The following is a 108899-nucleotide window of genomic DNA, read 5'->3' as shown; positions in this document are numbered from 1 at the left end:
CCTTCTGGAAGAAGGAGCATCGCGTTGACGGTTCCGAGGGCGGCTGGGTCGAGGCCAAGGAAGCCGACGTCCAGGCGGCCGGGCGCTGGAAGTCGCCATCCGAATAATCCCTTTCGCAGCCATGCATTGACCGCAATCCTTTGGCCAATTGCACAGGGTTGATCAGCCCGGGGATAGGCAACCCGGGGCAAGGGAGGTGGTCATGCTGGACAGGCTCGCGGAGTTCTTCGTCTTCGGTTTCGTGCCTCTGGTCGTCGGCATCCTTGCGGTGCCGGAACTCTCCGTGGCCGCCGAAAAGGCGGTGAGGGGCGAGGTCATCTATCGCGAGCGCATCGCCTTGCCGCCCAGCGCCGTGCTTTCCGTTCAGCTCGCCGACGTCTCGCTGGCCGATGCGCCGGCCAAGATCATTGGCGAGCAGACTATCAAGCCGGCTGGCCAGGTACCGATCAGCTTCGAGATCAAATTCGATCCATCGGTGATCCGGTCTCAGATGACCTATGCGCTGCAGGCCCGGATCACTGTCGATGGCAGGCTGATGTTCATCTCCGACGTGCGCCACCAGGTCGATCCGCTGACCGACGCGCCGCAGACCATCATGCTGAAGATGGTCACGCCAGGCACCGAACCGACGGCTTCCGTCTTTGGTCAGCTCTGGGTGGTCGACTATGTCGACGGCATCGGCGCCATCACCGCGCCGCAGGCGACATTCAGGGTCAGCGAGGCCGGCAAGGCCGGCGGCAGTGGCCCCTGCAACACTTATTTCGCCACGGCGAAGGTCGACGGCCAGGCGATCGCGATCAGCGAGATCGGCTCGACCTACAAGGCATGCGCACCAGAGGTGATGGCCGAGGAAAAGGCCTTGTTCGACGCGTTGGCCAAGGCGGCGTCATACAAGGTCGATGCCGGCAAGCTCGCCATATCAGACAAGGACGGCCGCGAAATCCTGCGCTTCAGCGCCGCGAGCTGAAATGAAAAAGGCCGGCGAAACGCCGGCCTTTTTGCATCAGATTTGGCAGTGTCGGCTCAGCCGACGATCTCGGTGTCCGAGAACCAGTACTTGATCTCCTGCGCGGCGGTTTCCGGCGCGTCGGAGCCGTGCACCGAATTCTCGCCGATCGACAGCGCATGCACCTTGCGGATGGTGCCTTCAGCGGCGTTGGCCGGATTGGTGGCGCCCATCACTTCGCGGTTCCTGGCAATGGCATTCTCGCCTTCCAGCACCTGGACGATCGTCGGCGCCGACGACATGAATTCGACCAGCTCGCCGAAGAACGGACGATCCTTGTGGACGGCGTAGAAGCCTTCGGCCTCACGACGGCTCATCCACACGCGGCGCGAAGCGATGACGCGCAGGCCGGCGTCTTCGAGCATCTTGGTGATGGCGCCGGTGAGGTTACGCCGGGTTGCGTCCGGCTTGATCATGGAAAAGGTGCGTTCGAGCGCCATGGGTCGTCCTTGTCTGAGAATGGAATTGAGAGTGGCGGGCTCTATACAAGCCGCCCGGAGCCAGAGCAAGGGGTCGGAACGCTGCGCGCTTCTATGTCAGGCCGGCGCCGATGAGACGACATCAGATGGCTGCACAGCAACGCTTTGCTTGCTATAGTCGCGTGTCGGCGCCGCGCTGAAGTCGGCCCGAATGGAGACAACATGACCATGGCAGACGATCGTCAGGAGCGCATTCGCAACCGCGCACATCAGATCTGGCAGGAAGAAGGGCAACCGGCCGGTCACCACGAACGCCATTGGCACCAGGCGGCAGCCGACATCGATCGCCAGGACGCAGGCAAGCCGTCGGCAGCCAAGAAGGCATCTGGCGCCGGCAAGGCAAAGGCCGAGCCCAAGGAAGAAAAGGCTGCCGCGAAAGCCAGCAAACCGAAGACCAGCAAGCCAAAGAAGGCGGCCAAGTAAGGCCTGCCATCCCGCCGCTGATTTTCGCCGCGGTTGACGGTGTGTCCAAGCTGCCTTGCAGGCAGGGCAAGCTCGCGGCCGTCAGGCTGCTGCGGCAACCTTTCGTCCCAGCCCGCCATGCAGGTCGAGGCAGCGGGCGAACCATTGCGCCACGACGTCGCTGTCTTCGATCAGCCGATAGGGCGTGGCGATGCGCGCCCATTGCAGCGCGCCGAAGACGATATAGTCCGCAAACAGCGGCGAGGCGCCGCCGATGAAGGGCTGGTAGCCCAACATCGACCGCAGGGGCTCCAGCGAAGCCCGAAACGCCGCCAACCCGGCGTCGCGGGCCGCGACGACGTCTTCCAGCCGCTTGCCTAGGCGTTGCTCACGGCTCCGGCGGAAATAGGTGGCGTTCTCCTCGTCCTGCATGGTGTGGAGATCGATGATCGCAGCGGTGGTGATGTAGGGGTGGATGGTCAATTGCGACCAGCGCTCGATGAAACGCGCCATCGCCTTGCCGCCTTCGCCGCCAAACAGCGTCGGCCGATCCGGATAGGCTTCGTCGAGATAGAGCGCGATGGCGAAGGAATCGATGACAACCTTGTCGCCGTCGCGGATCACCGGAACGGTTTTCGAAGCGCCGCCCTCGATCGTGGGAACCTCGAGAAAACGCGTCGGCGCGGTCGAGATATCGAGCCCCTTATGGGCCAGCGCCATCGCTGCCTTCCAGCAATGCGGGCTGAATGGACGGCTCTCGTCGCGCCCGACGAGATCATAAAGCAGAATGGTCATTGGCGCGGGTCCCTTTGCGGTCTAGGTATCGCCCCGACACCCCGAGACAGGCGCGGCGGGAGAAAAGATGAAACAGCACTTCATGATGTTTGCGGCGTACAATCAATGGGCCAATGGCCGCATCTATGATGCCGCTGCCGATCTCGACGATGAGGAATTCAACCGCGATGTCGGCGCCTTCTTCCGCTCGCTGATGGGCACGCTCAACCACCTGCTTGCCGCCGATCGCATCTGGATGAAGCGCTTCACCGGCGAAGGCGATGCACCGACCGCGCTGGATGTCATCCTGCACCGGGCCCTGCCCAATTTGAGGATGGCGCGCGAGGCGGAAGACCGGCGGATCATCAACTGGCTTGGTGGCATGAACGACAAGGCGCTCTCCGGCCGCTTCACCTATATGACCGTATCGGACATGCGAACCGTCTCGCAGCGTCTGGCGCCGGCCCTGGCTCATGTCTTCAACCACCAGACCCATCATCGTGGCCAGGCGCATATGATCCTTACGGTTCTCGGCCGCCCCTCCGTGCCGCTCGATCTGGCGTATTTCCAGCGCACTGAAGAGGGCAGGGCCTTCGCCTGATTGAGATTGTTTCGTTCAAAATCCGAGCGCGAGTGGTCCGCGCCGACTGTCGCCGCGTCTTTTACCGCGGCATCGCTTTTACATCAGGCCACTCGGGAATTTCAGACAGCCTCGGAAGCCAGGTAGCCGATTTCGCTATCCAATTGGCGTTGCGTCAGAGCCGCTTCCGCCATCACCCATTGTTTGAACATCTGCACCTTGCGTGCGGCAAGGCTCTTATGGGGGGACACGAAATACCAACCGGCCGTGTTTGGGTAGTGGACGGCAAAGGGAGCGACCAGCCTCTCGGCGCGGATGTCGCTGGCCATATAGGCACGGTTGGCCACGGCAAAGCCCATTCCTGAATTGGCCGCCTCGTAGGACATCATGCATGAATCGAAATAGATGCTTTTGGTCTCGCTGAGCACGAAGCTGGCACCGGCGAAGCCAAGCCAGGATTGCCAGTTCTGGGTGCAGGTGTCGGAATGCAGCAGCGTGAAGTGCTGGAGATCGTCCGGTGTCACCTTTGACAGCTGCCTGTCGCCGAGAACCTCGTGGAACAATTTGCGGCTGCACACCGGCGTCAGGTCTTCCCGAAACAGCAGATCGGATAGCAGCCCGTTAAAGTGGCCGTCGCCATAGCGGATTTCGAGATCGAAATCGGAAGTCGTGAACTCATGCGTCGCGTAGGAGGTCGAAACCCGCATCACGATATCGGGATGTTGCCGCTGGAACAGCGGCAGGCGCGGAAACAGCCAGCGCGCCGCAAAGGTCGGCAGCACGGATATCTTCAGCACGTGCTCCTGCGATTGCCCGGTCGCTTCCATGCTGGCAGCAACGATCCGCTCCAGCGCCTCACGAACGCGCGAGACATAGGTCTCGCCCTCCGGCGTCAGCGATACCGCGTTGCCGCCGCGCTGGAAGATCTTGAAGCGCAGCTGGTCCTCCAGGCTTTTGACGCGCTGGCTGACCGCTGAGGCGGTGATGAACTGCTCTTCGCCGGCGCGCGTGAAATTCCCGTGGCGCGCAGCACTCTCCACGATTTTCAGCGAATTGAGGTTGACCTGACTGAGCAGACGCACTGGTTTTCGACCTTAAGCTGGGCTTACGGTAGCACTAGCATTCCTAATTTTACAGGGGGGCTAATTTAATCGACTGTTAACCAAGTGTTTGCCCCCCACTTGGAGAAGTACAATGAACGCACATACCATACCCGAACTGCGCTATGCGATGAGCCGCGAGGCCATTATCGGACACGAAACCGCCTGGAAAGTGTCGAGTTTCGGCGTTGCGCAGTTTCTGCATGGCTATGATCCGGCACTGCTTGCCGCAATCGAGGAAGCCGCCCTGAAGCTCAAGGCCAGCCATGCCGTGCACAAGCACCTCGACCTGACCTTCATCACCGGCGCCGACCGTTTCATCCCAGAAATCAAGGAGTTGCTGCACGATAAGCTGCGCCTGGAGCGCCTTTCCGACATGATGGGCACGAAGCTGGAGCCCTATCCGCTGTCGATTGTCGGCTCGACCGTTACCTTCATGAATCCCAGGGACGGCGCCGTCGAATGGCATTGCGACGGCGTTCCGGTCACCGAGCTCATTCCGCTGTCGATCAGCGATCCGCTGGTCGGCGGCCATCTCGAAATTTATTGCGACGATTCCGAGACCGGCCGCGCCATTCTCGAATCCGGACGCGAAATCCCGCGCAACCGCATCATGCGCATCGATCACAAGATGAAATACGCGACGCTCGGCCAGTTCCTCGGCGTCCTGCATCGCACGGCGCCGATCCACTATGGCGAGCGCGTCACCCTGGTGCTCAACCAGCGCTCGGTGGCCAAGCCCTATGTCGACGACAACCGCATGTTCTACCTCGCCGCCGACAATGATCACGACCGCGAATGGGTCAACGAACTGGCCGAAGACGTTTGGACCAACCAGTTGCCGGCCTATCGCCGGTTCGAGGCGGAGCATCCCACGCCGGCCGCCGTCGAAGCACCGGTTGCAGGCGGAGCGAGGGACACATGGTAGTCAGATCCGCGCTGGTCTTTGCCACCGGCGCGGTGGCTTTGTGGTCGACCAATGCGTTGGTCGGCAAATCCCTCTTGGAGAACCATCCGGTGTCGCAGGTGCAGTTCCTGCAGTTTGCAGGGGCTGCACTGGTCTTCGCTGCTATCCGTCTGATGAGCCGGGAGAAAGTCGCGCCGGTCGCGGCCAGAGCCGCGCTCGTACCGCTCGTGGTCGGCTTCATCGGTCTCGTCGGCACCATGGTGCTGCAATACATTGCCTTCGCCTCGATGCCGGTGATCGAAGCCAATCTCGTGGCTTACACTTGGCCCTTGATGGTTGCCGCGGCAGTGATCGCCTTCGAAAATCCGCGGCGTCCGGCACTGCTCGGCCTTGCCGCGGCCTTTGGGTTCGTCGGCGTCGCGCTGGTGATTTCGGGGGGGCGTGAGAGCACCTGGTTCCAGGGCGATCTTGTCGGCTATTTCGCCGCGTTCGGGTCTGCGCTGTGCATGGCTTTCTATTCGGTGATGGTGGGACGGCTCGCCACTTCGCCGGAGCGCCTGTTGCTGCCCTCGTCGCTGGTCGGCGTCGCCTTGACGTTTTTGTGGTCTGCTGGCGAAGGCGTCGCCTGGCCGGCCGGCGTGGATCTGGCGCTTGGGCTCTATCTCGGCGCCGGCCCGATGGGGCTGGGTTATTACTTCTGGTCGCGCGCCCTGAAGCTCGAAGGCAGCGGCAAGGTCGCAGTCGTCGCCTATCTCACGCCGATTGCTTCGACATTGCTGCTGACCTTGTCTGGCGAACGACTGACGGCTACCGCCATTGCCGGCGCGGTCCTCGTCATCGGCAGTTGTATCGCGGTCGGCCTGGAACGTTCGGAGGCGCAAGACTATGTTTGACGAAAATGAACGTCTCGCCAGGCGGGAAGCAGATTGGCTCATCAAGGAATTTGGCGCCGAGGCACCGCTTTACGCGGCGATGAAGGCCGAGAAGGCGATTGAACAGAAGGATTTCGGGCGGTGTGCTCGCTGGCGGCGTATTCTTGAGATATTGGCCGACGCCCGGACAACCAAGTCTGCTGTGTCCAAGTATTAGATTTTCTAATTTGCACGTCGTCGCTTTCCAATAAAAATAGTTGACGCCAAGTCTTGATTCGTTTTGGCGCTTGGCGGCCCGTTGGGGGACGCGGTTAAAGAGATACATCGACGAAAGTCTTCGCTGGGGTGGACGACTTTGTCGCAAATAGGGTGAAAGAATTGTCAAATATCGAGGATAAGACCATTATCGAGCTAACAGCCGATATTGTCTCGGCCTATGTAGGCAACAATCCGCTTCCAGCGGCCGGCCTGCCTGACTTGATTGCCAGCGTCAGCGCATCGGTTCGAAAGCTGGCTGGCGCGGCCGTTGTGGAAAGCCCGAGCCTGGTTCCGGCCGTAAATCCGAAAAAGTCGGTGTTTCCCGACTACATCGTCTGCCTGGAGGACGGAAAGAAGTTCAAGTCGCTCAAGCGACACCTCAGGACAGACTATGGTTTGAGCCCGGACGACTATCGGGCCAAATGGGGTTTGCCCCCGGACTATCCGATGGTCGCTCCGAATTACTCGGCGACCCGGTCGGCGCTGGCGAAGTCGACAGGCCTTGGCCGCAAACCGGCAGCAGTGCCGGCCGCCGTGGCCAAGCCAAAGCGCAAGGCGACTTCCTGAGCGCGGCTTGACTGGTATGGCAAGCCACTGATCGGCTGCCCTGACGGCGCGGTTGCACGCGTCGTTTTCAGGCCTTGTGCGGCCAACTGGCCCGCAAGGTCTTGCGAAGCGTTGATGTCCAGTGCAAAAGCGCGACCATGCTGATCATCAACGACCTTTCGCTCCGCATGGCCGGGCGCCTGCTTCTCGACCACGCCTCGCTGACCTTGCCCGCCGGCACCAAGGCCGGCCTTGTCGGTCGCAACGGCACCGGCAAGACGACGCTGTTCAAAGCCATCACCGGAGATTTTCCCTCCGAGACCGGTTCGATCAGCCTGCCGAAGAACACGCGCATCGGCCAGGTGGCGCAGGAAGCACCGGGAACCGAGGAGCCGCTGATCGAGATCGTGCTCAAGGCCGACCTCGAACGCACGGCGCTGCTCGAAGAGGAAAAGACGGCCACCGATCCGCACCGCATCGCCGATATCCACATGCGGCTGGCCGACATCGACGCGCATTCGGCCGAGTCTCGCGCCGCCACCATCCTGGCCGGCCTCGGTTTCGACGATGCCGCGCAACGCCGTCCCGCCTCGTCCTTCTCCGGCGGCTGGCGCATGCGCGTGGCATTGGCCGCCGTGCTGTTTTCAGAGCCTGACCTTCTGCTGCTCGACGAGCCGACCAACTATCTCGATCTCGAAGGCACGTTGTGGCTGGAAAACTATGTGTCGAAGTATCCGCACACCGTATTGCTGATTTCGCACGATCGCGACCTGCTCAACCGTGCCGTCAACTCGATCGTTCATCTCGACCAGAAGAAGCTGACCTTCTGGCGCGGCGGCTACGACCAGTTCGAGCGCCAGTATACCGAGCAGAAGGAATTGCAGGAAAAGGGCCGCGTCAAGCAGGAAGCCGCCCGCAAGCATATGGAATCCTTCGTCGAGCGTTTTCGCGCCAAGGCGTCGAAGGCCAGGCAGGCGCAGTCGCGCATCAAGGCGCTGGAGAAGATGAAGCCGATCGCGGCCATCGTGAACGATTCGGTGCGGCCGTTCTCTTTCCCCGAACCGGTGAAGACGGTTGCGTCGCCGATCGTTGCGCTGAACAACGTCAATGTCGGCTACACCGAGGGCCAGCCGATCCTGAAGAAGATGACGCTGCGCATCGACGCCGACGATCGCATCGCGCTGCTCGGCGCCAACGGCAACGGCAAGTCGACCTTCGCCAAATTACTGTCCGGCCGTCTCAAGCAGGAGAGCGGCACGATGACGGTGGCGCCCGGGCTGAAGGTGGCGATCTTCGCCCAGCACCAGCTCGATGACCTGCGGCCGGAAGAAAACGCCTATGAGCATGTCCGCCGGCTGATGCCGGAGGCGCCGGAATCCAAGGTGCGTGGCCGCGTCGCCCAGTTCGGTCTCACCACCGAGAAGATGAATACGCCCGCCAAGGACCTGTCGGGTGGCGAGAAGGCGCGCCTTCTGATGGGCCTGTCGGCCTTCGAGGGGCCGAACCTGTTCATCCTCGACGAGCCGACCAACCATCTCGACATCGACAGCCGCGAATCGCTGATCCATGCGCTCAACGAATTTCCCGGCGCCGTCATCCTGATCTCGCACGATCGCCATCTCCTGGAGGCGACGGCCGATCGGCTGTGGCTGGTCAAGGATGGCGCGGTCAACCCGTATGATGGCGACCTGGAGGACTACAAGACGCTGGTCACCGGCGTGTCCGGCGACCGCCGCGGCAAGCGCGAGGCGGACAAGGCCTCAAAAGCCGACCGCCGCCGCGACGCGGCAGCGCGCCGCGCCGCCTTCGAACCATTGGCCAAGGAAATCCGCGCCACCGAAGCGCTGATGGACCGTATCCGCAAGCGTATCGACGGCATTGAGGATGAACTGGCCAACCCTGCGATCTATGAAAAGGATCCCTCGACGGCGACACGCCTGGCCAAGGAGCGCTCGCAACTCGCTCAGACGCTCGCCGGCCACGAAGAAAAATGGCTGACCATGTCGGCTGAGTATGAGGAAGGCACGGCGGAGTGATTTACTCTCCCCTTCGAGGGGAGGATGAACCGCCGCCTCGCCATATCGGGTAGAAAAGCTATCCGCCAAAGGCAACTTGCGGGCAAATCTGGCCCTACACGCCTCGTTCGGAACCAGCTAACTTGCCCCCATGAACCAGCACGCCAAGCTCCGCATCGGCCATTCGGCCTGTCCGCATGATTGCCCGTCGACCTGTGCGCTCGAGGTGGAGCTGCTCGATGGCAACCGCATCGGTCGCGTCCATGGCGCCAAGTCCAACACCTATACGGCCGGTGTGGTCTGCGCCAAGGTTGCGCGCTATGCCGACCGTGTCCACCACCCCGACCGGCTGCTGAAGCCGCTGATCCGCGCCGGCGCCAAGGGCGATGGCGTCTGGAAGGACGCGAGCTGGGAAGCCGCACTCGACCTCGTCGCCGAAAAATTCATCGCCGCCGAGGCAAAATATGGCTCGGAGACGGTGTGGCCCTATTTCTATGCCGGCACGATGGGGCTGGTGCAGCTCGACGGCATCGACCGGCTTCGTCACGCGAAAAAGTATTCGGGCTTCTTTGGCTCGATCTGCACCAATCTGGCCTGGACCGGCTGGATGATGGGGGCGGGCGCCTTGCGCGGGCCCGACCCGCGCGAGATGGCGAAGTCCGATTGCGTGGTGATCTGGGGCACCAATGCCGTGGTCACGCAGGTCAATGTGATGACCCATGCCATCAAGGCGCGCAAGGAACGCGGCGCAAGGATCGTCGTCATCGACGTCTATGAAAACGCGACCATGAAGCAGGCCGACATGGGCCTGGTGCTGAAGCCCGGCACCGACGGCGCGCTGGCTTGTGCGGTCATGCATGTGCTGTTCCGGGAAGGCCTGGCCGACCGCGCCTATCTCGAGAAATACACGGACGATCCGAAGGGGCTGGAGGCGCATCTGAAGACGCGCACGCCGGAATGGGCCTCTGCAATTACCGGCCTTGGCGTCGCTGAAATCGAAGCCTTCGCGCGCTTGGTTGGCACGACCAAGAAAACCTATTTCCGCCTCGGCTACGGCTTTGCCCGCCAGCGCAACGGTGCCGTCAACATGCATGCCGCGTCCTGCATCGCCGCGGTCACCGGCAGCTGGCAATATGAAGGTGGCGGTGCCTTCCACTCGAATTCCGGCATCTTCAAGCTCAACCAGGATGTGCTGGAAGGCTCCAGGATGCGCGATCCCTCGATCCGCTATCTCGACCATTCGCGCATCGGCCCGGTGCTGACCGGCGCCAGCGACGCGCTTTATGGCGGACCGCCGGTGACGGCGATGCTGATCCAGAACACCAACCCGGTGAATGTCGCGCCCGAGCAGCGGCTGGTGAAACAGGGCTTTCTGCGCGACGACCTGTTCACGTGCGTGCACGAGCAGTTCATGACCGACACCGCCAAGCTTGCCGATGTCGTGCTGCCGGCAACGATGTTCCTCGAGCACGACGACGTCTACAAGGGCGGCGGCAACCAGCACATCACCCTCGGCCCCAAGCTGATCGAGCCGCCGGAGGGGCCGCGCACCAACCATTTCGTCATCGAGCAGCTGGCCGAGCGCCTGGGGGTCGCCGATCGCCCGGGCTTTGGTCTCACCGAACAGCAGCATATCGACATCATTCTCGGCAAGCGCGGACTGGGCAGCTTCGACAGCTTGAAAGAGCAAAAATGGCTCGATCTGCAGCCGGATTTCGAGACCGCGCATTTCATTAAAGGCTTCGGCCATGCGGATGGAAAATTCCGCTTCCGCGCCGACTGGACCGGTCAGGCGGCTCCTAACCGGCCGCCGAAGAGCATGGGCCTGTTCGGACCGGTGGAACGGCTGCCGGAGTTTCCCGACCATGTCGACCTGATCGAAGTGGCGGACGAGGCGCATCCGTTCCGGTTGACGACCTCGCCGGCACGCAATTTCCTCAACTCGACCTTTGCCGAGACGCCGGTGTCGAAGGAAAAGGAAGGCAGGCCGGTGCTGCTCCTGCATCCCGACGATGCGGCGGACCTTGGGCTTGCCGATGGCGACCGTGTCGAGGTGGGCAACCGGCGCGGCGACCTGGTGCTGCACGCGAAATTCTTCGACGGCATCAAGCGCGGCGTCGTGATCGCCGAAGGCATCTGGCCAAACAGCGCCCATGAGCGCGGCGAGGGCATCAACGTGCTGACCGGCGCCGATGCGCCGGCGCCCTATGGTGGTGCTGCCTTCCACGACAACAAGGTCTGGCTGCGCAAGGCAAGTTGAGCTGGGCGAGCGCGTCGGCCATCTGGGGCCTGACTATACCGGCAGGATTTCGGCCGCCTTTTTCCTGTTCAGCCGATGCCGGATATCGTCGGCGATCGCCTGGGCCTCAATCCCGATCTCGCGCAGCAACCCGGTGACTGCATTGTGGAAGCCAACGAGGTAGAGGCCGAGATCCGAAGCTTTGGGGGTAACGCCACTGCGGTCCGGTTGGATGCTTGGCTCGAGAAATCTGGCATAGCCCGGCCGGTAACCAGTGGCGAAGATGATCGCGTCGAATTCGCCGCGTTTGCCGTCTGTAAAACGGGCGCCGCGTTCCGAGATCTCGGCGATGTCGGGCGCAACCTTGATTGCGCCTTCGCGGATCTTGCCGATAGTGCCAACATCGATCACCGGAATGCGCGATGCAATCGCAATCTGTTCCAGCAGTCCCTGTCCCGGTCGTCTGAGGCCATATTTTTCCAGCCTGCCCAACACCAGGTCGAGGATGATCGGGAAAAGAGCATCGTTGAGGCGTTGCGGCCCCAGGCGCGTCGCCATGCCGACCATCTGGATGGGCACGCCGAACAGTTCGCGCGGCACGATATGAACGCCGCCGCGCACGGAAATCGTCGGCTGTGCGCCGTTTTCCGCCAGATCGAGCGCAATCTCGGCGCCGGTGTTGCCCATGCCGACGACCAGCACGGACTGACCGGCGAAAGGCGTGGCATTGCGATAGTCGGCGCTGTGCAGTGTCTTGCCGGTGAAGCTGCCGATGCCGGCAAATGTGGGCCGCAAGGGCTCGGCATTGTAGCCTGACGCGATCACCGCATGTTTGGCGCGCAACGGGCCGGATGTGGCGTCGACAAGCCAGCCGCGACCCTCCCGGGTGATCGCTTTCACCGTTTCCCCAAACCTGGGCTTGAGGTCGAAGCGTTGCGCGTAGGCATCGAGGTATTCGACGAAGAGATCGCGCGGCACGTAACGCGGATAGTGTTGGGGAAAGGGCACGAAGGGCAGCGACGAATAGCGCTTGGTCGTGTGCAGATGGACGCGCTCGTAATGGCGCCGCCAGGCTGGCGCGGCCTGTTGCTCTTTTTCGATGATGATGAAGTCGATGCCGGCCTGTCGCAGGCATGCGGCAACGGCGAGGCCGGCCGGCCCGGCACCGATGATCGCTACTGTTGTGATGTCGTCCAAGCGCGCCTCCCAGCCCAACTCGCGTCCTGAGAATGTCAAAAGCATGGCGGCCCCGACTGGGACCCGCCTGCCGGCAAGGCTCAATCCGGCAGGGGCACCGTCAGCCCGACCTTGACGCGGTCCATGGCGACGAAGGTGCGGAATTTCCGGACATTGTAGCTGCCGAAGAACAGCTTTCGCGTCAGCGCCTCATAGGCGCCCATGTCGGCCACGGTGATGACGAGGATGAAGTCGGCTTCGCCGGTGACATAATAGCATTGCTGCACTTCAGGCGTTTCCGAGAATTGCCGCTTGGCCGTGTCGATGAGCTCGGTGCGCTCGCTCTCCAGCTCCACCTCGACGAAGATGGTGATGGGCTGGCCGACCGCCGTGGGTTCGATGATGGCGACATTGCCTGCGATGACGCCGGCCTGCTCCATGCGCTTGATACGGCGCTGCACCGCCGGTGCCGACAGGTTCACCGCTTCGCCGATCAGCCGCTGCGGCGTCGTGTTGTCCCGCTGCAGGATGGCAAGGATGGCGAGATCGAAGCTATCGAGCGAAGGTGGTGATGGAGGCAATGGAGCTATCCCGGCGAAACAAACTTGCATTTCGGAGGCCCAATTACAGCGCTCTTTGCGCCTGTCCTGCAATATGGTCTCGCTGACTGCCAAGGAGGCGCCAGTGTTCCTGCCCAATCGCAACGCTCTGCACGGCAAGCCGCTTGATGCGGCCGATGCCGAAACCCTTGGGATTGCCGGGGCGGACACGGTCGAGCGCTTCCTTGCCCATCGTGACAATCATTCGATGACGCCGCTGCACGCGCTGTCGGCGCTGGCGAGCGAACTCGGCCTCGCTGCGTTGCATGTCAAGGATGAGGGCTTTCGTCTCGGCCTCGGCAGCTTCAAGGCTCTGGGCGGCGCCTATGCTGTCTTTCGCCTGGTGCTGGAGGAGGCGGCCAAGCGGCTTGGCCACGCCGTCGATGTCGAGGATCTCAACAGCCCCGATGTTCGCTCGGTTGCCGCGAAGATGACATTTGCCTGCGCCACCGACGGCAACCATGGGCGCTCTGTCGCGCAAGGCGCCGAGCTTGGCGGTGCGAGGGCCGTGATCTTCGTTCATGCCGGTGTCAGCGACGAGCGGATCGCCGCAATCGCCCGATACGGCGCGGAGTTGGTTCCTGTCGATGGCAATTATGACGATTCGGTCAGGCAAGCCGCCAAGGTCGCGGCCGAGAAAGGCTGGACCGTGGTGTCGGATACGTCGTGGCCGGGATACGAGCGTATTCCTGGTCTGGTGATGCAGGGCTATACGGCGATCGTGCGCGAAGCGCTGCGCCAATTGCCGGAGCCACCGACCCACGTTTTCGTCCAGGCAGGCGTCGGCGGCATTGCCGCCGCGGTGGCCGGCCATCTCGCCATCGTGCTCGGCGACGCCAGGCCAACCTTCATTGTCGTAGAGCCCGCGCGTGCCGCATGCATCGTCGCAGCCGCTGTGGCAGGGCATGTGGTCAAGGTGGCGCACGACCAGCCGACTGTCATGGCCATGCTTGAATGCTATGAGGCCTCGCAGGTCGCCTGGCGCGTACTGGCGCGCGTTGCCGACGCCTTCATGACCGTGGAGGAGGACGACGCCATCGCGGTGATGCGAAGGCTGGCTCGGCCGGCCGGCAGCGATCCGGTGATCGTCGCCGGCGAGAGCGGCGGCGTCGGTCTTGCCGGACTGATCCGGGCGGTGGCCGAGAACAAAGCCGATCTCGGCCTCGACGGCAAATCGCGCGTGCTGGTGATCAACACCGAAGGTGCCACCGACCCGCATCGCTATGCCGAACTGGTCGGCATGAGCCCGGCCGATGTGCTGGCCGGCAAGCTCGCTGCCGAGGCGACACCATGATTGCCATCGACGCGCAGCGCCTGCTCCATCGAATCCGTGAACTCGGCGCCGTTGGCCGCGACGACGAGGGCAGGCTGACGCGTCTGGCCGCTTCCGACACCGACAAGCAGGGCCGCGACCTCTTCGTCGGCTGGCTGAGCCAGGCCGGGCTCGATGTCGCCATCGACCGCATCGGCAACATTTTTGGCATCTGGCAAAGTGCTGACAATGCAGACAAGGCACCGCTGCTCATCGGCTCGCATATCGACACGGTCATCGACGCCGGCATCTATGACGGCTGCTACGGCGTGCTTGCCGGGCTGGAGGTGATCGAGACGCTGAAGGCCTCGGGGCTCTCGCCGTCGCGCCCGCTCGCCGTCGCGGCCTTCACCAATGAGGAAGGCGTGCGCTTCTCTCCCGACATGATGGGGTCGCTGGTCCATGCCGGCGGCGTCGATGTCGAAGCAGCACTTGCCGCTGTCGGCACCGACTGCAGCACGCTTGGGCAGGAACTCGCCCGCATCGGCTATGCCGGCGACCGCGAACCGGGTTTTCTCAAGCCGCACCTCTATGTCGAACTGCATATCGAGCAGGGGCCGGTTCTGGAGCGCGAAGGCATCCCGATCGGTGCGGTGGAAACCCTGCAAGGGATTTCCTGGCAGCGCATCACCCTCGATGGCGTCGCCAACCATGCCGGCACCACGCCGATGTCGATGCGCTGCGACGCCGGATATGCCGCGGCACGAATCGTCACATTCCTGCATGATCGGGCAACTGCCTCCAACGCGGCAACCGTTGCCACCGTCGGCACGATGAGCTTCGAGCCGAACGCCATCAACGTCATCCCATCGCGCGCCGTCTTCACCGTCGATCTGCGCGATCCCGACGAGCAGCGCCTGCAGGCGCAGGAGGCGGCCTTGGCGGGCTTTCTCGAACAGCTTGCCGCCGAGGGCATCACTGTAACGGTCGAAAGATTAGCGCGCTTCGAGCCGGTTATCTTCGACGGCCGAGTCGTCGAACTGATCGAGGCCGCCGCGAGGAAGCGCGGGCTTGCCTCGCGTCGCATGACTTCTGGTGCCGGTCATGACGCGCAAATGATCGCGCGCATTGCGCCGGCGGCAATGATCTTCGTGCCGAGCGCCGGAGGCATCAGCCACAGTCCGCACGAGCACACCGAAGATGCCGAGCTTGTTGCCGGCGCCAACATCCTGCTTGATGTGATCACTGAACTTGCGGAGGGGCGGAGGAATGGCTGAACTCGATCCCGAAACACTGAAGCGCGAGATGACCAATTGGCGGCGCGACTTGCATGCGCACCCCGAATTCGGCTTCGAGGAGAAACGCACCGCTGCCTTTGTCGCGGCCAAGCTGCGCGAATTCGGCCTCGACGATGTCACGGAGGGTGTCGGCGGCACCGGTGTCGTTGGCACGCTGAAACGCGGCAGCGGCAACCGCGCCATTGCGCTGAGGGCCGATATGGATGCGCTGCGCATAGCAGAGCAGTCGACCGCGCCCTATCGCTCCGGCAATCCTGGCGTCATGCATGCCTGCGGCCATGACGGCCACACGGCCATGCTGCTTGGCGCGGCAAAGCTGCTGGCCGGCGAGGGTGGTTTCGACGGCACCGTGCGCTTCATCTTCCAGCCGGCCGAGGAGTGGGGCAGGGGCGCGCTGGCCATGCTCAACGATGGCCTGATGCAGCGCTTCCCTTTCGACGAGATTTTTGGCCTGCATAACATGCCCGGCCTTCCCGTCGGCCACTTCGAGACCCGTGCCGGCCCCGTCATGTCGGCCGAGGACAATTTTGAGATCGTGCTTAGAGGTCTCGGCGGCCACGCGGCGCGGCCGCATTCGGGCAATGAAACGCTGGTCGCCGCCTGTGCGCTGGTCACCAATCTGCAGACCATCGTCTCGCGCCGCCTGAGCCCGGCCGACATATCGGTGGTTTCGGTGACCGAACTGATCACCGACGGCACCCGCAACGCGCTGCCGGGTCTTGCCCGCATCCTCGGCGATGCGCGCAGCTTCCGTCCAGAAGTCAGCGCCGAGATCGAACGCCAGATGCGCGTCATCACCGAGGGTACCGCTGCCGCCTACAATGTCACCGCCGATGTTACCTATACGCGCGAATTCGTGCCGCTGCGCAACGATGCCGAACTGGTTGACGCGGCCTTCGCCGCCGCAGGAAACGTCTTCGAGCCCGGCAATATCGCGGTCGCCCGCGAGCCGATGACCGCTTCGGAGGATTTCGCCCGCTTCCTCGATCACGTGCCGGGCTGCTTCGTCTTCCTTGGCAATGGCGAGGCCTCGCCGCCGCTGCACAATTCCAGCTACGACTTCAACGATGACGGGTTACTGTTCGGCACGAATTTCCATGTCGCCATCGCCAGGCAAAGACTGGGCAACGGGACCGGCAGATGATCGTGGTTTGATTGGATGCCCGAACCGGTTTTGTACGTTTTTATCAAACGACGATCCTCAATGACGCAACGGAAAGACTCAGCTAACCTCCGCTACGCGGCGGACCTCTTATCCGCTTGGCCGGCGCCTTCTCCTCCCAAGCGGCGCCGGCCTTCTTCGTTGCGGTGAAAGCCTGCTAAATTAGTGCTCATTAAATTTGGAATAGTCGCACTTGCCGGGCGTTAAAATCTTTCTGGCATGGAAGCCGCAGGTCTTTGGGGTTTTACGGGAAGACGGATGCGCGGGCGGGGCTGGATAAAGGCGTTGCGTCAGGACGAGGCGCGGCAGGTGCGTGCGCGCATCGCTGAACTCGAAAGAAACCTCACAGCGGCGTCACCGTCCCGGGGCCGTCAGCAACGACAGGAAGCTGGGCACGAACTGCGCAATGCCAAGTTCCGCCTCGAGCGCCTTGAGGAGTGCATCGCGGCAATGCCTGATGTTCCGACTGTCACCTGACTGAACCGAACATACTCACTTGCCGACAGCCCCTGCGTTCATGACGGGATTACCGGCGTGAAAACTTTGTTCGGCACCAGGAGCCTTCGTCGGTGGCAGTTTGTTGTCGCAGGCCGAGACAGCCAAAGCCACCAGAACAAGGCTAAATCCTAGCTTTTTCATCGCTACCGCCTCCAGTCTCACAACGAGCCTCCAATCTCAAAACGAGGCGATGTTGGTTTGGTTGCGAACGGGAACAAAACGCCACGCTTGCGGTTGATCTCTATTAGAGGAGACCGCTGCATGATCCGTTTGCTTCTGGCCGGCACCTTTGCCTATGTCACCTACCGCCTCGCGCGCAGGATGATCGATGACGTGCCCGGCGACATCGACCCCCTTCTGTTGCCCGCACCGAGAAGTGACCGCGACGCTCTGCGCCGACAATCGGCGGCCATGGGTGTCGATCCCCGGCGCTAATTCGTCATACCGCTTACTTGTTGCGAACAAAGCGGAAACGATGCTTGATGGGCGATGAACCTCGCCGCCCATGATTCGACCTTTTTGGAATCGACCGTCGCGCCTGCCTATCTCGCTCGCTTGAACGATGCCCAGCGTCAGGCCGTCGAACATGGCGATGGCAAGATCGCGGGTCCTTTGCTGGTCATTGCCGGCGCCGGCTCGGGCAAGACCAACACGCTGGCGCATCGCGTCGCTCATCTGATCGTCAAGGGCGCCGACCCGCGCCGCATCCTGCTGATGACTTTTTCGCGCCGCGCCGCATCTGAAATGGCGAAGCGCGTTGAGCGCATCGCCGGCGAAGTGCTCGGCCGCGACGCCGCGGTCATCACCGACGCGCTGACCTGGGCCGGCACCTTTCACGGCATCGGTGCGCGGCTGTTGCGCGACTATGCGCTGGAGATCGGCCTCGATCCGGCCTTCACCATCCATGACCGCGAGGATTCCGCCGATCTGATGAACCTCGTGCGCCACGAACTCGGTTTCTCGAAAACGGAAGCGCGCTTCCCCACCAAGGGCACCTGCCTTGCCATCTACTCGCGTGCCGTCAACGCGCAGGCGCCGCTCGGCGAAGTGCTGGGCTCTGCCTTTCCCTGGTGCGCTGGCTGGGCCGATCAGCTCAAGCTGCTGTTCGCCGGCTATGTCGAGGCCAAGCAGGCGCAGAATGTGCTCGATTACGACGATCTGCTGCTCTACTGGGCGCAGATGGCGGCCGAGCCGGAAATCGCGGCACATCTCGGCGGGCGTTTCGACCACGTGCTGGTCGACGAATACCAGGACACCAACCGGCTGCAGGCTTCGATCCTGATGGCGCTGAAACCCGACGGCGCCGGGCTGACCGTGGTTGGCGACGATGCACAGTCGATCTATTCGTTCCGTGCCGCCGAGGTGCGCAACATCCTCGATTTCCCCAACCAGTTCGCGCAAGCCGCCGATGTGGTCATGCTGGAGCGCAACTACCGCTCGACAGAAACCATTCTGGCCGCCGCCAATGCGGTCATTGGCGAGGCCTCGGAGCGTTTTACCAAGAACCTCTGGTCGGAGCGCAAATCCACCGACAAGCCAAGGCTGGTCAGCGTGCGCGACGAGGTCGAGCAGGCGAACTTTGTCTGCGATACGATCCTTGCCGAGCGCGAGGCCGGCACGGCGCTGAAATCGCAAGCGGTGCTGTTTCGCGCCTCGCATCACAGCGGGCCGCTGGAAATCGAGCTGACGCGGCGCAACATTCCCTTCGTCAAGTTCGGTGGCCTGAAATTCCTCGATGCCGCTCATGTCAAGGATGTGCTGGCGGTGCTGCGCTTCGCCGAAAACCCGCGCGACCGTGTCGCCGGTTTTCGCGTCCTGCAACTGATGCCGGGCATTGGCCCCTCGGCCGCCGGACAGATTGTCGAGACGATGACCACGGCACTGGATGAGGCGATGGGCCTCGCCGGCTGGCGCCCGCCGCAGCGTGCGGCGGACGACTGGCCGGGTTTCGTCTCGCTCTATGCCGGCCTGCGGGCCGGCGCCAAATGGCCGGCCGACCTCGAACAGGTCAGGCTGTGGTACGAGCCGCATCTGGAGCGTATCCACGAAGACGCGATCACCCGCCGCGCCGACCTGTTGCAGCTCGAGCAGATCGGATCGGGATATGCTTCGCGCGAACGGTTCCTCACAGAACTGACGCTCGATCCTCCGGACGCGACCAGTGACCAGGCCGGACCGCCGCATCGCGACGAGGACTATCTGATCCTGTCGACCATCCACTCGGCCAAGGGCCAGGAGTGGAAGAATGTCTTCGTGCTCAACACGGTCGATGGCTGCATTCCGGCCGATCTCGGCGTCGGCACCAAGGAGGATATCGAGGAAGAGCGCCGGCTGCTCTACGTCGCGATGACAAGGGCCAAGGACAATCTCAACCTGGTCATGCCGCAGCGCTTCTTTCCGCACGGCCAGGCGGCGCGCGGCGACCGCCATCTCTATGCCTCGCGCACCCGCTTCATCCCGGCCTCCATACTCTCGGCATTCCAGCAGGTGTCCTGGCCGAGCGCGCAAGAAGCACAGGGCAGGGCACCCCGGCCGGAGGTGCGCGTCGACATCGGCGCACGCATGCGCGGCATGTGGAAATAGCTGACGCCATGGCGCAACCGCCGGTCAGGATTGCCATCGCCGGGGCGCTCGGCCGCATGGGCCGCCAGATGGCGGACGCCGTTCAGGCCGATCCGCGGCTGGCGCTTACGGCCCGCTTCCATCGGCCAGGCAGTGTCGGTGACGGGCTGGTGACCCGCGACGAGGCGCTTGCCATGGCCGATGTCGTGATCGATTTCACCACGCCAGCTGCATCGGCCGACCTGGCAAGGTTTTGCGCAAGCCGGGGCGGCCCCGCTTTGGTGATCGGTTCGACCGGTTTTGATGCAGCCGAACTGGCGACCGTAGCGGATGCCGCGAGAACGGTTCCCATCGTCCGCTCCGGCAGCTTTTCGCTCGGGCTCAACATGCTGGTCGGATTGGTCGAGCAGGCGGCCCGTGCACTCGATCCCGACGACTGGGATGCTGAGATTTTCGAGGCGCATCATCGCCACAAGATCGATGCGCCGTCGGGCACCGCGCTGATGCTGGGCCAGGCCGTTGCCGGTGGACGCGGCATCGAACTGGAAACTGTCGCCAAGCGCGTCCGCGACGGCGCCACCGGAGCGCGTCCGGCCGGCGAGATCGGTTTTGCCGTGGTTCGCGGCGGCAGCATCGTCGGCGAACACAGCGTCAGCTTCTGTGCCGAAGGCGAGCTTGTGACCTTGTCGCATGCCGCCGGCGACCGCATCATGTTTGCCCGTGGCGCCATCGCCGCAGCACTCTGGATGGCGGGACGCTCGCCCGGCGAATACGATATGCGCGACGTGCTTAGGCTGAATGATTGAGCAGGCGTGCGTTGTCGCGGCACGTCCGCTAGCCGCAGCTTACCAATCCGTAAGCTTTGATTTTCAGCTTTTCCTTGAAAGCTGGCTGAAAGGTTGGTGCCATAACTGTTGACCGGCGCCACCATATTGTCGCGCAAAAGCGATGGGAGAGAGAGGGGCGCGGGAAACGAACAAAGGGAAGAGGCCATGTCGCTCGCGCGAATTCTGCTTGATTCAGCCGCCACAACCGCACTCGTCGCCACCATGGCCTTGTCAGCGCCGTCCGCACGCGCCGACGAGAAAATCTCCATCATGGTCGGCGGCTACGAGAAACAGATTTATCTGCCAGCCAAGCTGACCGAAGCGCTCGGTTACTTCAAGGACGAGGGCCTCGACGTCGAATTGCTGAATGAACCGGCCGGCGTCGACGCCGAAAACGAGATGCTTGCCGGTGCCGTGCAGGGAGTTGTCGGTTTCTACGATCACTGCATCGATCTGCAGGCGAAGGGCAAATTCGTCGAATCGATCGTCCAGTTCAGCCAGGCGCCGGGCGAGGTCGAGCTTGTTTCGACCAAGCATCCAGAGATCAAATCGCCCGCCGACTTCAAGGGAATGAGCCTGGGCGTGACCGGTCTGGGATCATCGACGAATTTTCTTACGGAATATCTCGCCGTCAAGAACGGCTTGAAGCTCGGCGAATTTACCTCGGTTCCGGTTGGCGCCGGCACCACCTTCATCGCCGCCATGCAGCAGGACAAGATTCAGGCAGGCATGACGACCGAGCCGACGATCACCCGGCTGCTAAAGACAGGCGAGGCGACCGTTCTTATCGATATGCGCACAATGGAGGGCACCAAGGCTGCGCTCGGCGGCACTTACCCGGCCGCATCCCTCTATATGCAGACCGATTGGGTCGAAGCGCATAAGGACATCGTGCAGAAGCTGGCCAATGCCTTCGTCAAGACGCAGAAGTTCATCAACACGCATAGCGGCGCCGAGATCGCCGACAAGATGCCGAAGGACTATTATGTCGGCGACAAGGAAGGCTACGTGAAGGCCCTCGATGCCGGTAAGGCAATGTTCACTCCCGACGGGATAATGCCCGAGGGAGGCCCGGAGACGGTGCTGACGGTTCTTTCAGCCTTCAAGAAGGAACTGCAGGGCAAGCAGATCGACCTCTCCAAGACCTACACCTCGGAATTCGTCAAGAACGCCAAATAGCGAACCGTGCCGGCGCGATGCGCGACATCGCGCCGGCAGTCGTCAGTTTTTGACGTCCGGCGGCCCTGGCCGACGGCTGGCGTCCGCTCGAACCCGGAGTTCCACCATGGCCCCTGAAAAGACCACACCAGCGATTGAACTGATCAACGTCAGCCGTCGCTTCCTATCGCCAACCGGCAAGTCACTGACCGCGCTGCGCGATTTCACCATGACCGTCGAGCGCGGCGAATTCGTTGCCGTTGTCGGTCCAACGGGTTGCGGAAAGTCCACCACCCTGAACCTCGTCACCGGGCTGGCCAGCCCGAGCGCTGGCGAGGTCCGTGTCATGGGTGCCCCTGTTAAGGGGATAGACCCACGCATCGGTTTTGTCTTCCAAAGCGATGCCTTGTTTCCGTGGCGAACCGTGATCGAGAACGTGATGGCCGGCCCGCTGTTTCGTGGCAGAGCCAAGGCCGATGCCTCGGCCGCTGCACGCGACTGGCTGGCGCGCGTAGGCCTGTCGCGCTTCGAGCACCATTATCCGCATCAGCTCTCCGGCGGCATGCGCAAACGCGTGGCGCTGGCACAGACCTTCATAAACGGCCCAGAGATCCTTCTGATGGACGAGCCGTTTTCAGCGCTTGACGTACAGACGCGCGTGCTGATGCACGAGGAATTGCTGCGCCTGTGGTCGCAGGCAAAGGCTTCCGTGGTCTTCGTCACACATGACCTCGAAGAGGCGATCGCGCTCGCCGACAAGGTCTATGTCCTGACCGCCGGGCCGGCCACGGTAAAATCGGTCTACACGATTGATCTGCCGCGCCCGCGCGTCGTCGCCGATATCCGCTACGAGCAGAGCTTCATCAATTACTCGCGCACCATCTGGGCCGACCTCAAGGAAGAGGTCGAGACCAGCTATGCGCGTGCGGCAGCTTGAGGAGGAACGCCATGACAGATGCCGCCATCGACATCAGAGCAGGGGCTTTCAAGCCTGGTACATCAGACGCGGAAATTGAAGCGGCCGCGGCAAAGGCATCGCAGCACCGTCGCCGCACCGTGATCTTCTGGCGGGTCGCCATCCTCATTGCCTTTCTCGGCCTTTGGGAAGTCGCCGCGCGCCTCGCCTGGATCGATCCGTTCTTCTACGCAATGCCGAGCGCGATCGCGCAGCGGCTCTATGAATGGACGACGGAAGGAACGTCCGAGGGGCCGCTCTGGTATCATCTCTATGTCACCATGGAGGAATCGGTCATCGGCTTCGTGACCGGCTCGGTCGCCGGCATCATCGTCGGCGTGGCGCTCGGTCGCAACCGCATGGCCGCCGACATTTTCTCGATCTACATCAAGGTGATCAATTCCATTCCGCGCGTGGTTCTGGCGCCGATCTTCATCATGATCCTCGGCCTTGGCCTCGCTTCGAAAGTGGCGCTTGCCTTCGTGATGGTTTTCTTCGTCGTCTTCCACAATGCCTTCCAGGGCGTGCGGGAAGCCGACAGGGCTATGATCGCCAATGCTCGCATCCTCGGCGCGTCCAACTGGCAATTGACCCGCTCGGTGATTGTGCCTTCGGCGATGAGCTGGATCTTCGCCAGCCTGCATGTCAGCTTCGGCTTTGCCATCATCGGCGCGATCGTCGGCGAGTTCGTCGGCGCGCGCTTCGGCATCGGCCTGCTGATCAACATCGCCAAGGGGTCCTTCGATGCCGCCGGCATGTACGCCGCGATCGTCATTGTCATGGTGGTGGCGCTCGGTGCCGAGTACCTGATGACTATGGTCGAGAATCGCCTCGCAAAATGGCGCCCCCAGCCTTTGAACGAGACGCAGTGAGCGGCGAAGTATACTAACTGCCCGCCAGCGGCAGCCGCACTTCAACCACCAGACCGCCGGCCGCGCCATCCCGCAGGGTGACGCGGCCGCCGGCATTTTCGACGACCTCGCGCACGATGGCGAGCCCCAGCCCGCTGCCTTCCTCGGTCGAGCCGGCGATGCGGTAGAAGCGCTCGAATACGTGATCCCGCTCGTCGATCGGGATGCCAGGCCCGCCATCGGCGACCGTCAGCACGGCTTCGCCGTCGACGGCCGCCAGTGTCACCGTGACGCTGCCGCCTGAAGAGGAGTAGCGCAGCGCATTGTCGACGAGATTGACGATCATCTCGCGCAGCATGGTGCCGTCGCCGATGACCGGCACGGAGCCGGCCTCCTCGAGGCCGAGATCGATGTTGCGGGCGATCGCCGCCGGCGCCTGCGTTTCCAGCACGTGCCGCGCTGCCTCGGTCAGGTCGATGCGGTCGGCGCGTGGCCGCCGGCTGCCCGGTTCGGCGCGGGACAGGGTGAGCAACTGTTCGGCCAACCGCGCCAGTCTGCCGGAGCTTGCCTGCAGCGCAACCAGCGCTTCCTGGCGTGCGTCGGGGACAGTTTCGCGCAGCGCGTAGCTCGCTTGCGTAGACAGCAATGCCAGCGGCGTGCGCAACTGGTGCGCCGCATTGGCGATGAAGCGGCGCTGCGCCGACATCTGCGCCCGCACCCGCTCCATATAGGCGTTCAGAGCGTCGATCAGCGGGCGGATCTCGTTCTGCGCGCCCGGCACTTCAACGGGGTCAAGGTCGCTTCGGCGCGGCGAGCGCACCGCGTCGCGCAAGCGGATCAGAGGCGCAAGGCCACGATGCAGACCCAGCAGAACGAACAAGCCCGCAATCGCCACCAGGGCCAGCTGCTGGGCAAAGGCGCCAAACCAAAGACGCCGCACCATGGCGTCGTGTCCGGCAAGCGAGACGCCAACGGTAACGGTGATCGGCGGATCGTTGCCGGCACCGACCACCGCGTGGCTGAAGGTAAGCAGCCTCAGCCGATGGTCGCGATAGCTTGCCTCGCTGTTGGAAGACTTCGGTGCCTCCGGCAGGTCCGGGTAGCCGGTCAGCAGCCGCCCTCCAGCTGTCTTGACATGGTAGTAAACGCTGTCCTGGTCACCGGTATCGAACATTTCGATCGCCGCCGGCGGTATCGTGGCGTCGAGCACGCCGTCGGCCACGGCGACACGTTCGGCAATAGATCGCGCCGAGCCCATCAGCATGCGGTCGGTGACAAGGTCCGCGGTTGCCAGCGCGTTGCGGTGGCTGGTCCACAGGTTGATGGTGGCGAGTCCGGCGAGCGGCAGAACCACCCAGGCCAGAAGCTGTAGCCGGAGGCTGTTAATCCTCATGGCACCGAATCGTCATGACGCAAGAGATAGCCGAGGCCGCGCAAGGTGGCGATCTGGACCCGCGACCCCTCGAGCTTCTTGCGCACACGGTGCACATAGATCTCGATGGCGCTGGGGTCAGCGTCGGTCTCGAAATCGTAGATCGCCGCCGAAAGTGCTGCCTTGCTCACCGTGCGCCCGGCCTTGACCATCAATTGCTCCAGCACCGCGTGTTCGCGTGGTGTCAGCGCGAGTATTTCGCCAGCAAGCGAAAACAGCCTTGTGTTGGTGTCGAAAACGAGATCGCCGCAGGCAACGACAGGCGCGGTCCGGTCATTGGCGCGTCGCAGCTGCGCCCGGATACGGGCCTCGAGCTCCTCGATCTGGAATGGCTTGGCCAGATAGTCGTCGGCGCCTTCGTTGAGGCCCTTGACCCGACCGTCAAGGCTGGCATTGGCAGTCAGCACGATCACCGGCACCCGGTTGCCGCGCGCCCGCAGCATGCGCAGCACCTCCAGGCCGCTCATGCCCGGCAGCGCCAGGTCGAGGATGACAAGCGCGTGGTCGCCAGCGGCCAACGCATGCTCGACATCCTCGCCGTCATGGACGATGTCGACCACATAATTCGCCTGGCGCAAGGTCTTGCCCAACCAGTCGGCCAGTTCGTGATTGTCCTCAACAAGCAGCAGTCGCATATCTATGGCAGTCCGAATCTCATCCCCAGCGGTTCGCCTTGGGCCTGATCGGCCGTGGCACCCCTGATCTTCTCTGAATGAGCGACAGGATCGATCTCAACGCAAGACAAATGCGATCTGGGTCACGGCTAACAACAGGCCCTTGCAGATTCGGGTAGGCCGTTTTCATCCGCTAATCGAACCGAACGGTTCGGTTCTGATTGACAGATTGTATCGCAAACAGTGAACAATGACCTCCAAAAGCACGCCAGTTTCGTTAAAGCCTCTGAGCTTAATATATTGAAATTATTACATAAATCGAGAAAAAATTGCTGCAATGCAATATGCACCGTCTATAATATAAGGAAATTCTGCAAAATCGGCGCGACTGGTAGTCCCAAAAAGCATTCCCTACTTCGGAGTGGTCCGAGCGACGTGAATTCCCCACAGAGGGCGCGCCACTAGACGGACAGGACAAGGAATACTGGAGTAACCAAAATGACCAAGATCGCTCTTACCGCCGCCGCCATCCTCGTTGCCACGGGCACCGCTTTCGCTGGCAGCGACCATTATGGTGCGGCCAATGTCAATCAGCCCGCCGCCACTGTCGACCATTCGGTCACCGCTTCGATTTCGAAGTCGACCGCAACCGTCCAGACCCAGGCTCCGCAGGGCGCTGATCGTAACCTTTTCGGCCGCTAAATCGCGACTGCCGATATCAACCTGACCTTGAATTCAGGAGTACTTAAAATGACCAAGATCGCACTCACCGCCGCCGCCATCCTCGTTGCCACGGGCACCGCTTTCGCCGGCAGCGACCATTATGGCTCCAACAACGTCAACCAGTCGGTTGTCAGCCAGTCGTCCGCCAACGTCGACACCACGCATACCGGTTCGATCGCGAAATCCGTAAAGACACAGGGCGACGCCAATGCCAACGTGCCGGCCCAGTCTGGCCAGGGCATCTGGGGCCGTTAATTCCTTCAATTCCCGGAAGACGACAAAGAGCGGTGGGCTTGGCCCGCCGCTCTTGTTTTTTGTGCACGCGGCGGTGCTGATCTAAAATCGAACCGATCGGTTCAACTTATGTTGACGAAGCGTGAGCGAATGGTCGCCGCCGGCTCGATGAATCGCCACAACATGCATCGGGTGATCTCCAGTAACCGTATGATATTTATCAATAAAATTGTTTGCGCTTAATCCCTTGGCCAAAAATTCAAGATCTGAATCTGGCGCGTGATGGCACATCTTCGTGATTGGAAGTCGACGAACGAAAAACCCACTTCCAGCCTGTCCGAGCGACGCGAAATTCCTCCCAAGGGCACGCCACTTGACGGACAGAACCAGGAATACTGGAGTAAAGAAAATGACCAAGATCGTACTTGCCGCCGCCGCCATCCTTGTTGCCACGGGCACCGCCTTCGCCGGCAGCGACCATTATGGTTCGGACAACGTCAACCAGCCGGCCATCACCGCACCCGCGGGCAATATCGACCACAGCTATACGGCTTCGATCCGCAAGCCCGTCGAGCACCACGGCTTCAAGCTGACGCCCGATTCGAACCAGCCGGAATCCGGCCAGGGTATCTGGGGCAACTAAGCCAACGCTGTTCTCAGCAGCAGGCCTCGATAACAAAGAGCGGTGGGCTTGGCCCGCCGCTCTTGATCTTTGCGCAACAGGGCAGACACCGGCCGGTATCGGTTGGAGCAGCCGGTCGTCGCACCCCGCAGAAAAAGCTTCGGCCTCCAGGAATAAAACGTGACGGCCTCGGGTCTTATCCCCAGCGGAACCGTCCTCCCAAGACGCCGCCCAACGGATGAACCAGGAGATTGAAATGAACAAGATCGCTCTCGCTATCGCCGCCATCCTCGTTGCGACCGGCAGCGCCCTTGCCGGCAGTGACCATTATGGCTCCGACAATGCCAACCAGCCGGTTGCTTCGGTTGCCGGCGTCGATCATGCCGTCACCGGCGCGGTCAAGAACACGGATATGGCAGGGCACAAGGCAGCCGACACCAAGATGAAGACCACCAGCGAGTGGCCGGAACCCGGTCAGGGCATCTGGGGGAACTGAGATCTCGGCCGCGGGCTTGCCTGCCGCAACTATCCGCGGCGGATTTCTAGTTCAGATCCTTCGGGCGCAGGCAATGCGTCAGCCGCCCGGACGACAGGCTGGACCAATCGCCCTCGAAGACAAAGCGCGCAAGAGCCGTCGTCGGAAACTTTTCCTCGAGCCTCTTGCGGGCTTTGGCCTCCGAGCCTGAACCGGCAAGCTGTTTCGCCAGATCTTCCAGGCCCGGATTATGGCCGACCACCGCCAGGCAGCCGCTCGACGGGTCGGCCAGGCGAATCTGGCTCAAAATATCCGCCGCCGAAGCATCGTAGAGCGCATTGGCAAACACGACCCGGGGGCGCGTCGGCAGTTCCTCGGCGACCAGCCGCCAGGTGTCGCGGGTGCGCAGCGCCGACGACACCAGCACCTGGTCGGGCAGCCAGTCGCGCGCTGCAAGCTCTCGCCCGATCAACCGGGCCGCCTTCAATCCGCGTTGCGCGAGCGGCCGGTCGAAATCATCGAGAGCAGGGTCGTCCCAGCTCGATTTGGCATGGCGAAGCAGAAGCAGTTGTCTCATCGCTGCACTCTCGGCTCACGGCGTGATCCGCGCCAGATGCTCCAGGTCGGCTTCCTCGCGCAGCGGATCGGGCGCCATCACCACCGAGGTGCCGTTGTCGGCATCGTCGGCAAAGTGGGCAAGCACCGTTCGCCCGGCTTCCATGCGGGCCTTGCCTTCTGCGACCAGCCCCAGCGCCAGGGCATAGAGCCTGTGCTCGGCTTTCAGGACGCGGGCAGCCAGCGTATCGGCATTGTCGCCGACCATTACCGGCACGGCCGCCTGGGCGATAATCGGGCCGTCATCCATCTCTGACGTGACGAAATGCACGGTGCAGCCATGGATGCGCAGGCCGGCGGCCAGCGCGCGCGCATGGGTGTCGAGGCCCTTGAATGCCGGCAGCAGGGCAGGGTGGATGTTGATCATGCGGCCCTGCCATTTCTGGACAAAGCCGGAGGAGAGGATGCGCATGTAGCCGGCCAGCGCCACGATCTCCGCATTGAAGGCCGTGAGCGCTGCATCGATCGCCGCGTCATGCGCCGGCTTGCTGCCATGGTCGGCGCGGGCAATGACCTGCGTGGCGATACCGCGCGCCCGAGCGATGCCGAGGCCGGCGGCGTCGGCCTTGTCGGAGATCACGCCGACGATCTCGGCCGGGAAGGCCGGGTCGCTGGCAGCCGCGATCAGCGCGGTCATGTTGGAACCGCGGCCCGAGATCAGGACGACCGTGCGTTTTCTGCTCATAGGCCGATCGAACCCCGATAGATGACGCCGGCGTCGCGGCGCGGCACGATGCGGCCGATCGGCGTTACCGTCTCGCCGGCTTCCTGCAGCACGGCTGCGACCTGCGCCGCCTGGCCGGAAGCGACCGCCAGGATCATGCCGATGCCGCAGTTGAAGGTGCGCATCATCTCTTCCGGCGCCACGCCGCCGGTCTTGGCAAGCCACGAGAACACCGCCGGCACATCGATGGCTTCGAGATCGAGTTCGGCCGAAAAATCCTTGGGCAGCACGCGCGGAATGTTTTCAGGGAAGCCGCCGCCGGTGATGTGCGCCAGCGCCTTGATGCCATGCGTGTTGCGGATGGCCTTGAGGATCGACTTGACATAGATGCGGGTCGGTTCGAGCAGCGCCTCGGCCAGCGTCGCCTCGTCGTTGAACGGCGCCGGGTCGCTCCACGCCAGGCCGCTTGTGGCGACGATGCGGCGCACCAGCGAGAAGCCGTTCGAATGCAGGCCCGAGGAAGCGAGACCCAAGAGCACGTCGCCCTCGACGATGTCGTCGGTGGGCAAAAGCTGGCCGCGTTCGGCCGCACCCACGGCAAAGCCGGCGAGGTCATAGTCGTTGCCGTGATACATACCGGGCATTTCCGCCGTTTCGCCGCCGATCAGCGCGCAGCCGGCCTGTCGGCAACCTTCGGCAATGCCGCCGACGATCGCAGCACCCTGGTCGGGATCGAGCTTGCCAGTGGCGAAATAGTCGAGGAAGAACAGCGGTTCCGCGCCCTGCACGACGATGTCGTTGACGCACATGGCGACGAGGTCGATGCCGATCGTGTCGTGCTTGCCGGCATCGATGGCGATCTTGAGCTTGGTGCCGACGCCGTCATTGGCGGCGACCAGCACCGGATCGGTGAAGCCGGCAGCCTTGAGGTCGAACAGGCCGCCGAAACCGCCAATCTCGCCATCCGCGCCCGGCCGGCGCGTGGCGCGCACCAGCGGCTTGATCTTCTCGACCATGAGATTGCCGGCATCGATATCGACGCCCGCCTCGGCATAGGTGAGCCCGTTCCTGCGCTTGCTCGTTTTGGGCTGGCTCGTTTTGGGCTGGCCCGCTTTGGGCTGGCTTGTGTCGCGCTTGCTCATCGCAATTTTCCCGCTCGTTTTCGGGCTCTTCGCATGAATGGTTTCGGGGGGCAAGGATAACGGCGGAACCGAGCGCCATTTGGCCTGACAAAAGCGTGGATAGAACTTCCGGCACTCGCTGCGAACACTGTGACGGCGAATTGCTCGGCACGGAGCTTGCGGCGCCTCTCCATCTCCATCATCTATCCCTAACCAAGAGGACGGGCCGAGCATTTGACCATCCCCAACCTGATCACCATCCTGCGCCTGCTTCTGGTGCCCGCCGTGGTGTTGGCCATGCTGCAGGCGCGCTGGGATTGGGCTTTTGCCGGCTTCGTCGTTGCCGGCGTCTCGGATGGCGTCGACGGCTTCATCGCCCGCCGTTTCAACCAGCAATCCAGGCTCGGCGCCTATCTCGATCCGATGGCCGACAAGCTGCTTTTGGTTTCGGTGTTCGTCGTCATGGGCTTCATCGGGCAGTTGCCGCTGTGGCTGGTCGTCACCATGGTGTCGCGCGACGCGCTGATCGTCTGCGCGGTTGTGTTGTCCACGGTGATGGCCCATCCGGTCGAGATAAAACCGTTTCTGGTGTCGAAGGCCAACACCGCTGTCCAGATCGTGCTGGCGGCTGTCGTGCTGGGCGAACTTGCCTTTGCCGTGCACCTCGACCCGCTGCGGCCGGCCCTCATATTGCTGTCCGGGGTCTTGACCGTGGCTTCGGCCGCGGCCTATCTCGTGGCTTGGCTGAGGCATATGAGCGGCTATGGCGAAGGCTCCAATCCGGACATCTGAGAAAGAAGCGGCGGTGATCGAGGCTGCGGCTGCGGATCTTGCCGCAGCCTCCGCGTTTCGCCGGCAGATCTCGTTTTGGGTGGCTGGCGCGGTCTTTCTCGCCCTTTTCCTCTATATCTTCAGTAATATCCTGTTGCCGTTCGTCGCCGGCATGGTGCTTGCCTATTTCCTCGATCCGGTCGCCGACCGGCTGCAGCGGCTTGGCCTGTCCCGCTTCATGGCGACGGTGGTCATCCTGATCACCTTCCTCATCGTGCTGGTGCTGGCCTTCGTCATCCTTATTCCGGTGCTGGCGACGCAGATGTCCGATTTCGCCAGCAAGCTGCCGGAATATCTGACCCGGCTGCAGAGCCTGATCACCTCCTTTGATCCGAAATGGCTGGAGCAGAAGTTCGGCGTCAACGCCAACGGCTTGCGCGACGGTCTGAATTCACTGCTGACCTCCGGCTTTGGCCTGATCACCACGGTCTTCACGTCGTTGTGGAGTTCCGGCATGGCGCTGGTATCTGTCATCAGCCTGTTCGTGGTGACGCCGGTCGTTGCCTTCTACATGCTGCTCGACTGGGACCGTATGGTCGCGGTCATCGACAGCTGGGTGCCGCGCGACCATGTCGGGACCGTGCGGGCCATCGCGCGCGACATCAACACGGCGACCGCCGGCTTCGTGCGCGGCCAGGGCACGCTCTGCCTCGTGCTGGGCGCCATGTATGCCACCGGCCTGACGCTGACCGGGCTGAACTTTGCCATCCTCATCGGCCTGTTTGCCGGGCTGATCTCGTTCATCCCCTATGTCGGCTCGCTGACTGGTCTCGTGCTGGCCGTCGGCGTCGCTTTCGTCCAGTTCTGGCCGGACTGGACGATGATCGTCGCGGTCGCGGTGGTGTTCTTCATCGGCCAGTTCATCGAAGGCAACATCCTGCAGCCCAGGCTGGTCGGCAAAAGCGTCGGCCTGCACCCGGTATGGCTGATGTTCGCGCTGTTTGCCTTCGGCGCGCTGTTCGGTTTCGTCGGCCTGCTGATTGCCGTGCCGGCTTCCGCCGCCGTCGCCGTTCTGGTGCGCTTTGCCATCGCCCGCTATCTCGAATCGCCGCTCTACAAGGGCCACGCGACAGAGCCCGCGCCACCGCTGCCGCCCGATCGCGGCGGCGGCCACCACACGCAACCGCGTCGCTTGAAGTGACCGCACAAAGAACGGATCCGCCGCGCCAACTGCCGCTCGATCTCGGCCACGGCACCGGCTATTCGCGTGACGAGCTTGTCGTCTCCGGTACCAACAACCAGGCGGCCGCACTGGTCGACCGCTGGCCGGACTGGCCTTCGCCGGTGGTGGTGCTGGCAGGTCCCGCCGGCTCCGGCAAGACGCATCTGGCCGCCATCTGGCGTGCGCGCGCCAACGCTGTGGTCGTGAATGCTGGGCGCATTGGTGATAGCATCGCAAATCTTGGCGCCCGGCCAGCTCTGATCGACGATGTCGATGCAGGCGCAGTCGACGAACAAGGCCTGTTCCATCTGATCAACGCAGTGCGCGGTGCCGGCTCGACGCTGCTGTTGACTGCACGGCGTTTTCCCTCCGCCTGGGGCGTCTCGCTGCCCGATCTGGCTTCGCGGCTGAAGGCGGCAGCGACGGTCGAAATCCACGAGCCCGACGACCTGCTGCTGGCCGGTGTCATCACCAAGCTGTTCGCTGATCGCCAGGTCGAGGTCGAACCGCATGTCGTGCAGTATCTGGTGCGGCGCATCGAACGCTCGCTGGCGACAGCCATGCGCGTGGTCGAGCGACTGGACCGCACCGCTCTCGAGCGCAAGACGCCGATCACGCGGGCGCTTGCCGCCGAAACGGTCAGCGCCATGGATGAGGGTCAGCGCGAGTTCGAGATTTAGAGAATCTCGACGTGCAGACGGCTGGCAAACGGACTGCCGTGTGCCATTTCGGGAAACAACAGCTGGCATCCACCTTGCTACACCAGCTTGCCGGCTGACCCCGGTCCTGATTGCGTTCCAAATCAGGTTGTAGGCTCGCCGGGAATGAGGTTTGGGGTTCTCGCCCGGCGAGCTTGCCTTCTAGTGCCTTGAGCGGTCAGGTGCGGCGATAGCCGGCGAGTTGCGCGTCATCGACATCGGGCAGATTGATCACGATGTTTTCCGGGGTCCGGCAGGCCAGCCACCACAATTCCTCGGTCGTGCTCATATTGGCTCCGAGATGCGGCAGGAATGGCGGCACGAACATGAAGTCGCCCGCCGAGAGCTCGACGAACTCCTGATAGTCCTTGCCGAAATATATGCGGGCGTTGCCGGACAGCAGATAAGCACCCGTTTCCGTGTCGACCCCCGTCGCATGAGAGCGGAGTGCGGGAAACCACTTTCGAGGTTCGCATCTGTGCTTGGCATCTGGGTGCCCACGGCGCCAGAGCGGCAGATTATGTCGAATGCGCTCCTAAAACTATTGGCGATCCCGACAGGATTCGAACCTGTGACCATCGGCTTAGAAGGCCGGTGCTCTATCCAGCTGAGCTACGGGACCGCTGGCCGGCCAAAGAGGCCGGCTGGATATCTGGCTCTGGCCGCCGTTCAATGCGTCCAGGGCGTCCTGCGGTCATAGCGGAAATTCTCCGCATAGGAAATCTGGCGGCGCTTGCTCTCTTTCGGCTCCTCGACGCGGAAAGCAAGTCCTTCCTTTTCGGCGTAAGCCACGGCCTCTTCCCGCGTGTCGAAGGTGAGCCTGATCTGGCTTCTCATATCTCCAGACGTCGTATAACCCATCAAGGGATCGATCTTCTTGCGCATCTCGGGGTCGAATTCCAGCACCCAGTGGCCGGTCTTGGCCTTGCCGGACTGCATAGCGGTTTTGGCTGGGCTGAAAATGCGCGCGGACATGGCCACCTCATTGTTGTGCAAGGCAGCATCGCTACCCGTCGCCCGTCATTACTGCGCAATGCGCATGGCGGCAAGGTTTTTGCACTTGCCATGTAGCACCGAAATGAATAGGCAACAGACCGTTCGGAGTGTAGCGCAGGCTGGTAGCGCATCTGGTTTGGGACCAGAGGGTCGGGAGTTCGAATCTCTCCACTCCGACCATTCTCCCACATTGGTCTGTTGTCGTATCAGCAAAGTGTCGGTCTGAGCCGCTAGAAATGACCAGCGGGAACCTGACGCCCGCCAGCGCGTTGCCTCGCATGCTCAAGAAAATCGCCTTCGCCGCCGTGCTGTTCCAGGTCGCCGTTTTCTCGGCGCTGATAACGCAGACGGTTCTTTTCGCATCCACGGCGACTCAAGCGGCCGACGTCCAGCCCAGTAAACCCGTTGCGGTCACTGACAAGGAATGCGTCACCGCGACCCGGCCGAACATTCCGGGTCGGTGCCTGGAGCGGGTCGAGGCGCGGAACTCTGTTGTGACGCTAGTGCTGATGGCCGGGCAATAAGACAAAGCCCGCGGGGCGGCCCGTAATTATTTCGTGATCTGCCGGGATTGGAACCTTAGCCCATATGAGGCGTTCGGGGCCTTGTATTCGCGGTGCCTCATAAAAGGACAATGTGGCTGGCGGATGGGCGGGGCAAAACAAGCGCGGGTTGGGGGAGGAGAAAACCAGGCCATGTCGAAACGTGAAATTGGAACGTCCCCTGCCTTGGGGCGGCGTATCGCCGAACTCAAGGCCAGAATGCAGGATGCCGAAATATCCGATCATGAGATGAAGACCTTCCATAAGGTCGCTGCCATCATGGGGGCAGGCGATGGTTCGCTACGACTGGATGCAGACGACCTGATCGCGGCATCCTTCGTCGTCGAGGCGGGTGGACCGATGTCCAGCCGTTGACGTTCGGGATTCCCTGCGCTGCAATCCAGTGAACGAACTTGCTTTTATCGCCGGAGCACGGCCGCCTATTGGGCGAGCATGCTCCGGTTTCCGCTCATCTGAGCTCGAATTGAAGGAAAGTCTTATCATTTTGTTTGCGTTGGTACGTCATAGTAGTGACGGCTAACGGAGTGGAACGCAATGAAGCTCGATCTGTCGCCGACGAGCTGGGGCAGGGTGATCGCCGTCACCGCTGCCGGTACGGCATTCTTTATCGCCGTGGCGTTTTTCGTCGACTCGTTCAATTTCCCCTATCTCTCGCCCGAGGCCGTTTGGCGCGCGCAAATGACAGATCTGATGCTGCCCCTTGTGCTCGGCGGCTCGTTTCTGTTTTTTCTTATGTGGAAAATTCGCCAACTGGCCATAGCCCAGCGTGATCTCAGCATCGTTGCCGCGACGGATAGCCTGACGGCCGTGCTGAACCGTGGCGCCTTCTCGATGCTGGTCGAAGCCTATCTCGAGCAGACCCGCAAGCAGGAGCAGACCCATTCTGGGGCACTGCTGATCATCGACGCCGACCATTTCAAGTTGATCAACGACCGGCTCGGCCATGACTGCGGCGACCAGGCGCTCAAGCTGATCGCGCAGGCGATCAAGGGACAGCTGCGCGGCAGCGATATCGTCGGCCGCATCGGCGGCGAGGAGTTTGGCGTGTTTCTTCCCGGTGTCGACCCCTCGCAATCCTGGCTGGTTGCCGAAAGCATCCGCCGGCGAATTCGCGAAATGGACTTTTCGCCCGGCGGTCGCGCCTGTCCGCTTTCCGTCTCGATCGGCGGCACCAGCTTCAGCGGGCCGACGACTTACGAGGCGATATTCTCCGCCGCCGACAGACGGCTCTATGCCGCCAAGTCGAATGGACGCGATCAGGTCAGCTTCGACCCGACGGAAGCCGCCTCGCAGGTGCCCCAGCCCAGCGTCGCCACGGTGCATTGACCGCTGCCTTGCTGCGCGCGATGGCTGACGTCGACCGCTTTCCTTGACGCTTTCTTGTCAGTGTGCTTCCTCCGCGTCCAGGCCGCCCAGGTAAGCGCAACGCATGATCCATTTGTTCAACGGCTTTCAGAACCCGTTTGGCGGCAGCGAGCGCGAAACCCTGGACCTGTATCGGCTGTTGAAAGCCGACTCGCCGGTGCGCCTGTGGGCAACCTCATCGCGCGTCTCCGACGAGCTGATGCGGCAATTACCGATTCGGCGTGTCTCGCCGGCAACGCGCGACGTGCCGGACGGCGGCACCTATGTCTTCCTCGGCGCGCATTGGCGCAACAAAATGTGGCCTTATCTCATCCGGCGGCCACGCCGGCTGATCTATGTCTTCAATACCTTTCACCCGAAGATCATCGCGCTGACGACGCGCATGCCGCGCCTGCTGGGCTGGCCGGACGCCGAACTGGTGCTGATCTCCGACTTCCAGAAGCGCATGCTGCAGGTCGAAGGTGTCGTGCATCCGTCGCCGATCGATATCGAGCGCTTTTCCCCGCGACTGACAAGGCCTGACGGCCCGTTCACGGTGGGGCGGCTGAGCCGCGACACGGCGGACAAGCATCATGCCGACGATGTGGCGCTCTATGAGGCATTGCTGGCCGATGGCGTCGCGGTGCGGATCCAGGGCGGCATGCCGCTCAAGGACAGGCTCGCGCCGCATCCGCAACTCGAACTCCTGCCGCAGGGCCAATTTCCCGCCGAACAATTCCTGCCGACGCTCGACGTGTTCTACTATCGCACCGGCTCGCATGTGGAGACATTCGGCCGCGTCGTGTTCGAGGCGATGGCTTGCGGTTTGCCCGTGGTCTGCCATTCGCATGGCGGCTATGCCGACCATATCAGCCATGGCGAAAACGGTTTCCTGTTCGAGACGACGCAGCAGGCGGCGCAAATCCTGGCCGAGCTCAAAGCCGATCCGGCGCTGCGGGTGAGGGTGGGCCACAAGGCGCGGCAGACCGTTGAACGACTGTTTTCGCCGGAGGCCCTGCGAGAGCGGCTGGATTTTTATATGCGCTAGGCATCGGCACGAAACGATGACTTATCCAGCCCGTTTGGCATCGGCCTCGACATCACGCTAAAGCTTGCATGCAAATGGACCGGCGGGCCGCGTCGGCGCCCACAGACTGAGCGAGACTTCCTACCGATGACATTGATGGCCGCCGCGGCTTTGCTGATCCTGATTCTCACTTATGCCGGCGTCGCCATTGGCCGCATCCCTGGCCTGCGTCTCGACCGGGCGGGGATTGCTCTGCTTGGCGGCGCCGCGATGATCGCCATTGGCGCCATCAGCATGGAGGACGCCTACCGCGCGATCAATTTTGACACCATCACGCTTCTGCTCGGCATGATGATCGTGGTGGCGCACCTGAAGGTCTCCGGCGCCTTTCGCAGCCTGGGTGCCATCGCCATCGAACACGCGCACGCGCCGTTCATGCTCTTGGTGATGGTGACGCTGCTGACCGGCGTGCTGTCGGCCTTCCTGGTCAACGATGCCATTTGCCTGGTCATGGCGCCGATCGTCGTTCACGTTACCCGCGTCATCAACCGCAACCCGATCCCCTATCTGATCGCCACCGCCACCGCGTCGAACTGCGGCAGCGTCGCCACCATCACCGGCAATCCGCAGAACATGGTCATCGGCGCCCTGTCGGGCATTTCCTATCCCGCTTTTTCGGCGGCGCTGGCACCTGTCGCCCTGTTCGGCCTCGTCGCCGTCATCGTCATCGTGCGCATCGTCTATCGGACCGAATTCACCCGCACCGCTGAATTGACGCCGCATGTCGCGCGCGGCCGCATGCATCGCGGGCAGGTGCTGAAGGCGGTGATCGTCTGCATCGGGCTGGCAATTGCCTTCTTCGCCGGCGTTCCCGTTGCCAAGGCAGCATTGATCGGCGGCGCCATTCTGCTGCTGACCCGCGCCATCAAGCCTGAACGCATCTACCGTGAGATCGACGGTCCGCTGCTGTTCATGTTCGCCGGTCTGTTCGTGGTGGTCGCCGGCGCCGAAAGGACGCTGCTGACGCCTGATCTTATCGCCTCGGCCAAGAATCTCGGCCTGGAGGATGTTTGGCGGTTGTCCGGGTTCACCGCGGTGCTGTCCAACGTCATGAGCAATGTTCCGGCAGTGCTGGCGCTACGGCCCTTTATACCCGGGCTGGAAAACCCCGAACGTGCCTGGCTGGTGGTGGCGATGAGTTCGACGCTCGCCGGTAATTTCACGCTGCTCGGCTCGGTCGCCAATCTGATCGTCGCCGAGCAGTCCAAGGCTGCCGGCACGCCATTGTCTTTCGGTGCCTTCTTCAAGGTCGGCTTGCCGCTGACGCTGGTCACGCTCGTGGTTGGGACGGCATGGCTGGCGTTCGGGTTTCTAAACGTCCTGGTCTGAAATTCGCGCCCTGACCAGAGTGGCCGCGGCTCGTCCGGCCGCCTCGATGTAATCGGGATTGCGGTGGATCAGCATGATCGAAAAACAACCGTCGATCAGCAGCACAATCTCGCGCGCCACCGCCCGCGGTTCCTCGATCCCATGGTCGGACAACGCGCCTGCCAGCCACGCCTCGAAATTCGACTTGTGACGCGACCCGACCTTGACCGCCGGATGGCCGGGCATCGAGGCGAGTTCCGCGGCCGTGCGCAGAAAGCCGCAACCCTTCCATTTCGGATGGCGCGCAACCCGCGCCAGATTGCTGAAGATCGCCTCGACCCTGCGGTCCGCCCCACCTTCCGCCGCGTCGAACCAGCCGGCCATCTGCTGCAGGTTGGGCTGGTCGCGACCATCGAGATAGGCGGCGATGAGGTCATCCTTGCTCTTGAAGTGGTAGTAGAGCGTACGCTTGGTGAGGCCTGCCTTTTCGGCAATGGCATCGACGCTGACGCGACCGATTCCCTCGGCATAGAACAGCTTCGTCGCGGCATCGACGATGCGTTTACGGGTCGGGCTGGCGGGGTCAGACATCAAGCATGTATACCGACTAGTGAATATACACGCAATCGAAAGCATGATCCCTTTCCGTCGTGTCTGGAAAGGAAGAACAATGGCCGATCTTGTCCTGAGCGAAACCCGCGACCGGGTCACCGTCCTCACCCTCAACCGCCCCGAAAAACTCAACGCGCTGAACTATGCCCTGATCGATCGCCTGCTCGCGATCCTCGACGCGATTGAGACCGACGATGCGGTCCGCGCCGTCATTCTGACCGGGGCAGGGGAACGCGCCTTTTCCGCCGGCGGTGATATCAACGAATTCTCATCGAGTGTCGCCGCGGGCACGGATGTGGCGCTGCGCGACTTCGTCATGCGCGGCCAGCGGCTGACGGCGCGGCTGGAGGCCTTCCGCAAGCCGATCATCGCCGCCGTCAACGGCATTGCCTTCGGCGGCGGCTGCGAAATCACGGAAGCCGTGCCGCTGGCCATCGCCAGCGACCGCGCGCTGTTTGCCAAACCCGAGATCAACCTCGCAATGCCGCCGACCTTCGGTGGCACGCAGCGCCTGCCGCGGCTTGCCGGGCGCAAGCGGGCGCTGGAACTGCTGTTGACGGGCGACTGGTTTCCACCGCCGCGGGCGCTCGAACTTGGTCTCGTCAATCAGGTCGTGCCGCATGCCGAGCTGATGCCGGCGGCGCACGATCTTGCCCGCCGCATCATCACGCATTCGCCGGCGGCCCTCGCCAGCATCCTTACCGCAGTAGCGCGCGGTATCAACCTCAGCATCGCCGAAGGGCTGCTGGTCGAGGCCGAGCAGTTTGCCCGCATGGCCCCGACCGCCGATCTCAGGGAAGGGCTTTGCGCCTGGATCGAGCGGCGCAAGCCCAGCTATGATGGCTCCTGGACGCACATCGCAAGGCCAGACGAGGCAAGGCGCGCCTCGTTGCGGCTCGACCAGGCGGCGGGTCTGGGCAAAGCGGCGAGGTGATGCGTCATGCTGAGGCGAGACGTTGCTGCCCGGCCGCCGTCACTTCGCCCTGGCCGATGCCCTGGCTGGCACAAGTGACGATGGCGACGGAGGACGACATGGCAGGTTTCCTCTCTTCGGATCAATGCAGGAAGTCGCGTATCGCTTTGGCGATCTCGTTGGCATGCGTTTCCAGCGCGAAATGGCCGGTGTCGAGGAAGCGCACCACCGCGTCCGGCATGTCGCGCTTGAACGCCTCGGCGCCGGGCGGCAGGAAGAACGGGTCGTTTTTGCCCCACACCGCCAGGAACGGCGGCTTGTGGGTGCGGAAATAGGCCTGGAAGGCGGGATAGAGGGCAACGTTGCTCTTGTAGTCGCCAAACAGGTCGAGCTGCACTTCCTCGGCGTCTGGTCGGCCGAAATAGAAGCTATCCAGCGAATAGCCGTCGGGCGAAACCAGGTCCGTCGGCGCACCATGCGTGTACTGCCAGGCGATCGCGTCCGGCTTGAAGGCCGGGCGCAACGCCTCGCGGTTGGCCGGCGAGGGGTCGCGCCAATAAGCGCGGATCGGATTCCAGTCCTCGCCGAGACCTTCCTCATAGGCGTTGCCATTCTGCGAGATGATGGCGCTGATCCGCTCGGGGTGTTTCACCGCCAGTCGGAAACCGGTCGGCGCGCCATAGTCGAAGACGTAGAGCGCATAGCGGTCGAAGCCGACCACTTCGGTGAAGCGATCGATGATCTCGGCAATATGGTCGAACGTATAGGCAAATTTTTCGCGCGGCGGCATGTCGGAGCGGCCAAATCCCGGCAAGTCGGGCGCGACGATATGGAAGCGGTCTGCAAGCGGCGGAATGAGATCCCGGAACATATGGCTCGAACTCGGGAAGCCGTGCAGCAGTAGCAGCTTCGGCGCGCCAGGCGTGCCGGCCTCGCGATAGAAGATGTTGAAGCCATCGACATCGGTGTTGCGGTAGGCGGTCATGTTTCTCTCCGTTGTGGTAACCGAATAATCGGCATTGGGAAGGTTATTGAGAGGGCGGTAAGTCCGCTCTGGGGTTCAGCCTCGCGCCTCGCTGGCACGCGCCGCTTCGACGATGATGTCGACGACGGCATGGGGCGCGGTGACAGGCCCTGGCTCAGCTCGAGCTGTCGGCCCAGGCACGCAATGGACGAACACACCACTGACATCGTTCGAGGGTATCGCCGCGTTTCCTTCCGGGTGGAGTTGATCGGATAACCTATTAAAGTCACTCGAGACGGTTACGATGTGTGAGTATAACTTGTCAACAGACCTCGAAGGGGTTATCACTGATTTGTGTTTAGGGCGCTCGGCGCGGCCGATGCGCGATTGGAGCTATGATGACCCCTGCGATCTTTGTCGGTGACGCGCTCGGCCTGGATTTCCTCAATTCGATCGCGACGCCGCTCGATATCCCTGTCGATTGGATCAAGGACGGCGAGGGATTGCTGGATTGGGTCGAGCAGGCGCGGCTGGTGCCGCCCGAAGCGCTCGACAGCGTTCGCGCGCACGCTCTGCCGGGCGAACTCGACAAGGTGGCCGATCAGGCAAGGGATCTCAGGGAGTGGTTCCGCGGGTTCGTGCGCGAACACAGGGGGCGCCCGTTGGCAGCTCAGGATCTTGCGCAATTGGAGCCGCTCAACCGGCTGCTCGAACGCGACGAGATCTTCACGCGAATCGCCCCTGTCCTTGGCGGCACGGACATGCCTGTGGGCAGCACGATTCCTCTTGAGCTTCAAACGGCTCGCAAGTGGCGCACGCCCGAGGCGCTTCTGCTGCCGATCGGCGAAGCGCTGGCGCGGTTCGTCTGCAGCGAGGATTTCTCACACGTGAAAGCCTGCGAGGGTCCGGCCTGCACGCTGCTGTTCGCCGACCACACGCGCGGCCATCGGCGCCGCTGGTGCAGCATGGCGCAGTGCGGCAACCGGGCAAAGCAAGCCGCGCATCGCCACCGCGTCAAGGTGCATCACGACTAGAGCCGCGACGCCTCGTGGACATATATCACGCGGCCTGACGAGAGGCCGGAAGAAACCTCCGTTCTCCAGACAGGTGAGGCATGATAGGCTTATTTTTCCTAAGCCTAGGCGCTAGAACTACTCGTTTGCGCCCAGGCAATCACCAGCGTCATCCTCGTTGCCATTCGCAGCCGGCTTGTCGGCGAAGGCAATGGAGGCATCGTTGGTCGCTCTCGCTCGCAGGTCCTGGGTGCCCTCACATTGCGACATGTTCGCCCAGCAACTGGCGCAGCAAACCAGTCATCAGACGACCGATGCCGTCATGGCGGCAATCGCGGAGGGTATTGAGCTGAACCGCTCGATCCACGAGACCGACTGCATCAACCTCAACCCGGCGACCAATGTCATGAACCCTAAGGCCGAGGCAGCGCTCGCCTCGGGCCTGGGATCGCGCCCATCGCTTGGCTATCCCGGCGACAAGTATGAAATGGGCTTGGAAGGTGTCGAGCGGATCGAAGTCATCGCTGCGGAACTCGCGGCTGAAGTCTTCGGTGCGAAATATGCCGAGATCCGCGTGCCGTCCGGCGCGATCGCCAATCTCTACGCCTTCATGGTCGCGGCCCGGCCAGGCGACAGCATCATTGTCCCGTCGCCGGCGATTGGCGGCCATGTCACCCACCACATGGCCGGTTGCGCCGGCCTTTACGGCCTCGATATTCACACGGCTCCGGTTGATGCCGACGGCTACACCGTCGATGTCGGAAAATTGCGCGACCTGGCCAGGTCGATAAAGCCGAAAATGATCACGATCGGCAGCAGCCTCAATCTGCTGCCGCATCCCATTCGGGAAATCAGGGCGATCGCCGATGAGGTCGGCGCGCTGGTCCTCTTCGACGCCGCACATCTGTGCGGCATGATTGCCGGGCATGCCTGGCAGCAGCCGTTGCAGGAGGGGGCTCATCTGATGACGATGAGCACTTACAAGAGCCTCGGCGGTCCGGCGTCGGGGCTGATCGTCACCAACGATGCTGCCGTCGCCGAAAAACTCGACAGGATCGCATTTCCCGGCATGACTGCCAATTTCGATGCTGCCAAGTCGGCGGCACTGGCAATCACGCTTCTGGACTGGAAAGACCAGGGCAAAGCCTATGCCGCAACGATGGCGCGGACCGCAAAGGCCCTGGCCGATAGCCTTGCAGATCGCGGTCTGCCGGTGTTTTCGACGAGCAAGGGCTACACGACATCGCACCAGTTCGCCATCAAGGCAGCCGAATTCGGCGGCGGTCAGGCTGCGGCAAAAAAACTGCGGCTGGCCAACATCCTGAGCTGCGGCATCGGCCTTCCCGTGGATACGGTCGAAGGCGACATGAATGGGCTGCGCCTCGGCACGCCAGAGATCGTTCGCTGGGGCATGACCGAAGACGACATGCCGGAACTCGCGGCGCTTATCGCCAGGGGGCTGCGCGGCAACGACGCCAGCGAACAGGTCGCCGCTGATGTCACGGCATTCCGGCGTCGGTTCAACAAACTTCATTTTGTGAACTGACGGCCAGAACCTGCGGGCAAATGCCCGCCACTCTAAGAACAGGGGAATGAAATGCGCATAATCGTGCAGATGATGACTGCTGCCCTAATCGCGGCTGCCGCTGTCGGCGTTGCGAGGGCGGATATCGTGTTCGGCGTCGCGGGCCCGATGTCGGGACCGAACGCCGCCTATGGAGAACAGTACCGCGTCGGTGTCGAAACCGCGGTCGAACGCATCAACGCCAATGGCGGCGTACTCGGACAAAAGCTTGTCGTGTCGGTTGGTGACGACGTCTCCGACCCGAAGCAGGGCGTTTCGGTCGCCAACAAGTTTGTCGCCGACGGCGTCCACTATGTCGTCGGGCACTACAATTCCGGTGTCACCATTCCGGCCTCCGAAGTCTATTCGGAAAATGGCGTCCTGTTCGTGACGCCGACAGCCACCAATCCGACGGTTACCGAGCGCGGTCTGTGGAATGCGTTCAGGGCATGCGGCCGCGACGATCAGCAGGGCTCGATCGCGGCCAAATTTATTCTCGGCCGTTTCAAGGACAAGAAGATCGCCATCGTCGACGACAAGTCGACTGCGGGCAAAGGCCTCGCCGATGAAATGACCAAGGCCTACAATGCCGGTGGCGGCAAGGAAGTCCTCCACGAGGAGGTTAACCCGGGCGAGAAGGACTACAGCCCGCTGGTGACCAAGATCAAGCAATCGGGTGCCGATCTCGTCTATTATGGCGGTCAGCACACGGAGGCCGGTCTCATTGTCCGCCAGATGCACGATCAGGGCGTCGCCGCGATCCTGATGGGCGGTGACGGCATCAGCAACAGCGAATTCGGCGCCATAGCCGGTGACGGTGCTGCTGGAACCCTGATGACGTCGTTCCCCGATCCGGCGACATTCCCGGAAGCCAAGGACGCCGTCGCCGATCTGAAGGCCAGGAACGTGCCGACCGAAGCGGTGACCCTTTACGCCTACGCGGCAACGCAGATTCTTGCCGAGGCCATCGCCATGGCCAAGGCCGATGATCCGAAGGCCGCTGCCGACCACCTCCATTCCGGCGCTGCCATCTCCACGGTCCTCGGTTCGATATCCTACGACGACAAGGGGGATATCAAGCAGCCGGGCTTCGTCGTATTTGAATGGCAGAAGGTCGACGGCAAGCTGATCCCCGTCGCCCTCAAATAGAAACATCGCGTCGGCGGCCACTGGTCGCCGACGCCGTCCTGGAATGCTGGATGGCTGTCAATCCGCCGCGACCTCGAATGCCGCCCCTCAACACCTTGCGGGCCTTCGAGGCCGCTGCTCGGCATGAAAGCTTCGCCAAGGCCGCGGATGAACTCGGTGTCACGCCCGCGGCCGTGTCGCATCAGGTCAAATCCCTCGAAGCGTGGCTTGGCTCGCCGCTTTTTGTCCGGCATGCGCAAGGGCTGCATTTGACGGAAGCGGGACGCGCGGCAATCCCGGCCTTCTCCACCGCGTTTGACGCCTTGGGCCTTGCCGTTCAGGAACTGCGCATCTGGGCACCGAAATCGCAAGTGAGTATCGCTGCGCTGCCGTCCATTGCGCAACTGTGGCTGGCCCCGCGCCTGCCGGCACTGCGCGCCGCCTTGCCGGCTCTTCGTCCATCCATACACGCGCTCGAGGAGCCGCCGGATTTCAGGCGAGAGCCATTCGACCTCGCCATCTTCCTGACAAGGCGAAGAGCCAGTGGCAGCCGTTCGTTCAAGCTTTGCGACGATGTTCTGTTTCCGGTCTGTACCCCGGCTTGGCCTCACAACTGAAAACGCCCGCGGATCTCGCCTCGCAGCTCTTGTTGTGGGACACCACTTGGACCGGTGATTGGAACCTTTGGTTCGACAGTGTCGGCATGAAAGGCCCGTCGATCGATGCCGGATCGGAGTTTTCGCTTTATAGCCTAGCACTTCAGGCCGCCATCGATGGCGCCGGCGTGCTGATGGGGCATGAGGTGCTGGTGTCTCGCGCCCTGGCATCCGGCGCGCTCGTGGCGCCGTTTTCCCAGCGGGTCCTGAGTGGCCTCAGCCTCGAAGTGCTGGCTCCAGACCGGCCACCCGCCCAGGCAGCGCAAATGATCGAATGGCTGCTTTCGCAGGCAGAGCTGACCAGCTCCGGCGAAAAAGTTTGAGCGTTGACGGTGCATGGCTGCGGCCGCCGTCGGCACGCCTGCCGGGTTCCCGGATTTCAGCGATCCGGTTTCGCTATCTTAAGCCGCCGCCAGTCCCTTGTCTGTCGTTTGCACGCGTGCTGCCGCCGCCAGAAGGTCGGTCTGGGTGATCAGACCGAGAATGCGCCGCTCACGGTCGACGATGACCACGGCATGGCTGCGGCCGTCGGTCAAAACCGGAAGCAGGCTCATCGCCGGTGTCTCGGGCGAGGCGGTGCCGGCCGGCGACATCACGCCCTTCACCGTATCGATGGCTTTCGTCAGCTCACGCAGGCCGACCGCGCCGACCAGCCTTGCATCCGCGTCGACCACCGGCAAGGTGCGGATGTTGTGGTCGAGCAGCTGCTGGCGCGCCTCGTCGAAGGTGGCTTGCTCGGGTACTGAAATCACGTCGCGGGACATGATGTCTTCGCAAAGCAGCGTCCGGTGCGACCGCACCATGGCCTGCAGCTCGACTTGTCTCAACAGCCGTTCGAGGTCGCTGCGGTCGATGTCGAAGGTCTCATCGAGCGTGGTCAGCGCCGCGTCGATATCTTCGGGCCGGAAGCCGATGCGCTGCTGCGCCGGCGGATCGGCGGTGCCGTGGCTGTTGGCGGCGGGTGCGGCGACATGCGGGTAGTTGCGCCGCGCCAGCCTGTGGAAGAGCAAGCCGAGCGTGACCAGGATGATCGAATTCAGGGCCACCGGCACGAAGGGAAACAGGAAGCCCGCGCTGACAACGGCCGGCCCGCCGAGCACCGCGGTCAGCGCCGCCGCTCCGCCCGGCGGATGCAGGCAGCGGGCGAACGACATCGCCGCGATGGCGAGCGCCACCGCAAGGCCCGAGGCTATGACCGGATCATGGATGAAATGCGCCACAGTCACACCCACCAGCGCCGATATGGAATTGCCGCCGATGATCGACCAGGGCTGCGCCAACGGGCTCGCGGGCACGGCGAAGAGAAGCACGGCGGAGGCGCCCATCGGGGCCACCAGCAGCGCCACATGCGGGCCCCCACCCATCGCCAGCCCGCTGATCAGGCCGGTCAGCGCGATGCCGATCGTGGCGCCGATGCAGGCAAGCAGCCGCTCACGCAGCGTCGCGCCGGCAAGGATGGGGACAAAAAGACGAAAGGCCATGGCAAGCTTTGTGACAAATGGATTTCTGACGATGCCGTGCAACACGCAATGCGGCCGAACCCCCGGATTTGAAAGTCAAACAAATCCGCAAAGTCACGGCCTGGCAGAATAATATTGCGCGACAGCCCTCGTTGGGATGCCGCGAACGGCTCGGACTTTGTCATCAGCGTCAAGGCCTTGCGCGCCTTTGCTGATTCTGTCCGGCAGTCAGATTGTGTTCGCCGTCAGGCGGCGGCAGCAGCCAGACCACGCAAAATGTCGGCTTTCAGGTCGTCGACATCCTCGAGGCCGATCTGCAGGCGGATCAACGGACCCTTGTAAGGGGCTTTGGCGACGACACGATCACCGAGCCAGACCGGCACCGCGAGGCTCTCATAGCCGCCCCAGGAATAGCCGAGCCCGAATATCCTGAGCGCGTCGAGGAAAGCGTGCTGCTCCTTCTGGCCGCCGCCGGCAAGCACGATGGAAAAGATGCCGCTCGAACCGCAAAAGTCGCGCTTCCACAAATCGTGGTCCGGGTGGCTGGGAAGGGCAGGGTGGAGCACGCGCGCCACCCCCTTCTGGCCTTCGAGCCAGGACGCGATGGCGAGTGCGCTGCGCTGATGGTGCTCCAGGCGCACGCCCATCGTGCGCAGGCCGCGCAGCACCTGGTAGACATCGTCGGGTCCCGCACAGCAGCCAAGCGTGCAAAAACTCTCGTAGAGCTGCTTCCAGTGGCGCTCATTGGCCGAGACCGTGCCGAGCAGCACGTCGGAATGGCCGGCCGGATACTTCGTCGCTGCGTGGATGGAGATATCGACGCCGTGGTCGAGCGGCCGGAAATAGAGCGGCGTCGCCCAGGTGTTGTCCATCATCACGATGGCGCCGGCCGCATGCGCCGCCTTGGCGATGGCCGGGATGTCCTGCAGCTCGAACGTGTTGGAGGCCGGTGATTCCGTGAACACCACCTTGGTATTGGGCTTGATCAGTGCCGCGATGCCGGCGCCGACGTCGGGAGCGTAGTACTCGATCTCGACTCCCAACCGCTTCAGCATCGTGTCGGCGAAGTTTCGCGTCGGGTGATAGACGGTGTCGACGATCAGCAGATGATCGCCCGCCGATACGAAGGCGAGCAGCGGAATGGTCACCGCAGCAAGGCCTGATGGCACCACGATCGTGCCGGCGGATCCCTCCAGCGCGTCAATAGCATGGGCAAGGGCGTCCGTCGTTGGTGTGCCGCGCGTGCCGTAGGTGTATTTCTGGTTGCGGTCCGCCATTGTGGCGGCATTGCGAAAGAGCACGGTCGAGGCGTGCACGACAGGCGGATTGACGAAGCCGAAATAGTCGTGCGGGTTGTTGCCCGAATGGGCAAGCCGCGTGTTGATGCCCATCTTGCCGATAAGCTGCTCGTTGCCGTCTTTCGCCATTCTTCGTCGCCTTGTTTGACAAGGCGCTAGCCATAGTGCGGCGCCATGGACCGTGCAACAGCACACCGTCCGCCAGGGCGCAGACTTCGAATATGCCAATTCTGCGTGAGGAGGACACCGAGCCGAGGTCGCGTGCAGAATGAAGAGCACCGATCGGCCTATTGTGGGCGGTCCTGGATGATATATAGTCAACTTCTAATATTAATCGCCGGATTGCCTCGATCAGATGCTGCCGGATGGTTTTTGCCGGCTGGCCTGTTGGTCCCTTCGATCCGGATATCGCGCTTGCAGAGCATGAGCGCGGCAAGGGGAGGAATGCCATGGCCGACGTCAAATGGACAATGAAGGCGCGCGAATTCATCAACTGCAATTGCGCCTATGGCTGCCCATGCCAGTTCAACGCCTTGCCGACATACGGATTCTGCCAGGCGGTTGCCGGCATGGAGATCGAGAGCGGCCATCACGGCAGCACCAAGCTCGACGGATTGCGGTTCGTCGGGATTTTCAGGTGGCCCGGCGCGATACACCAGGGCAAGGGCGAAGCCGCGGTGGTTATCGACGAGCGGGCGAGCGAGGCCCAACGTGAGGCGCTGCTGCGCATACTGGGCGGTCAGGACACCGAACCAGGCGCGACAATATTCCAGGTGTTTTCGACCACGCTGGTGAAATTCCATGACCCGATCTTTGCTCCGATCGAGTTCGAGGTCGATGTCGAAGCGCGAACCGGACGGCTGCACGTCAAGGGCGTGACCGACGGTCACGGCGAGCCGATCAAGAATCCGGTCACCGGCGCCGAGCATCGGGCACGCATCGACCTGCCGCGCGGCTTCGAATACGCGATTGCCGAAATCGGCCGCGGCTGGACCAAAACGACGGGACCGATCAAGTTCGAGGTGGCCGATACGCACAGCCATTTCGCCAATCTGCACCTCACGCAGAGTGGCGTCGTCCATTGACCTGATCCAATGAGTGATACAGCCCTCGAGGCGGTGCTGCGGCGCGACCGCGCGGTCGTGATGACCGCGCTCGTCGTGATTGCCGTGCTCGCCTGGGCCTATGTGCTGTGGCTCGCCACTGGCATGGCCATGCCCGCTTCCCCCATGCCGGCCGGAGCGAGCGGCGGCATGGCCGGAATGGACATGTCGAAGACGGACATGGGCGGCATGGATATGAGCTCCGCCGTGGCGCCTGGGTTCCGAGTCTGGGCACCCGCCGATTTCGCTTTCATTTTCACGATGTGGGCGGTGATGATGGTCGGTATGATGACGCCTTCGGTCGCGCCGATGCTGCTGCTCTATGCCGGTGTCGGCCGCAAGGCGCAGGCGGATGGCCGGCCTATCGCTTCGACAGGATGGTTCTTTACCGGCTATCTCGCCGTCTGGATCGTCTTCAGCATCGTGGCAACCGTTGCGCAATGGCTGCTCGCGCGCCTCGCCTTGCTCGATCCCTCAATGGCGACCGGCAGCACGATCCTCGGCGGCCTCGTCCTGATCGCCACCGGTCTCTATCAATGGACGCCGATCAAGGGCGCCTGCTTGCGCCAATGTCAGGGGCCGATCGCGTTCCTGGCCAGTCACGGCGGGTTTCGCTCGGCGCCACTCGGTGCGCTTCGGCTGGGCATTGATCACGGCCTCTATTGTCTGGGCTGCTGCTGGGCGCTGATGGCTCTGCTGTTCGTCGGCGGCGTCATGAACGTCCTGTGGATCGCCGGCATCGCCATCCTCGTTCTCCTGGAAAAGACAGTCATGGTCGGGCAGTGGATCCCGCGCATTTCCGGCATGTTGATGGTGGCGGCGGGCGCGTGGCTCATCTCTCGCGCGCTTTGACGGCGCGTGTCTGATAACAGTCTTCGGACGTGCCAATTCATCCCGCATCCAGATCAGTCACGCCAAGCCGTTGTCAGAGATGGACTTCGTCGCTGGCCCGCATTTGCGTTGAATACGCTTTGCCGACTTTATTTGCGCCGTGACTAAATCGCGGGCGCGTTTGTCTGCAATTCGGGCATTTCCGACAATCGATTTTCAAACACGTTCGGATTCGGTCATTTCCCTTGACCTCACAAGAATTATCGCCTTCGATGCTGTTCGTGAATGGGAGGCGGCGCGTCGGTTACGACGTGGGATTCCGGGAATGGGCTGGAATGGGAGCTGCGTTCACACGGGAAAAAAGATCAGGGTTTGCCTGAAAAACAGAGAAAAGGGTCTGTGGGTCATGAAACATATTGCTATCGGCATTCTTGGCGCCGCTACGCTTGGACTGATGGCGTCGGCCGCGTCGGCTACGACGCTCGATACCGTCAAGGCGAAGGGCTTCATCCAATGCGGCGTCTCGACCGGTTTGGCCGGCTTCTCGGCGCCGGACGACAAGGGTGAGTGGCAAGGCATCGACGCGGATTTCTGCCGCGCCGTAGCCGCCGCTGTCTTCGGTGACGGCACCAAGGTCAAGTTCACGCCGCTCAGCGCCAAGGAACGTTTCACCGCGCTGCAGTCCGGCGAGGTCGACATCCTGTCGCGCAACACCACCTGGACCATCAACCGCGACACCGCACTTGGCCTGAACTTTGTCGGCGTCACCTACTATGACGGTCAGGGCTTCATGATCAACGCCAAGAAGCTGCCAGGCGTCAATTCGGCGCTGCAGCTTTCCGGCGCCGCAGTCTGCGTGCAGAGTGGCACCACCACCGAGCTCAATCTCGCCGACTACTTTAAGGCGAACAAGATGGAGTACAATCCGGTCGTCTTCGAAAAGCTCGAAGAGGTCAACGCCGCTTATGACGCCGGCCGCTGCGACGTCTACACCACCGACCAGTCGGGCCTGTACGGCATCCGCCTGACGCTGGCGTCACCGGCCGATCACGTCGTGCTGCCCGAGATCATCTCCAAGGAGCCGCTCGGCCCGGCCGTGCGCCAGGGCGACGACCAGTGGTACCACATCGTCAAGTGGACCTATTTCGCGCTGTTGCAGGCGGAAGAGCTCGGCATCACCAAGGCCAATGTCGATGAAATGAAGAACTCCCCCAGCCCGGAGATCAAGCGTGTGCTCGGCCAGGAAGCCGACACCAAGATCGGCACCGATCTCGGCGTCTCCAACGACTGGGTCGTCAACATCGTCAAGGCCGTCGGCAACTACGGAGAACTGTTCGACCGCAATGTCGGCTCGGGTAGCCCGCTCAAGATCGCCCGCGGCATCAATGCGCTGTGGACCAAGGGCGGCCTGCAATACGCTCCGCCGATCCGCTGACCGAAATGTGATCTGGGAGGCAGATCGTCTGCCTCCCGGTTTCTCTTTCCAGGGGATGGTCGAATGGCATCGCAGGAAGTTCTTCGCGAGGCGCCAAGTCGCGCTTCTCTTATAAACGATCCCAAAGTCCGTAGCATTTTCTACCAATGCCTGGTCGTTGCTTTGCTGGTGTCGGGTGTCTGGTGGATCGTCCACAACACCATCGTAAACCTCACGAACCTTCACATTGCCTCCGGCTTCGGCTTTCTGAAGGGCCGCGCCGGTTTCGACATCTCGGACACGCCCATCGCCTACACGTCTGACTCCACCTATGGCCGGGCCATCATCGTCGGCCTGATCAATACGTTGATCGTCGCCTTTGTCGGCATCATCACCGCCACCATCATCGGTTTCATCGTCGGCATCGGCCGGCTGTCGAAAAACTGGCTGATCCAGAAAATCTGTACCGTTTATGTCGAGGTGTTCCGCAACATCCCGCCGCTGCTGGTCATCTTCTTTTGGTATTCCGGCGTGCTGGCCGTGCTGCCGGCGCCGCGTGACAGCTATCACCTGCCTTTCGGATCCTTCCTCAACCAGCGCGGCTTCTATTTCCCGCGCGCTATTTGGGGTGACGGCTCCTGGCTGATCGTGGTGGGTCTGCTTGTCGGCATCGCCATGGCGTGGTTCGTCGCCCGCAAGGCGCATCAGCGGCAGATGGCGACCGGCCAGCAATTCCCGGTGTTCTGGACATCACTGGCGCTGATTGTCGGGCTGCCGTTGCTCGCCTATGCGCTGAGCGGCTTTCCGCTGACTTTCGATTTTCCCAAACAGTCCACCTTCAACCTGAGCGGCGGTTTCGTGGTGAAGCCGGAGTTTCTGTCACTCTATCTGGCGCTGTCGTTTTATACCGCCGCTTTCATCTCCGAGATCGTGCGCGCCGGTATTCGCGGAGTTGCCAAGGGCCAGAGCGAGGCCTCGGCTGCGCTTGGTCTGCGTGCCGGCCAGGCGTTGCGGTTGGTCGTCGTGCCGCAGGCCATGCGCATCGTCATTCCGCCACTGGCCAGCCAGTATCTCAACCTAACCAAGAATTCCTCGCTCGCCATCGCCATCGGCTATCCCGACCTGACGGCGACGACCGGAACGGTGCTCAACCAGACCGGCCAGGCAGTGGAGTGCGTGGTCATCATGATGGTGATCTATCTGGCCATCAGCATCCTGACCTCGCTGCTGATGAACTGGTTCAATGCCAAAATGGCGCTGGTGGAGAGGTAAGGACATGCAAGAACATGATATGTCCTGGGTTCGCACCGAAATGATGCTGGCGCAACCGGCGCCTGCCGGCGTCACGGGCTTCAGCGCGTGGGTGCGAAGGAACCTGATCGCCTCGGTAGGCGATACCATTATGACCATAATCGGTTTGGCGCTGGTGGTGATGATCCTGCCGCAAATCATCAACTGGGCCTTCATCAGCGCTGTGTGGACGGGACCGAACCGGACCGTATGCGCCACGGTAACGCAAGGCGGAATTCAGCCGGACGGCTGGTCTGGCGCATGCTGGGCCTTTGTGAACGCCAAGTTTGGCCAGTTCATGTTCGGAACCTATCCGATCGAGGAGCGCTGGCGGCCAATTCTGGTCGGCATACTGCTCGTCGTGCTTATGGTGCCGATGCTGATGCCGAGCGTGCCGCGCAAGGGCCTCAACGCCCTGCTGCTGATCGTCGGTTTACCTGTTGTGGCGTTCTTCCTCCTGGTGGGCGGCGTGTTCGGTCTGGAGCATGTCGAAACCGCGCGCTGGGGCGGCTTGCTGGTAACGCTGTCGCTGTCTTTCGTGGCCATCGTCGTGTCGTTGCCGCTTGGCATCGTACTGGCGCTTGGCCGGCGCTCCAAAATGCCTGTTGTCAAGATGCTGTGCGTCATCTTCATCGAAGCCGTGCGTGGCATTCCGTTGATCACCGTTCTGTTCATGGCCAGCGTCATGCTGCCGCTGTTCCTGCCGCCGGGCGTCACCTTCGACAAGTACCTGCGCGCGCTGATCGGCGTGTCGTTGTTTGCGGCCGCCTATATGGCCGAAGTGGTGCGTGGCGGCCTGCAGGCGATTCCCAAGGGGCAGTATGAAGGCGCCGATCTCGCTCGGTCTCGGCTATTGGCAGAAGATGTATTTCATTGTCATGCCTCAGGCGCTGAAGCTGGTCATTCCGGGCATCGTCAACACCTTTATCGGCATGTTCAAGGACACCAGCCTGGTCACCATCATCTCGATGTTCGACCTGCTTGGCATCGTCAAGCAGAACTTCTCCGACGCCAACTGGGCGACGGCGCAGACGGCCAAGTCCGGCCTGATCTTTGCCGCCTTCGTCTTCTGGCTGTTCTGCTTCGGCATGTCGCGCTATTCAATGTACACCGAACGCCGGCTCGACACCGGCCACAAACGCTAACAAAAGAACAAGGGGACCCTGTCATGGCCACCGAAAACGCCGTCAGCGCGGAAGAGATCAAGGTCAACGCCGCCAAGATGCACATCTCGACCACCGATGTCGCCATCGACATCATCGCCATGCACAAATGGTACGGTGAGTTCCATGTGCTGAAGGACATCAACCTGAAGGTGATGCGCGGCGAACGCATCGTCATCTGCGGACCGTCCGGCTCCGGCAAATCGACCATGATCCGCTGCATCAACCGGCTGGAGGAGCACCAGAAGGGCAAGATCATCGTCGACGGCAAGGAACTGACCAACGATCTGAAGAAGATCGACGAGGTGCGCCGCGAGGTCGGCATGGTGTTCCAGCACTTCAACCTGTTCCCGCATCTGACCATCCTGGAGAACTGCACGCTGGCGCCGATCTGGGTGCGCAAGACGCCGAAGAAGCAGGCCGAGGAAATCGCCATGCATTTCCTCAAGCGCGTGAAAATCCCCGAGCAGGCAAACAAATATCCGGGCCAGCTATCGGGCGGTCAGCAGCAGCGCGTGGCGATCGCCCGTTCGCTGTGCATGAACCCGCGCATCATGCTGTTCGACGAGCCGACCTCGGCGCTCGATCCGGAAATGATCAAGGAAGTGCTGGAGACCATGGTCGGCCTCGCGGAAGAAGGCATGACCATGCTGTGCGTCACCCACGAGATGGGCTTTGCCCGCAAGGTCGCCAACCGGGTGATCTTCATGGACCAGGGCCAGATCGTCGAGCAGAACACGCCGGCCGAATTCTTCGACCACCCGCGCCACGAGCGCACGAAACTGTTCCTGTCGCAGATCCTGCACTAGGCTTTTGATGACCAAGGAGAGCCCGGCTGAAGCAGTGCCGGGCTCTTTTGCGTATGGATAGGCAGAGGCGGGCGGTTCGTGTCGCGCCGGGATGCGTTTGCAGGGCCGCCATTCATGAAAAAGCTCGGCCGTTTTCTTGGTCTGCTGTTGATCGCGGTCGTGCTCGCCGTCACGCTCGGCACTTTCGTGCCGCGGCCGCTCTGGCAAACAGCCGGCGACAAGTCTGTGACGCGTCATATCCTGGTGCTGAGAAACCCGATCCACACCGACATCGCCATCCCGGTCGACGATGCGGTGCGCCAACGCTTTCATTTTCTGGTCGAAGCCGGCATCCCGGCCGACGCGCCGGAGGTGCGCTACATCGTCTTCGGCTGGGGCGGCCGCGCCTTCTATCTGGAAACGCCGACCTGGTCTGAGCTGAAAGCCGTTCCGGTGATGAAAGCGCTGACCCTCGACGCGTCGGTCATGCATGTCGATGTCGCCGGCGATATCGTCGAACCGCATCCCGATGTCGCCGGCTTCGACATCGGTAATGACCAGTTCGCGGCCTTGCTTGATTTCATCCAGGCCAGCTTTCAGCAGGGACCGAGCGGTCCGATCCATATCCAGAATGCCGCTTATTCCAGATTCGACGGCTTCTTCGAAGCCAACGGCCATTTCAACGCACTGGTCGGCTGCAACACGTGGACGGCGGCGGCACTGCGCACCGCCGGTCTGCGCACTGGCTGGTGGAACCCGCTGCCGGTGTCGCTGGGGCTGTCGATGCGGCTCTATAACTAGCGCCTTTCCGCAGACAAGCTGAAAAACATGCCTCGATTTCAGCGCCGGATGATTTTCTGCTGCTCCCAGCCATAGAGCCAGTCGAGGTCGGCGGCGAGTTTATCCGAGGAGCGCATGGTGAGGAACAGATTGCGGGCGATGGCGACGGGGCCGGCAGCATGCCAGGCAAGGCGGTTGACGGCGCCACGGCGAGCAACTCTCGCCACACGCGGCCGTCGCAAGTTCTCCCAGATCCGAAGACTTTCCACTGGATCGGCAGGGAATTCGGCCATGACATTGGCAAGCGTCGCCGCATCCTCGATCGCCATCGCCGCGCCTTGTGCCGCGAAGGGTGTCATCGCATGCGCGGCATCGCCGATCAGTGCGATGCCGGCTGGCGTTGTCCAGGGCTGCTTCTGTTCGACGGTGTGGAGCGGCCAGGTCAGCCACGGGCCCGCCATTTCCATCAACTTTACGAGTCCTGGCGCGGTGCCGCGCATAGCGGTGGCGAGGATGCCGGGATCGGCATGGCCGGACCAGCCCTCGGCAATGCGCTCGCCTTTGGTGAAGGCGACGAGATTGAAGGCGTCACCCTTGCTGACGGGATAGGCAACCATGTGGAAACCCGGATGCAGAAAAGTCGTGACGCAATCGACCGCGCCGATCGCGGCAAAGGCTTGCCCAGCGGTGCTGTCGGCCGCGACGGTGGCGCGCCAGGCCAACTGTCCCGAAAAACGGCTTCTTGGCGATGCCACCCTCTTGGTCGAATCGACAAGTGCGCGCACCGAGGACCAGACGCCATCGGCGCCGACCAGCAAGGAGCCTTGTGCCTCGGCCGTCTTGCCATTGACCTCGACACTCGCCGTAACACCATGGCTGCCGGTGGCAATGCTGGCGACGCGCGCACCGGTGGTGAGATGAATACCCGGCATATCGGCAACACGCGCTGTCAGTGCGCTGTGCAGGTCGGCCCTGTGGGCGACGAGATAAGGCGCCCCCCAACGCCTTTCGCCCGCTTGCCCCAGCGGCACGCGGGCCAGTTCGCGCAACGTCGCGGCGTCCTTCAGCACCACCGCTTCCGGCATAACCGCTGTCCGCAACAGCCGGTCCAGCACGCCGAGGTCTCGCAGGATGCGTGTCGCGTTGGGAGAAAGCTGGAGGCCGGCACCCACGGCTTCGAGGCGCGGAACCTGTTCGAACACCCGCACGGGGTAGCCGCGTGCGGCGAAGGCGAGGGCGGCTGTCAGCCCGGCAACGCCGGCCCCGGCGACGATGACTTGCCGGAGTTGCGCGTCGTGCATGGGCTCAGCCGCTGGAGGCTCAGGCGGCCTGGTCGATGTAGAGGCAGCCAGCCGGCAGCGTTTCCGTCGCCTTCAGCTTCGGCGAATAGCGGTAGAGCGTCGAGCAATAGGGGCAGACTTTCTCATTGTCGTCGCCCATGTCGAGAAACACATGCGGATGGTCGAAAGGCGGGTTGGCGCCCGTGCACATGAATTCCTTGACCCCGATGTCGATCGCCGGATGGCCCGCATCGTTCTGGAAATGGGGAATGGAACCGCCTGCCATCGTCGTCTCCTTAACGCAGTCTCGCATGCATCTGGATCATAACAGGTCTCTTTGCAAGATCGATGAAATCAAACTGTCGCAAAAGCCTGTCAGAGGATAAGTTAAGCCGGTTAAGCGCGTGAGCGCGGACGCAAAGCGATTCCGCGACCGATCATGCGACACAAAGGCATGTTAGAGCGTCTATCGCCATCTGGCGGCGCTGCAAAAGGAACGGTTACGGGCAGGGATCATGAACGAACTGAAGCCGGTGCAGAGCGAATTCGTCAATGTCGAGGTGGCCAGTTCGGAAGGCGGCAACCCCGATCGCTTTGTCAACCGCGAGTTTTCCTGGCTGCAGTTCAATCGCCGCGTGCTCGAGGAATCGCTGAACACCCATCATCCGCTGCTGGAGCGTGTCCGCTTCCTGTCGATCTCGGCAGCCAATCTCGACGAGTTCTTCATGGTGCGCGTCGCTGGCCTCGCCGGCCAGGTGCGCGAAGGAATCACGCTGAAAAGCCCCGATGGCCGCACGCCCGAGCAGCAGCTCGAACAATTGCTGCGCGAGGTCGAACGGCTGCAGGAAGACCAGCAGAAGAGCCTTTCGGCACTCACCGTGCTGCTCAACAAGGAAGGCATCGAGAGCATCACCCGCGACGCTCTGACCAAGGACGAGAAGGTCTGGCTGGAGGACCATTTCCAGGACCAGGTGTTTCCGGTGCTTACGCCGCTGTCGATCGACCCGGCGCATCCGTTCCCGTTCATTCCCAATCTCGGCTTCTCGATGGCGCTGCAGCTGCGCCACCGCAAGAATGGCGAGGAGATGAGTGCGCTGTTGCGCCTGCCGGTGGCGCTGAAGCGCTTTATCCGTTTGCCCGATCGCAAGCACCATGTCCGCTTCATTCCGCTGGAAGAGGCGGTCGGCCTCTATATCGGCAAGCTGTTTCCGGGCTATGAGGTCAAGGGTTCCGGCACGTTCCGCATCATTCGAGACAGCGATATCGAGGTCGAGGAGGAGTCGGAAGATCTCGTGCGCCTGTTCGAGACGGCGCTGAAGCGCCGCCGCCGCGGTTCGGTGATTCGCATCGAATTCGACAAACTTATGCCTGGCGAACTGCGCGAATTCGTGGCCGGCGAGCTTGGCGTATCGTCGAGCCGCATCAGCGTGCTCACCGGACCGCTGGCGCTCAGCCAGATCTCCGAGATTGTCTCCATCCCTCGCGATGACCTGAAGTTCACGCCCTACAATCCGCGCTTTCCCGAGCGCATCCGTGAGCATGGCGGCGACTGTTTTGCCGCCATTCGCGAGAAGGACATCGTTGTCCACCACCCCTACGAATCCTTCGACGTCGTCGTGCAGTTCCTGCGCCAGGCGATGGCCGATCCCGAAGTGGTGGCGATCAAGCAGACGCTTTACCGCACCTCCAACGACAGCCCGATCGTGCGCGCGCTGGTCGACGCGGCCGAGGCAGGCAAGTCGGTGACCGCACTTGTCGAGCTCAAGGCCCGGTTCGACGAGGAAGCCAACATCCGCTGGGCGCGCGACCTCGAGCGTGCCGGCGTGCAGGTTGTGTTCGGTTTCCTCGAGTTGAAAACCCACGCCAAGATGTCGCTGGTGGTACGGCGCGAGGACGGCAAGCTGCGCAACTACGTGCATCTCGGCACCGGCAACTATCATCCGGTCACCGCGCGCATCTACACCGACCTGTCCTTCTTCACCACCGATCCGACAATCGCGCGCGATGTCGCCCAGCTGTTCAACTTCATCACCGGCTATGCCGAGCCGACCGATGAAATGCGGATTGCGATCTCGCCATTCACGCTGAGAAGCCGCATCCTCAAGCACATTTCCGACGAAGTCGCCCATGCGCTGGAAGGAAAGCCGGCGCGCATCTGGATGAAGATGAACGCGCTCGTCGACCCGATCGTCATCGACGCGCTCTATGATGCCAGCCGCGCGGGAGTGGAAATCGACCTCGTCGTGCGCGGTATCTGCTGCCTGCGGCCGCAGGTGCCGGGCCTGTCGGAAAACATCAGGGTCAAGTCGATCGTCGGCCGGTTCCTCGAACACAGCCGCATCTATTGTTTCGGCAACGGCCATGGCCTGCCCTCGGACGAGGCGATCGTCTATATCTCCTCGGCTGACCTGATGCCGCGCAATCTTGACCGTCGCGTCGAAACCATGGTGCCGATCACCAATCCAACTGTGCATGAACAGATTCTGGGCCAGATCATGCTGGGCAACATCATGGACAATCAGCAAAGTTTCGACGTATTGGCAGATGGAACCTCCCGGCGCGTCGTGCTGGAGGAGGGCGAGGAACCGTTCAACGCGCAGGAATATTTCATGACCAATCCGAGCCTGTCGGGACGGGGTGACGCGCTGAAGTCGCATGCGCCCAAGCGCATTGCGCAGTTCAAGCGCCGCAAGAAGAACGCCGCAGCGTCCACCTGATGATGTCTGATTCCCAGGGCCGGCTGCAGGACCGCCGACCGCTGTCCATCATCGACATCGGGTCGAATTCGATCCGCCTTGTTGTCTATGAAGGGCTGGCGCGCTCGCCGACCATGCTGTTCAACGAAAAGATGCTGGCCGGCCTCGGCCGCGGCATCGTTTCGACCGGCAAGCTCGACCCCGAGGCGGTGACGCGCTCGATGGAAGAGTTCCGCCGCTTTCGTGCGCTGTCCGACCAGGCCGGCTCCGAGCATATGTATGTTCTGGCCACCGCCGCGGCGCGTGAGGCGATCAACGGTCCCGATTTCATCCACCGCGCCGAAGAGGTGCTGAAAACCGAAATCCGGGTGATCAGCGGGCGTCAGGAAGCTTATTATTCGGCGCTTGGTGTCATTTCGGGCTTCCACCCGGCCAATGGCATTGCCGGCGATCTGGGTGGCGGCAGCCTCGAACTGGTCGACGTCAATGGCGAGGCGATCGGTGACGGTATAACGCTGCCGCTCGGTGGCCTGCGCCTGCAGGACATGGCGAAAAACTCGCTCACCCAGGCGCAGAAGATCGCGCGCGACGAGCTGGCGCGGGCCAAGCTGTTGAAAGGCGGGCAGGGCCGGCCCTTCTATGCCGTCGGCGGCACCTGGCGAAACCTCGCCCGGCTGCACATGGAGATGAACAACTACCCGCTCGGCGTCATGCACCACTACGAGATGTCGGCCGACAGTGCGGCGAACTTTCTCAAGCAGGTGGCCAAAGCCGAGATCGAGAAGGTCAAGGGGATCGAAGGCGTTTCCAAGAATCGCCGCTCGCTGCTGCCCTATGGCGCCATCGTGTTGCAGGAGATCATGGCGGCGATGCAGCCGTCGAAGATCATCGTCTCGGCGCTCGGTGTGCGCGAAGGTTTTCTCTATTCGCTGCTCGACGAGGCCGAGCAGAAGGCCGATCCGTTGATCTCCGCGTCCGAGGAGCTCGCCCGGTTGCGCTCGCGCTCCGTCACTCATGCGCATGAGCTGGTCGACTGGACAGCCAAATCCTTCGCCGCCTTCGGCATCGACGAGACCGAGGACGAGGCGCGCTACCGCCACGCGGCCGCATTGCTGGCCGATATCGGCTGGCGCGCGCATCCCGAATACCGCGGCAGGCAGTCGCTCAACATCATTGCCCATGCCTCTTTCTACGGCGTCGACCATCCCGGCCGCGCCTTCCTGGCGTTGGCCAATGCCTATCGTCACGACGGCATCTTCAACGAATCCATCGCACCCGAAATCAAGGCGCTGGCGACGCCGCGCTACCTCGAGCGGGCTCGGGTGCTGGCGGCGATGATGCGGGTTGTCTATCTGCTGACGGCCTCGATGCCCGGCATCATGCCCAGGCTGAAATGGGAGCCGCGCGCCAACGGCGTACTGGCGCTGGTGTTGCCCGCTTCGCTCTCCGACCTCTATGGCGAGCGCCCGGCCGGCCGCCTGGCGCAGCTGGCGCGCATCACCAACCGCCGCCTGGTGTTGGCCGTGGAGGGCGGGCCTAGCGTTTCGGTGAAGTAGCGTGTTCTGGTAGGCGGAGGCTCAGGTCGCGTCCGCACCGATGCCGAAACCGCGTCCGTCGGCCGACCAGGCTCCGGCACCAGCCATCGCCAGTGCCAGGAAACCGCCTGATATCGCAATGTCCTTCATCAGCATCTGCTGTTGCAGGAAGGCGAGCATCGCGTCGCCGGCGCCCTGGCCGAAATGGCCGATGAAGCCGGCAACCACGCAGAAAGCCGCCAGCAACAGCGCCACGATCCGGGTCTGGAAGCCGATGAGGATCAGCAAGCCGGCGATCAGCTCGAACAGACCCGTGCCCCAGGCGGCGAGCGTCGGCAGCGGCAGGCCGAGGCCGGCGAAATAATCTGATGTACCGGCGATGTTGGCGATCGCCTGGAAGCCGGATGGTACGAACATCACGGCAAACAGCAGTCGCGAAACCAGAAGCAATGCATTGCGAGCCATGGCCACCTCCCTTGCCGGCGCCAGATTGGGTCCGAGCCGGTCACCGAGCAGTCTACGCCTGCGCAGCGGCGGCTGGAACCGAACCGGCTACTTCAAACAACGAAAAAGCGGCGCGGAAATTCCGCGCCGCTTCGGTCAAGGCCCGGGAGGGGGCTTGGGAGGGAGGTTCAGCCGCGCTTGGCGTCGATCGAGTAGGCGCCGGCGCCCGATGAAGCCAGCAGCAGGAAGCCGCCGGTGATGGCGAGGTTCTTGAGAAACTGGATCATCTGCATCTGGTCGGCCCAGCCGGTGTGGGCGACAAGCCCGGTGGCGATCGTGAAGACCGCGAGCACCCAGGCGGCGCTCCTGGTCTGGAAACCGACGAGGATGGCGAGGCCACCGAGCAGTTCGATCAGGCCGACGACTACGGCCGTTACGGTCGGAAGGGGCAGGCCGAGACCGCCGAAATAGGCAGCGGTGCCGGATATCGCGGTGAGCTTGCCGAAACCGGAAAGCAGGAAAATGACCGCGAGCAGGATGCGGCCGAGCAGGATGGTGACAGAACTGTTGGACGCGGTACCGGCGCCGGCGGTGGAAGTGTTGATGGACATGGTGACTCTCCGAATGGGTTGAATGCCGGAGAGATAGACGATGCTGACTGTTCACCAAAGCCGCCTATCCGGCGACACATCGTTCACAGGGCGTACATTTCCGTGATCGGCCAGGAGGCGCGAAATTCGTGTCGGGTGATGTGGTGACGGGAGTAAATTCTCCCGCCGCAAAACACTTTACCCCGGATGCGTCATGTCCTCCGGCCGCACCAGCCGGTCATAGTCGGCCTCGCTGACCAGTCCGGTGGCCAGCGCTTCCTCGCGCAGCGTCGTGCCGTTCTTGTGTGCCGTCTTGGCGATCTTGGCGGCGTTGTCGTAGCCGATGGTGGGCGCAAGCGCCGTCACCAGCATCAGCGAGCGGTCGAGCGCCGCTTTGATGTTGTCTTCCCGCGCCTCGATGCCGACGACGCAATTATCGGTGAAGGAGACCGATGCGTCGGCGAGCAACTGCACCGACTGCAGGAAATTGTAGGCCATCAGCGGGTTGTAGACATTGAGCTCGAAATGACCCTGGCTGCCGGCGAAGGTCACTGCTGTGTTGTTGCCGAACACCTGCACGCAGACCTGCGTCATCGCTTCGCACTGCGTCGGGTTGACCTTGCCCGGCATGATCGACGAGCCGGGTTCGTTTTCCGGCAGTGACAACTCGCCGAGGCCCGAGCGCGGGCCGGAACCGAGGAAGCGGATGTCGTTGGCGACCTTGAACAGCGCGGCGGCCGCCGCGTTGATGGCGCCGTGTGAGAACACCATGGAATCATGTGCCGCGAGCGCCTCGAACTTGTTCGGCGCGGTGACGAAGGCAATGCCGGTGATGGCGGCGATGCGATCAGCCACCCTTTCGGCGAAGCCGACCGGCGCGTTGAGGCCGGTGCCGACAGCGGTGCCGCCCTGCGCCAGTTCCTGCAGGCCGGGCAGCGTCAGTTCGATGCGCTTGATCGACGAGGCGACCTGCGCCGCATAGCCCGAGAATTCCTGGCCCAGCGTCAGCGGCGTGGCATCCTGCGTGTGCGTGCGGCCGATCTTGATGATGTGGTTGAACTCCCTGCTCTTGGCAGCGAGCGCCTTGTGCAGGTGCTTCAGCGCCGGCAACAGATCGTGCACGATGCGCTCGGCGCAGGCGATATGCATGGCCGTCGGATAGGTGTCGTTCGACGACTGGCTCATATTGACGTGGTCGTTGGGGTGCACCGGCTTCTTCGAGCCCATGACGCCGCCCAGCATTTCGATCGCCCGATTGGAGATCACCTCATTGGCGTTCATGTTGGACTGCGTGCCCGAGCCGGTCTGCCAGACCACCAGCGGGAAATGGTCATTAAGCTTGCCGTCGATGACCTCTTGCGCCGCCTCGACAATCGTCTTGCCGATCGCCGGATCGAGCCGCTTCAGCTCCATGTTGGCTTCCGCCGCCGCCCGCTTGACGATGCCCAGCGCGCGCACGACCGAAACCGGCTGCTTTTCCCAGCCGATCTTGAAATTGCCGAGCGAGCGCTGCGCTTGCGCGCCCCAATAGCGGTCGGCGGCAACCTCGATGGGGCCGAACGTATCGGTTTCGGTTCTGGTCTTTGGCGTGCTCACGGCAACTCTCCGGTCTGTCGATTTGGGCAACGGCGTATCGCGTTGCACAAAACGCATCAAGCGGAGATTGCGGGTGGCACGGATGCAAATCGGTTGAAGATGGTTCTCCGCGAATACGCTTCGTATGTAGCTTCCCGCGGCATGTTCGCGGAACTCTTGTCCTTGACCTAACGCCCGCGGCGGCCAAATCCCGTTGGACCTGTGTGACGCCTCGTTTGCGGCGCCGCAGGTGCGGAATCCATCCTGCTGGCTTGCTGTTCCAGTCTGGTGGATCGCGATTGCAACTGGACAGAGCGTTCGGCCGCCATACGGGAGATGTGGGCGCTGAGGTCCCTTCTCGAGGCCTCTGTGCCGGACGGCGGACCATAGTCGTTGTTGCCGTCTGTGCCGGAGAAAAAGCCGCATTCGACAAGCACCCATAGCCCGCCGATATAGGGGAGGAACAACAGCAGGGACCATCGGCCCGATTTGTCCAGATCATGGTACCGCTTGATCGTTGCGGCGAAATTGACCCAGAGCGAAAGTGCGGCGCCGATGAGCAGCACCAGATTGGCACTTAGACTGTCTGAGGGAAACGCACTGAGCCTATGTCCGGCCGATGCAACTCCGACATGGACCAGGGCGGCAACGGTCACCACCAGCAGGGCCAGCACTACGAACTGGGCCAGCCACCATTGCCCACGGCCGATGCGCCCGGAAAATCCAAACAAAAGATTCATTTACATCTCCATCGGTAGTCAGGGCAATATTCACTGCGTATGTAAAAAGTTACTAAAGATGTACCGGTGAAGTAATGGGTGCGGCGGGACGATTAGTTGGATGGTTAATTGATATTAAATGGTATGTATAAATAGAGTTTGGTATTTATTTCTGCGGGCGGGGTTGCGCTCGACAGCGGGAAGCAGCTGTTTGGTTGATGATCGGATTTTACCCGGTCCGGGGCAGCAACGGGCCGCGCCAGGCCGGTCTTAAGCAGGGCGGCGACGGCCGGCACTCACCCAGCGGTATATCCACCGTCGACCGCGAAGATACCACCGCTCGTCCACGCCGCTTCGTCGCTGGCGAGATAGACTGCGATGCCGCTAAGGTCGTTCGGGCGGCCGATGCGCCCCAGCGGGTAGCTGCGTTCGACATAGGCCTTCAACTCCGCCTGCGCCTCGACCGGCAGATTGTCGACCGTCTTTCGCCGCATCGCCGTATCCACTGTGCCGGGCGCAATGGCGTTGACGCGGATGCCGCGCGGGCCGAGTTCGAAGGCCAGCGACTTGGTCAGCGAGTTCAGTGCCCCCTTCGACAACGAGTACAGGCTGGATGGCCGCTTCGGGATCATCTTGCTGGCGAAATAGGAGGAGATGTTGATGACGGATGCGCCGGCGCCGAAATGCTGCAGCAGCCCCTGGGTGAGGAAGAACGTCGCGGTCACATTGAGCGCGAAGGAGTGCTGGAACTGCGTCTCGCTGACGGTCTCGAACGGCACGAGGTAGGCGACACCGGCATTGTTGACGAGAACGTCGAGCGGCCGGCCGGTCTCTTTCACGTGTTCGACGACCGCCGCGACGCCCGGGCTGGTGGCAAGATCAGCCGATACTGTCTTCACTGCACCGGCCCGACCGTGAGCCGACAGCTTCTGGCGGGCGGTTTCGAGCTTGCCGGCGTCGCGGCCGACAATCAGGACATCGGCGCCCTCGCGCAGGAACGCTTCCGCAATCGCCAGGCCGATGCCGTCGGAGCCGCCGGTCACCAGCGCGCGCTTGTCCTGCAGTCTCATCGGGCACTCCGAGCTCGCCTTGGCCAATGCCAGAGCACCGCATAGTCGCGGCCCGGGTCAAGCCGCTGGCCTATCCCACGGTATGAACTTCGCCAGTTGCCGACGCTGGGATGGTCTGCCCTTGCATCCACGACGCCAACGGGATAGCCGCGTTGATCGAAAACGGGTCGCGACGAAAGCGTCTTTAAAAATGGCACCACTCAAGACCGGACGAAAGGCGCTTCCGATGGATGTCGACGTCGTCGAGATTGGCAGGCGCTTCCTGCCCGGCCTCAACCGCGGCGAGATCCACTGCCGTTTCGAAAGCGGCAAGCTCAAGGTGCGCTCCCGTGCCGCCTGGCTTGAAAGGCATGTGCAGGTGCTGACCTTGATAGCCGAGGCGTTGGCATCCCTGGGCGTCCGCAATCTGCCGCCATTCTATATGCTTCTCGGCGACACGCCGTCGCGCAGAAGGCATCGCCATTTCCGCACGCGTTTTGCCTTCTCTCAAGCTGACGGCTATGGCGAAGTGGCCGCGCCCGATTTCGTCTTCGATGGCTGGCCGGACGCGAAGTTCGACGACTATGATCAAAAGACGCTGGCGATGGCGGCCGCGTCGGAAGCGCCGCCGCGCGATGACAGATTGTTCTGGGCGGGGCGCTGCATGAACGCTGCCCGCAAAAGGATCGTCGAGATCGCGTCGGCCCGCCCGGATCTCGTCGAGGCGTATGACACTGAGGCGAATTACGATGTCGCCACCAATCGGTATTCCACCAAATTCATGACGATGGAAGATCAGGTTGCCACCTACAGATACATGATCGATGTCGAAGGGGCGGGCTACAGCGGCCGCTTCAAGATGCTGCTTCACACCAAGCGCGTCGTGCTGCTGCAGGATCGGCCATGGCGCGAGTGGTTCTTCGACGATATCGAACCGTTTCGCCACTATGTCCCGGTGACGCGCGACATGTCGGATCTGGCCGAACGCATCGAGTGGCTGCGCGCCAATCCGAAGCTGGAAGCCGAAATAGCCGCGGAGGCACGGCATTTCGCGCAAACCCGCCTGACCCGCGCGGCAGCGGTGGCGGCATGGGCGAAGCTCCTACGCGGTCACATCGCCGCCGGTGGCAATCTCAAATCCGGTCTGCAGGGGCGCGAGCGTGCGACCGGCTGGCCGCCCTGATAGACCGCGCCGGTCACATCGTATGAAACCCCGCTGACCAAGCCAGGCCCGGTCTTATGCGCCGACGGCCCCAGGCTGGTGCATGGCCAGTCGAGCGGCGACAAAATCCTTGACCTGGCGGATCGCCTGTTCGCGCGACACGCTGCCCGGCTCCAGGCCGAGGCGCAGCCAAAGCCCGTCGATCAGCGCGGTGACGCCAAGCGCGATGTCGTCGGCATCGCCGGGCGAGGCAAGGCCGTGCAGGCCAGACAACAGGTTCGAGCGCATGCGCGCGTGCAGCACCTTCTGGATGCGCGCCAGCTTCTCGTCGCGCGGCACCTCGGCGCAGAGCGAAAGCCAGGCGTGGCAAAGAGGCGGCAGGAACAGATGCTCCTCGAAATTGCCATCGATCACCGCATCGAGCCGCTCCATCGGCGTGCGCGCCTGGCGAAGCCGGGCGACCACCGCGTCGCGCAGCACGGCGTTGGCCTCGCGCATCGCATGCTCGAACAATTCCTGCTTGTTGCGGAAATAGTGCAGCACGATGCCCTTGGAGGCGCCGGCATGGGCGGCCACCTTTTCCAGCGTCGCACCCGCAATGCCCTCGCGCTCCAGCACCGCGAATGCGGCTTGCCGCAACTCCTTCCGGCGTATGTCACTGAGACGCTTGAGTTTCACGGCTTCGATCCAGGCATTGCGAGATCCACGTTGACATTTTCGTCCACCTAGATCAACAATTGACCAGTGGGACAATAAAAATACCAGTTGGTCAATACAATGATGGCGACCGTGATGACGAGGAGAATCGAAATGGTCCGCATGCTTGCAAATGGCGTCTGTCTTGCAGCCCTAATGCTGAGCGCCCATGCGGCCCAGGCGGCAGAGGCCGAGCAGTGCAGGGCGGTCCGCATGGCCGAACCCGGCTGGAACGATCTTGCCTTCACCACCGGCGTCGCCAATGTCCTGCTCGGTGCGCTCGGCTACCAGCCGCAAAGCTCGGTGCTGGGCATCAACGTCATCTACGAAGGCATGAAGAACAACGATCTGGATCTGTTCCTCGGCTATTGGGATCCGGCCATGGTCACCTATTACGAGCCCTACAAGAAGGATGGCTCGGTCGAGAATGTGCGCGTCAATCTCGAAGGCGCCAAATACACCTTCGCCGTGCCGACCTATGTCTGGGATGCCGGCGTCAAGGATTTTGCCGACCTGCACAAGTTTGCCGACAAGTTCGGCAAGAAAATGTACGGCATCGAGCCCGGGTCGAACCAGTTGATGATGGACGCAATCGCCGACCCTTCGCTTGGTCTCGACGGCTGGCAAGTGGTCGAGTCGAGTGAAGCCGGCATGCTTTCCGAGGTCGGCTACGAGATCAAGGAGAAGCAGTTCATCGTCTTCCAGGGCTGGGCCCCGCATCCGATGAACACCATGTACGATTTCAAATATCTGACCGGTGGCGACAAGTTTTTCGGCCCGAACTTCGGTGCCGCGACAGTGACGACGCAGGTGCGCAAGGGCTATCTCGAGCAGTGCCCGAACGTCGCGAAATTCCTGAAAAACCTCACCTTCGACATCGATATCGAAAATGTCGGCATGGGTTATCTGATCAATGACGGCATGAAGCCGGAGGACGGGGCGCTGAAGGCAATCACGGCGAACAAGGCCCGCCTCGACGCCTGGCTTGCCGGCGTCACCACCGTCGACGGCAAGCCCGGCCTTGCCGCGGTCAAGGAGAAGCTTGGCCTGTGACATCGGTCGCGCTGGAAGCGGCCCCGAATGCCTGGGCGGAGCAGGATGCCTGGGCCGGCCGCAAGCAATTCGTCGATCTCGCCGGCCTCGAGATCGCCTATGTCGAGATTGCTGGCGCCGAACCGGCGCTGTTGCTTCTGCATGGCTTCACCGACACCAGCCGCAGCTTTTCGCTCCTGGCGCCGCATCTGGTCGGCCGTCGGCTGATCATGCCCGACCTGCGCGGTCACGGCGCGTCACAAGTGGGCAGGGGTTTCGGCATTGCCGACTTTGCCGACGACATTGCAGGGCTGATCCCGCATTTGCGGCTCGACCGGTCTGTCGTCGTTGGCCATTCGCTGGGCGCCATGGTGGCCATCGCTCTGGCCGCGCGGCACAACGATCTCATTGGGGGACTGGTGCTCCTGGCCGGCACGTTGAAGCCCGATTTCGCCCGCGATCATCCGCTCGTCGCGGGTGTCCAGGCTCTGCGGGACCCGATATCGCCGGCCGACCCGTTCTATGCCTGGTGGCATGCCTGCCGGCCGGGCGTGCCCCAGCCGTTTCTCGCCGGCCTGGCGAAAGATGCATCGGCAATCCCCGCGGCGCGCTGGCGCGCCATGCTGGAGGAGATTTGCCGGGCTGACCTGACCGGTGCGGCGCAAGCGGTTCGGACCCGAACGCTGATCATCGCCGGCGCGTGCGACCCGCTGTTTGGCGAGGCGCATCAGCAGGTGCTGTCGCGTTGCCTGGCCGGGGCGAGCCTTGTGCGTGCCGAAGCGTGTGGCCACAACCCGCATTGGGAGGACCCGGCCTTTGTCGCCGGAGCCATTGTCGAGGCATTTGAAGCCTAGCGCCCGACCAATCGCAGCCGCGCTACGTGCGCTTGACAATGGCGTCTGAGGGCGGGCCAACGGAGCCGCGCTCAAAGATCGATGTTGGCAGAATGAGCCTTTCCGCCGGGCGCAGATCTCCCTTCAATCGCCGAATGAGCAATTCAGCGACACTCTTGCCAAGCGCGTAGACAGGCTGGTCGATGACGGTAATGGGTGGCGTTGTCACGCTCGTCCAGTCCGCATCATGGAAGGTGATCAGCGAAATGTCCTCGGGAATCCGCAAGCCGCGCTCGCGGATCACCCGGAATATCTCCAGTGCTATGACGCTGTCGGAGGCAAGGATCGCCGTCGGCCGATCCGGCCCGGACAGCATCTCGTCGGCAACCCTGCGCGTTTCGGCGAGGCTTGTTGCACCAAGGCGAACATAGCGTTCTGGCCGATCAATTCCAGCATCCTGGCACACGGTGAGGAAACCGTCGATGCGCTCGCGAACCGATGAGGTGTAGATTTGCCCGAGATCGCGGTACTCATGCCCTTCTGCGTCGACGGCGGTCACATAGGCGATGTTGCGGTGTCCGGCATCCACAAGAATGCGAGTCGCCCGAATGGCGATGCCGCGATCGTCGACCGTGACCGTATCGACATCCAGATCGGGCAGCGCCCTGTCGAGCAGGGCCAGCGGCCGGCCTGAACGATGGATGTCGCGCAGGTGTGAGATGTCACGCGATTCCGCCGGAGTGACGATCAGCCCGTCGACGCGCTTGCCGATCAACAGCCGCACGGCTGCCTTTTCAACCTCGATCCTCTCGCCGGAGTTGGCCAGAATGACGTTGAACCCGGCTGCCCTTGCCGCGTCGCTGATCCCGCGCACCGCGAGGCTGAAGAAGGGGTTCTCGATGTCGCCGACAACCACCCCGATGATGCCGGACCGGCCGGTCGTCATGCTGCGAGCCAGTTCGTTCGGACGGTAGTCCAGTGCCTTGGCCGCGGCCATGACATCAGCGCGGATCATGTCGCTGACGACGCCATATCCGCCAAGCACGCGCGCGGCTGTCGCTTTCGACACCTTTGCCGCGCGGGCGACATCGCTGACCGTTATCGACTGGGTCTTGGGCGCGGTTCTTTTCATTGGATGAACGACTACAAGAGTTGTTGACGGAAGGTCAATCTGGCGATAACGATTATCAAAGAGACCGGTCTCAAGCAATAAGAGACCGGTCTCTTTTAGAAAATTGCGAGCCAGGAGGCGTAACGGACGTCCCCGCATATGTCGCGGTCGCGGCGGCGGGCGATGTCAGGCGCGAGATGGCGGGCTGGACGTAAATATCAAGAAGAACAGACCTTCAGAGTGGAGAGAAGACATGAGCAGGACAGGAATCCTCAAATCGTTGATGTCACCGGTCCGGATTGGTGCGATGGCCCTTATGACCGTGTGCATCGGCGCCGGGTTGGTTTCGGGAGCGGCCGCCGCGGATGACAATCCCTATGGTCTTATTGATGCGAAAGTTATCAGCGTTGGTACCATGGGCGATGCCAAACCCTACGCTTTTACCCAGGCGGATGGCACGTTCACCGGCTTCGACATCGAATTGTTCCGCAATGTGGCGAGCCGCCTTGGTTTCAAGCCGGACCAGGTGATCTTCACCGGCCAGGAATTCTCGGCGCTGATGCCTTCGGTTGCGAACGAACGATTCGATGTCGCGGTCGCTGCGATCGGTACGACGGAAGCACGCAAGAAGACCGTCGACTTTTCTGACGGGTATCTTGCAGGCTATCTCTCTGTGCTTACCGCCGACAAGGCGATCACATCGGCGGACGGGCTCAAGGGCAAGCGCCTCGGCGTCGTGCAGGGCACGCTCCAGGAAATCTACGCGGCGAAGAACTTTGTCGGAACCGATCTCGTCAAATTCCCCGACAATAACTCCGCCGTTTCAGCACTCAACAACGGAACTGTCGACGCGCATTTCCTCGACTACGAGGCCGCCAAGGACTATGGCGTTCGCTATCCGAACCTGAAGATCGCGGTCAATATTCCTTCCTTTGACGCACCGGCTGGTTTCGTGGTGCGCAAGGGCAACGACAAGTTCCGCGAGGCATTGAACACTGCCCTTCATGCGGCCATGCAGGACGGCACCTGGAAGACGCTCTACGAGAAGTGGTTCCCTGGTTCGCCGATGCCCGACCAGTATCTCCCCAAGAAGTAACCGCACCCGGCCGCTGGCCTTTATGCTGGCGGCCGGACCTACGCTGCCGTCCTTGATGCCGGACGATGCAGACAGCGCAACTGAAAGGGGACTGAATGGACTGGCTCGAAAACCTGCGGCGCAGTTTCCTCGACTGGCAGGCCATGGCGGACGTGCTGCCGAGCATGATCACCATCGGCTTGAAGAACACCTTGATCCTCGCGGCCGCGTCCACGGTACTGGGTGTTATTCTCGGCATGATCCTGGCGGTCATGGGTATCTCGCAATCGCGCTGGCTGCGCATTCCCGCCCGGGTCTACACCGATATTTTCCGTGGCCTTCCGGCGATCGTCACGATTCTGCTGATCGGCCAGGGCTTCGCCCGCATCGGCCGTGAAATCTTCGGGCCTTCGCCCTTTCCGCTCGGCATTCTCGCCCTCAGCCTGATCGCCGGCGCCTATATCGGCGAAATCTTCCGCTCGGGCATCCAGAGCGTCGAGCGCGGGCAGATGGAGGCCTGCAGGGCGCTCAGCATGAGCTACGGCCAAGGCATGCGCCTGATCGTGATACCGCAAGGCATCCGCCGGGTTCTGCCGGCGCTGGTCAACCAGTTCATCGGCAACGTCAAGGATTCGAGCCTTGTCTATTTCCTCGGTCTGCTCGCGTCGGAGCGAGAGATTTTCCGTGTCGGCCAGGACCAGGCGGTGGTCACCGGAAACCTCTCGCCATTGCTTCTGGCCGGCGTTTTCTATCTCGTCATCACCGTGCCGTTGACCCATGTGGTCAACTACATCGACAACTCGCTGCGGGTCGGAAAGCAGAAGGCCGGCCTCGTCACCAGCGGTCTCGCCGAAGTGAGCGAGTTGGAGAGCGCCGTCAGCAGCCCACTCTCCGAGGCCAGCCCGGAAGGCAGCTCGGCGCTGCCCCGGTTCAAGGGCGGCAGTCTCGCCGTCACCGATCTCGACATGGCCTACGGCGATCTCGATGTTCTCAAAGGCGTCAGCCTGACGGTCAAGCCGGGCACGGTCACATGCGTCATTGGTCCATCAGGTTCGGGCAAGTCGACCTTGCTGCGCTGCCTCAACCGCCTGGTCGAGCCCAAGGGCGGTGACGTGCTGCTGGATGGCGCCAGCATCCTAGCGATGAAGCCTGAAAAACTGCGCCGGCGCGTCGGCATGGTTTTCCAGCAATTCAACCTGTTTCCCGACCATACGGCCCTCGAAAACGTCATGCTGTCGCTGACCAAGGTAAAAGGCCTCTCGACACAGGAAGCCGAGCGCATCGCCGAGGCACGCCTTGCCGATGTCGGGCTTGCCGCCCGCAAACACCATCGTCCCGGAAGCCTGTCCGGTGGCCAGCAGCAGCGCGTGGCGATCGCTCGTGCACTGGCAATGGACCCGGAGGTCATCCTGTTCGACGAAGTGACGAGCGCACTCGATCCCGAACTGGTGAAGGGTGTGCTCAACCTCATGGCGGACCTCGGCCGGCGCGGCATGACAATGGTTGTGGTCACCCATGAAATGGGCTTTGCCCGCAAGGTCGCCGATCAGGTCGTCTTCATGGATGAAGGCCGCGTCATCGAGGCCGGCACGCCTGCTGCGATCTTCGACACGCCGAAAAGCACACGTCTGAAGCACTTCCTTGCCGAAGTGCTTTGATCGCGCATGAGCCCTGAGACGGCCGCCCAATCCAACCTCCACCAGTGAAAGATATCCCATGGCTACGTTACATCAGGTCTCGAAGGTCGTTGTTGTCGGCGGCGGCATCTTCGGGGTCTCCTCGGCCGTTCATCTTGCAAGGCTCGGCATCGAAACCGTTCTGGTCAATGATGGACCGCTCGCCAAGGGAGCTTCCGGCCGCTCGCTCGCCTGGCTCAATTCCGCGCGCAAGCGATCGGCCGAGTATCATCGCCTGCGCATGATCGGGATCGACCGCTACCGGACGCTGTCGGCGAGATATCCGGATGCAGCCTGGCTGCGTTTCGACGGTGGCCTGACATGGGATGCGGACGACGCCTCGAACGAGATCGCGGATGTCTTCGCTCATGAAAAGGCCCTTGGCTATGATGCGCAACATCTGTCCGCGGACGCCATAGCGTCAGTCACGCCAGGTGTCTCCGCAAGCGCCGTAACGCCTCAAGGCGCGATCTTCAACCCGGGCGAGGGCTGGGTCGACCTGCCGTCGCTGATCGAGATACTGATTGCGGAATTCGTGAAGCGTGGCGGGCAACTGGTCACCGACGCCGGAAGCGCCGCTGTCACGGTCGTCGACGGCCGCGCCACTGGCGTCATTACGACACGCGGCATCAGCTTTGCCGCCGACGCGGTGCTGTTGGCGACCGGCGGTGATGTGCCGCGAATGGTTGCGGACGCCGGCCGGTATATCGCCGACGGGACGCCGATCGCTTTGCTGGTCAGGACCAAGCCCGCCAACTTGCCGCTTCGGGCCGTGCTCAACACGCCGCGCGTCGCCATCCGGCCGACGCCGAATGGAGCCCTCGCGCTCGATTCCGCCTGGTCGGAAGAAGAGGTGGTCGTCAATTCGGACGGCACATATAGCGTGAGGGATTCGACGGTTCAGGGGCTTCTCGACGAAGCTTCGAATGTTCTCGAAGGTCATCCAAAGTTGGAATTGGAGAGCTACGGGGTTGGGCCCAAGCCGATCCCCGGAGACGGCGAGCCGGTCTTCGGTCGGTTGAAGGACATCGAGGGATACTACGTCGCCTTCAGCCACAGCGGCGCAACGCTTGGCCTGATTGCCGGCGAACTGCTTGCCGGCGAGATCGCCAGCGGCAATGAACATCCGCTGCTTGCGAACTTCCGTCCAAGCCGCTTTTGATCAGACCAGTCCAAAGGCTTCTTGCGCACTATAGACCCTCTACTCGGCCAGCGGCTTTATCGTCTCATAGCCGTTGACCGATTCCGCACCCGTGCCTTCATCGTAGCGCCGGGCAAGGCCGGCTTGCAGATCGGGCGCATAGAGCGCGGTGAATGCATCGAGCGTCTCGCCGGCCCCATTCTTGAAGGTCTCGTTGACGGCGAGCACATTGTATTTGCAGTCGCCCAGGCTGAAGGTTTCCTTGCCCTTGACCACCAGCGTCAGGGTCTTGGTGGCCTTAGGCTGCTTGTCCGGCGACAGCTCGACGAACTCGATCGTACTTTTGGCTCCCGTCTTCAGCGGAAACAGTTTTCGCAGATCGGAAAACGGGATCATCGCCAGCCGGCCGGTGTCGCTGTCGCGAAAAACCTCGATCAGGCCGGCGAACAGGAACTGCTTTTGCGGTGATTGCGACTCGTAGGTGTTGGTGACGGAGATCATTCCACCCGCCACGGGCCGGAACTCGCTTTGGATCCCGGGCCGCGCCAGGATGAACCCATTTTTCGCGGACTTCGCATCGACGCACGGGCCGGCAAGCGCAACACTTGTCGGCAGCAAAACCGCCAATGCCATGCCGATAGACGCGCTTTTCATAACATTCCCCCGTATCTTCCAAATAGAATGCAAGTGCAGGTAGAAATGGCAGACGTTCATTGCGATGTCGATGGTAAGGGCAGCCGCGACATTGCCGAAACTGGACGGACAGACGCCGCTTGTGCTGAATTCCGCCGATGATGAATCACCGGCGGCCAAAATTGCTTTCACGACGCAGCTTTCTGATGCAGGCCGCTGGCCTTGCCGCGGCTGGTGCGCTGTCACGCCCGGCATTCAGCCAGACTGGGCAACGCATCCAGCCGATCGACGCCACCTTCCTGTTCATCGCCGATGTCCATGCCTGCCGCATGGCAAGCGGCCTGAGCCCCAATTGTCAGCTGGAGGGCAAGACCGACGCCGCGCTGCTGCGCAACGTGGCAGCACTGAACGCCATCGGTGACAAGGACTGGCCGGCCGACATCAACGGCGTCGCCACGGGCTTGCGTTCGGCCGGTAGCCGCATCGGCATGCCGCTCGGCCTTGTCGTCGGCGGCGACATCACCGACGATGGCGGCGGCCAGATCACCCAGCCGAGCGAGGGCACGCAGCTGCTGCAATTCAGCCAGCGCTACAGCCAGGGCGTTGGCCCGGATCGCGTCCACATGCCGGTCTATGTCGGGCTCGGCAACCACGATCTCGACCAGAACGGTCCGCCGCACCATGTCGACTGGTATCGGCGCGAACTGCGCGACTATGTCGAGGTCAACCACCGCGCCGGCGTGTTCTTCAAGCCGCCCGTGCCGGCCACCGACTACGATGTCGACACCGACTGCTATTCATGGGACTGGGGCGGCCTGCATCTCGTCCAGACGCATCGTTTCGCCGGTGACACCGGCCATGGCGCCGAAAGCAGCCTGCTGTGGCTCAAGCAGGATCTGGCGACCTACGCGGCGGATGGCCGCCCGGTCATCCTGTTCCAGCACTATGGCTGGGACGCGTTTTCGACGGAGCGGTGGGATACTGCCAAGCGCACCTATGACGACAACGGCGCCGGCCCGCCGCACTGGTGGGGCGAGGCCGACAGGCAGGCGCTTCTGACGGCGCTGAAGGGCTACAATGTCGTCGGCATCTTCCACGGCCATCAGCATGACGCCTCGCTGATCTATCGTCGCGACGGGCTCGACCTGTTCAAGCCGAAGGCGGCCTATATGGGCGGTTTCGCCGTGGCCAGGGTGACCAGCGATGGCATGGACGTGGTGCTTGGGGAGGCGACCGATGACCACGGCGGGGTCACCTTCACCAACGCTTTCAGCAAAGGCTGGAGCACATGAAAAAGACGGCCTTGGCGACCGCTTTTTTCATGGGAGCATTTTCTCGGTGTGGGATCAGAACGCCTTCTTGACCTTGTCCTTCACGTCGCCATAGGCCTTCTGCACTTTGCCAGCGACCTTGTCGGCCATGCCTTCAACCTGGGTCCGCCTGTTGCCGGTCGCCTTGCCGGCGGCCTGTTTTACCGAGCCTTTGATCTGCTTGGCCATGCCGGCAACCTGATCCCTGTTCACCACTTTCGCATCTCCTGGGGGTCTTTGAATTCCGCTGAATTCGTCCGCGCGAACAAACGGACTGGCATCGTTTAGGTTCCAGGCATCCCATCGGAAGCAGACGAAACACGCGCAAGCGCTTCCGGCGGCAAGATTGACAGGCTAGGCTGTGAGCATGCGCCGACCAATCGTGCGCAAGGGGAGAAAAATGACGGAATTCAAGCTCTACATCGGCAACAAATGCTTCTCCTCATGGTCGCTGCGGCCATGGGTGGCGATGAGGCATCTGGAGATCCCGTTCGAGGAAAGCGTTGTGCGGCTGCGCACGCCCGAGACCTTTGCCAATCTGGCGAAAGTGTCGCCGACCGGCCAGGTGCCCGTCCTGGTTCACAAGCCCTTGAATCACAATGGCAGGATCATCTGGGAAACCCTTGCCATCCTTGAGTATCTTGCCGACCTGTTTCCCGACAAAAAACTCTGGCCGGCCGATATCGGCGCCCGCGCGCTGGCACGCGCGGCGGCGACCGAGATGCATTCCGGCTTTCGCGAGGTCCGCTATGGCTGGCCGATGAATTTGCGGCGGCCGAAAGGCCACAAGCCGCTCGACGCCGAAGGGGAAGTGCAGCGGGCGCGCATCGAAGCGCTGTGGCGCGAGTGTCGCGGACAATACGGCAAGGGCGGCCCGTTCCTGTTTGGCCATTTCACCGCGGCCGATGCCATGTACGCGCCCGTCGTCACCCGATTCGACACCTATGGCGGCGAATTGGCCCCGGATACACGTGCCTATGTCGATGCCGTGCTGGCAACACCGGCGATGCGGCAATGGTACGCGGAAGCGGCGAAAGAGCCGTGGCCGGAACCGGGTCCGGATGAATAGGTCGACTGAGGGGAGGGACCCATGGCCAGCAATGACGGACCGCGCGAGGCAACAGTGCCACGGATCTTCCATTGCCGGCTGATCCCGCCGCGTCCGGACTTCGCCTTCACCATGACGGAGGAGGAAAGGGAACTGATGGGCCGGCATGCCGACTACCTGCGCGGCAAGCTTCGCGAGGGCGTGATGATCATGGCCGGTCCCGTTGCCGACCCGGCCGGCCCTTGGGGTCTGCTGATCCTGCGTGCCGGCAGCGAGGCCGAGGCAAGGGCGGTGACCGATGGCGATCCAGTGGCAAAGTCAGGTCGCGGCTTTCGCTATGAGATCCTGCCGATGATCAGCACGATCATGTAGGCCTATGGGTATAAGCAGGTTGCTGGAAAAGGCGTGAGGTGGGCGCCAGGGCATTCGCCGCCTGGTTTTATGGCTGCACCGGGCGGCGGCTTGAGCACGTGTTTTCAAGCTCACACGGGTAGAATTTGACATCGCCGCAAAATGCCTCTACAAGAACTTCGTCGATATTTGTTTGACTGACTTTTGTTATCCGCGCTTTCGAGCGCGTCTTTGACGAACTTCCCACATCAAAAATCGAGACAAAAATCGTTGTGCATTCGCACCGCGATTAACGAATATTTGCCATGGAAAGGGTTCGTCATGAGCACCGGCACAGTTAAATGGTTCAACGCCACCAAAGGTTTTGGTTTTATTCAGCCTGACGACGGCTCGGCCGACGTTTTCGTCCACATCTCGGCCGTAGAGCGCGCCGGCATGCGCGACATCGTCGAGGGCCAGAAGCTCGGCTACGAGATGGTCCGCGACAACAAGTCGGGCAAGATGTCCGCCGACCAGTTGAAGGCGGCCTGAAGAAAGAATTCAGCTGTCCCGGTGACCACGGATGTACTGGCACCGGTGATTGGCGAATTCTGGCGCGTGGCCACGGAAACCTGAGTTTCCAAGGCACATCATGCGCATGAGAGGAGTGTCTCCTGTGCATCCATCTGGATGCGCGGTTGCTCCCATGGAAGGTCAGGCGGTGCCTGGCCTTTTTCATTTTACGCTTGTTGCCGTCGAAAATGCGCTGCGCATCGGGCCGAACGTGCTAAGGGACGCTCCAGCAATTAGAATCCGCTGCCGTATTGCCCCGCTGCCGTTTGCTTAGTGTGTGGTCCTGACCGAAGACCCGGTCTCGCCCTGACGGCACCAGGCTCCTGACAGGAGAAAGATTTTGACCGCCCATTCGAAGACAGCCGCCGATCCGGCGGTGTCGCTGTTCAGCAAGACGCAAACCCAGTCGATGTCGCTTGGCCGCATCATGTCCGAGCGCGACGCCGTCAGCGAAGCGCGGGAAGCCAAGACCGCACGCTTGCGCGAACTGCGCCTGGAAAAGGAAGCTGACGAGATGGCCGCGGCCGCAGCACTCGCGGCGCTGCCGAAACGAGCCGGAAAACGCTGATGGCCACCAAGCGCGTACCGCCAACGCCGATCGCCGCCGATGCGACCATCGCCGACATGGTCGAAGGTCTCGACAAGCCGGTCGAGTATGTCCGGCGCGTGCTGGAGAAGCTTGAACGCTGCAAGCGCGCCCATGGCGATGCCCAGGTGCGCGTCGGCGTGCGCGGCCGTGCCGAGTGCCCGAACTATCTGATCGAATATGTCCGCGAAGACGCCAAGACTCATGAGCGGGTGACCTATCAGGATGCCGCCTACAGCGGCAGCACGCATCGCGAATTGGCGCCGCATCACATTGAGGCGGTAAAGAACTGGTCGCCCGAGGAAATGAACATCACGGCGGTTTCGGCGCTGATCGGCCGCTTGCGCAATCCGCGCGCACCATCATCGCGTTTCGTCGACGAGGACTGACATGGCCATAAAATTCTCCACCAAGGATCAGCCGGCAGCGCCGGCCCCCGCTGCAAAGCCGGCCAAGCCGGTTGCCGCGAAGGCCGGTGAACCTGCCGACGCCGCGACCGACCTGTTCAAGTCGCCGGCGGACGCACCGAAGGGCAAGACGGCTAAGAAGAAATAGCGCCTTGCCGCAGGACGCCGATCGCAATCCGGCCGTGCCGGGGCTGCTTGCGCTGGTCGCTGCAGCAAACCTTTCGTCGTCGCAACGCGAGACCGCTCCCGCGTTTGACTGCCAGAGCTGCGGCGCCTGCTGTTCCTATTCGGCCGAATGGCCACGCTTCTCCACCGAGGATGAAGCGCAATTGGAGCGGATCCCGGAAAAATATGTGGCGGCCGACCTGTCCGGCATGCGCTGTGACGGCGCGCGCTGCTCGGCGCTGTCGGGCGAAGTCGGCAAATCGACCGCATGCGGCATCTACGAATTGCGCCCGGATGTCTGTCGGGCCTGCATGCCTGGCGACGAGGAGTGCCTTATGGCGCGCCGGGCGCACGGATTTCCGACCTCTTAGCAACGATTGCCGGTGGCTTGTGCGCACCCTCCTTGCTGGCTACGCTGCAACAGGGCAGGGCGTCGGAGGAAATCCATCGTGAGCATCGAATTTCTGTTGACGTCGCTGATCGTCGTGGCCTCGCCCGGCACCGGCGTTCTCTACACGCTAAGCGCCGGACTTTCGCACGGTGCGCGGGCCTCGATCATTGCAGCCTTTGGCTGCACGCTCGGCATCATCCCGCATATGGCTGCCGCCATCACCGGCCTGGCGGCACTGCTGCACACCAGCGCGGTCGCCTTCGAGACGCTGAAATATCTCGGCGTCGCCTATCTGCTCTACATGGCTTGGAACACGCTGAAGGAGAAGGGCGGGCTCAGTGTTGAGGACAATGTCGCGCCGCGCTCGGCCGGCAAGGTGATCGCCACTGGCATCCTCGTCAACGTGCTCAATCCGAAACTGTCGATCTTCTTCTTCGCCTTCCTGCCGCAATTCGTCAGCACCACCGAACCCAATGCGCTGTCGAAGATGCTGGAACTGAGCAGCGTCTTCATGCTTTTGACCTTCGTGGTTTTCGTCGGCTACGGCATCTTCGCCGCTTCAATCCGCAGCCACGTCGCCTCGCGGCCAATGGTGCTGACCTGGATGCGCAGGACATTTGCAGGCGCCTTCGTCATGCTCGGCGCCAAGCTCGCGCTGGCGGACCGGTAGGGACCACCGATCCAGTCCACGCCTGTGCTGAAAATCTACGCGGCATCTGCACGGCTCTTGATCCGGCTCGCCATGTCCCGCGCTCCTAGGCAAAGCAAATGGCAATCGGCCAACGGCGAGGAGTGCCTGTTTTGCTGACGCCTGTGATCCTGTTTCTGTTCGTGCCCTTCTTCGTAGCGGTGGTGATGCCAAACGGCGTGTGTCTCCCCATTTGCGCCGTCGTCATGGTCGCCGCCTTCGGCTTTCTATGGGTCGACAGCTCTGCCGACGGGCCTTTCGCCATCCTGCTGTTGGTGGCAATGGCAATTGGCGCGGCATCGGGCGTCATCGCGCGGGGCATAGGGTTGGGATTGCATTCGTTCGGCGCGAAGATTGCGATCATGCAGTCGCCCGATGCGATTTTTTCCGAAAACAAAAAGGGCGGCATCGCTGCCGCCCTTTCGTATGCATAGCCAGGTTGGCTGGATTAGAAGTCCATGCCGCCCATGCCGCCCATGCCGCCGCCGCCCATGCCGCCAGGCATGCCGCCGCCAGCCGACTCCTTCTTCGGAGCCTCCGCGATCATGGCTTCGGTGGTGACGAGCAGGCCGGCGACCGAAGCCGCGTCCTGGAGAGCCGTACGGACAACCTTGACCGGATCGACGATACCCATGGCGATCATGTCGCCATATTCGCCGGTCTGGGCGTTGTAGCCGAAGGTCGCGCCCTTGTTCTCAAGGATCTTGCCGGCAACGATCGAAGCTTCCGCACCGGCGTTCGAGGCGATCTGACGGGCCGGAGCCTGCAGTGCGCGACGCACGATGTTGATGCCAGCAGCCTGGTCGGCATTGGCGCCGGTGGCCTTGATGTTGGCCGAAGCGCGCAGGAGAGCAACGCCACCGCCTGCAACGATGCCTTCTTCCACGGCCGCGCGGGTCGCGTTGAGGGCGTCATCGACGCGGTCCTTCTTTTCCTTGACTTCGACTTCCGTCGCACCGCCGACGCGGATGACGGCAACGCCGCCCGCCAGCTTGGCGAGACGTTCCTGCAGCTTCTCCTTGTCGTAGTCCGAAGTGGTCTCTTCGATCTGCTGCTTGATCTGGGCAACGCGGCCCTGGATCTCGGCCTTCTTGCCGGCGCCGTCGACGATGGTGGTGTTCTCCTTGGAGATCGACACCTTCTTGGCGCGGCCGAGCATGTTGAGGCCGACGTTCTCGAGCTTGATGCCGAGGTCTTCCGAGATGACCTGGCCACCGGTCAGGATGGCGATGTCTTCCAGCATGGCCTTGCGGCGATCACCGAAGCCCGGAGCCTTGACGGCGGCGATCTTCAGGCCGCCACGCAGCTTGTTGACGACCAGCGTGGCCAGAGCCTCGCCTTCGACGTCTTCCGAGATGATGAGCAGCGGCTTGGAGGTCTGCACGACGGCTTCGAGAACCGGCAGCATGGCCTGGAGGTTGGAGAGCTTCTTCTCGTGGAGCAGGATGTAGACGTCCTCGAGCTCGGCAACCATCTTGTCGGCGTTGGTGACGAAGTAGGGCGAGAGGTAGCCGCGGTCGAACTGCATGCCTTCGACGACTTCGAGTTCGGTCTCGGCGGTCTTGGCTTCCTCAACGGTGATGACGCCTTCGTTGCCGACCTTCTGCATCGCTTCCGCGATCATCTTGCCGACCGACTCGTCGCCATTGGCCGAGATGGTGCCGACCTGGGCAACTTCCTCGGAGGTCTTGATCTTCTTGGCAGCCTTGCCGAGAGCCGCAACGACTTCGGTGACGGCCAGATCGATACCGCGCTTCAGGTCCATCGGGTTCATGCCGGCGGCAACGGCCTTGTGGCCTTCCTGGACGATCGACTGCGCCAGAACGGTCGCGGTCGTGGTGCCGTCGCCGGCGATGTCGTTGGTCTTCGAAGCAACTTCGCGGACCATCTGCGCGCCCATGTTTTCGAACTTGTCCTCAAGCTCGATTTCCTTGGCGACGGTGACGCCGTCCTTGGTGATGCGCGGGGCGCCGAACGACTTGTCGATGACGACGTTGCGGCCCTTGGGGCCGAGCGTGACCTTCACCGCATCGGCGAGGATGTTGACGCCGCGCAGCATGCGCTCGCGGGCATCACGGGAGAATTTTACGTCTTTAGCAGCCATTTTTTAGCTCCTGGCAGGGGCTTGGGGTAAGCCCGAATTCAGTTGACGGTGAGGCCGATAATCAGCCGATGATGCCCATGATGTCGGATTCCTTCATGATCAGAAGGTCTTCGCCATTGAGCTTGACTTCGGTGCCCGACCACTTGCCGAACAGGATGCGGTCGCCAGCCTTGACGTCCAGCGGGACCAGCTTGCCAGCTTCGTCACGAGCGCCGGAGCCGACAGCGATGATCTCGCCTTCCTGCGGCTTTTCCTTTGCCGTATCCGGGATGATGATCCCGCCGGCGGTCTTGGATTCGGATTCGACCCGGCGAACGACCACGCGGTCATGAAGCGGGCGGAACTTCGACTTTGCCATTTTTTCTTCCTCGATGAGAACGGTGAGAAACAGTTCCTCCATCCGGCGAAGCCGGACATGTGGTTAGCACTCACCAATGGCGAGTGCTAACGTGGCGCTGAAATAGGCTGCCGACCTCAGAGAGTCAAGGCGCGCGGGAAGGGGCAATGGTGGGAAATTTTTCTGGTGCTGCCGCGCGATTGCGCAAAATAAGGCTTGCCGCCCGAACGCTGCTCGAATGCTATCCTGTTGATCGGCAGTCAGTGTCCGAGACGCAAGCCGATTTCCCGGGTTTCAAAGTCGAGCATTGGGCGATCCAAGCACCAGAAGCGGGCACCGTTCCGCCAGCGGGTAAGAGCCGCTCGGCACGACGCGCACGTCGCCGAACCAGCTGTTCGCTTCGTCGATCAGCATGGCCAGCGTCGCAAAGCTGTAGCTTATGTCCGAGCCGGCATAAACATCGATCGTGTTGATCGACGTCATGCTCCATCCTGTCCGTGCGGCAAGACCTTCGCGGTCGGGGAACAGGCTGTCGAAGGTGTCGCGGATCGTTCGCACCTTGATTGCGAAATCGCGGTCGTCGCTCGTGCACGCCATTGCGATGCGCCATTTGAGCGCGTGGAAATTCTCGACCCCGCCGGCCAGGATTAGCGCCTCGATGTCGCGCAGGTTCTCCGCCGTTTCCGGCCGTGCAAAAACGCGGATCGCCGCACGCCTGCCGGGCTTCAGCACCCTTGCCGTTTCGGCGAACAAAGCATGGCGGGCGTCTCTGGAATCGACCGCCGACAGGCATCCGTCGCCGATGACGGCGTCGACACTTGCCCGCTCCAGGGGGAGGCTGAGCCAGTTGCCGGCCATCGCCCTTCGCGAGGCGTTGTCGCCGGCCCAAACCCCGGAAATCATGGTTGCCGATTGATCGATGGCCAACATCGACCTGCCCAGGACTGCCAGTTCGGGCGTCACGCCGAGCAGAAGGACATCGGCATCCCTGAGATCGAGTTCGCGATCGAAGATGCCGACAGTCTCCGCCGTCGGCCGCAGCGGGGCGTCCAGCAGCTTCCAGTGCCGATGATAATTATCCCAATGATTTGTCATTCAAACCCGTTGGAGCGCAGGAAAGTCTGGCATCGACTGATTAGAGCCGCTTAATAGAAGCGGGCATTGAAGCCAAGGGGATAGAAGTGGCGCGCGTCGTCGTTATAACGCATGAGCATGACCGCTTCCTGGGCAAGCGCAACCTCCTGTTGCGCAGGGGCAGCCCTTATCTGCTGTTCGATGTCCTGGAGGACCTGAAAAGGCGTGGCCATTCGGTCCGGATCCAGCAAGGCCCGTCAAAGACACAAGACGCCGATATCGCGGTTCTGCATGTCGATGCGACACTGACACCTGCGGACCATGTCGATTATGCCAGGCGGTTTCCGTTCTGCCTCAATGTCGGGGCGTCCGATATCTCCAAAAGGCGGATCAGCGGGGCTCTGATAACGGAAGGCGACGCTTGGCAAGGCCCGGTCATCGTCAAGAGTGACCTCAACAATCTGGGTATTCCGGAGACACTCCTGAACCGGCGATCGAAGCGCGCGGGCAAACCGCCGCCTTTTCCGCATCTGCCGACCCTGCAGCCCTATGAGGTCTATGGATCTCCAAGCGAACTCCCGGAGGGCATCTTCGAGCGCGATGATCTGGTCGTCGAAAAGTTCATTCCGGAAAGAGAGCCCGACGGCTTTGCTGCGCGTTTCTGGGTGTTTTGCGGAGAGCGCGAGCGCTGCACCCGCTACGTCTCTCCAAACGGCCTGGTCAAGGCATCGGAAACGATCCGGCGTGAGCCCGTCCCGGTTCCCGACGAGATGCGCGAGCGGCGGCGTGAACTCGGCTTTGACTACGGGAAATTCGATTTCGTCATGCATGAGGGCAGGGCCATCCTGCTTGATGCCAACAAGACTCCCGGCCGTCCCCAGAACCTCGTGAAAATGTTCGCGGCCGGCGCTGCCGAGCTGGCCGATGGCTTCGAAGGCCTTATCCGCCAGGCGAAATAGACCACAACGGACTGATCGTCATTGCGCCTGTCTAAAGAAACAGCCGCAACTGAGTGTGGATGATCGACCGGTAATCCTCGATGGTCCGGCGGCTTTCCGCGTCACCCTCCGCAAGCGCCAGACGCACCACACCACCGGCGAGCTGGAAGATCAGCAGAACCATGCGTTCGAACTGCTCGTGCTTGCCCGGCTCGAGCAAAGCGATGACATGGTCGCAGAACATCTTGGCCTGATGTCGTGTTTCGGCGATATCGAGATTCTTCAGCGCCTTGTCGGCCTGGATGGCGTTCTGCAGATCCTGGATGGCGGGATCGCCGGCGACGCGGCTGAGGTAGTCGTCAAGCAACCGGTCGGCGGCGGCGATGACGTCCTTTGGCTCGCGGACATCGGCGATAATCGCTGTCAATCGCGCGCGGCTGACCTCCGAAAACCGCTCGTAGAGCATCGCCAGGATCGCCGACTTGTTGGGGAAGTAGTGATAGACGGTGGCGATCGGCCCGCCCGCCAGCATGCCGACCTCCTTCATGGTGACGGCGTCGATGCCCTTCTCGCCGATCAGCCGCATCGTCGTCGACAGGATGGCGTCGATGCGCTCGCGGCTGCGCTCCTGCTTGGGTTTGCGCCTCGGTTCGGTCGCTGTTCGCCTTGCTTCCGTCATGCACCGGTCTTTCGCACGCATTGGCAAATTCTGGTTGACAAGAAATATGATCAAGTATCAGTTTCTGAAATGCTGACAGGTTGTCAGCTTTTTTGCGATCCGGCAAGGGACGTTGGGAGGCGGTTTTGGCATCTGGTGACGCATATACCGGAAGCGGCGATTGGCTGGTCGGCAATCCGACCGGCGGACAGCTTGCCTCGGCCTTGTGGATCGGGTCGGTCGGCCTGCTCATTCTCGGCCTGCAACCCGTCCTGCTCGGCGCCCTCTACACCGAAGGCCGTGTCAGCGGCGATGAGCTGGCGCTGGTCGCCACCGCCGAGATGATTGCCATCGCGATCGGCTCGGCGATCGTCGCAATGCTGCTCTCGGCCCACAACATGCGCTGGAAAAGTGCGATCTTGCTGCTCCTGCTCGCGCTGGCGAATGTCTGGACGGCCTATGTCGCCGGCGCCAACACGTTGATGGCGGCACGCGCCCTGGCCGGTCTTGCCGAAGGCGGCCTGGTCGCAGTCGCCACCGAATTGATTGCCCGTTCGCGGCGTGCCGAACGCATCGGCGGCTTTTTCGTCACCATGCAGACGCTGGCGCAATGTGCGCTAGCACTGCTGCTGGCGCTCTATGTCATCCCGGCCGCCGGATCGGTTGGCGGCTTCCTCATTCTCGCGGTCGTCTGCGTCCTGTCGCTCTTCGTCGCCTTCATTGTCCCCGCTGATTACGCCGATCTGCCGAAGGACGAGAACCTGGCCAATGTGCTGACGGTCCCTTCGATCACCGCACTGTTGTGCGTCTTCTGCTACTTCATGTTCTTCGGCTCGGTCTGGGCCTTTCTTGAGCCCCTTGGCGCCCAATTCGGCATCGATGGTCGTACCGTCGGGTTGATCGTCTCGACCAGCCTCGCGGTGCAGGTCCTGGGTGCGATGACGGCGACCGTGTTCGAAGCGCGTATCGATTATCGCATTGCCATTGTGGTGATCGGTGTGGTGGCGCTTTTGTGTTCGCTGGTTCTCGCCAGCGGACCTGCCCTCACCACATTCTGGATCGCCGCCTTGGTCATGGGCTTTATCCTGCTGTTCATCGTGCCCTACCAGATCCGGCTGGCGATCACCGCGGATGAGACACGCACGGCCGTGCTGCTGGTGCCGGCCGCGCAGCTTTTTGGCCTGGCGATCGGGCCGGTTGCGGCGTCCCTGCTCATCGACGGCAAGGATTTTCGCCCGGTTCCGGAATTCGCCGCCGCCAGTGCCCTGGTCAGCGTGGCGCTGCTTGGCCTGTTTGTCTTCGTGGCGCGGCGTCGCCGGGTTGTTGCGTGAGCGCCATGTCGAACATGTGGAGCAACTGGTCGGGCTTTGTCACAGCCGAACCCCGCCTGATCGCCAGTCCCGCCGATGCCGGAGAACTCGGCGATCTCATTCGCACCGCGCCCGGCCCGATACGCGTCGTCGGCGCCGGTCATTCCTTCACGCCGCTGGTGAAATCCGGGGGCACGATCCTGTCTCTGGACAAGCTGGAAGGGCTGGTCTCGCATGACGCTGAAAAGCATCGGGCGCGCGTGCGGGCGGGGACGCGGCTCGGTTCGCTGATGCATATCCTGCAAGGTATCGGCCAGGGCCTGCCCAACATGGGCGACATTGACCGCCAGGCGATTGGCGGTGCGCTGGGAACCGCTACCCATGGCTCTGGACCGACGCTCGGCGCCTATCACACGCAATTGGAGACGGTGCAGATCGTCGATGGGCTCGGCAAGGTCCGCGACCTCACCAGGGCAGGGGATCGGGACACGATCCACGCCATCGGCGTTGCGCTCGGTGCCTTCGGTGTCTTGAGCGAAGTGACGTTGAACAACATCCCGACCTACCGGCTGCGCCGCCGCAAATGGGTGCTGCCGATCGCCGACATGCTGCACGACTTCGAAACGATGATGACCGCGCACCGCTCGGCCGAATTCTACTACATTCCGTTTTCCGGCTATGCGCAGTTCATCGCCAGCGACTTCAGCACCGAGGCGACCACCCCGCGCCCGACCGAGGATGATGAGGGCTCCTTGCGCACACTACGCCGGTTGCGCACCGGGCTTGCCTGGCTGCCGTCGCTGCGTCGGCGGCTGATCCTCGGCGCGGTCGCGAAAGTGCCAGCCGAGGACTATGTGCAGGACTGGCTCAACGTCTATGCCAGCGACCGGCAGACCAAATTCAACGAGATGGAATATCACCTTCCGTTCGAGGAAGGGCCGAAGGCGCTGGCCGAGATCATCGAGCTGACCGAAAAGCGCTTTCCCGAAGTCTATTTCCCGATGGAGGTGCGCAGCGTCGCGGCCGATCAGTTCTGGCTCTCGCCCTTCTACAACAGGCCGACCTGCTCGATCGCCATCCACCATGATGCCGCGAGTGATCCGCTTCCGTTCATGCAGGCGGCCGAGCCGATCTTCCGCAGATATGGCGGCAGGCCGCATTGGGGCAAGATGCACAGCCTGAAGGCGGCGGACTTCAAGAACCTATACCCGCGCTGGGACGATGCCATGGCCGTGCGCCGCGACATCGATCCGCAAAACCGCTTTGTATCGCCCTATATGGCCGGCCTGTTCGGCATCGAGCCCAGCCCCTTTGGCATCGAACGATGAGCGCTTATTTCGCCTCGCTTTCTGATGCATTGAAGCAAGCCGGCATCTTCCAGCCCTGCCTGCTGCTCGATCGTGACCGGCTGGACGCCAACGTCGCTCTGGTCAAAGTGAGACTTGACCCAAGCCTTGTCGTGCGGCTGGTCGACAAGTCGCTCGCTTGCCTGCCGCTGCTTTCGCATATCGGCAAGGCGCTCGGAACCGATCGCTTCATGACCTTCCATCCGCCGATCAGCGCGGCGGTCCTGGAGGCGTTTCCGGATGCGGATCTACTCTACGGCAAACCGATGCCGGTCAGCGCGGCAAGGGCGGTGCTTTCCAGAGGCGATGTGGCATGGTCGCGGGTTTGCTGGCTGATCGATACGCAGGAGAGGCTGGCGGAATATGGCGCGCTGGCAGCCGAGCTCGGCATCGAACTGCGCATCGCCTTCGAGATCGACGTCGGGCTGCACCGCGGTGGGTTTGCCAGCCCCGCGGCCTTGTCTAAGGCATTGAGTGCGCTGCCGGCGCGCAAAGGGCTGCGCTGCGAAGGCGTCATGGCCTATGAGGCGCATGCGCCGCATATTCCTGGCCTGTTCGGCGGCCCGGCCAAGGCGTTGGCGCAAGCCTCGGAACGGGCCGCCGCTTTCGTTGCTCGTCTCGGCGCTGACCAGCGGAGCATTCTCAACATTGGCGGCAGCAAGACCGCGCTGCTCCATTCCGGCGGCGCTGCCAATGAAGTGTCGATGGGTTCGGCCTTCGTGCTGCCCAGCGATTTCGACACGCCTGGCCTCGAAGGTTTCCAGCCGGCGGCCTTCATCGCGACGCCGATCCTGAAGGTGGTCGAACCGATGCTGCCTGGTCCGCCGGCCGTCTCCCGTCTGCTGCAGGCGCTCGGCCGGTTTCCGCGCAAGGGCTGCTATCTCTATGGCGGCAAATGGATGGCCCAGCCGGTCTTTCCTGAAGGCATGAAGACGAACGGCCTGCTCGGCCTGTCTTCCAACCAGCAATTCATGGGCTTGCCCGCCGATACCGTCGCCAGGCCTGGCGACTACGCGTTCCTGCGACCGACGCAGAGCGAAGCCGTGCTGCAGCAATTCGGGCCGATCGCGGTGTTTTCCGGTGGCAGGATCGTCGATCGCTGGTCGGTGTTGCCGATGATGTGACTATATAGTTGACTGAGTCAAGTAAATGGTTGATCCTGTGCGGACAGGAGATGCCCATGACGATCCACCATCAGCCCAACAACGACGCGCCCAACAAGCAGCTGATCGATGCGGTCAGGGCGTTCAACCGCTTCTACACCCGCCAGATCGGGCTGCTTGACGAGGGGCTGCTGAAAAGTGCCTTCTCGCTGACCGAGGCACGCGTGCTCTACGAGCTGGCGCACCGCGACGGTCTGACCGCCACCGACCTTGGACGCGATCTCGGCCTCGACGCCGGCTATGTCAGTCGTCTGCTGAAGAAGTTCGAACGCCTTCACCTGATCTCGAGGTCGACACTGGTTTCGGACGCCAGGCAATCGTCGATTGCGCTGACGTCGGGGGGCAGGAATGCCTTCGCGCCGCTGAACAAGGATTCGCACGACCAGGTCGCGACGCTGCTCGATCGGCTGCCGGCGTCGGAGCAGGACCGACTGGTGAAATCCATGCGCACGGTCCAGGCATTGCTTGGCGAAAGCGCCGAGCCAAGAATCCCCTATCTGTTGCGGCCGCTGCAGGTCGGTGACATCGGCTGGATCATCCGCCGGCAAGGGATGCTTTACGCGCAGGACTATGGCTGGGACGAAACCTATGAGGCGCTGGTCGCCGAACTCCTGGCGGCCTTCGTCAAATCCTTCGATCCGAAATGGGAGCGCAGCTGGATCGCCGAGCGCGATGGCGAGGTCGTCGGCTCCGTCTTCGTCGTGCGCAAATCGCCCGAGGTGGCGAAGCTGCGCCTGCTCTATGTCGAACCGTCGGCGCGCGGCCTCGGCATCGGCAAGCGGCTGGTCGAAGAGTGCATCGGCTTTGCCCGCGCCAGGGGTTACAAGACGCTGACCTTATGGACCAACGACATCCTGGCCGCCGCCCGGCACATCTACCAGGCCGCCGGTTTCAAACTGATCGAGGAAGAGCCCCACCATTCCTTCGGCAAGGATCTGGTTGGCCAGAACTGGGATCTCGATTTGTGATCTTCCGCTAGGCTTTTACCGGTATCCAGATCTCCAGCCCGCCATTGCCGCTGCGCGGATCGAACTCCGGGCCATAGCGTTCGAATTCCGGCGCGTCCGATATTTCGTGCCCGGAGGCCGGCAGCCATTTGTTCCAGATCGTGTTGACGGTGCGGCGGATGGTCGAGATGTGCTCGCGATGTGAAAACACCACATATTTCTGAGCGGGTATGCGCACGCGGCTGAATTCCCTGGGAAGGTCGGAAAAGTCCGATACTTCGACACCGGCGATGTAGTCGAAATTGCCGGCATCGTCGCCGTTGACGCAGACGCCATAGGCAACGTCGCCGGTCTCGCCCGGAATGTTGCCGATATAGGGGCCGAAGCGCTGCCACTGCATTGGAATCGCGGCGCTGGTTTCGCAGCTGTAGCGTTCGCCGAGCCCGGCGATCAGGAACGGCCGGCTGGTCTCGAAGCGCGGTGGTTCGAGGTTGGCGAGAAGGGACTGGTCCATCAGGATCGGCTCCACGAGGTCGAGGGTCTTGGTCGAGCCTTGCGCGCGCACCAGTTCCGGCGTTATGCCGAACTGGTCGCGGAAGGCGCGGGTGAAAGCCTCATGCGAGTTGTAGCCGGCGTCGAGCGCCACCGAGAGGATGTCGGGCGCCCCGCCTGCCAGCTTGCGCGCCGCCTCGGTCAGCCGACGCGCGCGCACATAACCCATGACAGAGCGGCCGGTGGCGGCGCCGAAGGCGCGCGTCACATGAAAGCGCGACACGCCGCTGCTTTGCGCGACGTCTTCGAGTGTAACAGCCTCCGGTAGATGGCTCTCGACGAACCACAGCGCTTTCTCGGTCGGGTTCATGGCTCCTTCTCGCATCGGCCGGATCATACTGCCGCCTTTCCACGCGGCCAGTTTGATCGAAATTGTGCAGCACGCAAATTTGGTTGGGAAACTCATCGAAGCGATTGCGCAAACGTTTCGATGACATTATGATCTCCCAAAATCCGCCGAGATCAACGAGAGCGGACTGGGAAACGCATCATCAGGGAGGAGCGCTTGCCAGCACTCCGTTTGGGTTACCATGCCGACAATGGCTGAGGTCGCGCGCCGCGCCGGCGTGTCGGTTTCGACCGTCTCGCATGTCATCAACCGCACCCGCTTCGTCTCGCCGGAGAAGGCGCGGCTCATCAATGACGCGATCGCCGCGATGGGCTATCAGCCCAACGAGCTGGCGCGGTCGCTGAAAGTCGCTTCGACCAACAGCGTCGGCTTGGCGATCTCGGCGATTTCCAATCCATATTTTACCGACATCATCTGCGCGGTGGAGGCCGAATGCGCCCGCCTCGGCCTCATGGTGTTCCTGTCCGACACGCAGGAAGACCCTGACCGCGAGCTTTCGGTGGTGCGTGCCTTCCACCAGCGGCGGGTCGACGGCGTTATCCTGGCGCCATCTGGCGCGCCGCAGCGGGCCATCGAATATCTCGCCGAAAAGAAGCTGCCTTGCGTGCTCATCGACCGCTTCGCCGACGAGCGCTTCGACCAGATCGGTGTCGAGAACCAGTCGTCGATGCGCGCGCTGATCGATCATGTCGCCTCCTACGGCCACAAGCGCATCGGCTACATCGCTGGCCAGCCGGGGCTGGCGACAACCCGCGAACGCATCGAGGCCTTTCGCGTCTCGCTCGCCGCCAATGGACTTGAGTGCCTGCCGCACTATGTCTCGCCGGATAATGTCGACACGGCGAGTGCGACGGCATCGACCCATGCGATCCTGTCCCTGCCGTCGCCGCCCACCGCATTGGTCACGGGCAACAACATGACGACGATCGGGGCGGTGCGGGCGATTCGAGAACGGGGCCTCTCAATACCGGGAGATCTCTCGCTCGCCGGCTTCGACGACTTCGAATGGGCCGATTGCTTCGAGCCGCGGCTGACGTTGGTCGCGCAACCCTGCACCGAGATCGGACGGCAGGCGGCAGCCTTGCTGTGCGCCCGCATTGCATCTACCGGCCTGGAGCCACAGTCGGTGCGGCTACAGGCGGCGCTGCAGGTCCGAGAGTCCTGCGCGAGGCCGGACTCGATGAGGTCAGCCCCCATGGGGTCAGCATGAGCGCGCCGCTGCTTTCCGTTACCGGTGCTGTCAAACGCTTCGGCGGCGTCCAGGCGCTGCGCGGCGTCGACTTCGACTTGAAGGCCGGCGAGATCCACGCGCTGCTCGGCGAGAACGGCGCCGGCAAATCCACGCTGATGAACCTGTTGTCGGGCGTCTACACGGCCGATGAAGGCACCATCCACATCGACGGCAAGCCGGTCACCTTCAACAACCCGCGCGAGGCGCAAGCGGCCGGCATCGCCACCATATTCCAGGAACTCGACCTAGTGCCGACGCTCGACGTCGCCGCCAATTTGTTCCTCGGCCGCGAACTGATGCGGTCTGGCGGCTTCCTTGATGTGTCGACGATGCGCAGCGAGGCCCGCAAGCGGCTCGAGGCCATCGAGATGGCCATCGATCCGGCCAGCATGGTGGCGAACCTGTCGATCGGCCAGCGCCAGGTCGTGGCGATCGTCAAGGCGCTGTCCTACGCGTCGCGTGTGCTGATCATGGACGAGCCGACGGCGGCACTGACGGTAGGCGAGGTCGACAGGCTGTTCGACATCATGCGTAAGCTCGCCGCCAGCGGCGTCGGCATCGTCTACATCTCGCATCGCCTCGAAGAAGTGCCGCAGATCGCCGACCGGGTGACGGTTATGCGCGACGGTCGTGTCGCCGGCGTCACCGAGCCGCGTGCGCCGCAGGCCGAGCTGGTCCGGCTTCTGGTCGGGCGGCCGCTGGACGAGCTTTATCCCGAACGGTCAAGGGCGGCCGGCAAGACGTTACTCAGCTTGCGCGATGCGCGCTTCAGGCTCGCCCACGAAAGCGCCGGATGGCAGCCGCCGGCCGGCATCTCGCTCGACGTCAAGGCCGGCGAGATCGTCGGACTGGCCGGCATCATGGGGGCAGGGCGTACCGAGCTGCTGAGTGCGCTCTATGGCACCGGTCTGTCCGGCCGTTGGGAAGGCGAGGTCGCCATCGACGGCCGGCCCGTAAGGCTGGATTCGATCGCGGCGGCCCGCGCGGCCGGCATTGCCTTCGTCACCGACGACCGGCGTGGCAGCGGTCTGATGCTCAGAATGGCTGTGGGCCTCAACCTGGTCATGTCGGTGATCCGCCGCATCTCGCCGTTCGGCCTGATGTCTCAGCGCCGCCAGGCGGAGGCGGTGAAGCAGTCCTTCGGCCAGTTCGACATCAGGCCGAAGAATCCCGACATCGCTGTCGGCGCGCTGTCCGGCGGCAACCAGCAGAAAGTGGTGCTGGCCAAGGAGATCCTCGGCAATCCAAGGCTGCTGCTGCTCGATGAGCCGACGCGCGGCGTCGATGTCGGCGCCAAGGGCGAGATTTACGCGCGGCTCAGGCAGTTGGCGGCGCAAGGGCTCGGCATCCTGGTCGCGTCTAGCGAGATGCCGGAACTGATCGGTCTCTGCGACCGCATCGTGGTGCTGCGCCAGGGGCGCAATGTGGCGGAATTCATCGGCGGCGTCGACGAGCACACGGTGCTTGCCGCGGCAAATGGCAGGGAGGCCTGATGTCTGAACAGAAGATTTCGGAAGCAGGCGGCCCGGTGGCTGCGGCACCGGCGCATCGCGATCCGCTGGCGCTGATCGTGCGCTTCCAAAGCCTGATCGGCTTGGTACTGGTGGCGATCGGCGGTGTCATCTTCTCGCCGCGCCGTCACGGAGCGATCCTGTTCCTCGACCCCGACAACATCGCCAACATCGTGCGCGCGGTGTCGGAGACCGGCATCATCGCCATCGGCATGACCTTCGTCATTATCACGGCCGGCATCGACCTTTCGGTTGGCGCGGTGCTTGGGCTGTCCAGTGTCGTCACCGCATCGATGATGATCTCTGGCGGCTTCGGGCTGGTCCCCACCATCCTCGCCGTGCTCATCATGGGCATCGTCTTCGGTGCGATCCAGGGCACCATCTCCACCCGGTTCCGACTGGAGCCGTTCATCGTCACGCTCGCCGGCTTGCAGGCGGCACGCGGCCTGGCGCTTGTCGTGTCGGGCAATCAGTACATCAACATTTCCTATGGCGACGGGCCGGGCCTGGCACCGCCGGTTTTTGCGATCCTCGGCGAGCGGCTGTTCAACAACACCGTGCCAGTCGCCACCATCGTCTTCATCGTCTTTGCCGCGATCGCAACCATCGTGCTCAACACCACGCGCTTCGGCCGCTATGTCTTCGCCGTCGGCGGCAATGAGCGCGCGGCGCGCATTTCCGGCGTGCCCGTCTCCATGGTCAAGATCTCGGTCTATGCGATCACCGGCTTTGCCGCCGCTCTTGCCGGTATCGTTCATGCCGGCCAGTTCAATTTCGGCAGCGCCAATGACGGCATGGGCTATGAGCTCACGGCGATCGCCGCCGTGGTCATCGGCGGCACCAGCCTGTTCGGCGGCGCCGGCTCGATGGTCGGCACCGTGGCCGGCACCATCATGCTCGGCGCGCTGGCCAACATCCTTCAGCTCAACAACATCACACCCGCCATTCAACTGCTCGCGACCGCCGCGATCATCGTGCTGGCGGCAGTCATTCAATCCCTCGTTCGCCGCCGCGAGGGTTTGGGTCGTTAGGAGGAAGGCGGCAGCAAGTGGAAGTCAGTCAACCAAGGTCTGGCCCCCCGGCCCGACGAGGAGGAGAGTGAATATGAAAACCATAAGACAAAGCCGCACCCTCAAGGCCGTGCTCCTGGCAGGTGCCGGCCTGTGCATCGCGGGAGCCGCCCAGGCTGCCGAACCGTTGGTCAAGGCCTGCGCCAAAGACGGCCAGTTCATCATCGGCTTTTCACAGGCGAACAATGCCGAGCCCTACCGCCAGCATGTCAATGACGAGCTGACGGCGGCCGCCAAGGAAGTGCCGGGCTTCACGTTGCAGATCGCCGACGGCGCTGGCAACGTCAACACGCAGACCTCGCAGGTCGACAACTTCATCACCCAGAAAGTCGATCTCTTGCTGATCTCGCCCTTCGAGGCGGCACCGCTGACACCGGCGGTGAAGCGCGCCATGGATGCCGGCATCCCGGTCATCGAACTCGACCGCAAGACGGTCGGCGATCCCGGCAAGGACTACACCGCCTTCATCGGCGGCGACAATTACAAGATCGCGCTCGAAGCGGGCAAATACACCGCCAAGACCTTGCTGCCGGAGGGCGGCGAAGCAGCGGTGCTCGAAGGATTGCCAAGCTCCACACCGGCCGTCGAGCGGCTGAATGGCTTCAAGGACGGCGTCAAGGAGAATGCCAAGATCCAGGTCGTCGCCGAGCAGGCCGCCGACTGGGTGCCGGATAAAGCCCAGACCGCTTTCTCGGCCATGTTGCAGGCGCATCCCGACATCAAGGTGCTCTACGCCTCGAACGACATGATGGCGGCCGGCGCGCTGCTTGCCGCCAAGGGCGCCGGCAAGGACGTTAAGATCATCGGTACTGATGGCTTGCCAGGCCCGGCAGGCGGCATCGAAGCCGTCGCCAAGGGTGACTGGGCGGCGACCTTCACCTACCCGACAGGTGCGAAGGAAGCGATCGAGATGTCGAAGAAAATCTTGCTTGATTGCGCCACTTCGGTGGATACGACGGTCACTGTCGAGACGACAGCGATCACGCCAGAGAACGCCAAGCAGCTGTCAGGTAAGTAAGCACGTCTGCCTGCAGACTATCCGATCCGGGGCGGAGTTCACGTGAACTCCGCCCCGTCTGCGTCCGCAACCTTCAGCGATAGTTCGAAGGGTTGTGGCAAGGGATTGACATCAACAGAGGGAATCTCTTAAATCGTTCTGTTATTACATTACAGATAGAGATATAGCAAGCCGCTATCTGATGAGGCCGCAGGATGCCGGTGCCGCGATGGTGACAGGACCAGTCGAAAAGAATCGTTGCGATGCGCTCGGGGCAAAACTACGATGGCCCGGTGATGGTCCCCGCGCCGAAAGGCAAGGGGTGAAAAGGGAACACGGTGAGACCCTCAAGGTCGAGACCGTGGCTGCCCCCGCAACTGTAAGCGGTGAGCAAGATCCGACATGCCACTGGCCGGCAAGGCTGGGAAGGCAGGATTGAGCCGAGACCCGCGAGCCAGGAGACCTGCCATCACTGAGTTGACCGGACGGGGTGTGCCGGGAGGAAACGTGGACGTCGGTCTTGTCGGCCGGCTCGCCAACATCCTTCCGTCGCCAGTTTTGGAAAGTGACGGAAAGTTGGACGGCGCCATCGATCATCGCATCATCGTGTGCACGCTTTGCCGTGACGTTCCGACAGGGATCAGGTCGGGCGAAAGCCTATGCGCCGATTTGCGGTCCCGGCTCGCGGCCCACCATGAACCCGCTGTGGCGCTCGGCTTCACGGTTGAAGGCGTCGAATGCATGGCGGGCTGCGCGCGACCGCTGACGGTAGCCTTCCAGGCGCCGGGCAAGGCCGCCTATCTCTTCGGCTCCATCGACGCCGAGGCCGACGCCGGCGATCTCGTGCGATTTGCCAGGCTCTATGCATCGCTGGCAGACGGCTGGTGCAATTCCGGACAACGTCCGCCGCGACTGGCCGGCAAGACGCTGGCCCGTATCCCGGCACCGGCCAAGCCTGTGGATGGGAACCGATGACAACGCCACTCCTCGAAGCCCGCGACCTCGGCGCGACAGCGAATGGCCGGGCTCTGGTCCATGCGGTCAGCCTGTCCGTTGCCGCTGGTGATCGCCTCGCCATTATCGGCCCCAACGGCGCCGGCAAGACGACGCTGCTGCGCATGCTGTCGGGCATGCTCAGGCCAAGTTCCGGCGAGATGAAGCTTGGTGGGCGCCGCCTCGACAGGATCTCGACCGCCGAACGGGCATTGCACATCGCCGTCGTCGGCCAGACCGACCAGCCGGATCCGCGGCTGGCGGTGATCGACTATGTCGAGCTTGGCCGCGTCCCGCATGCCGGCCTGAGGCGCAGGAGCGAGGAACGCGACATTGTCGTGGACGCGCTGCGCCGGACCGGCTTGTTGCCGCTGCTTGGCCGCAGCATCGGCTCGCTGTCGGGCGGGGAACGCCAGCGCGCCCAGCTGGCGCGCGCCATCGCACAGGAACCGAAAGTGCTGTTCCTCGATGAGCCGACCAACCATCTCGACCCGCGCGCCCGAGGCGAGCTTATTGAACTTGTGGCCGGCTTCGGCATGACGGTGATCGCCGTGCTGCACGATCTGGCGTTGGTAGCGCCCTTCGCCACCAGGGTCGCGGTGATGCACGAAGCCCGGCTGCATGTGCTGGCGGCACCGCGCGAAGCGCTGACCCAAAAACTGATCCGCGAGATTTTCGGCGTCGACGTGTTTCGCCTGCGCCATCCCACCGAGGATCGCGAACTGACGGTGTTCGATGTTCCGAACCGCGCCGCGCCGCCATCCTGATCAAAACCATCCGTCATCCGCCGCTGTTCAACCAAGGTGCAAAATCCGTGAAACGTCTCGCTTTGTCGCTCGTCCTCTCGCTGCTGGCCTCGACGGCCTTCGCCTTCCCCGTCACCGTCGACAGCTGCGGCAAGTCGTTGACCTTCGACGCGCCACCCAAGCGCGCCGTCATCCACGATCTCAACATGGCCGAGATGGCCTTCGCGCTGAAGCTGCAGCCGTCGATCGTCGGCCTGACCGGCATCACCGGATGGTACAAGGTCGGTCCCGAATTCAAGGCCGAGCAAGGTTCTATTCCCGAACTGGCGCCAAAATACCCGACGCTCGAAAACCTCGTCGCGGTCGAACCCGATTTCTTCTTCGCCGGCTGGTACTATGGCATGAAGCCGGGCGGCGACGTGACGCCCGACACGCTCGCGCCGCACGGCATCAAGACGCTGGTGCTGACCGAAAGCTGCGTCCATCTCGACAAGACCAGGCCGGCCGCCTCGATGGACCTTCTGTATGGCGACGTCGAAAAGCTGGGCAAGATTTTTGGCAAGGACGCCGAAGCGGAGAAGCTTGTTGCCGGCTGGAAGGCGCAACTGGCTGACATCACCGCGAAAGTCGGCAGCGCCAGGGGAACACGGGTGTTCCTTTATGATTCCGGGGAGGACAAGCCGTTCACCGCCGGAAAATTCGCCATTCCCAGCGCCATGATCACCGCGGCTGGCGGCGACAACATCATGGCCGACATGGACACCAGCTGGGGCAACACCGACTGGGAAACGGTGGCGTCGCGCAATCCGCAATTCCTCATCCTGCTCGATTACCAGGATGGTGGCGGCTACAAGAAACTGCTCGATTTCCTCAAGGCCCATCCGGCGATGAAAGAGACCGACGCGGTCAAGAATGAGCGCTTCGTGGCCCTTCGCTATGCCGAACTGACGCCTGGGCCGGCGAACATCGAAGCGATCGCCAAGATCGCCAAGGCGATGCATCCGGAAGCGTTCTGATGCTTCTTGTCCGCGGGCATGAATCCGGTGCGCTTTCAGGGCACAAGGCATTCGCGCTGGCGATGGCGGCGGGCACGGCGGCGGTCGTCGCCCTCGTGCTGCTGTCGATCGCCTATGGTTCGACGCTGATACCTCTGACCGACGTCATCGCCTCGCTTGGCCATGCTGTCGGGTTGAACGGGCACCAGGTGTCGGGTCCGGTCGGCAAGATCGTCGTCGATCTCAGGCTGCCGCGCACCATCCTGGCGGTCTGTGTCGGCGGCGGTCTCGGCATAACAGGCGCCTTGCTGCAGACGGTGACCCGCAACGATCTTGCCGATCCCTTCCTGTTCGGCCTGTCGTCGGGGGCTGCCGCAGGTGCTGTTTCCGTCATCACCATCTTTGGTGACAGTTTTGGCATCTGGACCTTGCCGGTTGCCGCCTTCACCGGCGGCATACTTGCCGCTTTCGTCGTACTTTTGCTGGTGGCGCGGGTGAAGGGGCAGGGGCCAGAACGTTTGATCCTTGCCGGCCTGGCCGTCTCCTTCATGTTCACCGCCCTGACCAACTATCTGGTCTTCGCAGGCGACCAGCGTGCCGCCCACTCCGTCCTGTTCTGGACGATGGGCGGCCTTGGCCTGGCACGCTGGGACAATATCTGGCTCGGCGCTCTGGGCGCGGGCACCATTTTGGCCTATGCGCTGTGGAACCACCGCTGGCTCGATGCCTTTCTAGCCGGCGAACACGCCGCCGAAAGCCTTGGCGTGCCAGTGGCGCGGATGCGCAGGACGACGTTTCTCGTCGCCGCCTTCTCGACGGCAATTCTCGTCTCGGTCGCCGGGGTGATCGGTTTTGTCGGGCTGATGATTCCGCATCTGGCGCGGCCGTTGGCGGGTCCCTTGCATCGGCGCCTGGTCGCAAGCTGTGCGCTGTTCGGGGCGGTGCTTTTGCTGGCAAGCGACCTTCTGGCGCGAACCTTGCTGCCGCCGCAGGAACTGCCGATCGGCATCATCACCAGTTCGCTCGGCGCATTCTTTGTCGTCACCTTGTTGATCCGCAACCGTTTATGATCAGCGTATCCGCGTGGTGCCCTGCGACATGGCTATCAGCCAGGTGAGGCAAGCCGAAGCCGTGGCCGGCGCAATGGTTTGACCGGGCTAAGTTTGGGTCAGGACTCGGCGCGTTTGACATCAATCATGGTGACCGCGTCGCCGTCCGACAGTGTGTGAAGCCCGTCGGCAAAGCCATCGAGCCAGCCTTCCGGCGTGAGACGTTTGACGATGCTGGCCGCGAAATCATCCGGGCTGAGCCGGTCGACGCGCAGCAGGCTGAGCGCCTTGCCATAGTCGGCCAAACAGTCCTGAACCGGCAAGTACAACTGGCCCAGATGCACGATCGGCGAGCCGCCGGGACGCGATGAATCCCGGCCGGTGCGCACCGGGTTTTGCGGATGTTGTCGCCACGGACCGGTCAAGGCATTGGCACAGGCCAGATGCAGCTCGCGTTGGTCTCGACCGTCGTGCCCGTACAGCGCGTAAAACATCCACCAGCCGCCTTGGTGATGGACAACTGTAGCGTCAACGGCCGCTTCGTTCATCAATACTGCCACGGGTTGCCAGGCCTTGGGGAAGTCGACCGCGCGGTAAAGCGTCAAGCGACCACTTTGATATGCCTCGGGAAGCAGGAAGATATCCTCGCCCAACCGGATCAGCTGCGGATAAGACAAATGGAAATCTTCTTTCAGCGCAATGCCACTCTCTCTCAGTGTCCACGCCGCATCGTAACTGTAATAGTGAATTTCGCCGCGCTGCACCCGGTAGTCATAGAACTCGACCAGCACCGTGAAGCGGTCTCCATGCCAAAGGCCGAAGGGATCGGCAATGTAGCTGGATGGGCCCTGGCGCGGGAGCCAGACAACCCGGCTCTTGTCGAAGCCCTCGGGAGTAAAGACCCTCTGGATTGGTTCGGGAACGATCCCCACTTGCCAGATGTCGACCATAGGCTCTTGCTTCCGCTGGATTTCAAGAATGCGATGCCGCAGGCCGGACTATGCGATATCGGGGGTTCATCAATCGCTAACCACGATTGCGTCGCAAGATCGCCATGCATATTTGCCGGCTTCCGCCGCAACATACTGTCTTGAATAGTAAGCACGCTTATTATATATACCGCTCATGGTTTCAGATGGCATAGACAGGCTTGGATTTTTGATCCACGACGTGCAGCGTCTGCTGCGCAAGCGCTTCGAGACGCGCGCCAGCGGGCTTGGCCTGTCGTCCGCGCAATGGCGGCTTATGGTGCGTGTCGCCAAGGAGGAAGGCGTCACCCAGGCCCGGCTCGCTGAACTGCTCGAAATCGAGCCGATCAGCGTCTCGCGCCTTGTCGACCGGATGGAGGAGGGCGGCTGGATCGAACGCCGCGCCGACGCCGCCGACCGCCGCGTGCGCATGATTTTCCCGACCGCCAAGGCGAGCGCTGCCTATGCCGAGGTCAAGAGCCTCGCCGGCGAAGTCTATGAGGAATCGCTTGTCGGCGTTTCGCCGCAGGACCGTCGCGTCCTGATCAGGGCGCTCGATGCGATGGCGCAGAATCTCGCCGACGGCGATACCTCGTCCTCGGACAAAGTCGAGCCTACGAAAGGCGCAGCAGCATGAACGCGGTAGCCAAGGTAGACGAAAACGCCGCCAAGGTGGAGATGGAAGCGCCGGCCCAGCCGGTTGCCGCTGCTGTCGCGGTCGCTCCTCCCGTACAGCCGGTCCCGGAGCCGAAGAAGAAGCGCCGCATGGGTCGCTTCTTCTTGATGTTTGCCTTGCCGGCGGTGCTAATTATCGGTGGCGGCTATGTCTGGGTGACCGGCGGTCGCTATCAGGAGACGGAGAACGCCAATCTGCAGCAGGCCAAGGTGTCGATCGCCTCGGATACCGCTGGCCGCATCGTCCAGGTTGCCATATCGGACCATCAGATGGTCAAGCAGGGCGACCTTCTGTTCACCATCGACCCCGAGCCTTACCGGATCGCGCTTGCCCAGGCCGACGCCGCGGTTGCCGGTGCGCGCCTCAATGTCGAGCAGCTGCGCGCTGCCTACAGCCAGTCGACGGCGCAGGAAAAGTCCGCCAGCAGCGAGGTCGACTACGCCCAGTCGCAATACGATCGCGCCGCCGATCTCGCCCAGAAAGGCATCAACGCCAAATCGTCGCTGGATGAGGCCCGCAACGACCTCGACAAGGCAAAGCAGCAGGTCACAGTGGCCCAGCAAGGCATCATCAGCGCCAAGGCCGCGCTCGGCGGCAATCCCGACATCGAAACCGACAAGCATCCGACCGTGATGGCCGCACTCGCCGCGCGCGACAAGGCCGCCTACGACCTGGAGCAGACCACGGTGAAGGCGCCCGCCGATGGCGTCATCTCCCAGGCCTCGTCCTTCAAGGTCGGCCAGTTCGTCGGCTCCGGCACGCCGCTGTTTTCGCTGGTCGAGACCAACGACACTTGGATTGATGCCAATTTCAAGGAAACCCAGCTCACCAACATGAGGCCGGGCCAGAAGGCCGAGATCGTCGTCGATACCTATCCGGGCAAGACTTTCGAGGCGACGGTCAAGGCGATCGGTGCGGGAACGGGCGCGGAATTTTCGCTGCTGCCCGCCCAGAACGCCACCGGCAACTGGGTCAAGGTCACGCAGCGCATCCCGGTGCGCCTGGAACTGACCGATCCCGACGCCAAGATGGCGTTGCGAACCGGCATGAGCGCCTCTGTCACCGTCGATACCGGCATAGCCCGTGGTTTTCCCGCCATATTCGGTCACGCCACGGCTGGCGAGGCCGCGCAGTAAAGTCGGCGGAAGCCCGCGCAGACCAGCGGGTGGAAGCGGATAGCAGGATTGGTCTGATGGGAGGAGTGGGAAGGATCAGCGCTTGGTTCGAGCCGCGCGGCGGTCTGGCCGAAAGCTGAAATCTTCGACACGGACCCCTCGGTCCTCGTGTTTCCGGGCGGCAGGCATCCGCTCATCAGAGACTTTCAGTCGATGTAACCCCCACATCGATACTCGCGTCCCACCGCGACGAGGGTCTCTCAACGGAAGGCTTTGCCGCCCGGAAACCTTGTGTACACGTTTTTGTTACCTGCTGGAAGTTCCGCATCATGAGCACGCCCGAACCTTTCAAGGAAGTGCCGCATCGCGGCCTGATCACGGTTGCGCTCATGCTGGCGACCGTCATGCAGGCGCTCGACACCACCATCGCCAACGTCGCGCTGCCGACTATGACAGGCGATCTCGGGGCATCTCCCGACAACATCAACTGGGTGCTGACCTCCTACATCGTCGCCGCCGCCATCATGACGCCGGTAACCGGCTGGCTCGCCGACCGCTTCGGCCGCAAGGAATTGTTCCTGACGACCGTGGTCGGCTTCACCGTCTTCTCCATGCTGTGCGGCCTGGCATGGAGCCTTGAAACCATCGTGCTGTTCCGGCTGATGCAAGGCGTCTTCGGCGCCGCGATCGTGCCGTTGTCGCAGACCTTCCTGCTCGACATCAACCCCAAGGAGCGTCACGGCCAAGCCATGGCCATCTGGGGCGCCGGCATCATGCTGGGACCGATCCTGGGCCCGACGCTGGGCGGCTGGCTGACCGACAATTTCAACTGGCGCTGGGTGTTCTTCATCAACCTGCCGGTCGGTATCGTCGCCTTCCTTGGCATGGCCGCCTATCTGCCGGCCGTTGCCCGGCGGGTGCGCAGCTTCGATTTCTTCGGCTTTGCCATGATATCGCTCGGCGTCGGCGCACTGCAGCTGATGCTGGATCGCGGTGGCGAGGTCGACTGGTTTTCCTCGGTCGAGATCTGGATCGAACTCGGCCTGGCCATCACCGGTTTCTGGGTGTTCATCATTCACACGGTGACGGCGGAACATCCCTTTATCGACCCCAAGATATTCCTCGACCGGAATTTCGTGACCGGCCTGGCGTTCATCTTCATCATGGGTGTGCTCATCCTGGCCTCGATGTCGCTGCTGCCACCAATGCTGTCGACCATTTTCGGCTATCCGACTGTCACCATCGGTATCGTCATAGGTCCACGCGGTATCGGCACGATGATTTCGATGCTCGTTGTCGGGCGGCTCATGAACAAGATCGACGCCAGAATTCTCGTCGTCATCGGCTTTCTGCTGACCGCGCAGTCGCTCTACACCATGGCGAGCTTCACGCCGCAGATGGACAACTGGCTGATCCTCAGCTCCGGCGTGATCCAGGGCCTGGGCATGGGAATGGTGTTCGTGCCGCTGTCGACGGTCGCCTTCGCCACGCTTGACGCGCGCTTCCGCACCGACGCAACCTCGTTGTTCAGCCTGGTGCGCAATCTTGGCTCGTCGATCGGCGTCTCGGTCGTGACGGTGCTCTTGGTGCGCAACACTCAGATCAACCATGCCGAGCTTTCGGCCTTCATCAACCCGTTCAATCCCAACCTCTGGGCGGTTTCGCCGGCGGCCGCGGGCGGCGATCCGATGGCGCTGTCGGAGGTCGATCGCATGGTCAATCTCCAGGCGATGATGATCTCCTATGTCAACGACTTCAAAATCCTGATGGTGATGACGCTGGTCGCCATCCCGTTCGTCTTCCTGCTGCGCAAGCCAGCGCGGGCGCCAGCCGGTGGCGCACCAGCCGCGCATATGGACTAGCAGGCACCGCTGCAAGACGGGAGTGAATCAGGCGATGACCAGACGGGCCGCGAAGCTCTATTTGCCGAGAACCAGCGACCAATAGCGCAGGTTGGGGTCACGTCCGTCGCGAACATAGGCGAGCCCGAAGCGGCTGAAATCCGGATCGAGTATGTTGCGCCGATGGCCGGTTGAATGCATCCAGATGTCGAACAGTTTCTGCTGGTCGAAGCGGCCTTCGGCGATGTTCTCGGCCGCGGCTCCCCGCACGCCATTGTCCTTCATGCGCGAGGCGAAATCCTTGCCCCAGCCTGTCGTGTGGCTCATACGCTCCCGCGACGCCATGTAGCCGGCCTGTTGCAGCGCCGCCTGCTCGAGCTGAGTGTCCGGCGTCAGCGGGCCGAGCCCGGCCGTCGCGCGCAAGCCGGCCAGAGTGGCCGTGGCGGAGGACGAGACGCCTGCGCCTTCGCCCGTCGGTACAGAAACGGTGTTGCAGGCGGAAAGCACGGCAATGGCCGCGAAGCCGGCCGTCTTGAGCACCGTGCGCCTGCTCAGGCCTGCTGGACGTATTTCATTTTTTTCAGCTGTCATGCCTGCCTGACATAGTCGTGATCATGGCTTTTGCCGGGCAGGGTGGTGAAAATCTGGGATCGAAAGAGTGATTAACCTCCTAGTTCACAAGCTTGATGAGGCGGCTGGCATACATCTCGCGATTTCCAAACACGGCCGAGCAGTCGGTTTTGATGGATGAGTTTCCTGTCATTTGCACGGTCAGGCCGACAAGCCTCAGACAGTCGCCCTGACCGCTCATATCTGAGTTGCCGGCAAAGGAAATGGCCGCGTCAGGCGCATAGACGAACCCGCTGATCGCGGAATTTGCGCCGCCATTCAGCGTCAAGGCCGATGTGTTGCCGTGATTCTCGAAAATGGTGATGCCGGCGTAGGGACCGCTGGTGGGCGGGGAAAGGTTAACCTGTTCATTGGCATTTATGTAGATCTGCGCGCCCTCCATCAGGAAAATGGTCACGCCCTGGCCAGTCAGGCTGCCGTTGCCGCCCGGTTTAAGCGTGACGCCGCGCAAGATGTAGACGCCCCGGATTGAGCATGATGTTTCCCGACAACGTCTTGTCGCAATAGGTTCCGGGCGACAGCGTATAGGTTTTGCCGTTCGGGACCTGCTGGCACAACGTGTAGGGGGAGGGACGACGTCCGCCAGAGGATCGAAAGACGCATATTGATGTTCGAGCGGGGCTCCGCAGGTGAGATTGGCGCTGGGCGGCAAAAGCCCGGAAGTGCCGCCGACGGTCGAGACGCAACCCGCAGACACCTGCGCGGAACCGCCTCGGCTGACGGCATCGGACGCGTCCGAGTTCGCCGCGATCACGCAGCTGCTCATGGAGACATCGGTCGAGCCCTGCAGGCTTACGGCGGCCGACGCATGTGGATCGAGGGCCAGCACGCAGGCCTGCGCACCAGGATTCATCTTGACCGTGGCCGAGCGATGAGCTGGCCAGGGGGCCGCGCCATTGATGAAGCTCGGACGGCTGATGCTGGACGAAAGCGAGATGTAATAGGCACTCGGGTCGCCACTGGCCGTCGCCGAAAAAGCGGAGACGCTGTCTGCATATTCCTTCTGATCGGCGACGCTCATATTGGCCGCAAAGAATGTCAGCCCAAGCCCCTGGACATCACCCGCGGTCATGCTGGGTAGGTACTTTGTGCCGACGGCAAGCCCGGCCGCGTCCAGCGAGTTCTGCAATTGCGCGGCGTCGTCGCTCGTGCCCGTCAGATCGATAGTGCCCGCCACGACAACCATTATCGGCAGCATCGCTATGGCGGTGGCCATGGCAAAGTTGCCGCGCTCCGAAGGCCAAAAATCCTTCAATCTCAACATCGCCCCACGCCAAGGTTGGTAGTGCTCAGGTGATACGCTTGGGGTCTCTATGAGTAATTTAAGCAATAGCTAAAATGCGTAGATTCTAAAATGAAACGCGACGGTTGGCCAACGAAGGTCTCCCTGCATGCCCAAGAGAGTAGTCAGAGACGACAACGACTGATTGCCATTGACGCGGCGACAATTGACGCCAGATTTGCTATCGTCACCCTCGTTCTTGCAGTGGCAGCTACGGGCGGCCTCCAGGCGGTGACCGCCCCGACTCACGGGAGGAAGGTTATGGCCGGCTTTCATGTCATGGCGGACGCCTATGGGATGCATGTGCAGCCTGCGGTGCGCCGCATCACCACGACGGATCTCTGGGACGCGCTCAAGCTCGGCGCCGAGGATTTCTGGGCAAAACCGTCCCACTACGTGTTCCTAGGCCTGATCTATCCGGTCGTCGGCCTGATCCTGACGCAGTGGACCTCGGGCTCCAATGCCATCCAGCTTGTCTATCCCTTGATGTCGGGCTTTGCCCTGGTCGGGCCTTTTGCCGCGATCGGTCTCTACGAGATCAGCCGCCGGCGCGAGCTCGGCATGAACACGCACTGGCGCCATGCACTGGATGTGCGCCGTTCCCCGGCACTGCCGTCGATCGCGGTCATCGGCATCATGCTGTTTGCGCTGTTCCTGTTGTGGCTGTTCACCGCGCAATCGATCTACACCAGCCTGTTCGGCGACCAGCCGCCGGCTTCGATCGGCGCCTTTGTCCGCGACGTGCTGACGACCAGCAAGGGCTGGACCTTGATTGTGCTTGGCAATGCGGCCGGTTTCGTCTTTGCCGTTGTGGTGCTGGCGACAACGGTGGTCGCCTTTCCGTTGATGCTCGACCGTGATGTCGGCGCCGTCTCGGCAATCGAGACCTCGGCACGAGCGGTGATGGCAAACCCGCTGCAGATGGCGCTGTGGGGGCTATTGGTCGCCGTGCTGCTGGTGATCGGCTCGATCCCGCTGTTTGCCGGGCTGGCCGTGGTCATGCCGATCCTGGGTCATGCCACCTGGCACCTCTACCGCAAGGTGATCGAGCCGGCGCAGATCCGGCCGACCCGCCGGCCGATGTAGCTAAAGCATGATCCCCAAAAGTGGGGACCGGTTTTAGGGATAATGCTTAGCTTGAGGGTCTCAGCGCTGCGCGTCGGTCGCCATCTTCAGCGCCAGCGCCGTCAGCACGCCTCCCATCATCCAGCGCTGGATGACCAGCCACAATGGCCGTCCGGCAAGGAATGTGGCGATCGAGCCGGCCGTCAAGGCGATGATGGCATTAACAGTCAGACTGATGGTGATCTGCGTCGCGCCCAGAACCAGCAGCTGTGACAGGACATGACCTTTGCCAATGCTGATGAATTGCGGCAGCAGCGAGAGATAGAGCACCGCCACCTTGGGATTGAGCAGATTGGTCATCAGACCCATGGCGAACAGCTTGCGCGGCCCGTCTTTCGGCAGGTCGCGCACCTGGAACGGCGAGCGTCCGCCTGGCTTCACCGCCTGCCAGGCCAGCCACAAGAGATAGAGCACGCCGGCAAAGCGCAGCGCGTCATAGGCATAGGGCACGGCAAGCAGCAGCGCGGTGATGCCGAACGCCGCCGACACCACATAGAACAGGAAACCGACCGCGACCCCGCCAAGCGAGATCAGTCCGGCCTTCGGCCCTTGCGACAGCGAGCGCGAGATCAGGTAGATCATGTTCGGGCCAGGCGTCAGCACCATGCCGAGGCAGACCAGCGCGAAGGCGAGATGATTGGCGGTATCGGGCATTGTTCGTCCCCTAGAGCAATTCCAGGAAAAGTGTGAACGGTTTTCCGTCCGGAATTGCGTCAGAAAAGAGTTAGAGCCGCGATGGATGCGCGATCCCGCGAGCGTCCGATATGTGCCTGCCACGGCAGGCGGCCGCAAGGGCTTGGCGGCGCCAGGCGTTGCGCCAGAGAACCGTTAGCCGACCACCCGCAGGTTCGACAGTTCGTTGCCGATTTCCTTGAAGTCGTTCGACAGGCTTGCGCCGGTCGCATTCCAGAACAGTTTGGCCGGCTTGGTCGGGTCCGTGGGATCCTTGCGGAAGCGCGAGTCCGACGAGCAGGATTTCAGCGCATCGATCGCCAGCTTGTCGCTGGCCTTGGTCGTCGACAGGTCGAGCGCCACTGTCATGACCATGATGTTGGCCGCCTTGGCGTTGTTGCAAAGCGTTGCCATCTGCTCGTTGAGTGCGTTCGTATAGTTACCGTTCGAATAGTCGAGCTGACCGATGGCGCTCGACGTGCCCATGAACATGCGGCCGACCGAGGTGCCGTTATAGCCGGGGTTGAGATAGCCGTAGGACGCATAGGTCGATTTCGAGTTGGCGGGATCCGAATAGCCCAGCGAGGACGGCGTATAGTAGGTGTTGGCGCCGTCGGTCAGCACGATCACCACCTTGTCGTTGCCTTTTTCCGTTTCCAGGCGCCCTTGCGTGAACGGTTCGCCGCTGGACACCACCCGCCAGCCCCACGCCATGCCCTCGGGAACGTTGGTGCCGCCGTTCGGCTGCATCAGGTCGATCGCGGCTTTGATCGCGGTTTGCCCATCGGCGACGCTGACATCGGTCAGCGGTGTGATTGCACCGGTGGTGCAGCTGTAGTTGGGGCCGTTGCCGGTGGGCAGCGCCGGCGCGTCGATCGGCCGTGGCTGGAAATATTTGGCCATGTTGCGCAACCGTGATTGGCCGGTGCTGCTCGAAGGATCGTCGTTCCACCAGCTGTTCACCGCGCCGTAGGTGACCGGGGCGGCTTCGTCGGGATCCTGGGTGAGCTTCCAGTGATTGCCGGGTTCGTCCGGGGCGAACATCGGCACGAACATCGTTGCCGGATCGCCGACGCCTATGCCGGTGTTGGCCGAGCCGCCGGATGGCGGCGTGTCGTTGACATTGTAGGGGTAGGGCCGGGCCTCCACACAGCCCTGCCAGCTGGCGAACGGACCGTAGGAATCGATGTAGTCATATTCGTCGTGGCTGCGTTTGCAGGTGTTGTTCGAATTGTATTCGTCGCAAACCACGCGCTTGCTGTTGACGACACGCTCATGGTTGGTGACCACCTTCATGTCGCGGTAGAGCGAAAACCGGGTCAGCATCTGGCCTTCCTCGCTGCCCCAGCCGGTGCCGCGCTTGTACCAGATGCCGTTGGTTTGCTGGGCGTATTTGTTGGCCGCGTTCAGCGTCGACCAGTCGAAATTCTCGTTTGACACCGGCGACAGGCCCTCTGTGTCCATCCACGACGCGTTGCCATTGCCGGGGCCGA

General features: G+C 62.5%; 117 protein-coding genes, 2 tRNA genes, 1 pseudogene and 1 riboswitch (2 of these 121 only partly in view). Of the genes and pseudogenes, 81 read left to right on the top strand and 39 right to left on the bottom strand.

Annotated elements, in window-relative coordinates; genetic code table 11:
- Together AC56QX_RS27675 and AC56QX_RS27670 are read left to right on the top strand one after the other, a co-directional pair.
- Positions 1-107: the 3' portion of a molybdenum cofactor biosynthesis protein MoaE gene (locus AC56QX_RS27675; protein ID WP_497111644.1), read on the top strand. It extends 373 nt beyond the left edge of the window; the window shows 107 of its 480 coding nt (coding positions 374-480); its start codon lies beyond the left edge, outside the window; its stop codon occupies positions 105-107.
- A 95-nt stretch (positions 108-202) separates the two neighbouring features.
- Positions 203-967: a YbaY family lipoprotein gene (locus AC56QX_RS27670; protein ID WP_497111643.1), complete on the top strand. Its 765-nt coding sequence runs from the start codon at positions 203-205 to the stop codon at positions 965-967.
- A 56-nt stretch (positions 968-1023) separates the two neighbouring features.
- Here AC56QX_RS27670 and ndk read toward each other — a convergent pair whose 3' ends face one another.
- On the bottom strand, positions 1024-1446 hold the full coding sequence (ndk, locus tag AC56QX_RS27665) for a nucleoside-diphosphate kinase (protein WP_010915217.1): 423 nt from the start codon (positions 1444-1446) through the stop codon (positions 1024-1026).
- A 201-nt stretch (positions 1447-1647) separates the two neighbouring features.
- On the opposite strand from ndk, the gene AC56QX_RS27660 reads away from it, so the two are divergent.
- The gene (locus AC56QX_RS27660; RefSeq protein WP_497111642.1) at positions 1648-1908 is read left to right on the top strand and encodes a DUF2934 domain-containing protein; all 261 of its coding nucleotides are present in this window, start codon (positions 1648-1650) and stop codon (positions 1906-1908) included.
- Between the two features lie 81 nt (positions 1909-1989).
- Here AC56QX_RS27660 and AC56QX_RS27655 read toward each other — a convergent pair whose 3' ends face one another.
- Positions 1990-2682 carry a glutathione S-transferase family protein gene (locus AC56QX_RS27655; RefSeq protein WP_497111641.1) on the bottom strand — a complete coding sequence of 231 codons (693 nt, stop codon included), beginning with the start codon at positions 2680-2682 and terminating at the stop codon, positions 1990-1992.
- A gap of 67 nt (positions 2683-2749) precedes the next feature.
- Here AC56QX_RS27655 and AC56QX_RS27650 point away from each other — a divergent pair, with 67 nt between their 5' ends.
- Complete coding sequence (locus AC56QX_RS27650) at positions 2750-3262, top strand: DinB family protein (RefSeq protein WP_497111640.1); 513 nt, start codon at positions 2750-2752, stop codon at positions 3260-3262.
- A gap of 101 nt (positions 3263-3363) precedes the next feature.
- Here the strand turns inward: AC56QX_RS27650 and AC56QX_RS27645 are convergent, their stop codons facing one another.
- On the bottom strand, positions 3364-4323 hold the full coding sequence (locus tag AC56QX_RS27645) for a LysR substrate-binding domain-containing protein (protein WP_497111639.1): 960 nt from the start codon (positions 4321-4323) through the stop codon (positions 3364-3366).
- A 112-nt stretch (positions 4324-4435) separates the two neighbouring features.
- Between AC56QX_RS27645 and AC56QX_RS27640 the strand changes: the two genes are divergently transcribed.
- From AC56QX_RS27640 to AC56QX_RS27615, 6 genes are all read left to right on the top strand, one after another.
- Positions 4436-5269, top strand: a complete 834-nt coding sequence (locus AC56QX_RS27640) for a hypothetical protein (RefSeq protein ID WP_477437166.1) — start codon at positions 4436-4438, stop codon at positions 5267-5269.
- Positions 5263-6141, top strand: coding sequence for a DMT family transporter (locus AC56QX_RS27635; RefSeq protein ID WP_497111638.1), 879 nt, complete (start codon positions 5263-5265; stop codon positions 6139-6141). The genes AC56QX_RS27640 and AC56QX_RS27635 overlap by 7 nt, the downstream gene beginning before the upstream one ends.
- Positions 6134-6337 (top strand): hypothetical protein, encoded by a 204-nt coding sequence (locus AC56QX_RS27630; protein WP_497111636.1) that lies wholly within the window; start codon positions 6134-6136, stop codon positions 6335-6337. The genes AC56QX_RS27635 and AC56QX_RS27630 overlap by 8 nt, the downstream gene beginning before the upstream one ends.
- 161 nt (positions 6338-6498) lie before the next feature.
- Entirely contained in the window at positions 6499-6945 is a 447-nt protein-coding gene (locus AC56QX_RS27625) for a Ros/MucR family transcriptional regulator (protein ID WP_497117926.1), read from the top strand.
- Between the two features lie 137 nt (positions 6946-7082).
- The gene (locus tag AC56QX_RS27620) at positions 7083-8960 is read left to right on the top strand and encodes an ABC-F family ATP-binding cassette domain-containing protein (RefSeq protein ID WP_140768333.1); all 1878 of its coding nucleotides are present in this window, start codon (positions 7083-7085) and stop codon (positions 8958-8960) included.
- Positions 8961-9090: 130 nt separating this feature from the next.
- Positions 9091-11199, top strand: a complete 2109-nt coding sequence (locus AC56QX_RS27615; protein ID WP_497111634.1) for a molybdopterin-containing oxidoreductase family protein — start codon at positions 9091-9093, stop codon at positions 11197-11199.
- A 33-nt stretch (positions 11200-11232) separates the two neighbouring features.
- On the opposite strand, the gene AC56QX_RS27610 is transcribed toward AC56QX_RS27615, so the two are convergent.
- Together AC56QX_RS27610 and AC56QX_RS27605 are read right to left on the bottom strand one after the other, a co-directional pair.
- Positions 11233-12420, bottom strand: a complete 1188-nt coding sequence (locus AC56QX_RS27610) for a flavin-containing monooxygenase (RefSeq protein WP_497111633.1) — start codon at positions 12418-12420, stop codon at positions 11233-11235.
- Between the two features lie 35 nt (positions 12421-12455).
- Positions 12456-12935 (bottom strand): Lrp/AsnC family transcriptional regulator, encoded by a 480-nt coding sequence (locus AC56QX_RS27605; protein ID WP_497111632.1) that lies wholly within the window; start codon positions 12933-12935, stop codon positions 12456-12458.
- A gap of 103 nt (positions 12936-13038) precedes the next feature.
- On the opposite strand from AC56QX_RS27605, the gene AC56QX_RS27600 reads away from it, so the two are divergent.
- From AC56QX_RS27600 to AC56QX_RS27585, 4 genes are all read left to right on the top strand, one after another.
- A complete protein-coding gene (locus tag AC56QX_RS27600) occupies positions 13039-14247 on the top strand; it encodes a diaminopropionate ammonia-lyase (protein ID WP_497111631.1) in 1209 nt (402 codons plus the stop codon).
- Complete coding sequence (locus AC56QX_RS27595; protein ID WP_497111630.1) at positions 14244-15482, top strand: Zn-dependent hydrolase; 1239 nt, start codon at positions 14244-14246, stop codon at positions 15480-15482. The genes AC56QX_RS27600 and AC56QX_RS27595 overlap by 4 nt, the downstream gene beginning before the upstream one ends.
- On the top strand, positions 15475-16647 hold the full coding sequence (locus AC56QX_RS27590) for a M20 aminoacylase family protein (protein WP_497111629.1): 1173 nt from the start codon (positions 15475-15477) through the stop codon (positions 16645-16647). Before AC56QX_RS27595 ends, AC56QX_RS27590 begins: the two co-directional genes overlap by 8 nt.
- Before the next feature lie 303 nt (positions 16648-16950).
- Positions 16951-17142, top strand: a complete 192-nt coding sequence (locus tag AC56QX_RS27585; protein ID WP_497111628.1) for a hypothetical protein — start codon at positions 16951-16953, stop codon at positions 17140-17142.
- A gap of 15 nt (positions 17143-17157) precedes the next feature.
- On the opposite strand, the gene AC56QX_RS27580 is transcribed toward AC56QX_RS27585, so the two are convergent.
- On the bottom strand, positions 17158-17304 hold the full coding sequence (locus tag AC56QX_RS27580; protein WP_497111627.1) for a hypothetical protein: 147 nt from the start codon (positions 17302-17304) through the stop codon (positions 17158-17160).
- Between the two features lie 120 nt (positions 17305-17424).
- On the opposite strand from AC56QX_RS27580, the gene AC56QX_RS27575 reads away from it, so the two are divergent.
- From AC56QX_RS27575 to AC56QX_RS27550, 6 genes are all read left to right on the top strand, one after another.
- On the top strand, positions 17425-17598 hold the full coding sequence (locus AC56QX_RS27575; protein ID WP_497111626.1) for a hypothetical protein: 174 nt from the start codon (positions 17425-17427) through the stop codon (positions 17596-17598).
- A gap of 54 nt (positions 17599-17652) precedes the next feature.
- On the top strand, positions 17653-19746 hold the full coding sequence (locus tag AC56QX_RS27570) for an ATP-dependent helicase (RefSeq protein WP_497111625.1): 2094 nt from the start codon (positions 17653-17655) through the stop codon (positions 19744-19746).
- 8 nt (positions 19747-19754) lie between these two features.
- A complete protein-coding gene (gene dapB, locus AC56QX_RS27565; RefSeq protein WP_497111623.1) occupies positions 19755-20531 on the top strand; it encodes a 4-hydroxy-tetrahydrodipicolinate reductase in 777 nt (258 codons plus the stop codon).
- 243 nt (positions 20532-20774) lie between these two features.
- Complete coding sequence (locus tag AC56QX_RS27560) at positions 20775-21731, top strand: ABC transporter substrate-binding protein (protein WP_497117924.1); 957 nt, start codon at positions 20775-20777, stop codon at positions 21729-21731.
- Positions 21732-21837: 106 nt separating this feature from the next.
- Positions 21838-22647, top strand: coding sequence for an ABC transporter ATP-binding protein (locus tag AC56QX_RS27555; protein WP_497111622.1), 810 nt, complete (start codon positions 21838-21840; stop codon positions 22645-22647).
- An 11-nt stretch (positions 22648-22658) separates the two neighbouring features.
- Positions 22659-23537 carry an ABC transporter permease gene (locus tag AC56QX_RS27550; protein WP_497111621.1) on the top strand — a complete coding sequence of 293 codons (879 nt, stop codon included), beginning with the start codon at positions 22659-22661 and terminating at the stop codon, positions 23535-23537.
- 13 nt (positions 23538-23550) lie between these two features.
- Here AC56QX_RS27550 and AC56QX_RS27545 read toward each other — a convergent pair whose 3' ends face one another.
- Together AC56QX_RS27545 and AC56QX_RS27540 are read right to left on the bottom strand one after the other, a co-directional pair.
- A complete protein-coding gene (locus tag AC56QX_RS27545; RefSeq protein ID WP_497111620.1) occupies positions 23551-24909 on the bottom strand; it encodes a sensor histidine kinase in 1359 nt (452 codons plus the stop codon).
- Positions 24906-25583 carry a response regulator gene (locus AC56QX_RS27540; RefSeq protein WP_497111619.1) on the bottom strand — a complete coding sequence of 226 codons (678 nt, stop codon included), beginning with the start codon at positions 25581-25583 and terminating at the stop codon, positions 24906-24908. Before AC56QX_RS27540 ends, AC56QX_RS27545 begins: the two co-directional genes overlap by 4 nt.
- A gap of 477 nt (positions 25584-26060) precedes the next feature.
- Here AC56QX_RS27540 and AC56QX_RS27535 point away from each other — a divergent pair, with 477 nt between their 5' ends.
- The 4 genes from AC56QX_RS27535 (at position 26061) to AC56QX_RS27520 (ending at position 27637) form a co-directional block, all read left to right on the top strand.
- Positions 26061-26264 (top strand): DUF680 domain-containing protein, encoded by a 204-nt coding sequence (locus tag AC56QX_RS27535; RefSeq protein ID WP_497111618.1) that lies wholly within the window; start codon positions 26061-26063, stop codon positions 26262-26264.
- Positions 26265-26312: 48 nt separating this feature from the next.
- Complete coding sequence (locus tag AC56QX_RS27530; RefSeq protein WP_497111617.1) at positions 26313-26540, top strand: DUF680 domain-containing protein; 228 nt, start codon at positions 26313-26315, stop codon at positions 26538-26540.
- 388 nt (positions 26541-26928) lie between these two features.
- On the top strand, positions 26929-27162 hold the full coding sequence (locus AC56QX_RS27525) for a DUF680 domain-containing protein (protein ID WP_497111616.1): 234 nt from the start codon (positions 26929-26931) through the stop codon (positions 27160-27162).
- A gap of 235 nt (positions 27163-27397) precedes the next feature.
- Entirely contained in the window at positions 27398-27637 is a 240-nt protein-coding gene (locus tag AC56QX_RS27520; RefSeq protein WP_497111615.1) for a DUF680 domain-containing protein, read from the top strand.
- Positions 27638-27683: 46 nt separating this feature from the next.
- Here the strand turns inward: AC56QX_RS27520 and AC56QX_RS27515 are convergent, their stop codons facing one another.
- Genes AC56QX_RS27515 through purM form a run of 3 tightly spaced genes read right to left on the bottom strand, consistent with a single transcriptional unit; the run spans position 27684 to position 30037 of the window.
- Complete coding sequence (locus tag AC56QX_RS27515) at positions 27684-28193, bottom strand: SixA phosphatase family protein (RefSeq protein ID WP_497111614.1); 510 nt, start codon at positions 28191-28193, stop codon at positions 27684-27686.
- A gap of 15 nt (positions 28194-28208) precedes the next feature.
- Positions 28209-28916: a phosphoribosylglycinamide formyltransferase gene (gene purN / locus AC56QX_RS27510; protein WP_497111613.1), complete on the bottom strand. Its 708-nt coding sequence runs from the start codon at positions 28914-28916 to the stop codon at positions 28209-28211.
- Complete coding sequence (purM, locus tag AC56QX_RS27505) at positions 28913-30037, bottom strand: phosphoribosylformylglycinamidine cyclo-ligase (protein ID WP_497111612.1); 1125 nt, start codon at positions 30035-30037, stop codon at positions 28913-28915. The genes purN and purM overlap by 4 nt, the downstream gene beginning before the upstream one ends.
- Before the next feature lie 213 nt (positions 30038-30250).
- Between purM and AC56QX_RS27500 the strand changes: the two genes are divergently transcribed.
- Genes AC56QX_RS27500 through hdaA form a run of 3 tightly spaced genes read left to right on the top strand, consistent with a single transcriptional unit; the run spans position 30251 to position 32689 of the window.
- Positions 30251-30808, top strand: coding sequence for a CDP-alcohol phosphatidyltransferase family protein (locus tag AC56QX_RS27500; protein WP_497111611.1), 558 nt, complete (start codon positions 30251-30253; stop codon positions 30806-30808).
- Positions 30780-31988: an AI-2E family transporter gene (locus AC56QX_RS27495; RefSeq protein ID WP_497111610.1), complete on the top strand. Its 1209-nt coding sequence runs from the start codon at positions 30780-30782 to the stop codon at positions 31986-31988. The genes AC56QX_RS27500 and AC56QX_RS27495 overlap by 29 nt, the downstream gene beginning before the upstream one ends.
- Entirely contained in the window at positions 31985-32689 is a 705-nt protein-coding gene (gene hdaA / locus AC56QX_RS27490; RefSeq protein WP_497111609.1) for a DnaA regulatory inactivator HdaA, read from the top strand. Before AC56QX_RS27495 ends, hdaA begins: the two co-directional genes overlap by 4 nt.
- 196 nt (positions 32690-32885) lie before the next feature.
- Here the strand turns inward: hdaA and AC56QX_RS27485 are convergent, their stop codons facing one another.
- The 3 genes from AC56QX_RS27485 to AC56QX_RS27475 form a co-directional block, all read right to left on the bottom strand.
- On the bottom strand, positions 32886-33035 hold the full coding sequence (locus tag AC56QX_RS27485; protein ID WP_497111608.1) for a hypothetical protein: 150 nt from the start codon (positions 33033-33035) through the stop codon (positions 32886-32888).
- Between the two features lie 217 nt (positions 33036-33252).
- Positions 33253-33329, bottom strand: a tRNA-Arg gene (locus tag AC56QX_RS27480).
- Between the two features lie 47 nt (positions 33330-33376).
- Positions 33377-33682, bottom strand: a complete 306-nt coding sequence (locus tag AC56QX_RS27475) for an ETC complex I subunit (protein WP_127320127.1) — start codon at positions 33680-33682, stop codon at positions 33377-33379.
- 124 nt (positions 33683-33806) lie between these two features.
- On the opposite strand from AC56QX_RS27475, the gene AC56QX_RS27470 reads away from it, so the two are divergent.
- The 6 genes from AC56QX_RS27470 to AC56QX_RS27445 all read left to right on the top strand — a co-directional run bounded on the left by AC56QX_RS27470 (position 33807) and on the right by AC56QX_RS27445 (position 38026).
- A tRNA-Pro gene (locus AC56QX_RS27470) sits at positions 33807-33883 on the top strand.
- 56 nt (positions 33884-33939) lie between these two features.
- Positions 33940-34227, top strand: a complete 288-nt coding sequence (locus tag AC56QX_RS27465; protein ID WP_497111607.1) for a hypothetical protein — start codon at positions 33940-33942, stop codon at positions 34225-34227.
- Positions 34228-34398: 171 nt separating this feature from the next.
- Positions 34399-34620: a hypothetical protein gene (locus tag AC56QX_RS27460; RefSeq protein WP_497111606.1), complete on the top strand. Its 222-nt coding sequence runs from the start codon at positions 34399-34401 to the stop codon at positions 34618-34620.
- 180 nt (positions 34621-34800) lie between these two features.
- Positions 34801-35592: a GGDEF domain-containing protein gene (locus tag AC56QX_RS27455; protein ID WP_497111605.1), complete on the top strand. Its 792-nt coding sequence runs from the start codon at positions 34801-34803 to the stop codon at positions 35590-35592.
- A gap of 103 nt (positions 35593-35695) precedes the next feature.
- On the top strand, positions 35696-36658 hold the full coding sequence (locus AC56QX_RS27450; protein ID WP_497111604.1) for a glycosyltransferase family 4 protein: 963 nt from the start codon (positions 35696-35698) through the stop codon (positions 36656-36658).
- A gap of 126 nt (positions 36659-36784) precedes the next feature.
- A complete protein-coding gene (locus AC56QX_RS27445) occupies positions 36785-38026 on the top strand; it encodes an anion transporter (RefSeq protein WP_497111603.1) in 1242 nt (413 codons plus the stop codon).
- Here the strand turns inward: AC56QX_RS27445 and AC56QX_RS27440 are convergent.
- Positions 38009-38596, bottom strand: a complete 588-nt coding sequence (locus AC56QX_RS27440) for a TetR/AcrR family transcriptional regulator (RefSeq protein WP_497111602.1) — start codon at positions 38594-38596, stop codon at positions 38009-38011. The two genes, AC56QX_RS27445 and AC56QX_RS27440, sit on opposite strands and share 18 nt — an antisense overlap.
- 79 nt (positions 38597-38675) lie before the next feature.
- Between AC56QX_RS27440 and AC56QX_RS27435 the strand changes: the two genes are divergently transcribed.
- Positions 38676-39551 carry a crotonase/enoyl-CoA hydratase family protein gene (locus AC56QX_RS27435; protein WP_497111601.1) on the top strand — a complete coding sequence of 292 codons (876 nt, stop codon included), beginning with the start codon at positions 38676-38678 and terminating at the stop codon, positions 39549-39551.
- A 121-nt stretch (positions 39552-39672) separates the two neighbouring features.
- Here the strand turns inward: AC56QX_RS27435 and AC56QX_RS27430 are convergent, their stop codons facing one another.
- Positions 39673-40515: an alpha/beta fold hydrolase gene (locus AC56QX_RS27430; protein ID WP_497111600.1), complete on the bottom strand. Its 843-nt coding sequence runs from the start codon at positions 40513-40515 to the stop codon at positions 39673-39675.
- 377 nt (positions 40516-40892) lie between these two features.
- Between AC56QX_RS27430 and AC56QX_RS27425 the strand changes: the two genes are divergently transcribed.
- The 5 genes from AC56QX_RS27425 (at position 40893) to AC56QX_RS27405 (ending at position 45178) form a co-directional block, all read left to right on the top strand.
- Positions 40893-41528: a CGNR zinc finger domain-containing protein gene (locus AC56QX_RS27425; protein ID WP_497111599.1), complete on the top strand. Its 636-nt coding sequence runs from the start codon at positions 40893-40895 to the stop codon at positions 41526-41528.
- 202 nt (positions 41529-41730) lie between these two features.
- Entirely contained in the window at positions 41731-43053 is a 1323-nt protein-coding gene (glyA, locus tag AC56QX_RS27420) for a serine hydroxymethyltransferase (RefSeq protein ID WP_497111598.1), read from the top strand.
- A 72-nt stretch (positions 43054-43125) separates the two neighbouring features.
- Positions 43126-44220: a branched-chain amino acid ABC transporter substrate-binding protein gene (locus AC56QX_RS27415; protein ID WP_497117922.1), complete on the top strand. Its 1095-nt coding sequence runs from the start codon at positions 43126-43128 to the stop codon at positions 44218-44220.
- Between the two features lie 50 nt (positions 44221-44270).
- Positions 44271-44816, top strand: a complete 546-nt coding sequence (locus AC56QX_RS27410; protein ID WP_497111597.1) for a LysR family transcriptional regulator — start codon at positions 44271-44273, stop codon at positions 44814-44816.
- Positions 44817-44848: 32 nt separating this feature from the next.
- Complete coding sequence (locus AC56QX_RS27405; RefSeq protein ID WP_497111596.1) at positions 44849-45178, top strand: LysR substrate-binding domain-containing protein; 330 nt, start codon at positions 44849-44851, stop codon at positions 45176-45178.
- A 78-nt stretch (positions 45179-45256) separates the two neighbouring features.
- Here AC56QX_RS27405 and AC56QX_RS27400 read toward each other — a convergent pair whose 3' ends face one another.
- Positions 45257-46336 (bottom strand): HPP family protein, encoded by a 1080-nt coding sequence (locus tag AC56QX_RS27400; protein ID WP_497111595.1) that lies wholly within the window; start codon positions 46334-46336, stop codon positions 45257-45259.
- 224 nt (positions 46337-46560) lie between these two features.
- Positions 46561-47742, bottom strand: coding sequence for a cystathionine beta-lyase (locus AC56QX_RS27395; protein WP_497111594.1), 1182 nt, complete (start codon positions 47740-47742; stop codon positions 46561-46563).
- A gap of 320 nt (positions 47743-48062) precedes the next feature.
- On the opposite strand from AC56QX_RS27395, the gene AC56QX_RS27390 reads away from it, so the two are divergent.
- From AC56QX_RS27390 to AC56QX_RS27360, 7 genes and pseudogenes are all read left to right on the top strand, one after another.
- Positions 48063-48698 carry a DUF1326 domain-containing protein gene (locus AC56QX_RS27390; protein WP_497111593.1) on the top strand — a complete coding sequence of 212 codons (636 nt, stop codon included), beginning with the start codon at positions 48063-48065 and terminating at the stop codon, positions 48696-48698.
- 9 nt (positions 48699-48707) lie between these two features.
- Positions 48708-49568, top strand: a complete 861-nt coding sequence (locus AC56QX_RS27385; protein ID WP_497111592.1) for a DUF2182 domain-containing protein — start codon at positions 48708-48710, stop codon at positions 49566-49568.
- Between the two features lie 385 nt (positions 49569-49953).
- Positions 49954-50982: an amino acid ABC transporter substrate-binding protein gene (locus tag AC56QX_RS27380; RefSeq protein ID WP_475451430.1), complete on the top strand. Its 1029-nt coding sequence runs from the start codon at positions 49954-49956 to the stop codon at positions 50980-50982.
- A gap of 63 nt (positions 50983-51045) precedes the next feature.
- Positions 51046-52233 (top strand): amino acid ABC transporter permease, encoded by a 1188-nt coding sequence (locus AC56QX_RS27375; protein ID WP_497111591.1) that lies wholly within the window; start codon positions 51046-51048, stop codon positions 52231-52233.
- 4 nt (positions 52234-52237) lie between these two features.
- Positions 52238-53396 (top strand): annotated as a pseudogene (locus AC56QX_RS27370) (amino acid ABC transporter permease).
- A 77-nt stretch (positions 53397-53473) separates the two neighbouring features.
- Positions 53474-54223 carry an amino acid ABC transporter ATP-binding protein gene (locus AC56QX_RS27365; protein WP_031240865.1) on the top strand — a complete coding sequence of 250 codons (750 nt, stop codon included), beginning with the start codon at positions 53474-53476 and terminating at the stop codon, positions 54221-54223.
- Positions 54224-54337: 114 nt separating this feature from the next.
- Complete coding sequence (locus AC56QX_RS27360) at positions 54338-55003, top strand: TIGR02117 family protein (RefSeq protein ID WP_497111590.1); 666 nt, start codon at positions 54338-54340, stop codon at positions 55001-55003.
- Positions 55004-55041: 38 nt separating this feature from the next.
- Here AC56QX_RS27360 and AC56QX_RS27355 read toward each other — a convergent pair whose 3' ends face one another.
- On the bottom strand, positions 55042-56283 hold the full coding sequence (locus AC56QX_RS27355; RefSeq protein ID WP_497111589.1) for an FAD-dependent monooxygenase: 1242 nt from the start codon (positions 56281-56283) through the stop codon (positions 55042-55044).
- A gap of 19 nt (positions 56284-56302) precedes the next feature.
- Positions 56303-56548 carry a zinc-finger domain-containing protein gene (locus tag AC56QX_RS27350; RefSeq protein WP_015318409.1) on the bottom strand — a complete coding sequence of 82 codons (246 nt, stop codon included), beginning with the start codon at positions 56546-56548 and terminating at the stop codon, positions 56303-56305.
- Positions 56549-56777: 229 nt separating this feature from the next.
- On the opposite strand from AC56QX_RS27350, the gene AC56QX_RS27345 reads away from it, so the two are divergent.
- Together AC56QX_RS27345 and ppx are read left to right on the top strand one after the other, a co-directional pair.
- Positions 56778-58979: an RNA degradosome polyphosphate kinase gene (locus tag AC56QX_RS27345; RefSeq protein ID WP_497111588.1), complete on the top strand. Its 2202-nt coding sequence runs from the start codon at positions 56778-56780 to the stop codon at positions 58977-58979.
- Positions 58979-60514 carry an exopolyphosphatase gene (gene ppx, locus AC56QX_RS27340; protein ID WP_497111587.1) on the top strand — a complete coding sequence of 512 codons (1536 nt, stop codon included), beginning with the start codon at positions 58979-58981 and terminating at the stop codon, positions 60512-60514. Before AC56QX_RS27345 ends, ppx begins: the two co-directional genes overlap by 1 nt.
- 21 nt (positions 60515-60535) lie before the next feature.
- Here ppx and AC56QX_RS27335 read toward each other — a convergent pair whose 3' ends face one another.
- From AC56QX_RS27335 to AC56QX_RS27315, 5 genes are all read right to left on the bottom strand, one after another.
- Positions 60536-60958, bottom strand: coding sequence for a DoxX family protein (locus AC56QX_RS27335; protein ID WP_497111586.1), 423 nt, complete (start codon positions 60956-60958; stop codon positions 60536-60538).
- 167 nt (positions 60959-61125) lie between these two features.
- Positions 61126-61548, bottom strand: a complete 423-nt coding sequence (locus tag AC56QX_RS27330) for a DoxX family protein (RefSeq protein ID WP_497111585.1) — start codon at positions 61546-61548, stop codon at positions 61126-61128.
- Positions 61549-61725: 177 nt separating this feature from the next.
- The gene (fumC, locus tag AC56QX_RS27325) at positions 61726-63123 is read right to left on the bottom strand and encodes a class II fumarate hydratase (protein WP_497111584.1); all 1398 of its coding nucleotides are present in this window, start codon (positions 63121-63123) and stop codon (positions 61726-61728) included.
- A gap of 167 nt (positions 63124-63290) precedes the next feature.
- The gene (locus AC56QX_RS27320; RefSeq protein ID WP_497111583.1) at positions 63291-63842 is read right to left on the bottom strand and encodes a DUF805 domain-containing protein; all 552 of its coding nucleotides are present in this window, start codon (positions 63840-63842) and stop codon (positions 63291-63293) included.
- Between the two features lie 275 nt (positions 63843-64117).
- A complete protein-coding gene (locus tag AC56QX_RS27315; protein ID WP_497111582.1) occupies positions 64118-64891 on the bottom strand; it encodes an SDR family NAD(P)-dependent oxidoreductase in 774 nt (257 codons plus the stop codon).
- Positions 64892-65117: 226 nt separating this feature from the next.
- On the opposite strand from AC56QX_RS27315, the gene AC56QX_RS27310 reads away from it, so the two are divergent.
- Positions 65118-66053, top strand: coding sequence for a glycosyl transferase family 90 (locus AC56QX_RS27310; protein WP_497111581.1), 936 nt, complete (start codon positions 65118-65120; stop codon positions 66051-66053).
- Between the two features lie 54 nt (positions 66054-66107).
- Here the strand turns inward: AC56QX_RS27310 and betI are convergent, their stop codons facing one another.
- Complete coding sequence (gene betI, locus AC56QX_RS27305) at positions 66108-66710, bottom strand: choline-binding transcriptional repressor BetI (RefSeq protein WP_497111580.1); 603 nt, start codon at positions 66708-66710, stop codon at positions 66108-66110.
- 132 nt (positions 66711-66842) lie between these two features.
- Here betI and choX point away from each other — a divergent pair, with 132 nt between their 5' ends.
- A complete protein-coding gene (gene choX / locus AC56QX_RS27300) occupies positions 66843-67781 on the top strand; it encodes a choline ABC transporter substrate-binding protein (RefSeq protein WP_497111579.1) in 939 nt (312 codons plus the stop codon).
- Positions 67778-68614 carry an alpha/beta fold hydrolase gene (locus AC56QX_RS27295; RefSeq protein WP_497111578.1) on the top strand — a complete coding sequence of 279 codons (837 nt, stop codon included), beginning with the start codon at positions 67778-67780 and terminating at the stop codon, positions 68612-68614. The genes choX and AC56QX_RS27295 overlap by 4 nt, the downstream gene beginning before the upstream one ends.
- 22 nt (positions 68615-68636) lie before the next feature.
- Here the strand turns inward: AC56QX_RS27295 and AC56QX_RS27290 are convergent, their stop codons facing one another.
- Positions 68637-69725, bottom strand: coding sequence for a LacI family DNA-binding transcriptional regulator (locus tag AC56QX_RS27290; RefSeq protein ID WP_497111577.1), 1089 nt, complete (start codon positions 69723-69725; stop codon positions 68637-68639).
- Positions 69726-69957: 232 nt separating this feature from the next.
- On the opposite strand from AC56QX_RS27290, the gene AC56QX_RS27285 reads away from it, so the two are divergent.
- The 3 genes from AC56QX_RS27285 to AC56QX_RS27275 all read left to right on the top strand — a co-directional run bounded on the left by AC56QX_RS27285 (position 69958) and on the right by AC56QX_RS27275 (position 73617).
- Positions 69958-70800: an ABC transporter substrate-binding protein gene (locus AC56QX_RS27285; RefSeq protein WP_497111576.1), complete on the top strand. Its 843-nt coding sequence runs from the start codon at positions 69958-69960 to the stop codon at positions 70798-70800.
- Between the two features lie 95 nt (positions 70801-70895).
- The gene (locus AC56QX_RS27280) at positions 70896-72437 is read left to right on the top strand and encodes an amino acid ABC transporter permease/ATP-binding protein (RefSeq protein ID WP_497111575.1); all 1542 of its coding nucleotides are present in this window, start codon (positions 70896-70898) and stop codon (positions 72435-72437) included.
- A gap of 58 nt (positions 72438-72495) precedes the next feature.
- Complete coding sequence (locus tag AC56QX_RS27275; protein WP_497111574.1) at positions 72496-73617, top strand: NAD(P)/FAD-dependent oxidoreductase; 1122 nt, start codon at positions 72496-72498, stop codon at positions 73615-73617.
- 39 nt (positions 73618-73656) lie between these two features.
- On the opposite strand, the gene AC56QX_RS27270 is transcribed toward AC56QX_RS27275, so the two are convergent.
- Complete coding sequence (locus AC56QX_RS27270; protein WP_497111573.1) at positions 73657-74250, bottom strand: hypothetical protein; 594 nt, start codon at positions 74248-74250, stop codon at positions 73657-73659.
- Positions 74251-74387: 137 nt separating this feature from the next.
- Between AC56QX_RS27270 and AC56QX_RS27265 the strand changes: the two genes are divergently transcribed.
- The gene (locus AC56QX_RS27265; protein WP_497111572.1) at positions 74388-75521 is read left to right on the top strand and encodes a metallophosphoesterase; all 1134 of its coding nucleotides are present in this window, start codon (positions 74388-74390) and stop codon (positions 75519-75521) included.
- A gap of 54 nt (positions 75522-75575) precedes the next feature.
- On the opposite strand, the gene AC56QX_RS27260 is transcribed toward AC56QX_RS27265, so the two are convergent.
- The gene (locus AC56QX_RS27260) at positions 75576-75728 is read right to left on the bottom strand and encodes a CsbD family protein (protein WP_497117920.1); all 153 of its coding nucleotides are present in this window, start codon (positions 75726-75728) and stop codon (positions 75576-75578) included.
- A gap of 211 nt (positions 75729-75939) precedes the next feature.
- Between AC56QX_RS27260 and AC56QX_RS27255 the strand changes: the two genes are divergently transcribed.
- From AC56QX_RS27255 to AC56QX_RS27215, 9 genes are all read left to right on the top strand, one after another.
- Positions 75940-76608, top strand: coding sequence for a glutathione S-transferase C-terminal domain-containing protein (locus AC56QX_RS27255; RefSeq protein ID WP_497111571.1), 669 nt, complete (start codon positions 75940-75942; stop codon positions 76606-76608).
- Between the two features lie 21 nt (positions 76609-76629).
- Complete coding sequence (locus AC56QX_RS27250) at positions 76630-76959, top strand: YciI family protein (protein WP_497111570.1); 330 nt, start codon at positions 76630-76632, stop codon at positions 76957-76959.
- A 300-nt stretch (positions 76960-77259) separates the two neighbouring features.
- Positions 77260-77469, top strand: coding sequence for a cold-shock protein (locus AC56QX_RS27245; protein ID WP_010915421.1), 210 nt, complete (start codon positions 77260-77262; stop codon positions 77467-77469).
- Positions 77470-77830: 361 nt separating this feature from the next.
- On the top strand, positions 77831-78058 hold the full coding sequence (locus AC56QX_RS27240) for a hypothetical protein (RefSeq protein ID WP_172230154.1): 228 nt from the start codon (positions 77831-77833) through the stop codon (positions 78056-78058).
- Positions 78058-78465, top strand: coding sequence for a hypothetical protein (locus tag AC56QX_RS27235; protein ID WP_172230151.1), 408 nt, complete (start codon positions 78058-78060; stop codon positions 78463-78465). The genes AC56QX_RS27240 and AC56QX_RS27235 overlap by 1 nt, the downstream gene beginning before the upstream one ends.
- 1 nt (position 78466) lies before the next feature.
- Positions 78467-78631, top strand: coding sequence for a hypothetical protein (locus AC56QX_RS27230; protein WP_497111569.1), 165 nt, complete (start codon positions 78467-78469; stop codon positions 78629-78631).
- Positions 78632-78635: 4 nt separating this feature from the next.
- On the top strand, positions 78636-79019 hold the full coding sequence (locus AC56QX_RS27225; protein WP_497111568.1) for a YkgJ family cysteine cluster protein: 384 nt from the start codon (positions 78636-78638) through the stop codon (positions 79017-79019).
- A 78-nt stretch (positions 79020-79097) separates the two neighbouring features.
- On the top strand, positions 79098-79709 hold the full coding sequence (locus tag AC56QX_RS27220; RefSeq protein ID WP_497111567.1) for a LysE family translocator: 612 nt from the start codon (positions 79098-79100) through the stop codon (positions 79707-79709).
- 98 nt (positions 79710-79807) lie between these two features.
- Positions 79808-80161 (top strand): hypothetical protein, encoded by a 354-nt coding sequence (locus tag AC56QX_RS27215; protein WP_497111566.1) that lies wholly within the window; start codon positions 79808-79810, stop codon positions 80159-80161.
- Between the two features lie 14 nt (positions 80162-80175).
- Here the strand turns inward: AC56QX_RS27215 and groL are convergent, their stop codons facing one another.
- The 3 genes from groL to AC56QX_RS27200 form a co-directional block, all read right to left on the bottom strand.
- The gene (gene groL / locus AC56QX_RS27210) at positions 80176-81831 is read right to left on the bottom strand and encodes a chaperonin GroEL (RefSeq protein WP_091577362.1); all 1656 of its coding nucleotides are present in this window, start codon (positions 81829-81831) and stop codon (positions 80176-80178) included.
- 61 nt (positions 81832-81892) lie between these two features.
- Positions 81893-82189 (bottom strand): co-chaperone GroES, encoded by a 297-nt coding sequence (gene groES / locus AC56QX_RS27205; RefSeq protein ID WP_006203049.1) that lies wholly within the window; start codon positions 82187-82189, stop codon positions 81893-81895.
- A 273-nt stretch (positions 82190-82462) separates the two neighbouring features.
- Entirely contained in the window at positions 82463-83263 is an 801-nt protein-coding gene (locus AC56QX_RS27200) for a class I SAM-dependent methyltransferase (protein ID WP_497111565.1), read from the bottom strand.
- Positions 83264-83349: 86 nt separating this feature from the next.
- Here AC56QX_RS27200 and AC56QX_RS27195 point away from each other — a divergent pair, with 86 nt between their 5' ends.
- Entirely contained in the window at positions 83350-84201 is an 852-nt protein-coding gene (locus AC56QX_RS27195) for a hypothetical protein (protein WP_497111564.1), read from the top strand.
- A 31-nt stretch (positions 84202-84232) separates the two neighbouring features.
- Here the strand turns inward: AC56QX_RS27195 and AC56QX_RS27190 are convergent, their stop codons facing one another.
- Positions 84233-84859, bottom strand: a complete 627-nt coding sequence (locus tag AC56QX_RS27190; protein WP_497111563.1) for a TetR/AcrR family transcriptional regulator — start codon at positions 84857-84859, stop codon at positions 84233-84235.
- A 125-nt stretch (positions 84860-84984) separates the two neighbouring features.
- On the opposite strand from AC56QX_RS27190, the gene AC56QX_RS27185 reads away from it, so the two are divergent.
- From AC56QX_RS27185 to AC56QX_RS27170, 4 genes are read left to right on the top strand one after another with little or no spacing between them, the layout of a single operon-like run.
- A complete protein-coding gene (locus AC56QX_RS27185) occupies positions 84985-86169 on the top strand; it encodes an MFS transporter (RefSeq protein ID WP_497111562.1) in 1185 nt (394 codons plus the stop codon).
- Between the two features lie 5 nt (positions 86170-86174).
- Entirely contained in the window at positions 86175-87476 is a 1302-nt protein-coding gene (locus AC56QX_RS27180; RefSeq protein WP_497117918.1) for a D-arabinono-1,4-lactone oxidase, read from the top strand.
- Positions 87473-88618: a DSD1 family PLP-dependent enzyme gene (locus AC56QX_RS27175; protein ID WP_497111561.1), complete on the top strand. Its 1146-nt coding sequence runs from the start codon at positions 87473-87475 to the stop codon at positions 88616-88618. The genes AC56QX_RS27180 and AC56QX_RS27175 overlap by 4 nt, the downstream gene beginning before the upstream one ends.
- Before the next feature lie 56 nt (positions 88619-88674).
- Positions 88675-89625: a bifunctional helix-turn-helix transcriptional regulator/GNAT family N-acetyltransferase gene (locus tag AC56QX_RS27170; RefSeq protein ID WP_497111560.1), complete on the top strand. Its 951-nt coding sequence runs from the start codon at positions 88675-88677 to the stop codon at positions 89623-89625.
- Between the two features lie 7 nt (positions 89626-89632).
- Here AC56QX_RS27170 and AC56QX_RS27165 read toward each other — a convergent pair whose 3' ends face one another.
- Positions 89633-90466, bottom strand: a complete 834-nt coding sequence (locus AC56QX_RS27165; protein WP_497111559.1) for an AraC family transcriptional regulator — start codon at positions 90464-90466, stop codon at positions 89633-89635.
- A 220-nt stretch (positions 90467-90686) separates the two neighbouring features.
- Here AC56QX_RS27165 and AC56QX_RS27160 point away from each other — a divergent pair, with 220 nt between their 5' ends.
- The 8 genes from AC56QX_RS27160 (at position 90687) to AC56QX_RS27125 (ending at position 99118) form a co-directional block, all read left to right on the top strand.
- Positions 90687-91715: a LacI family DNA-binding transcriptional regulator gene (locus tag AC56QX_RS27160; RefSeq protein WP_497111558.1), complete on the top strand. Its 1029-nt coding sequence runs from the start codon at positions 90687-90689 to the stop codon at positions 91713-91715.
- Entirely contained in the window at positions 91712-93229 is a 1518-nt protein-coding gene (locus AC56QX_RS27155; RefSeq protein ID WP_497111557.1) for a sugar ABC transporter ATP-binding protein, read from the top strand. Before AC56QX_RS27160 ends, AC56QX_RS27155 begins: the two co-directional genes overlap by 4 nt.
- Positions 93229-94278 carry an ABC transporter permease gene (locus tag AC56QX_RS27150; protein WP_497111556.1) on the top strand — a complete coding sequence of 350 codons (1050 nt, stop codon included), beginning with the start codon at positions 93229-93231 and terminating at the stop codon, positions 94276-94278. Before AC56QX_RS27155 ends, AC56QX_RS27150 begins: the two co-directional genes overlap by 1 nt.
- Before the next feature lie 73 nt (positions 94279-94351).
- A complete protein-coding gene (locus AC56QX_RS27145) occupies positions 94352-95335 on the top strand; it encodes a substrate-binding domain-containing protein (RefSeq protein WP_497111555.1) in 984 nt (327 codons plus the stop codon).
- Between the two features lie 259 nt (positions 95336-95594).
- A riboswitch (cobalamin riboswitch) is annotated at positions 95595-95799 on the top strand.
- Positions 95800-95821: 22 nt separating this feature from the next.
- A complete protein-coding gene (locus AC56QX_RS27140; protein ID WP_497111554.1) occupies positions 95822-96289 on the top strand; it encodes a DUF1636 family protein in 468 nt (155 codons plus the stop codon).
- Positions 96286-97074 carry an ABC transporter ATP-binding protein gene (locus AC56QX_RS27135; protein WP_497111553.1) on the top strand — a complete coding sequence of 263 codons (789 nt, stop codon included), beginning with the start codon at positions 96286-96288 and terminating at the stop codon, positions 97072-97074. Before AC56QX_RS27140 ends, AC56QX_RS27135 begins: the two co-directional genes overlap by 4 nt.
- Before the next feature lie 47 nt (positions 97075-97121).
- Positions 97122-98069, top strand: coding sequence for an ABC transporter substrate-binding protein (locus AC56QX_RS27130; RefSeq protein ID WP_497111552.1), 948 nt, complete (start codon positions 97122-97124; stop codon positions 98067-98069).
- A complete protein-coding gene (locus AC56QX_RS27125) occupies positions 98069-99118 on the top strand; it encodes a FecCD family ABC transporter permease (RefSeq protein ID WP_497111551.1) in 1050 nt (349 codons plus the stop codon). The genes AC56QX_RS27130 and AC56QX_RS27125 overlap by 1 nt, the downstream gene beginning before the upstream one ends.
- Before the next feature lie 98 nt (positions 99119-99216).
- On the opposite strand, the gene AC56QX_RS27120 is transcribed toward AC56QX_RS27125, so the two are convergent.
- Entirely contained in the window at positions 99217-100047 is an 831-nt protein-coding gene (locus AC56QX_RS27120; protein ID WP_497111550.1) for a glucosamine inositolphosphorylceramide transferase family protein, read from the bottom strand.
- A gap of 175 nt (positions 100048-100222) precedes the next feature.
- Here AC56QX_RS27120 and AC56QX_RS27115 point away from each other — a divergent pair, with 175 nt between their 5' ends.
- From AC56QX_RS27115 to AC56QX_RS27105, 3 genes are all read left to right on the top strand, one after another.
- Positions 100223-100702, top strand: a complete 480-nt coding sequence (locus tag AC56QX_RS27115) for a MarR family winged helix-turn-helix transcriptional regulator (protein WP_497111549.1) — start codon at positions 100223-100225, stop codon at positions 100700-100702.
- Positions 100699-101877 (top strand): HlyD family secretion protein, encoded by a 1179-nt coding sequence (locus AC56QX_RS27110; RefSeq protein WP_497111548.1) that lies wholly within the window; start codon positions 100699-100701, stop codon positions 101875-101877. Before AC56QX_RS27115 ends, AC56QX_RS27110 begins: the two co-directional genes overlap by 4 nt.
- A gap of 308 nt (positions 101878-102185) precedes the next feature.
- Positions 102186-103718 (top strand): DHA2 family efflux MFS transporter permease subunit, encoded by a 1533-nt coding sequence (locus AC56QX_RS27105; protein ID WP_497111547.1) that lies wholly within the window; start codon positions 102186-102188, stop codon positions 103716-103718.
- Between the two features lie 57 nt (positions 103719-103775).
- Here AC56QX_RS27105 and AC56QX_RS27100 read toward each other — a convergent pair whose 3' ends face one another.
- A complete protein-coding gene (locus tag AC56QX_RS27100; protein ID WP_497111546.1) occupies positions 103776-104288 on the bottom strand; it encodes a CAP domain-containing protein in 513 nt (170 codons plus the stop codon).
- Positions 104289-104367: 79 nt separating this feature from the next.
- Complete coding sequence (locus AC56QX_RS27095; protein WP_497111545.1) at positions 104368-105591, bottom strand: TadE/TadG family type IV pilus assembly protein; 1224 nt, start codon at positions 105589-105591, stop codon at positions 104368-104370.
- Positions 105592-105870: 279 nt separating this feature from the next.
- Here AC56QX_RS27095 and AC56QX_RS27090 point away from each other — a divergent pair, with 279 nt between their 5' ends.
- Entirely contained in the window at positions 105871-106695 is an 825-nt protein-coding gene (locus AC56QX_RS27090) for a DUF2189 domain-containing protein (protein WP_497111544.1), read from the top strand.
- Between the two features lie 60 nt (positions 106696-106755).
- Here AC56QX_RS27090 and AC56QX_RS27085 read toward each other — a convergent pair whose 3' ends face one another.
- Positions 106756-107388, bottom strand: a complete 633-nt coding sequence (locus AC56QX_RS27085; RefSeq protein ID WP_497111543.1) for a LysE family translocator — start codon at positions 107386-107388, stop codon at positions 106756-106758.
- 174 nt (positions 107389-107562) lie between these two features.
- Positions 107563-108899, bottom strand: partial view of a TadE/TadG family type IV pilus assembly protein gene (locus tag AC56QX_RS27080; protein WP_497111542.1) — the 3' portion only. Its footprint extends 649 nt past the window's final position; only the last 1337 of its 1986 coding nucleotides appear in the window; the start codon falls outside the window, past its right edge — the gene reads right to left on this strand; the stop codon is at positions 107563-107565.

The organism is Mesorhizobium sp. RCAM 06353, from assembly GCF_059683585.1.
The sequence above is the reverse complement of the archived record's forward strand: the minus strand, read 5'-3'. Positions and strand labels throughout refer to the sequence as shown.

What these genes read in the sequence shown, in the direction of transcription:
- AC56QX_RS27145 (WP_497111555.1), top strand. Translation starts at nt 94,352, where the DNA reads ATGAAAACCATAAGACAAAGCCGCACCCTCAAGGCCGTGCTCCTGGCA.
- AC56QX_RS27255 (WP_497111571.1), top strand. Translation starts at nt 75,940, where the DNA reads ATGACGGAATTCAAGCTCTACATCGGCAACAAATGCTTCTCCTCATGG.
- AC56QX_RS27265 (WP_497111572.1), top strand. Translation starts at nt 74,388, where the DNA reads ATGATGAATCACCGGCGGCCAAAATTGCTTTCACGACGCAGCTTTCTG.
- AC56QX_RS27110 (WP_497111548.1), top strand. Translation starts at nt 100,699, where the DNA reads ATGAACGCGGTAGCCAAGGTAGACGAAAACGCCGCCAAGGTGGAGATG.
- AC56QX_RS27495 (WP_497111610.1), top strand. Translation starts at nt 30,780, where the DNA reads ATGGCGAAGGCTCCAATCCGGACATCTGAGAAAGAAGCGGCGGTGATC.
- ndk (WP_010915217.1), bottom strand. Translation starts at nt 1,446, where the DNA reads ATGGCGCTCGAACGCACCTTTTCCATGATCAAGCCGGACGCAACCCGG.
- AC56QX_RS27365 (WP_031240865.1), top strand. Translation starts at nt 53,474, where the DNA reads ATGCACATCTCGACCACCGATGTCGCCATCGACATCATCGCCATGCAC.
- AC56QX_RS27230 (WP_497111569.1), top strand. Translation starts at nt 78,467, where the DNA reads ATGGCCATAAAATTCTCCACCAAGGATCAGCCGGCAGCGCCGGCCCCC.
- AC56QX_RS27155 (WP_497111557.1), top strand. Translation starts at nt 91,712, where the DNA reads ATGAGCGCGCCGCTGCTTTCCGTTACCGGTGCTGTCAAACGCTTCGGC.
- AC56QX_RS27135 (WP_497111553.1), top strand. Translation starts at nt 96,286, where the DNA reads ATGACAACGCCACTCCTCGAAGCCCGCGACCTCGGCGCGACAGCGAAT.
- AC56QX_RS27635 (WP_497111638.1), top strand. Translation starts at nt 5,263, where the DNA reads ATGGTAGTCAGATCCGCGCTGGTCTTTGCCACCGGCGCGGTGGCTTTG.
- AC56QX_RS27335 (WP_497111586.1), bottom strand. Translation starts at nt 60,958, where the DNA reads ATGGCTCGCAATGCATTGCTTCTGGTTTCGCGACTGCTGTTTGCCGTG.
- AC56QX_RS27425 (WP_497111599.1), top strand. Translation starts at nt 40,893, where the DNA reads ATGACCCCTGCGATCTTTGTCGGTGACGCGCTCGGCCTGGATTTCCTC.
- AC56QX_RS27660 (WP_497111642.1), top strand. Translation starts at nt 1,648, where the DNA reads ATGACCATGGCAGACGATCGTCAGGAGCGCATTCGCAACCGCGCACAT.
- AC56QX_RS27640 (WP_477437166.1), top strand. Translation starts at nt 4,436, where the DNA reads ATGAACGCACATACCATACCCGAACTGCGCTATGCGATGAGCCGCGAG.
- AC56QX_RS27630 (WP_497111636.1), top strand. Translation starts at nt 6,134, where the DNA reads ATGTTTGACGAAAATGAACGTCTCGCCAGGCGGGAAGCAGATTGGCTC.
- AC56QX_RS27400 (WP_497111595.1), bottom strand. Translation starts at nt 46,336, where the DNA reads ATGGCCTTTCGTCTTTTTGTCCCCATCCTTGCCGGCGCGACGCTGCGT.
- AC56QX_RS27315 (WP_497111582.1), bottom strand. Translation starts at nt 64,891, where the DNA reads ATGAGACTGCAGGACAAGCGCGCGCTGGTGACCGGCGGCTCCGACGGC.
- AC56QX_RS27575 (WP_497111626.1), top strand. Translation starts at nt 17,425, where the DNA reads ATGATCCGTTTGCTTCTGGCCGGCACCTTTGCCTATGTCACCTACCGC.
- AC56QX_RS27285 (WP_497111576.1), top strand. Translation starts at nt 69,958, where the DNA reads ATGAGCAGGACAGGAATCCTCAAATCGTTGATGTCACCGGTCCGGATT.
- AC56QX_RS27610 (WP_497111633.1), bottom strand. Translation starts at nt 12,420, where the DNA reads ATGCTTTTGACATTCTCAGGACGCGAGTTGGGCTGGGAGGCGCGCTTG.
- AC56QX_RS27180 (WP_497117918.1), top strand. Translation starts at nt 86,175, where the DNA reads ATGTCGAACATGTGGAGCAACTGGTCGGGCTTTGTCACAGCCGAACCC.
- AC56QX_RS27595 (WP_497111630.1), top strand. Translation starts at nt 14,244, where the DNA reads ATGATTGCCATCGACGCGCAGCGCCTGCTCCATCGAATCCGTGAACTC.
- AC56QX_RS27475 (WP_127320127.1), bottom strand. Translation starts at nt 33,682, where the DNA reads ATGTCCGCGCGCATTTTCAGCCCAGCCAAAACCGCTATGCAGTCCGGC.
- AC56QX_RS27650 (WP_497111640.1), top strand. Translation starts at nt 2,750, where the DNA reads ATGAAACAGCACTTCATGATGTTTGCGGCGTACAATCAATGGGCCAAT.
- AC56QX_RS27430 (WP_497111600.1), bottom strand. Translation starts at nt 40,515, where the DNA reads ATGACCGCCTACCGCAACACCGATGTCGATGGCTTCAACATCTTCTAT.
- AC56QX_RS27535 (WP_497111618.1), top strand. Translation starts at nt 26,061, where the DNA reads ATGACCAAGATCGCTCTTACCGCCGCCGCCATCCTCGTTGCCACGGGC.
- ppx (WP_497111587.1), top strand. Translation starts at nt 58,979, where the DNA reads ATGATGTCTGATTCCCAGGGCCGGCTGCAGGACCGCCGACCGCTGTCC.
- AC56QX_RS27375 (WP_497111591.1), top strand. Translation starts at nt 51,046, where the DNA reads ATGGCATCGCAGGAAGTTCTTCGCGAGGCGCCAAGTCGCGCTTCTCTT.
- AC56QX_RS27670 (WP_497111643.1), top strand. Translation starts at nt 203, where the DNA reads ATGCTGGACAGGCTCGCGGAGTTCTTCGTCTTCGGTTTCGTGCCTCTG.
- AC56QX_RS27320 (WP_497111583.1), bottom strand. Translation starts at nt 63,842, where the DNA reads ATGAATCTTTTGTTTGGATTTTCCGGGCGCATCGGCCGTGGGCAATGG.
- AC56QX_RS27190 (WP_497111563.1), bottom strand. Translation starts at nt 84,859, where the DNA reads ATGACGGAAGCAAGGCGAACAGCGACCGAACCGAGGCGCAAACCCAAG.
- AC56QX_RS27100 (WP_497111546.1), bottom strand. Translation starts at nt 104,288, where the DNA reads ATGACAGCTGAAAAAAATGAAATACGTCCAGCAGGCCTGAGCAGGCGC.
- AC56QX_RS27485 (WP_497111608.1), bottom strand. Translation starts at nt 33,035, where the DNA reads ATGTTCGTGCCGCCATTCCTGCCGCATCTCGGAGCCAATATGAGCACG.
- AC56QX_RS27120 (WP_497111550.1), bottom strand. Translation starts at nt 100,047, where the DNA reads ATGGTCGACATCTGGCAAGTGGGGATCGTTCCCGAACCAATCCAGAGG.
- purM (WP_497111612.1), bottom strand. Translation starts at nt 30,037, where the DNA reads ATGAGCAAGCGCGACACAAGCCAGCCCAAAGCGGGCCAGCCCAAAACG.
- AC56QX_RS27525 (WP_497111616.1), top strand. Translation starts at nt 26,929, where the DNA reads ATGACCAAGATCGTACTTGCCGCCGCCGCCATCCTTGTTGCCACGGGC.
- AC56QX_RS27260 (WP_497117920.1), bottom strand. Translation starts at nt 75,728, where the DNA reads ATGGCCAAGCAGATCAAAGGCTCGGTAAAACAGGCCGCCGGCAAGGCG.
- AC56QX_RS27115 (WP_497111549.1), top strand. Translation starts at nt 100,223, where the DNA reads ATGGTTTCAGATGGCATAGACAGGCTTGGATTTTTGATCCACGACGTG.
- AC56QX_RS27245 (WP_010915421.1), top strand. Translation starts at nt 77,260, where the DNA reads ATGAGCACCGGCACAGTTAAATGGTTCAACGCCACCAAAGGTTTTGGT.
- AC56QX_RS27280 (WP_497111575.1), top strand. Translation starts at nt 70,896, where the DNA reads ATGGACTGGCTCGAAAACCTGCGGCGCAGTTTCCTCGACTGGCAGGCC.
- AC56QX_RS27380 (WP_475451430.1), top strand. Translation starts at nt 49,954, where the DNA reads ATGAAACATATTGCTATCGGCATTCTTGGCGCCGCTACGCTTGGACTG.
- AC56QX_RS27445 (WP_497111603.1), top strand. Translation starts at nt 36,785, where the DNA reads ATGACATTGATGGCCGCCGCGGCTTTGCTGATCCTGATTCTCACTTAT.
- AC56QX_RS27275 (WP_497111574.1), top strand. Translation starts at nt 72,496, where the DNA reads ATGGCTACGTTACATCAGGTCTCGAAGGTCGTTGTTGTCGGCGGCGGC.
- AC56QX_RS27235 (WP_172230151.1), top strand. Translation starts at nt 78,058, where the DNA reads ATGGCCACCAAGCGCGTACCGCCAACGCCGATCGCCGCCGATGCGACC.
- AC56QX_RS27455 (WP_497111605.1), top strand. Translation starts at nt 34,801, where the DNA reads ATGAAGCTCGATCTGTCGCCGACGAGCTGGGGCAGGGTGATCGCCGTC.
- AC56QX_RS27250 (WP_497111570.1), top strand. Translation starts at nt 76,630, where the DNA reads ATGGCCAGCAATGACGGACCGCGCGAGGCAACAGTGCCACGGATCTTC.
- AC56QX_RS27345 (WP_497111588.1), top strand. Translation starts at nt 56,778, where the DNA reads ATGAACGAACTGAAGCCGGTGCAGAGCGAATTCGTCAATGTCGAGGTG.
- AC56QX_RS27165 (WP_497111559.1), bottom strand. Translation starts at nt 90,466, where the DNA reads ATGAACCCGACCGAGAAAGCGCTGTGGTTCGTCGAGAGCCATCTACCG.
- AC56QX_RS27465 (WP_497111607.1), top strand. Translation starts at nt 33,940, where the DNA reads ATGACCAGCGGGAACCTGACGCCCGCCAGCGCGTTGCCTCGCATGCTC.
- AC56QX_RS27200 (WP_497111565.1), bottom strand. Translation starts at nt 83,263, where the DNA reads ATGACAAATCATTGGGATAATTATCATCGGCACTGGAAGCTGCTGGAC.
- AC56QX_RS27385 (WP_497111592.1), top strand. Translation starts at nt 48,708, where the DNA reads ATGAGTGATACAGCCCTCGAGGCGGTGCTGCGGCGCGACCGCGCGGTC.
- AC56QX_RS27415 (WP_497117922.1), top strand. Translation starts at nt 43,126, where the DNA reads ATGACTGCTGCCCTAATCGCGGCTGCCGCTGTCGGCGTTGCGAGGGCG.
- AC56QX_RS27550 (WP_497111621.1), top strand. Translation starts at nt 22,659, where the DNA reads ATGACAGATGCCGCCATCGACATCAGAGCAGGGGCTTTCAAGCCTGGT.
- AC56QX_RS27515 (WP_497111614.1), bottom strand. Translation starts at nt 28,193, where the DNA reads ATGAGACAACTGCTTCTGCTTCGCCATGCCAAATCGAGCTGGGACGAC.
- AC56QX_RS27390 (WP_497111593.1), top strand. Translation starts at nt 48,063, where the DNA reads ATGGCCGACGTCAAATGGACAATGAAGGCGCGCGAATTCATCAACTGC.
- AC56QX_RS27460 (WP_497111606.1), top strand. Translation starts at nt 34,399, where the DNA reads ATGTCGAAACGTGAAATTGGAACGTCCCCTGCCTTGGGGCGGCGTATC.
- AC56QX_RS27540 (WP_497111619.1), bottom strand. Translation starts at nt 25,583, where the DNA reads ATGCGACTGCTGCTTGTTGAGGACAATCACGAACTGGCCGACTGGTTG.
- dapB (WP_497111623.1), top strand. Translation starts at nt 19,755, where the DNA reads ATGGCGCAACCGCCGGTCAGGATTGCCATCGCCGGGGCGCTCGGCCGC.
- AC56QX_RS27150 (WP_497111556.1), top strand. Translation starts at nt 93,229, where the DNA reads ATGTCTGAACAGAAGATTTCGGAAGCAGGCGGCCCGGTGGCTGCGGCA.
- AC56QX_RS27310 (WP_497111581.1), top strand. Translation starts at nt 65,118, where the DNA reads ATGGATGTCGACGTCGTCGAGATTGGCAGGCGCTTCCTGCCCGGCCTC.
- AC56QX_RS27570 (WP_497111625.1), top strand. Translation starts at nt 17,653, where the DNA reads ATGAACCTCGCCGCCCATGATTCGACCTTTTTGGAATCGACCGTCGCG.
- AC56QX_RS27435 (WP_497111601.1), top strand. Translation starts at nt 38,676, where the DNA reads ATGGCCGATCTTGTCCTGAGCGAAACCCGCGACCGGGTCACCGTCCTC.
- AC56QX_RS27410 (WP_497111597.1), top strand. Translation starts at nt 44,271, where the DNA reads ATGGCTGTCAATCCGCCGCGACCTCGAATGCCGCCCCTCAACACCTTG.
- AC56QX_RS27530 (WP_497111617.1), top strand. Translation starts at nt 26,313, where the DNA reads ATGACCAAGATCGCACTCACCGCCGCCGCCATCCTCGTTGCCACGGGC.
- AC56QX_RS27085 (WP_497111543.1), bottom strand. Translation starts at nt 107,388, where the DNA reads ATGCCCGATACCGCCAATCATCTCGCCTTCGCGCTGGTCTGCCTCGGC.
- AC56QX_RS27160 (WP_497111558.1), top strand. Translation starts at nt 90,687, where the DNA reads ATGCCGACAATGGCTGAGGTCGCGCGCCGCGCCGGCGTGTCGGTTTCG.
- AC56QX_RS27620 (WP_140768333.1), top strand. Translation starts at nt 7,083, where the DNA reads ATGCTGATCATCAACGACCTTTCGCTCCGCATGGCCGGGCGCCTGCTT.
- AC56QX_RS27330 (WP_497111585.1), bottom strand. Translation starts at nt 61,548, where the DNA reads ATGTCCATCAACACTTCCACCGCCGGCGCCGGTACCGCGTCCAACAGT.
- AC56QX_RS27545 (WP_497111620.1), bottom strand. Translation starts at nt 24,909, where the DNA reads ATGAGGATTAACAGCCTCCGGCTACAGCTTCTGGCCTGGGTGGTTCTG.
- AC56QX_RS27270 (WP_497111573.1), bottom strand. Translation starts at nt 74,250, where the DNA reads ATGAAAAGCGCGTCTATCGGCATGGCATTGGCGGTTTTGCTGCCGACA.
- AC56QX_RS27520 (WP_497111615.1), top strand. Translation starts at nt 27,398, where the DNA reads ATGAACAAGATCGCTCTCGCTATCGCCGCCATCCTCGTTGCGACCGGC.
- AC56QX_RS27360 (WP_497111590.1), top strand. Translation starts at nt 54,338, where the DNA reads ATGAAAAAGCTCGGCCGTTTTCTTGGTCTGCTGTTGATCGCGGTCGTG.
- AC56QX_RS27125 (WP_497111551.1), top strand. Translation starts at nt 98,069, where the DNA reads ATGCTTCTTGTCCGCGGGCATGAATCCGGTGCGCTTTCAGGGCACAAG.
- AC56QX_RS27450 (WP_497111604.1), top strand. Translation starts at nt 35,696, where the DNA reads ATGATCCATTTGTTCAACGGCTTTCAGAACCCGTTTGGCGGCAGCGAG.
- AC56QX_RS27290 (WP_497111577.1), bottom strand. Translation starts at nt 69,725, where the DNA reads ATGAAAAGAACCGCGCCCAAGACCCAGTCGATAACGGTCAGCGATGTC.
- AC56QX_RS27105 (WP_497111547.1), top strand. Translation starts at nt 102,186, where the DNA reads ATGAGCACGCCCGAACCTTTCAAGGAAGTGCCGCATCGCGGCCTGATC.
- AC56QX_RS27350 (WP_015318409.1), bottom strand. Translation starts at nt 56,548, where the DNA reads ATGGCAGGCGGTTCCATTCCCCATTTCCAGAACGATGCGGGCCATCCG.
- AC56QX_RS27615 (WP_497111634.1), top strand. Translation starts at nt 9,091, where the DNA reads ATGAACCAGCACGCCAAGCTCCGCATCGGCCATTCGGCCTGTCCGCAT.
- groL (WP_091577362.1), bottom strand. Translation starts at nt 81,831, where the DNA reads ATGGCTGCTAAAGACGTAAAATTCTCCCGTGATGCCCGCGAGCGCATG.
- AC56QX_RS27555 (WP_497111622.1), top strand. Translation starts at nt 21,838, where the DNA reads ATGGCCCCTGAAAAGACCACACCAGCGATTGAACTGATCAACGTCAGC.
- AC56QX_RS27655 (WP_497111641.1), bottom strand. Translation starts at nt 2,682, where the DNA reads ATGACCATTCTGCTTTATGATCTCGTCGGGCGCGACGAGAGCCGTCCA.
- AC56QX_RS27590 (WP_497111629.1), top strand. Translation starts at nt 15,475, where the DNA reads ATGGCTGAACTCGATCCCGAAACACTGAAGCGCGAGATGACCAATTGG.
- AC56QX_RS27175 (WP_497111561.1), top strand. Translation starts at nt 87,473, where the DNA reads ATGAGCGCTTATTTCGCCTCGCTTTCTGATGCATTGAAGCAAGCCGGC.
- AC56QX_RS27580 (WP_497111627.1), bottom strand. Translation starts at nt 17,304, where the DNA reads ATGAAAAAGCTAGGATTTAGCCTTGTTCTGGTGGCTTTGGCTGTCTCG.
- AC56QX_RS27095 (WP_497111545.1), bottom strand. Translation starts at nt 105,591, where the DNA reads ATGTTGAGATTGAAGGATTTTTGGCCTTCGGAGCGCGGCAACTTTGCC.
- AC56QX_RS27560 (WP_497117924.1), top strand. Translation starts at nt 20,775, where the DNA reads ATGGCCTTGTCAGCGCCGTCCGCACGCGCCGACGAGAAAATCTCCATC.
- purN (WP_497111613.1), bottom strand. Translation starts at nt 28,916, where the DNA reads ATGAGCAGAAAACGCACGGTCGTCCTGATCTCGGGCCGCGGTTCCAAC.
- choX (WP_497111579.1), top strand. Translation starts at nt 66,843, where the DNA reads ATGGTCCGCATGCTTGCAAATGGCGTCTGTCTTGCAGCCCTAATGCTG.
- AC56QX_RS27440 (WP_497111602.1), bottom strand. Translation starts at nt 38,596, where the DNA reads ATGTCTGACCCCGCCAGCCCGACCCGTAAACGCATCGTCGATGCCGCG.
- AC56QX_RS27215 (WP_497111566.1), top strand. Translation starts at nt 79,808, where the DNA reads ATGGCAATCGGCCAACGGCGAGGAGTGCCTGTTTTGCTGACGCCTGTG.
- AC56QX_RS27090 (WP_497111544.1), top strand. Translation starts at nt 105,871, where the DNA reads ATGGCCGGCTTTCATGTCATGGCGGACGCCTATGGGATGCATGTGCAG.
- AC56QX_RS27395 (WP_497111594.1), bottom strand. Translation starts at nt 47,742, where the DNA reads ATGGCGAAAGACGGCAACGAGCAGCTTATCGGCAAGATGGGCATCAAC.
- AC56QX_RS27355 (WP_497111589.1), bottom strand. Translation starts at nt 56,283, where the DNA reads ATGCACGACGCGCAACTCCGGCAAGTCATCGTCGCCGGGGCCGGCGTT.
- groES (WP_006203049.1), bottom strand. Translation starts at nt 82,189, where the DNA reads ATGGCAAAGTCGAAGTTCCGCCCGCTTCATGACCGCGTGGTCGTTCGC.
- AC56QX_RS27170 (WP_497111560.1), top strand. Translation starts at nt 88,675, where the DNA reads ATGACGATCCACCATCAGCCCAACAACGACGCGCCCAACAAGCAGCTG.